This is a genomic window from Stieleria marina, assembly GCA_007741555.1.
Classification (GTDB): Bacteria; Planctomycetota; Planctomycetia; order Pirellulales; family Pirellulaceae; genus K23-9.
Genome location: CP036526.1, coordinates 7,324,279 through 7,439,621 on the forward strand (window position 1 = coordinate 7,324,279; position 115,343 = coordinate 7,439,621).

At 54.0% G+C, this 115,343-nt stretch carries 100 protein-coding genes, 2 tRNA genes and 1 riboswitch (2 of these 103 only partly in view); of the genes, 62 read left to right on the top strand and 40 right to left on the bottom strand.

The window, feature by feature from the left end; translation table 11 throughout:
• A protein-coding gene (locus K239x_RS25860) for a heavy metal translocating P-type ATPase (protein ID WP_145421182.1) crosses the window boundary here: on the bottom strand, positions 1–731 show its 5' end (the start). 1,660 nt of this gene lie to the left of the window's left edge; the window shows 731 of its 2,391 coding nt (coding positions 1–731); it begins with the start codon at positions 729–731; the stop codon falls past the left edge of the window.
• Positions 732–850: 119 nt separating this feature from the next.
• On the opposite strand from K239x_RS25860, the gene K239x_RS25865 reads away from it, so the two are divergent.
• On the top strand, positions 851–1,045 hold the full coding sequence (locus K239x_RS25865; RefSeq protein WP_419189403.1) for a hypothetical protein: 195 nt from the start codon (positions 851–853) through the stop codon (positions 1,043–1,045).
• A gap of 109 nt (positions 1,046–1,154) precedes the next feature.
• On the opposite strand, the gene K239x_RS25870 is transcribed toward K239x_RS25865, so the two are convergent.
• The 6 genes from K239x_RS25870 to K239x_RS25895 all read right to left on the bottom strand — a co-directional run bounded on the left by K239x_RS25870 (position 1,155) and on the right by K239x_RS25895 (position 14,210).
• The gene (locus tag K239x_RS25870; protein ID WP_145421183.1) at positions 1,155–3,098 is read right to left on the bottom strand and encodes a UvrD-helicase domain-containing protein; all 1,944 of its coding nucleotides are present in this window, start codon (positions 3,096–3,098) and stop codon (positions 1,155–1,157) included.
• The gene (locus K239x_RS25875) at positions 3,091–5,109 is read right to left on the bottom strand and encodes an ATP-dependent nuclease (protein ID WP_145421184.1); all 2,019 of its coding nucleotides are present in this window, start codon (positions 5,107–5,109) and stop codon (positions 3,091–3,093) included. Before K239x_RS25875 ends, K239x_RS25870 begins: the two co-directional genes overlap by 8 nt.
• An 875-nt stretch (positions 5,110–5,984) precedes the next feature.
• Positions 5,985–7,838, bottom strand: coding sequence for a hypothetical protein (locus K239x_RS25880; RefSeq protein WP_145421185.1), 1,854 nt, complete (start codon positions 7,836–7,838; stop codon positions 5,985–5,987).
• A complete protein-coding gene (locus tag K239x_RS25885) occupies positions 7,831–9,774 on the bottom strand; it encodes a hypothetical protein (RefSeq protein WP_145421186.1) in 1,944 nt (647 codons plus the stop codon). Before K239x_RS25885 ends, K239x_RS25880 begins: the two co-directional genes overlap by 8 nt.
• A 428-nt stretch (positions 9,775–10,202) precedes the next feature.
• The gene (locus K239x_RS25890; RefSeq protein ID WP_145421187.1) at positions 10,203–10,883 is read right to left on the bottom strand and encodes a hypothetical protein; all 681 of its coding nucleotides are present in this window, start codon (positions 10,881–10,883) and stop codon (positions 10,203–10,205) included.
• A 2,064-nt stretch (positions 10,884–12,947) separates the two neighbouring features.
• Positions 12,948–14,210: a hypothetical protein gene (locus K239x_RS25895; RefSeq protein WP_145421188.1), complete on the bottom strand. Its 1,263-nt coding sequence runs from the start codon at positions 14,208–14,210 to the stop codon at positions 12,948–12,950.
• 183 nt (positions 14,211–14,393) lie between these two features.
• On the opposite strand from K239x_RS25895, the gene K239x_RS25900 reads away from it, so the two are divergent.
• Positions 14,394–15,203 carry a ParA family protein gene (locus K239x_RS25900; RefSeq protein WP_419189404.1) on the top strand — a complete coding sequence of 270 codons (810 nt, stop codon included), beginning with the start codon at positions 14,394–14,396 and terminating at the stop codon, positions 15,201–15,203.
• 2 nt (positions 15,204–15,205) lie between these two features.
• Positions 15,206–16,114: a ParB/RepB/Spo0J family partition protein gene (locus tag K239x_RS25905; protein ID WP_145421190.1), complete on the top strand. Its 909-nt coding sequence runs from the start codon at positions 15,206–15,208 to the stop codon at positions 16,112–16,114.
• Positions 16,115–16,135: 21 nt separating this feature from the next.
• Here K239x_RS25905 and K239x_RS25910 read toward each other — a convergent pair whose 3' ends face one another.
• On the bottom strand, positions 16,136–17,890 hold the full coding sequence (locus tag K239x_RS25910; protein ID WP_145421191.1) for a hypothetical protein: 1,755 nt from the start codon (positions 17,888–17,890) through the stop codon (positions 16,136–16,138).
• Between the two features lie 818 nt (positions 17,891–18,708).
• Between K239x_RS25910 and K239x_RS25915 the strand changes: the two genes are divergently transcribed.
• Positions 18,709–19,569 carry an ArdC-like ssDNA-binding domain-containing protein gene (locus K239x_RS25915; RefSeq protein WP_145421192.1) on the top strand — a complete coding sequence of 287 codons (861 nt, stop codon included), beginning with the start codon at positions 18,709–18,711 and terminating at the stop codon, positions 19,567–19,569.
• A 1,071-nt stretch (positions 19,570–20,640) separates the two neighbouring features.
• Positions 20,641–21,465, top strand: a complete 825-nt coding sequence (locus K239x_RS25920) for a serine/threonine-protein kinase (RefSeq protein ID WP_419189405.1) — start codon at positions 20,641–20,643, stop codon at positions 21,463–21,465.
• 5 nt (positions 21,466–21,470) lie between these two features.
• On the opposite strand, the gene K239x_RS25925 is transcribed toward K239x_RS25920, so the two are convergent.
• On the bottom strand, positions 21,471–22,967 hold the full coding sequence (locus K239x_RS25925; protein WP_145421194.1) for a sensor domain-containing protein: 1,497 nt from the start codon (positions 22,965–22,967) through the stop codon (positions 21,471–21,473).
• Positions 22,968–22,969: 2 nt separating this feature from the next.
• On the bottom strand, positions 22,970–24,004 hold the full coding sequence (locus tag K239x_RS25930; protein ID WP_145421195.1) for a protein kinase domain-containing protein: 1,035 nt from the start codon (positions 24,002–24,004) through the stop codon (positions 22,970–22,972).
• Positions 24,005–24,153: 149 nt separating this feature from the next.
• Between K239x_RS25930 and K239x_RS25935 the strand changes: the two genes are divergently transcribed.
• The 6 genes from K239x_RS25935 (at position 24,154) to K239x_RS25960 (ending at position 29,861) form a co-directional block, all read left to right on the top strand.
• Entirely contained in the window at positions 24,154–24,543 is a 390-nt protein-coding gene (locus tag K239x_RS25935; protein WP_145421196.1) for a hypothetical protein, read from the top strand.
• A complete protein-coding gene (locus tag K239x_RS25940; RefSeq protein WP_145421197.1) occupies positions 24,540–25,175 on the top strand; it encodes a replication-relaxation family protein in 636 nt (211 codons plus the stop codon). The genes K239x_RS25935 and K239x_RS25940 overlap by 4 nt, the downstream gene beginning before the upstream one ends.
• 119 nt (positions 25,176–25,294) lie before the next feature.
• Positions 25,295–25,861, top strand: coding sequence for a hypothetical protein (locus tag K239x_RS25945; protein WP_145421198.1), 567 nt, complete (start codon positions 25,295–25,297; stop codon positions 25,859–25,861).
• Positions 25,862–25,876: 15 nt separating this feature from the next.
• Positions 25,877–28,561: a type IV secretory system conjugative DNA transfer family protein gene (locus tag K239x_RS25950; protein ID WP_145421199.1), complete on the top strand. Its 2,685-nt coding sequence runs from the start codon at positions 25,877–25,879 to the stop codon at positions 28,559–28,561.
• Positions 28,561–29,199, top strand: coding sequence for a hypothetical protein (locus tag K239x_RS25955; protein ID WP_145421200.1), 639 nt, complete (start codon positions 28,561–28,563; stop codon positions 29,197–29,199). Before K239x_RS25950 ends, K239x_RS25955 begins: the two co-directional genes overlap by 1 nt.
• A gap of 23 nt (positions 29,200–29,222) precedes the next feature.
• Complete coding sequence (locus K239x_RS25960) at positions 29,223–29,861, top strand: hypothetical protein (RefSeq protein ID WP_145421201.1); 639 nt, start codon at positions 29,223–29,225, stop codon at positions 29,859–29,861.
• A 69-nt stretch (positions 29,862–29,930) separates the two neighbouring features.
• Here K239x_RS25960 and K239x_RS25965 read toward each other — a convergent pair whose 3' ends face one another.
• Positions 29,931–30,155 carry a hypothetical protein gene (locus K239x_RS25965; RefSeq protein ID WP_145421202.1) on the bottom strand — a complete coding sequence of 75 codons (225 nt, stop codon included), beginning with the start codon at positions 30,153–30,155 and terminating at the stop codon, positions 29,931–29,933.
• Positions 30,156–30,409: 254 nt separating this feature from the next.
• Here K239x_RS25965 and K239x_RS25970 point away from each other — a divergent pair, with 254 nt between their 5' ends.
• The 6 genes from K239x_RS25970 (at position 30,410) to K239x_RS25995 (ending at position 32,922) form a co-directional block, all read left to right on the top strand.
• Positions 30,410–30,661 carry a hypothetical protein gene (locus tag K239x_RS25970; protein ID WP_145421203.1) on the top strand — a complete coding sequence of 84 codons (252 nt, stop codon included), beginning with the start codon at positions 30,410–30,412 and terminating at the stop codon, positions 30,659–30,661.
• A 103-nt stretch (positions 30,662–30,764) separates the two neighbouring features.
• Positions 30,765–31,001 (top strand): type I restriction endonuclease subunit M, encoded by a 237-nt coding sequence (locus K239x_RS25975; protein ID WP_419189406.1) that lies wholly within the window; start codon positions 30,765–30,767, stop codon positions 30,999–31,001.
• Positions 31,002–31,192: 191 nt separating this feature from the next.
• A complete protein-coding gene (locus tag K239x_RS25980; protein WP_145421205.1) occupies positions 31,193–31,435 on the top strand; it encodes a hypothetical protein in 243 nt (80 codons plus the stop codon).
• A 74-nt stretch (positions 31,436–31,509) separates the two neighbouring features.
• A complete protein-coding gene (locus tag K239x_RS25985) occupies positions 31,510–31,839 on the top strand; it encodes a hypothetical protein (protein WP_419189407.1) in 330 nt (109 codons plus the stop codon).
• A gap of 244 nt (positions 31,840–32,083) precedes the next feature.
• Entirely contained in the window at positions 32,084–32,647 is a 564-nt protein-coding gene (locus K239x_RS25990) for an MT-A70 family methyltransferase (protein ID WP_145421206.1), read from the top strand.
• 11 nt (positions 32,648–32,658) lie between these two features.
• The gene (locus K239x_RS25995; RefSeq protein ID WP_145421207.1) at positions 32,659–32,922 is read left to right on the top strand and encodes a helix-turn-helix domain-containing protein; all 264 of its coding nucleotides are present in this window, start codon (positions 32,659–32,661) and stop codon (positions 32,920–32,922) included.
• 99 nt (positions 32,923–33,021) lie between these two features.
• Here the strand turns inward: K239x_RS25995 and K239x_RS26000 are convergent, their stop codons facing one another.
• Positions 33,022–34,191 carry a tyrosine-type recombinase/integrase gene (locus K239x_RS26000; RefSeq protein ID WP_145421208.1) on the bottom strand — a complete coding sequence of 390 codons (1,170 nt, stop codon included), beginning with the start codon at positions 34,189–34,191 and terminating at the stop codon, positions 33,022–33,024.
• A 200-nt stretch (positions 34,192–34,391) separates the two neighbouring features.
• Positions 34,392–34,465: transfer RNA gene (locus K239x_RS26005), tRNA-Asp, on the bottom strand.
• A 322-nt stretch (positions 34,466–34,787) separates the two neighbouring features.
• Between K239x_RS26005 and K239x_RS28970 the strand changes: the two genes are divergently transcribed.
• The 13 genes from K239x_RS28970 (at position 34,788) to K239x_RS26065 (ending at position 48,425) form a co-directional block, all read left to right on the top strand.
• Positions 34,788–34,955 carry a hypothetical protein gene (locus tag K239x_RS28970; protein ID WP_419189408.1) on the top strand — a complete coding sequence of 56 codons (168 nt, stop codon included), beginning with the start codon at positions 34,788–34,790 and terminating at the stop codon, positions 34,953–34,955.
• 223 nt (positions 34,956–35,178) lie between these two features.
• A complete protein-coding gene (locus K239x_RS26010) occupies positions 35,179–35,505 on the top strand; it encodes a DUF6793 family protein (RefSeq protein ID WP_145421209.1) in 327 nt (108 codons plus the stop codon).
• A gap of 236 nt (positions 35,506–35,741) precedes the next feature.
• On the top strand, positions 35,742–38,105 hold the full coding sequence (locus K239x_RS26015; protein ID WP_419189409.1) for a hypothetical protein: 2,364 nt from the start codon (positions 35,742–35,744) through the stop codon (positions 38,103–38,105).
• Positions 38,106–38,131: 26 nt separating this feature from the next.
• Positions 38,132–39,058, top strand: coding sequence for an ABC transporter ATP-binding protein (locus tag K239x_RS26020; protein WP_145421211.1), 927 nt, complete (start codon positions 38,132–38,134; stop codon positions 39,056–39,058).
• A gap of 129 nt (positions 39,059–39,187) precedes the next feature.
• Positions 39,188–39,260: transfer RNA gene (locus tag K239x_RS26025), tRNA-Ala, on the top strand.
• 900 nt (positions 39,261–40,160) lie between these two features.
• A complete protein-coding gene (zigA, locus tag K239x_RS26030; protein WP_145421212.1) occupies positions 40,161–41,447 on the top strand; it encodes a zinc metallochaperone GTPase ZigA in 1,287 nt (428 codons plus the stop codon).
• 96 nt (positions 41,448–41,543) lie between these two features.
• Entirely contained in the window at positions 41,544–42,674 is a 1,131-nt protein-coding gene (locus K239x_RS26035) for an NAD(P)/FAD-dependent oxidoreductase (protein ID WP_145421213.1), read from the top strand.
• Positions 42,668–42,904: a hypothetical protein gene (locus tag K239x_RS26040; protein WP_145421214.1), complete on the top strand. Its 237-nt coding sequence runs from the start codon at positions 42,668–42,670 to the stop codon at positions 42,902–42,904. The genes K239x_RS26035 and K239x_RS26040 overlap by 7 nt, the downstream gene beginning before the upstream one ends.
• A complete protein-coding gene (locus K239x_RS26045; protein WP_145421215.1) occupies positions 42,901–43,152 on the top strand; it encodes a hypothetical protein in 252 nt (83 codons plus the stop codon). Before K239x_RS26040 ends, K239x_RS26045 begins: the two co-directional genes overlap by 4 nt.
• A gap of 477 nt (positions 43,153–43,629) precedes the next feature.
• On the top strand, positions 43,630–44,685 hold the full coding sequence (locus tag K239x_RS26050; RefSeq protein WP_145421216.1) for a hypothetical protein: 1,056 nt from the start codon (positions 43,630–43,632) through the stop codon (positions 44,683–44,685).
• A 310-nt stretch (positions 44,686–44,995) separates the two neighbouring features.
• Positions 44,996–47,005, top strand: a complete 2,010-nt coding sequence (locus K239x_RS26055) for a sulfatase (RefSeq protein ID WP_145421217.1) — start codon at positions 44,996–44,998, stop codon at positions 47,003–47,005.
• Positions 47,006–47,160: 155 nt separating this feature from the next.
• Positions 47,161–47,586: a DoxX family protein gene (locus tag K239x_RS26060; RefSeq protein ID WP_145421218.1), complete on the top strand. Its 426-nt coding sequence runs from the start codon at positions 47,161–47,163 to the stop codon at positions 47,584–47,586.
• A 104-nt stretch (positions 47,587–47,690) separates the two neighbouring features.
• Entirely contained in the window at positions 47,691–48,425 is a 735-nt protein-coding gene (locus K239x_RS26065; protein WP_419189410.1) for a DUF4262 domain-containing protein, read from the top strand.
• Positions 48,426–48,528: 103 nt separating this feature from the next.
• On the opposite strand, the gene K239x_RS26070 is transcribed toward K239x_RS26065, so the two are convergent.
• From K239x_RS26070 to K239x_RS26085, 4 genes are all read right to left on the bottom strand, one after another.
• Positions 48,529–49,959: a sulfatase gene (locus K239x_RS26070; protein ID WP_419189411.1), complete on the bottom strand. Its 1,431-nt coding sequence runs from the start codon at positions 49,957–49,959 to the stop codon at positions 48,529–48,531.
• A gap of 215 nt (positions 49,960–50,174) precedes the next feature.
• Entirely contained in the window at positions 50,175–51,248 is a 1,074-nt protein-coding gene (locus tag K239x_RS26075) for a Gfo/Idh/MocA family protein (RefSeq protein WP_145421220.1), read from the bottom strand.
• Positions 51,249–51,273: 25 nt separating this feature from the next.
• A complete protein-coding gene (locus K239x_RS26080; RefSeq protein ID WP_145421221.1) occupies positions 51,274–51,990 on the bottom strand; it encodes an ankyrin repeat domain-containing protein in 717 nt (238 codons plus the stop codon).
• Positions 51,991–52,165: 175 nt separating this feature from the next.
• Entirely contained in the window at positions 52,166–52,948 is a 783-nt protein-coding gene (locus K239x_RS26085; protein ID WP_145421222.1) for an NRDE family protein, read from the bottom strand.
• A gap of 288 nt (positions 52,949–53,236) precedes the next feature.
• Between K239x_RS26085 and K239x_RS26090 the strand changes: the two genes are divergently transcribed.
• The gene (locus K239x_RS26090; RefSeq protein WP_145421223.1) at positions 53,237–53,482 is read left to right on the top strand and encodes a FliM/FliN family flagellar motor C-terminal domain-containing protein; all 246 of its coding nucleotides are present in this window, start codon (positions 53,237–53,239) and stop codon (positions 53,480–53,482) included.
• A 285-nt stretch (positions 53,483–53,767) separates the two neighbouring features.
• Here K239x_RS26090 and rplL read toward each other — a convergent pair whose 3' ends face one another.
• The 3 genes from rplL to rplA form a co-directional block, all read right to left on the bottom strand.
• Positions 53,768–54,178, bottom strand: coding sequence for a 50S ribosomal protein L7/L12 (gene rplL / locus K239x_RS26095; RefSeq protein WP_145421224.1), 411 nt, complete (start codon positions 54,176–54,178; stop codon positions 53,768–53,770).
• Between the two features lie 61 nt (positions 54,179–54,239).
• Positions 54,240–54,761 (bottom strand): 50S ribosomal protein L10, encoded by a 522-nt coding sequence (gene rplJ, locus K239x_RS26100; protein WP_145421225.1) that lies wholly within the window; start codon positions 54,759–54,761, stop codon positions 54,240–54,242.
• Positions 54,762–54,878: 117 nt separating this feature from the next.
• Positions 54,879–55,556 (bottom strand): 50S ribosomal protein L1, encoded by a 678-nt coding sequence (gene rplA, locus K239x_RS26105; protein WP_145421226.1) that lies wholly within the window; start codon positions 55,554–55,556, stop codon positions 54,879–54,881.
• Positions 55,557–55,839: 283 nt separating this feature from the next.
• Here rplA and K239x_RS26110 point away from each other — a divergent pair, with 283 nt between their 5' ends.
• From K239x_RS26110 to recJ, 4 genes are all read left to right on the top strand, one after another.
• A complete protein-coding gene (locus tag K239x_RS26110; RefSeq protein ID WP_145421227.1) occupies positions 55,840–56,199 on the top strand; it encodes a 4a-hydroxytetrahydrobiopterin dehydratase in 360 nt (119 codons plus the stop codon).
• 11 nt (positions 56,200–56,210) lie between these two features.
• Positions 56,211–56,537, top strand: a complete 327-nt coding sequence (locus K239x_RS26115; protein ID WP_145421228.1) for a hypothetical protein — start codon at positions 56,211–56,213, stop codon at positions 56,535–56,537.
• Positions 56,538–56,653: 116 nt separating this feature from the next.
• Positions 56,654–56,821 (top strand): 50S ribosomal protein L33, encoded by a 168-nt coding sequence (gene rpmG, locus K239x_RS26120; protein ID WP_145421229.1) that lies wholly within the window; start codon positions 56,654–56,656, stop codon positions 56,819–56,821.
• A gap of 178 nt (positions 56,822–56,999) precedes the next feature.
• On the top strand, positions 57,000–58,763 hold the full coding sequence (gene recJ, locus K239x_RS26125) for a single-stranded-DNA-specific exonuclease RecJ (RefSeq protein WP_145421230.1): 1,764 nt from the start codon (positions 57,000–57,002) through the stop codon (positions 58,761–58,763).
• 10 nt (positions 58,764–58,773) lie between these two features.
• Here recJ and K239x_RS26130 read toward each other — a convergent pair whose 3' ends face one another.
• The 7 genes from K239x_RS26130 to K239x_RS26160 all read right to left on the bottom strand — a co-directional run bounded on the left by K239x_RS26130 (position 58,774) and on the right by K239x_RS26160 (position 67,899).
• Complete coding sequence (locus K239x_RS26130; RefSeq protein ID WP_145421231.1) at positions 58,774–59,604, bottom strand: hypothetical protein; 831 nt, start codon at positions 59,602–59,604, stop codon at positions 58,774–58,776.
• A 229-nt stretch (positions 59,605–59,833) separates the two neighbouring features.
• On the bottom strand, positions 59,834–61,009 hold the full coding sequence (locus K239x_RS26135; RefSeq protein WP_145421232.1) for a M20 family metallopeptidase: 1,176 nt from the start codon (positions 61,007–61,009) through the stop codon (positions 59,834–59,836).
• 11 nt (positions 61,010–61,020) lie between these two features.
• Positions 61,021–62,739 (bottom strand): hypothetical protein, encoded by a 1,719-nt coding sequence (locus K239x_RS26140; RefSeq protein ID WP_145421233.1) that lies wholly within the window; start codon positions 62,737–62,739, stop codon positions 61,021–61,023.
• A gap of 141 nt (positions 62,740–62,880) precedes the next feature.
• A complete protein-coding gene (locus tag K239x_RS26145; protein WP_419189412.1) occupies positions 62,881–63,720 on the bottom strand; it encodes a type III pantothenate kinase in 840 nt (279 codons plus the stop codon).
• On the bottom strand, positions 63,717–64,919 hold the full coding sequence (gene obgE, locus K239x_RS26150; protein WP_145421235.1) for a GTPase ObgE: 1,203 nt from the start codon (positions 64,917–64,919) through the stop codon (positions 63,717–63,719). The genes K239x_RS26145 and obgE overlap by 4 nt, the downstream gene beginning before the upstream one ends.
• 268 nt (positions 64,920–65,187) lie before the next feature.
• Positions 65,188–66,204, bottom strand: a complete 1,017-nt coding sequence (locus K239x_RS26155; RefSeq protein ID WP_145421236.1) for a hypothetical protein — start codon at positions 66,202–66,204, stop codon at positions 65,188–65,190.
• Between the two features lie 141 nt (positions 66,205–66,345).
• Complete coding sequence (locus K239x_RS26160) at positions 66,346–67,899, bottom strand: hypothetical protein (RefSeq protein ID WP_145421237.1); 1,554 nt, start codon at positions 67,897–67,899, stop codon at positions 66,346–66,348.
• A 943-nt stretch (positions 67,900–68,842) separates the two neighbouring features.
• Between K239x_RS26160 and K239x_RS26165 the strand changes: the two genes are divergently transcribed.
• The 4 genes from K239x_RS26165 (at position 68,843) to K239x_RS26180 (ending at position 73,699) form a co-directional block, all read left to right on the top strand.
• Entirely contained in the window at positions 68,843–70,516 is a 1,674-nt protein-coding gene (locus tag K239x_RS26165) for a sigma-70 family RNA polymerase sigma factor (protein ID WP_145421238.1), read from the top strand.
• A gap of 228 nt (positions 70,517–70,744) precedes the next feature.
• Positions 70,745–71,647: an ATP-binding response regulator gene (locus tag K239x_RS26170; RefSeq protein ID WP_145421239.1), complete on the top strand. Its 903-nt coding sequence runs from the start codon at positions 70,745–70,747 to the stop codon at positions 71,645–71,647.
• A gap of 183 nt (positions 71,648–71,830) precedes the next feature.
• On the top strand, positions 71,831–72,766 hold the full coding sequence (locus K239x_RS26175; protein ID WP_145421240.1) for an aldo/keto reductase: 936 nt from the start codon (positions 71,831–71,833) through the stop codon (positions 72,764–72,766).
• A 123-nt stretch (positions 72,767–72,889) separates the two neighbouring features.
• Positions 72,890–73,699 (top strand): sugar phosphate isomerase/epimerase family protein, encoded by an 810-nt coding sequence (locus K239x_RS26180; RefSeq protein ID WP_419189413.1) that lies wholly within the window; start codon positions 72,890–72,892, stop codon positions 73,697–73,699.
• Between the two features lie 15 nt (positions 73,700–73,714).
• Here the strand turns inward: K239x_RS26180 and K239x_RS26185 are convergent, their stop codons facing one another.
• Complete coding sequence (locus K239x_RS26185) at positions 73,715–74,632, bottom strand: hypothetical protein (protein ID WP_145421242.1); 918 nt, start codon at positions 74,630–74,632, stop codon at positions 73,715–73,717.
• A gap of 205 nt (positions 74,633–74,837) precedes the next feature.
• On the opposite strand from K239x_RS26185, the gene K239x_RS26190 reads away from it, so the two are divergent.
• From K239x_RS26190 to K239x_RS26200, 3 genes are all read left to right on the top strand, one after another.
• A complete protein-coding gene (locus tag K239x_RS26190; RefSeq protein WP_145421243.1) occupies positions 74,838–75,074 on the top strand; it encodes a hypothetical protein in 237 nt (78 codons plus the stop codon).
• 277 nt (positions 75,075–75,351) lie between these two features.
• Positions 75,352–76,602 (top strand): DUF1559 domain-containing protein, encoded by a 1,251-nt coding sequence (locus tag K239x_RS26195; protein WP_145421244.1) that lies wholly within the window; start codon positions 75,352–75,354, stop codon positions 76,600–76,602.
• Positions 76,603–76,733: 131 nt separating this feature from the next.
• Positions 76,734–76,916, top strand: coding sequence for a hypothetical protein (locus K239x_RS26200; RefSeq protein WP_145421245.1), 183 nt, complete (start codon positions 76,734–76,736; stop codon positions 76,914–76,916).
• A 122-nt stretch (positions 76,917–77,038) separates the two neighbouring features.
• Here the strand turns inward: K239x_RS26200 and K239x_RS26205 are convergent, their stop codons facing one another.
• Together K239x_RS26205 and proC are read right to left on the bottom strand one after the other, a co-directional pair.
• A complete protein-coding gene (locus K239x_RS26205) occupies positions 77,039–77,272 on the bottom strand; it encodes a hypothetical protein (protein WP_145421246.1) in 234 nt (77 codons plus the stop codon).
• A 42-nt stretch (positions 77,273–77,314) separates the two neighbouring features.
• Entirely contained in the window at positions 77,315–78,124 is an 810-nt protein-coding gene (gene proC, locus K239x_RS26210) for a pyrroline-5-carboxylate reductase (protein WP_145421247.1), read from the bottom strand.
• Positions 78,125–78,363: 239 nt separating this feature from the next.
• Between proC and argB the strand changes: the two genes are divergently transcribed.
• The 4 genes from argB (at position 78,364) to rph (ending at position 82,233) form a co-directional block, all read left to right on the top strand.
• A complete protein-coding gene (argB, locus tag K239x_RS26215) occupies positions 78,364–79,227 on the top strand; it encodes an acetylglutamate kinase (RefSeq protein WP_145422593.1) in 864 nt (287 codons plus the stop codon).
• Positions 79,228–79,401: 174 nt separating this feature from the next.
• Positions 79,402–80,502 carry an aminotransferase class III-fold pyridoxal phosphate-dependent enzyme gene (locus K239x_RS26220; protein WP_419189414.1) on the top strand — a complete coding sequence of 367 codons (1,101 nt, stop codon included), beginning with the start codon at positions 79,402–79,404 and terminating at the stop codon, positions 80,500–80,502.
• A gap of 48 nt (positions 80,503–80,550) precedes the next feature.
• Positions 80,551–81,489, top strand: a complete 939-nt coding sequence (gene argF, locus K239x_RS26225; protein ID WP_145421249.1) for an ornithine carbamoyltransferase — start codon at positions 80,551–80,553, stop codon at positions 81,487–81,489.
• 42 nt (positions 81,490–81,531) lie between these two features.
• A complete protein-coding gene (gene rph, locus K239x_RS26230) occupies positions 81,532–82,233 on the top strand; it encodes a ribonuclease PH (protein ID WP_145421250.1) in 702 nt (233 codons plus the stop codon).
• Positions 82,234–82,330: 97 nt separating this feature from the next.
• Here the strand turns inward: rph and K239x_RS26235 are convergent, their stop codons facing one another.
• Entirely contained in the window at positions 82,331–83,515 is a 1,185-nt protein-coding gene (locus K239x_RS26235) for an FG-GAP repeat domain-containing protein (RefSeq protein ID WP_419189415.1), read from the bottom strand.
• A 91-nt stretch (positions 83,516–83,606) separates the two neighbouring features.
• Between K239x_RS26235 and K239x_RS26240 the strand changes: the two genes are divergently transcribed.
• Entirely contained in the window at positions 83,607–84,218 is a 612-nt protein-coding gene (locus K239x_RS26240) for a thymidine kinase (RefSeq protein ID WP_145421251.1), read from the top strand.
• A gap of 34 nt (positions 84,219–84,252) precedes the next feature.
• Here K239x_RS26240 and K239x_RS26245 read toward each other — a convergent pair whose 3' ends face one another.
• The 4 genes from K239x_RS26245 to K239x_RS26260 all read right to left on the bottom strand — a co-directional run bounded on the left by K239x_RS26245 (position 84,253) and on the right by K239x_RS26260 (position 87,170).
• On the bottom strand, positions 84,253–84,954 hold the full coding sequence (locus K239x_RS26245; protein WP_145421252.1) for a 3-keto-disaccharide hydrolase: 702 nt from the start codon (positions 84,952–84,954) through the stop codon (positions 84,253–84,255).
• Between the two features lie 204 nt (positions 84,955–85,158).
• Positions 85,159–85,878 carry a peroxide stress protein YaaA gene (yaaA, locus tag K239x_RS26250; protein ID WP_419189416.1) on the bottom strand — a complete coding sequence of 240 codons (720 nt, stop codon included), beginning with the start codon at positions 85,876–85,878 and terminating at the stop codon, positions 85,159–85,161.
• A 145-nt stretch (positions 85,879–86,023) separates the two neighbouring features.
• The gene (locus tag K239x_RS26255) at positions 86,024–86,875 is read right to left on the bottom strand and encodes a biotin--[acetyl-CoA-carboxylase] ligase (protein ID WP_419189417.1); all 852 of its coding nucleotides are present in this window, start codon (positions 86,873–86,875) and stop codon (positions 86,024–86,026) included.
• Between the two features lie 10 nt (positions 86,876–86,885).
• Complete coding sequence (locus K239x_RS26260) at positions 86,886–87,170, bottom strand: DUF7577 domain-containing protein (RefSeq protein ID WP_145421255.1); 285 nt, start codon at positions 87,168–87,170, stop codon at positions 86,886–86,888.
• Positions 87,171–87,290: 120 nt separating this feature from the next.
• On the opposite strand from K239x_RS26260, the gene K239x_RS26265 reads away from it, so the two are divergent.
• The 5 genes from K239x_RS26265 to K239x_RS26285 all read left to right on the top strand — a co-directional run bounded on the left by K239x_RS26265 (position 87,291) and on the right by K239x_RS26285 (position 92,963).
• Positions 87,291–87,983 (top strand): hypothetical protein, encoded by a 693-nt coding sequence (locus K239x_RS26265; RefSeq protein ID WP_145421256.1) that lies wholly within the window; start codon positions 87,291–87,293, stop codon positions 87,981–87,983.
• A gap of 180 nt (positions 87,984–88,163) precedes the next feature.
• Positions 88,164–89,180 (top strand): GTP 3',8-cyclase MoaA, encoded by a 1,017-nt coding sequence (gene moaA / locus K239x_RS26270; protein WP_145421257.1) that lies wholly within the window; start codon positions 88,164–88,166, stop codon positions 89,178–89,180.
• A gap of 93 nt (positions 89,181–89,273) precedes the next feature.
• The gene (locus K239x_RS26275; RefSeq protein WP_145421258.1) at positions 89,274–90,086 is read left to right on the top strand and encodes an SDR family oxidoreductase; all 813 of its coding nucleotides are present in this window, start codon (positions 89,274–89,276) and stop codon (positions 90,084–90,086) included.
• Between the two features lie 201 nt (positions 90,087–90,287).
• Positions 90,288–91,364 (top strand): sugar kinase, encoded by a 1,077-nt coding sequence (locus K239x_RS26280; protein ID WP_145421259.1) that lies wholly within the window; start codon positions 90,288–90,290, stop codon positions 91,362–91,364.
• Between the two features lie 237 nt (positions 91,365–91,601).
• Entirely contained in the window at positions 91,602–92,963 is a 1,362-nt protein-coding gene (locus K239x_RS26285; protein WP_145421260.1) for a serine hydrolase, read from the top strand.
• Between the two features lie 35 nt (positions 92,964–92,998).
• Here K239x_RS26285 and K239x_RS26290 read toward each other — a convergent pair whose 3' ends face one another.
• Together K239x_RS26290 and K239x_RS26295 are read right to left on the bottom strand one after the other, a co-directional pair.
• A complete protein-coding gene (locus tag K239x_RS26290; RefSeq protein ID WP_145421261.1) occupies positions 92,999–94,822 on the bottom strand; it encodes an AAA family ATPase in 1,824 nt (607 codons plus the stop codon).
• An 86-nt stretch (positions 94,823–94,908) separates the two neighbouring features.
• Complete coding sequence (locus tag K239x_RS26295) at positions 94,909–95,553, bottom strand: MOSC domain-containing protein (protein ID WP_419189418.1); 645 nt, start codon at positions 95,551–95,553, stop codon at positions 94,909–94,911.
• A 143-nt stretch (positions 95,554–95,696) separates the two neighbouring features.
• Here K239x_RS26295 and K239x_RS26300 point away from each other — a divergent pair, with 143 nt between their 5' ends.
• The 3 genes from K239x_RS26300 to gyrA all read left to right on the top strand — a co-directional run bounded on the left by K239x_RS26300 (position 95,697) and on the right by gyrA (position 105,442).
• Entirely contained in the window at positions 95,697–96,956 is a 1,260-nt protein-coding gene (locus K239x_RS26300; protein ID WP_145421262.1) for a M48 family metalloprotease, read from the top strand.
• Positions 96,953–102,139, top strand: a complete 5,187-nt coding sequence (locus tag K239x_RS26305) for an AAA domain-containing protein (RefSeq protein ID WP_145421263.1) — start codon at positions 96,953–96,955, stop codon at positions 102,137–102,139. Before K239x_RS26300 ends, K239x_RS26305 begins: the two co-directional genes overlap by 4 nt.
• A 555-nt stretch (positions 102,140–102,694) precedes the next feature.
• Positions 102,695–105,442 (top strand): DNA gyrase subunit A, encoded by a 2,748-nt coding sequence (gene gyrA, locus K239x_RS26310; RefSeq protein WP_145422596.1) that lies wholly within the window; start codon positions 102,695–102,697, stop codon positions 105,440–105,442.
• A gap of 149 nt (positions 105,443–105,591) precedes the next feature.
• Here the strand turns inward: gyrA and K239x_RS26315 are convergent, their stop codons facing one another.
• The 3 genes from K239x_RS26315 to gap form a co-directional block, all read right to left on the bottom strand.
• A complete protein-coding gene (locus tag K239x_RS26315) occupies positions 105,592–106,611 on the bottom strand; it encodes a calcium-binding protein (protein ID WP_145421264.1) in 1,020 nt (339 codons plus the stop codon).
• A 15-nt stretch (positions 106,612–106,626) separates the two neighbouring features.
• A riboswitch (cyclic di-GMP riboswitch) is annotated at positions 106,627–106,702 on the bottom strand.
• A 380-nt stretch (positions 106,703–107,082) separates the two neighbouring features.
• On the bottom strand, positions 107,083–107,511 hold the full coding sequence (locus K239x_RS26320) for a hypothetical protein (RefSeq protein ID WP_145421265.1): 429 nt from the start codon (positions 107,509–107,511) through the stop codon (positions 107,083–107,085).
• A gap of 434 nt (positions 107,512–107,945) precedes the next feature.
• Positions 107,946–108,974 carry a type I glyceraldehyde-3-phosphate dehydrogenase gene (gene gap, locus K239x_RS26325; RefSeq protein WP_145421266.1) on the bottom strand — a complete coding sequence of 343 codons (1,029 nt, stop codon included), beginning with the start codon at positions 108,972–108,974 and terminating at the stop codon, positions 107,946–107,948.
• A 188-nt stretch (positions 108,975–109,162) separates the two neighbouring features.
• On the opposite strand from gap, the gene K239x_RS26330 reads away from it, so the two are divergent.
• The 7 genes from K239x_RS26330 to K239x_RS26360 form a co-directional block, all read left to right on the top strand.
• Positions 109,163–110,062: a class I SAM-dependent methyltransferase gene (locus tag K239x_RS26330; RefSeq protein WP_419189419.1), complete on the top strand. Its 900-nt coding sequence runs from the start codon at positions 109,163–109,165 to the stop codon at positions 110,060–110,062.
• On the top strand, positions 110,059–110,787 hold the full coding sequence (locus K239x_RS26335) for a WbqC family protein (protein ID WP_145421267.1): 729 nt from the start codon (positions 110,059–110,061) through the stop codon (positions 110,785–110,787). The genes K239x_RS26330 and K239x_RS26335 overlap by 4 nt, the downstream gene beginning before the upstream one ends.
• Before the next feature lie 27 nt (positions 110,788–110,814).
• Positions 110,815–111,540: a class I SAM-dependent methyltransferase gene (locus K239x_RS26340; RefSeq protein ID WP_145421268.1), complete on the top strand. Its 726-nt coding sequence runs from the start codon at positions 110,815–110,817 to the stop codon at positions 111,538–111,540.
• The gene (locus K239x_RS26345) at positions 111,537–112,667 is read left to right on the top strand and encodes a DegT/DnrJ/EryC1/StrS family aminotransferase (protein ID WP_145421269.1); all 1,131 of its coding nucleotides are present in this window, start codon (positions 111,537–111,539) and stop codon (positions 112,665–112,667) included. Before K239x_RS26340 ends, K239x_RS26345 begins: the two co-directional genes overlap by 4 nt.
• Entirely contained in the window at positions 112,657–113,709 is a 1,053-nt protein-coding gene (locus K239x_RS26350) for a DegT/DnrJ/EryC1/StrS family aminotransferase (RefSeq protein ID WP_419189420.1), read from the top strand. The genes K239x_RS26345 and K239x_RS26350 overlap by 11 nt, the downstream gene beginning before the upstream one ends.
• 130 nt (positions 113,710–113,839) lie before the next feature.
• On the top strand, positions 113,840–115,090 hold the full coding sequence (locus tag K239x_RS26355; RefSeq protein ID WP_145421271.1) for a DegT/DnrJ/EryC1/StrS family aminotransferase: 1,251 nt from the start codon (positions 113,840–113,842) through the stop codon (positions 115,088–115,090).
• A gap of 55 nt (positions 115,091–115,145) precedes the next feature.
• Positions 115,146–115,343 carry the start of a tetratricopeptide repeat protein gene (locus K239x_RS26360; RefSeq protein WP_419189421.1) on the top strand. Its footprint extends 2,046 nt past the window's final position, so the window shows 198 of its 2,244 coding nt (coding positions 1–198); it begins with the start codon at positions 115,146–115,148; the stop codon falls past the right edge of the window.

Here is a 115,343-nt window from a genome sequence, read left to right on the forward strand (position 1 = left end):
AGAGGTGGAACACCGTTCTCGAAGAACGCCTCTGGGATCACACCAGGAAGCAACACGACGACCAAACTGAACAGATACGCTGCCAACGTTCCCACGGCGATCAACGAGAACATGTTCAATTTCATCGTGCGAAACGACTTGGCTCCGCGAACCAACAATGGCCATCCGCACCAGAACACAACCGGCGTTGCCAGAGCCAACTGCAACCAGCCAAACACCGTCTGGCTCATCCAGTCCGCGACCCGCAATCCCACCATCGGCCCCATCGCGATGATGAGCAATGGCACCGACAACGCAACGCCCACCCAAAAGCGACGTTTCATGTCGGAATACTGTTTGTCCTCACCCTCATCAGCCAACGCGACGACCTTCGGCTCCAAGTCCATCCCGCAAATCGGGCAATCGCCAGGACCAACCTGCTCGATCTCAGGGTGCATGGGACAGGTGTAGATCGCCTCAGGGTCTGCCGGGGAATCGCTCTTCGTGGCCGACGATCCACCATCCTTTCCGCTGCAACAGCAAGATGATTCCTTCATCGCAGTGGGTTTCTTCGCTGCATCTTTCTCTGCTCTCGATGCCAACGTGCCAGCGGGATCGACCTCAAATTTCGTTTTACAACCTGCACTACAAAAGAAATACGACTTCCCTTCGTGTTCGCTACGACGCGAATTGCCTGGATCCACGGTCATTCCGCAAGCCGGATCAATGGCAGAGATGGAAGTAGTGTTCATGGTTCATTCCTTCGTGGACAAGTTGGCAGCTTGCAATATACCCCATTACGGTATGCAACTTGCATACCGCTAAGACAGCGGCAACGGGGCCGTAACGACAATTTCAAAATGAGAAACGAATGAGTACGGCAACCGCATCCATGAAAGAGTGCCTTGAAAACTGCCAAGAATGCCAAGCGATCTGTGCTGACATGCTGACCACCCAATGCCTACCCGAAGGCGGCAACCATGTCGAGCAAACGCACGTCAAGCTGATGCTCGATTGCATCGCCGCTTATGCGGCTTCGAGCGTCGATGTACGAATTCATCGATGAATATCCAAGTGGAAAGATCGTTAATCGTTCTCAACGAGGCTATACGGCCGCAGACGTTACGCGGTGGCTCCGCTTTGCAGCGGGTTGACGAAGCACATCGTTTCAACGATCACCAGATCGACTCGTCGAAATCAATATCAGCCGCACTCTCGATTCCCACACCTGCTTCCTCAAGCCAGCCGTACAGTAGATTGACGTTCTTGCGGCTTTGCATCCGTTTGAACCGAGATTTTGCGAAAGTGAAAAGCACGCGTTGTTTCGCTCGTGAGAAGGCGACGAAAAACGCATTCGCGTCTCCGGCTGGGTCTTTGAGGTTGTTGAATGCAGCATCTTCAAGCCCGACGAATATAACGGTGTGATATTCCAGTCCTTTGCTTTTATGAATTGTCATCACCGGAATTGAAGTCTCGCCCAGTAGATCGCCGATCACATCGGTCCAGGTTCCAAACTGATGTCGTTCGTCGCCGTAGCGATATCCAAGTTGCTTGACTACGTTGGAGACGGTCTCCTCGAAGAAGGTTCCTTGTCGATACTGCGGATGACTCTGTCGAAACGACTTTTCTCCAATTGCGTCGATGACTCGATTCACTTCGACCTTGATCCCATCGTCTGTCTTTTCACACTGCGGAAGTGATAGCCGCAAACAGTCGATCAAAGTGCTAAGCAGTTTGTTGCGAATCCTCTGCTGTTGAGTGGAGTCACTGCGCCCAGTCTTCTCTAGTACTGATTGAAGGCGGGACCATGAATCCGGCTGAGGCTCATCGCTTACCGCGACGAGAAATGCATCTACAACCAATTCGACTAGGGGCTCAGCCAGCAAGTCCTGTAGTTTTGTTTCATCGCGAACTCTCGCCAAACCGTTGATCTGCTGCAAAGCCTCGACCAGATTGGATGAGTATTGACCGACAAATTTCCGACAGATCACGCAGATGTCTCGTGGTTCGACACCTTCATGCTCGACCAGCTCATTCAAAACTAATGCGATTGCGATCGCCTCCTCTGAATCATCCGAGAACGCGATGACACGACATTGGCCGTTTCCAGACTCACGCCCCCGTCCGCAAACGGGAAGAATCGCCTCGGGCTCGATCTGCTGGGCAAGTGATCCAATGATGTGGATCAGTTCCGGTTCTGAACGATAGTTGGCTCGAAGCACGTAGGGATCTGCAGCGAATTCTTCCGAGTATCGCTTCGTGATTCCAGCCAGTGCGCCTGCCCAAGTCATGATGCACTGCTTCGTATCGCCCACTGCGGTCAGGACTGAGTCTGATTCAAGAAACGCGGTTCGTAAAAGATCGTAGTGAAGGTTGGTCGTGTCCTGGAATTCATCAAGGAAAACGTGAGAGTAGGTTGCCCGCATCGCGTGCAAAACTGCCGGGTTGGTTCGCAACACCAGTTCTGCAAGACGAGCGATCATGTGAAAGTTGAGGTAGCGGTATTTTCCATGAAGATAGTGCTGCCACTGAGACACGGCCAATTGTTCGCGTATGGAACCGTTTTCTAGGATCGCACTTCCGTCGACTGGGAGCCGAAGTGAAAAGCACTCCCGATACCACCGGATTGGTCCAATGCCGGCCACGTCAGCGGGTTCGCAATTGAGTCGTTGGGCCGCCTCTCGGATCATACGGTCTGCACGCTCCTCCTTTATGTTGAATTCAATACGATAGTCGTCGTTTGGTCGCCAGAATTCTGGAATTGCCAGGCGGAATCTATCGACAAGATTCTTGCTGAACGCGTCGAGTGTCATCGAGTCGAATCGCTCTGCAAGTTCCGCAGGCAGACGCTTCCCGACACGATCCTGCAAGTTCTTCGCAGCATCACGCTTTAGGCTGATTGCGAGGATTCGGCGCGGTGACTTGCTCGTGTCCGTTCGCAGCAGGTAGTCAGCTCGCTGAGCCAGCAATTCAGTTTTACCGGCACCTGGGCCAGCAACGACGATACTGTTCCGTTCAGCTTGAACAGCGATCAGGGCGTTGTCTTCTAGAGAATCGATTCCAGCGGGCTGCCAAGACTGCTTTTCAATCTTCAGATTTCGATTGCGCAGTCTAGCCATTTTTAATTTTCCTCTTGATCGCGCGAATCAGACTCTTTAATTCGTCAGGGCATTTCGCCAGCAAGTCTTCGTCTTCAATTTCAGCAAGAGCCGCCATGTGCGTCGCGGGTTTGCTGCGTTGAAGAAAGAGGTAGCGATACCATCGAAGGCTTTTAAGCTGAGTTTCTAGTCGTTCGGGTTCAGCGATGTTTTTCTTTCCGAAAACCGTTCGAAATAGACCAGTGATCTGAGCACTCCTCAGCTCAGGTTTTTTGGAAAGTATCCGTGGTGCGCCGTCGGCAGTCTCCTGGTATTGCTCAGGGAACTTTCGCAACATCGAGTAATCCAGATCGAGGGGGTCAGAAAAATAGACGCCGTACTTGCGAAGGCTCTTAACCCATCCGGTGAAGTCATCATGGGGTATGCCCCAATCAGGCATTTCTGCAAAGGTCTCGTCACTCATGACAGAGGTGTTATCGTCATCGACAACTTCAAGAATTTCTTCTCGCTTATGACCAAGTTCGATGAGTTGTTCACAGACGTAGTGAATCCGCCCCCAGTCGCCGCCCTTTCGATCGCAATCCATGTCTAGCAATGTGAGATGGGGAATGGACAAACTATTGAGCAGTCTCCACATGTGATTCACATGACGACCGCCAAGAGGAACGACAGAAATGACATTGGGATCAGAAGGCAAATCGTTTGCATCAAGGAGACGTGCCATCACAACTTGCTCGCTGTCCCCTTCTCCGAGAACAACAAGGCGAGCAAAATACAATTCCGGATAGGCACGCACCGCCTGGCGAATGAATTTGTCCGCGTCGGACTGTTCCGTGGGGAGGCTCAATTTGTGAGCCGACGCGACCGCCGTGGTCGAATCTAGCCGCAAGTATCGGATTTCCTCGGGTTCAATTCGGGCAAGCACGGAGGGAGAGTGTGACGAGAAGATCGCCTGAGCCCTCGGTGGCTTGATGATCTCGCGAAACATTTTTACTACTCGTCCCAGCAAATGCGGTGCGAGGTGGGTCTCTGGTTCCTCGACCGCGAACACTGTCAGCAGGGGAGGGTCAAGGCGTTCTTCGTCGAACGGATGGTCGCCAAAGAAGTCGTCGATTGCGGCTTGCTCGATCTGGAAAGCGGATTTCACGATCGAAAAGTACAAGAGTGATCGCAGCCCGTCGCTCAATCGATCTACGGGAACACAATCATCCTCTGCTTCGGTCTTCATTCCTGCTGTGAAGGACGAGACGAAGTCTTCAACGGTTTGTGTTTCGAGGTGCAATACAATTTCTTTGAATCGACTGCGGTTGTACAACCCGTTCCAAGACTCATTGAGCGAACGCTGAAGCTCTGTAATTGCCGGTTCACTACTAAAGTCGCTTACGATTCCGTCGGTCGCAGCGTTGATCGAATCGGCAAGGTCGTCTGTCCAACGAGCGGCATCGAGCAACCTTTTGAGCAGCGATTGCGATGAAACACGGACATGCTTCGATGGATCACGTGCTCCGGGAATGTAGTGAACGTGAATTCGCTGTCGCTCGAATGCCGAAAGTGGCTGGCGATATTCATCGTCAATTTCATCTGAAATATCAGAAGACGTTTTGATCCAGTTCAGCGATTGCTCCACCTCACCTTCAGGCAAATTTCCTTTCTGCCAGACTGCTTCGAGGCGGATTCGACAATACGGTCGACCACCGGGTTCATTCACCCGCATCTGCTTGAAGTGCTCAGGAATAGCGGACGCATCATCTCCGCCGCCTTCCGTATCGAATTCGATTCTGGCCTCGATCCAAAGTGACAACGACTTTAGATCGGCATCAGATCGCGAAACTCCGACCGGCAAATGAAAGTCATCGGCGCGAATTGAACGCTGCTCTTTGGTGAGTCCGAACAATCGGGCCAGTCCGAGAAGAGCGGCTGACTTTCCCGCCCCGTTCTCACCTATCAAAACCGAAATATCATTCAAGTCGATCGAAACTGGATTCGGACCAAAACAACGAAAATTGCGAAAACTCAGGAGGCTGATTTTCATCGATTATCTAGCAGTCGGCATAGTGACATTGACGCAGGTTGAAAGTTGCCGGGCCCCAACTGCTAACAAGTAAAGCTCAAGATTCTACAACCCATAGTGAGGCCGTTCACACGGGGTGGCGGCCCCGTGCGTTCTGATTCCCCAAATAGTGGAGAAAAGTGACGCCCGATTGCGTCTGGTGACGAGAATCATCGCCGATCTGGACTCAAAAGAGCTTCTGCGCCGTCGCTCCGACATGCACACTTGGTCGGCGGAATGTACGGCGACGCACGGAATGAGGATGGGACTCTGCGAAATCGGTGATGGCACGGTAACTGCGATGTCGATTGGCTGTTCTGCTCAACACCCGACATCCACACAAGTGTCATTCCGATGAAGATTTCATTGCCAATTGATGGTTCCGATGCCGCCAATGAGACTGTTGAATTCGTCCGTTCGCTAGCGACCGAAAATTCGGTGGACGTCACGGTGCTGATCGCCTCGTACAACCCGACCGAATACTCATTCCAACCTTGGATCCCGAGTGGACCGAGAGGCAGAAGATACGCACGAACGAAATCCTTGGGTCGGCCATGCAAACGCTTGATGCGGTGTGCCAATCCGTGTCGCGGAAATACTTCGGAGCGACGTTGAGTCGTACGCAGGTGAGGGTGTCCATCTGGGGAACGATTTGTCGAACTTCCAGGAATTTGCCGTAGAGCTGTATTGTTCCCACGGCATCAAAGACCTTGATCTTGCGATCAAGAGAACCTCGCGATACCTCGGACACACGGCTGCAGAAGTTCGGCGAGATTACGCGAATGCGATTTCGGAAGCACTACAGTGGCGATAAGCCGGACAACAGTCGTTCTGAACTCAACTCGACCTTGTAGGTTCTAGGATGATTCGGTTGATGCTGGTTCTTCCATCGGAGTACTTGGTGGGAAAGCGAGTCGACGCCAATACTCGGGGATCAACGGTGTGCGATGCTTGAGACAGGCCAGTGTGATTGCCGATGCGGGAACGACACTCGGCAGGGTGATCGGCTCAGCTTCACGGGATGCGCGGACGAATCGCTCGACCTCAGCGGCGATCTCAGCAGTTTCCGTCATCGGCTCATCCCAAGGCTGCCCGTACGAAATGGTGAAGCAACTTCCAGTGTTGGCCAAACACTCCGTCAATACATGTTGCTCCCAATCGGTCGGGGGAAACCACATCATCAATTCGATCGGCTGACAACCATTAATTTGCTTGTGGTTGTCGGCACACCCTAACACGAGTCGTCGATAGATCACGGCTGCCAAGTCAGACGCATCTTGGAACTGCGACTCGCAAACGAGTTCCAATAGGCATGTCACGTACACTGAACTTGTCTCGCAATACTCCGGTGGCGCTTCGCATTCGGCAATCGCCTCAAATACCAGTTCCATTGAATTATTACCTTCGATGAAGGGAAGTTGCCCCGTACCCGCACGACGCATGGACAATTGGTTGACCAACATCGTGAGCCAGACGTGCAAGTCTTGCCTCCTTCCGACACGTCGAAAAACTTGCCACGTCAAGAAAAGCTCAATGTGGTTCAGATCAACGAGCGGACGTTGCGTTGATACGTTGGCATCAATCAAGCCTGCCGTCCAGCTTGCGAGCTGATGGAGCAAACGGAAACCAACTTCCCGTTGGTTATCAGTCTCCCGTGGCATCGCTTCCGCGCACGCAAGACTCAACAAACCAAGCCTTGCGAGGTGCCAATGTGCAACGACTCCGGATACCGCAGTGCCGACCAACATTTCACTGCAACCACGATCAAGGCTCTTCTCGACACATAGATGCTCAATGTTGTCGTGGTAGTATCGTTCAAGCTCTTTGACGTAGAAGTCAATCCAAGTGTGTGCAACCAGATTCCGAATGCCTTTCGTCTCGGTCTTGCGAGCCACTTCCCATATCGCCAGCATCCCCCACTCGATCAAATCAATCCATCCCGTTTCGGCCGTCTCCCGTTTGTCAGCTGATTCCTTAAGAATGATGAGTGCCACGGGCAATAGTCGCACACTTCGTTCGTCAGCATCGCCTGCGAACAATCCGTCGAGAAAGCTACGCCAGTTGGGAATGACTTGGTTCTGCCATTCGTCACTGCCGTGATCGAAGTCGGCAACTTGGGAACAGATGTACGAAAACTGGCTGAAAAACTTTTGCGGAAGCAGAGCTGGCGATAGCAAGCTCGACTGGACCCGCTCAACAAGTGCGGTCAGATTCCAACGATCGAACTCCAGCCTCACGTCGTCTCTGACCTTAGTTCCCATAGACTCCACGCGACGCTCGTACAACTCAATTCCGTTGGCATCTTCGTCCTTGTTGTATGCCAAAATGACTTCGACCAACTCAACTTCTTGGAGCTCAGAAGTCGTCAACCTTGGCGCACTTGCAGATCGCATGTCCGTGTCAAAGTCGTGTCTTGTCCAGTTTTTGTTGTTGAGCACCTCGTCCTTCAACACGAATATCCGCAGAGTCTTGCGATCCGCCGAAAGGTACGACTGGTCATTACCAAACTCAGCTTCATTCTTCGTCTTCGATGTTTCGTCGCCGCCACTACGGAAGAACGGTAGCCGATGTGGCGTCCATCCTTCCTGGATTGCAAGGTTGTAGATGACCCAATCAATGCCGAATTTTGTCCCAGAGCTTTCCTGCCTCGACCGCTCTTTTAAGCTTTGAAGGTAGTAGACCAGGAAGTTCGTTCTCGCCGCATCATCCATCGGTTTCTCTCCCCGCAATCTGGTCAATCATTGTTGCTGCTCGTATTCGTCTAAGTGCCATCCCTTCCGGATCGCTAAATTCAACGATGGGCATTTCAAAACTGGAGGTGGTGCTATGAAATGGAGTTGCCTCAGTCATGGTTCCGTCGACATATTGGCCGAGCGAGTTGCCGTACAGCACTTTAATGTTCTTACACAAGTCAATGAGGACGGAATGCTCGCCCATTGACCGTCGGACATCACGATCCATTTTTCGCTTGTGCAGGATCGCTCCTCGTCTTGCACCGGCAACACGAATATTCGCGACTCCTGATTGGCGTGAAGCAGCAGTTGCTTCGACCAACTCTTCAAACGCATCGACCACACCACCGACCAGTGAATCATCTTTTGCCAAACGTTTCAATTCTTTCAAGAGGCTTCCTGGATAGTTGCGGACTTGCATCTCAAGCAGATCGACATATTCCTCCAACATCTCGTTGCCCATCTGCTCGAACCGAGGCTTGATCGACCACATGAGCCTTGCAGCCGCTTTTGGCTCCAACACTAAACACTGCAGCTCGTAAAACACCATTTGAATAATTTCGTCACTCGCTTTCTTCAATGGACGTTTTGCAATTTGCCGACTTCCTACCCTGTCAAACAAGGCCAACCCGACACGACGAGCGGCACGTTCAGGGTAGACAATCAACTCCGAGATCATCGTTGTTGCGTTCATCTTTTCAATTTCGCGCAGCAGACGATCGAAGGTGCATGGTTGCTGAAACAATTTCAATAAAGCAGAACCGTTCGCAGTCGCCAGCGATTTGAATGTCTCGGAAAACGTGTATTTGTCTTTGATCGAGTCGACCAGAGCACACTCGATCACATGCCACGTGCCAAGAGCATCAAGGGGAACTGGCTGGATTTGGACGATCCAATTGAGCGGACGAACGGTTGCCGCGTCGCCGTCTACGGCGGCGCGATCAAGCCGAGCAGCAGACGCGATACTGTGCTTCGCTTCAGCATCGACGATTTTCTCGGCTTGCAGGTCAATCCAAACCAGCAATCTGTCGTGCAACTTCTGCGAAAGTTTTTCATACGAAAGCAAACTGCAGAACACGCGAGTCAGGCAATCACGATCGTTGTGTTCGCCACGATCGGCTCTAACGATTAGGGCTTCGACGTGCGCATTGGAAATACCTTGGTCTGAGGCCATCGTGGGCCACGACCAATGCCAACTGCGGCGCATCTCTGGATCGTCACTTTCACGCATCGTTTGATCGAGTGCATCGAACCGACATTGCTCGGCTTCCTTTCCGAGTGATTCTGTCCTCAAGAGTCCGAGCAAGAATGACGCGATCCGTAGACGTTCCGTCGTTGGACACTGAACCGCACGCTCAGCAATATCGAGGCTATCGAAAGTTCGATCGACGGCGAGCGTTCGCAATCCGCTCCAATAGTCACTCTGTGCACCGTCATTGCCAATAACGGTGAGTAATCGTTCCAGCCAAGTAAGCAGATACTCTGCCGGTACGTCCAGTTCTTTGAGCAAAGCCGGAACTGAGGGAAGCAAGTTGAAAAGGTAGTTCGATTTTTGGTCGACAAACTCGTCTAACAAGCTCATCCGATCCGTAGAGGCGAGCTGATGAATAGCAGCCAGCCACAACTTCGCGATCGCTTGCCGTGTACCGCTGTCATACCCGACGAGCGAACTCACCATACCCAACGAATCATGAAGGTTGTCGACGCAATTGGGAAACAGCGACTGGAGTACTCCGCTTTCCGCGACGTCATCCGATAACATATTGAGAAGCCTGTTGGACCGCTGTTCATCGCTATCGTCGTCGTCAACAAGCACACCGAGCTTTCGCAACGCGATTCGTAGTTGTTCTCGACGCTGTGCTTCAGGCGTCTGCCGCGGGAGCCGGGGCGAATTTATCTCAGTGTCGTCAGTCATCTTTGGAGAGCTGCTTCACGTGGGAGTCGTTAGTACTGTGAACTGATTCTTGAATCTCTTGAGTTTAGGCGACAGTGGAATGTTCGGCGATGGCGGTGGTTGGAACTTACCGAGGGCCGGGTTGTGATCGGCGGAGGCGAAGAGACGATTCTGGCGAGGTGAGAAAGTCCGGCTGGGAACTATTCGACGTGTCGACTCGCTCAGTTTTCGAGTTCAGCAGAGGCGCAAATAGGAATAGAACGGCCATCTCTTGTATGACAGTCGAATCACAAGTCAACAAGACCTTGTTTGATGAATCCACTTTCCATTTCAAATGCGACGCGTAATATTAAGCAACACGATTGTCACGATAGCTAACCCACATTCCACGGGATATGCAGCGATCGTTATTGATGCGTAGGCGAAGAAGAACACGAAGCACGCGGGACTCATTTTTCGACGCCTACTGATTGAATACTATCCTGGGAAAATGGCCGAACCACACGGCGGCGGAGAGGGAGGACTTCGACAGGCAGTTGTTGCTTGCCTGCAAGCTTTCGTAGGCGGTTGACCTCGCGAAGGATCATTAGCATTTGCCGACGTACTGGGGCGTAGGGTGCGATTGGGATTTCGTAGAGTTGCTTGGCTATTCGATCATTGCTCTGACGCAAGGCTTGCTCAGAAAACCGTGCTCGAAGATCAAGGTATTCCTGGCGGTCGATTTCGACATGGGCATGCCACTTGTCATCGTTTGAACCATCTTTTTTTCGTCCGCCCGGTTTGTAGGTGATGCTGTAACCGGCGTAACGGATTGGCACTCGGCGGACGTCGCGGATGAGGTTGGTTTCTTCGTCAAAGAACCGATGCTCGCCCCTGGTTGCGAGAATCACGAAATTGGATTCATGACGAATGTACTGTAAGTTTGATCGGCCTGACTTCTTCCGGCGAGCGCGAGTGGATTCACTGACTGCGATTCCGTATTTGCTGATGAGTTTTTCGTCGATAGCTCCTGGCGACTTTCCCGCTGGCACTTTTCCTTGCACATGAAACCAATAGCCGTGGCGTAAATAGCAACACGCGATTTGCTGCACGAACCCCTCCACTGATGTTGTTACTGCTCGATACTTCATTGAGCGTCCCTGCTCCAAATTGCTTGCAAGCCAAAAATTGGAACCTGTTTGTTTGTCGGCACAGGTTCCAGAAGCCGTCTCATTCAAAAAACACTCGCATGCATGCTCAGGCGTCTGATCTGCGCAAAAACCAGTCAGGTCGAAGCACAGAGAGCAGAAACACCGTTGCAGAGTCGAACGCCGCCGCAGCACTACATTCATGTATTGTGCCACGCCAATGCATACAACCCTTCACACAAACAACCTTCCGATAGAACCACTGAAATGCAGACGCACTCCCGGTACTACCGTAAAATCATCGCCACAGAACACCAGTGCTCCCGCACAAGTCTTGTGTGACCGCTTGCGTCCTTCCAAGAAATGCCGACTGAATTCGTTTCGGTCGACAACACAAAATCATCAGCAGATTTCAGCGGAGTGCCGGCATCGCACAGAAGTGACTCGCCATTGCGAATGCTCCCGTGCGAATGCCAAACACCAACCGCATAAGCTGCCCGTCAGTCCTTTCGTCGTGGCAAAGTTCTCGGCACCACCCGATCACGCCAACGAGACTGCACTGCCTTGCACAGCCATCGCTCAAGTCGCACAGAAAGCTCCCGCTGACTGGCTTCTCGACTTCTAATCAGACCACACTCCCACTCTACGGCGTTTGAATCACTCGGCGAACCACTGCCAAGCACCGGTAACCGTCCGGCTGCCATAGAGCTTCCTGCGTTAGCTATTCCCTTCACCTTGCGGATCACGTCGCTATCCCGTGTGACCGGGAGGGAATTTGGCTGTATGTCCAGTTCGCCAGAACCGGCATAGTTTCGATTGCAAGTTGCAATTTGCGACAAAACAATCATTTCTGAGGGGCGAACGTAGAAGCCCCCTCTTACCCACCAACCAAAGTCGTTCGCTGCTCGGCAGCGTCTTCCGCAAAGTTTACCGGCAAGCCCTCGCGGGCCTTTCGTAGTTGAGCTATTCGCCGTCGTTGGATTTGCCAACGATCGCCGCAGTAAGTCGCCTGCGGTTCGGTCTGTCGCCAGACTCGAAACTCCCCACGCCGGGCAGGTTGAGCGAGGTCGTTGACCTCGAACCCCCTGCACAGGATTACGCACCTCTCTACTCATGAATCTCTTCATCAGAAAGTACCTCACCTGTTTTGAAAAATAGCGGCCTCAATGCGTTCTACGAGAACGCCTCAAGGTTTTTCCGCATCGCCCCCGCCCAAGGCATATCTCCGCCGCATCATTTGACGCCAGCGCTGTCCTCGCGGGACCGATTTGCATCGGATCGAATCGTCGGATTACTCGATGATGGGGTTCTCTGGCATACGAGGCCAGCGAGCCAACTCGGATTACTCGACGAAGCCTCCGTCGAACTGGACAAGCACCTCTCGATGCATCCAGCTCTACGGGCCAACCGCGTAACAGGAGGTTAACTCTGTTCCCTTAGCCTGAATGGTAAATTCAAGTTTACCGGGTGCGATTGCCTACTGATGTTTGTCATGCATGTCACAACTCGCCCACTGAATTCGCAGCAGACTCGAAGCAACGCGTTTGACTTTCTTTACAGCAATGGTGGAAATCCGATTTCCAACCAATGGAATTTCAATACCGTACCCAGAGACGATTGCAAACTTTTGGCTTGGTGAAGCCGAAACGTGGTCGGTGGTGAGTGTTTCGATTTACGAGCGTTCGCATCCAGCGAATCGACCTATCAAAAGGCGAAGTCAGCGTTGCTCAGATAACGACTTTCAGTCGTAGCTCTGTGAAGATTGCAACTTGCAATTTAGGTTCGACACCTGTGGATAGTTTATTGACCAACGTGTAGTTCGCGTCGCAACGGCGGAGCAAGACTGCGTGTAGTCTGCGTCGCGTTTTCTGGGCGCCGACGTGTAGTTGGCGTCGCAGAATCTTATTCAGTCGGTCGACGCTGGTTTCGCTACTTGCCTGACATGATTGAGGAAATGCCGGAATCATGGCCGGTTGAAACGATTCCCCAAAGTACTTGTACAAAGATCTACTGTTCTAATCAAAGGATTGCTTCGGAAGATCTCTGTTGTTTGGGTGTGGAATGACGCTAGTTGAAGCTCTTGAGAATGTCTGCGGCTGTTTCGACGGAAGCGTCCTGCTGAGACTGCTTGACCGCAGAATCGCCAAATAGTTCGGCGCGAAGGTTGGCGAACAACTTCTGACTTTTGTTAGATAGCTCGACCTGATTCTGTTCCTCGCGTCTGACTTCGTGCCACCAATCGGGAGCCGTCCGCTGACCTTTCGACGCCTTGCTGACAGAGTCAACGAAAAACGCCATTGGCGACTTCTTAAAGAAAGCTTTTCCAAACCGTTCCGATGCGGCTTGGGTGATGTCCGCCCATTCCTCCAATAGGCGAGCCGGGTACTTTCTCGAAAGCGAATAGGCCGCGCCGGTCTCGAATCCCAGGCCGATGAGTGTCTCGATAATTGGCTGCAACTTCTTCATTGATGCTTTGTCCTCCGCTCTTTGGTCAAAATAGACGCCGCGATTTGCCGAAAGGACATATTTGCCTTTCGACACTCGTGAGATTTCTGCATCCCTGACAACGTTGCACGCACCCAACTTCTTCAGACACCGAATGACTTTTATGCGAAGGTCACGGAGCGTAACAGTCGGCGAGAAACCCATCAGCTCAACTGCAACGTATCGAAGATCGAAGGACGGAAGCGAACTTCTCCGATGAAAAATCTTTGAAACGAATAGGAACAACCGCCGCGACGCGGGATCAAGGCTGCGATACAGTTCCAAGTCGAACCGAAGTTGACTCGCTCCATGCTTCGCCAGATCGAAAAAAGTTCGATCCCAGTTGAATCGCCAAGCTCGATGGGACGAACCGCTCGGAAGGTCGTAGCTAAAAAAATGAAAGCTAACTTCTCGATGTTCAGCCTTGATCGGGTCGTAGAACGCATCGCAAAGGTAACTCGTGACGGATAGCCGTCGGATTGCATCTCGAAACAGACGGTATTGCTCGCCACCACGACCAGAGCGTGTATCGACGACACCAAGCTGTCGAAGGCACCAGTGGGGTGTCGCTACTAAATCGCTGCGATCGTCCTGTAGCGAGAGCGTCAGAGCCAGCAAACCCCAGAGATAGAGTTCATCACTCGCCGACAGTCCGAGCGGACAGAAGACTCTTGCATGTGCCGTTCGTCGCTTCCGCTTTGCATCGCTGTATCGGTATTCGACTTGATGAACCAGATTTTCAGATAGTGACGCTTGGCGGTCGAGCGGACACAGGGAGTGTTCCACCAAACTCAGTTGACCGATTCCTGTCTGGTTTTCCGCTTTTTTGTGCTTCGTTTTCTCCATGCAACTCAACTCCCATCCGCTTCGTAGCATGAAGCAGGGGGGTATGACAAAGCGAACCATTCCGCCTGCTTGTTTCGGTCGATGACGAAATTGCTTGACGACCAGCCCACTGCTTTGCGACCATTCGACCAGCGATCTCAGTCACTTGCCCAAGATTGCAAGTTGCAATCTTATTGGAGGAACATGCCAACAACGTTTTGTTTGATCAACCAGAAGGGGGGCTGCGGCAAAAGCTCGACTTGTTTCCATCTAGCCGGAGCGTTTGCGGCTCAGGGGGCGAACGTCTTGCTGCTCGACATGGACCCGCAAGGTTCATTGAGCCAAGGCTTTCTCGGCTCGTCAATCGTTGAGAGTTTGGAATCAGATCAGACGTTGGCGATGTTGTTCGACGAAGCAAGATTCTTCGCTAAACGCGACCAGATTCTGCGTCCAACCCAGTTCGAGGGGATCACGCTTTGCCCAGCGAATCAATTGCTTTCTCCGTTCAATGCACCGGAGCCAGAGAAGACTGGGATGTTGCAGTATGCAATCCGCGAGTTCGTTGCCGAACAATCTGGCTTCGACATCGTTCTGATTGACTGCCCACCGAACCTGTATCGATGCAGTTGGACCGCAATGGTCGCTGCCGATCAGGTTCTCATTCCGGTTCCTCCGGAAGACTTTGGAACGCAAGGTCTGCGTGCTGTGCATCAGTGCGTGGAGCAAGTCCGGTCACTCAATCCGAATCTTCAAGACTTGAAACATCTGGTCACTCGCTCAGACTGCCGCCTATTAGTTCATCGGATGTACGAGCAAAAGCTCCGCGACATGTACGGGAAAACTGTCATGGAGACTGTGATTCCGGAAGCATCAGCGTTCAAAGTCGCTCTCACCAGACGACGCCCGGTTCAGTTCCACGATTCCAAGTCAAAGGCCGCAAAATTGACTAATTGCTTGGCGCGTGAGATTCTCGACCGAATTGGTAAGGATGAATCAACACGCAAGGTGGCATAGTTATGGGAAGCACGCGAAACGCACTTGAAGAAGTCAAACTGAACGTCAACGAATCAATGGGGCTTCGGCCGGCGGAGCGACGCACGCAACTCGCTCCGGTTTCTTCGGCGAAAGATGTTGGCCGCGTGCCGCTGCGAACATTCGGCAAAATCGACGTTAATCGAGTGATTCCAGATCCCGACCAGCCACGGACTGAGTTTGATGAGCAAGAGATTGCCAAGCTTGCCGCGAGCATCCGGTCCCACGGGCAATTGCATCCGATTCGTGTCCGATGGCACGAGTCGAATGAAAAGTGGATCGTGATTTCAGGTGAGCGTCGCTGGCGCGCTACGAAAGCTGCAGGACTGCCGAACGTCAATTGCTTTTTCGTCGAAGGAGAAATTTCCGAGCCCGAAATCCGTGAACAACAATTGGTTGAAAACCTTTACCGACGCGACTTGAACTCGATGGAGGAAGCTAGAGCGTACCAGTCACTCATGACGCTGAACGAGTGGAACGGAAAACAGGTCGCCGAATCGTTACATCTTTCTACGTCCCGTGTTAGCCGAGCACTTGCGTTGCTCGATCTGCCCGAGGAACTTCAGTCTCAGGTAGAAAGCGGAACACTGTCCAAGTCGTCGGCGTACGAGTTGAGTAAGCTCGACAACGATCGCTCCATATCTGAATTGGCAGCGAAGGCCGCTTCAGGCGAACTGCCGCACGCCAAAGCGGTTCGTCAGGTCAAGATCCGCCGAGGAAAAAAGGTGTCCAAAGCTCGCAGCGGCATCCATCTCGTTTTTGCTGCGGAGAATGGTGCCAAAGTGACCGTGACAGCTACGACCAAGATGAACTATCACGAGGTCGAATTGGGACTGAACCAAGCACTCGATGATGTCCGCCATCGAATCCGCAACAACATCAAGTTGTTCTAACGCAATTCACCTGCTGCTACGTTAGAAATCGAGGTCCACTTCTTGGTCGGCCATCGGTTCTGGTGGGGCTGGCGGAAGGATGGATGACATCTCAGTGACCTGCAACTTATTACGGTCTGCGCACCATGACATCAGATACTTGCCGTCAGCAGAGAACGCCAATGCCCTGACAAGTTCTGTTCCGCAACGAAGGAATGCATACCGCTGCCGATCCTTTGCGCTCCAAATGTTCACAAAACCTTTGCGATGTCCTGTCGCTATCCACCCTGTGTCAGACTCAGCAAACGACGCGAACTCTGACGTCTGCCAATTGGAATCCGTCAAAGGCGTTGGGCGCATCGGGTCGTGCTCGATGAGCTTGTCGTTGGTTACTTCATCCGTGAGGAACGGTGTGAGTGTCTTTGCACCAAAGTCGAGCCGCATCAACGAATCCTTAGTCAAAATCCACATCCCAGTGTTGTCGCGGGTAAACTCGGCGAAGGAGAATCGCTTGTCACGCATTGAAATCGCGTGCACTTGTTCGCCGGTATCTGTTGACCGGACTTCAACACCTATCCCGTCTCCGTCCCACTGACGAGCTACCGCCGCACACAGTTTCCCATCTCGCGAAACATGTGCCCAACTCCGAACTGAGGCGTGATCGACAAATTCCCACTGAATCGTTCGGAGTTTTTGTCCGGACTTTGTGTCGTAGATATTATGGGTATATTTTTTCGCTCTGAACGGCTTGACTGCCATGTGGAAGCGACCGTAGTTATCGGATTGTTCGGTTCCCCTCGTTTGAAACCCGGTCCGCAACAATTCAACGTCATCTTTTATGACGCAAATGATCGAACCATCATCTGAGGGACGCCAAGCTTGAACGACACCATTTCTGTTGTCCAGAGCCTTCACGCGACTGACGATTTTTTGGGTTGCTAATTCGATGACGACAAATTCACGCCGTGACGCTCCGCACCAGACAACGCAGTGCCTCCCATCGGGCAGCATCTTAAGTCGAAATCTTGTATCGGCCATTCTCCTTTTCGACTGCGGCATCGATTCTGCGTTTACGGTGTGCCTACGGACTCTCCCACTAGTCGTGTCATGAATCTGGAGGCTCCCGAACTTATCGATCGTCAGAAGCCTCGCTCCGTTGTCCACCAACCATACGTGTTCAAGTTCGGGCACGCGGCACCCCCAGACAGAAAGCTGTGAGCGGACGTCGAACAACTCTAAACGTCCCTCTGGCCACTCGACCAAACCCCAAACGCCATTCTTCGAGAGCATATATTGCTTAGGGAAAATTGGTTGATCGTATCCAAAGAACGAACCTTTTGTCACAACTGGAACTTCAATCTCCGCATCAGCTTCACAGTTGAACACGCGCATCAACCTCGATGAGGCGCTGTAACTGAGACATGCTCCTATTGTTCCGCTCGCCGAAAGCCAGCCGCATCCAGAGGTGGCATCGTATTCTTGATTCAGCGAAAGCTGGCCATCGTCACTCACCGAGTAACACTTCACCTTGTCGTCAATTTCGGCGACCACCAGTCTTTTGCCATTGTTGGAAAAACGGATCAACTTGGCATCGTCCGCTGCAACCGTTGCTCCCTTGCCAAGCGGATCAAGCGTCCAAACTTGAAGTTTGCGGTCAGATCTGAAAGCGATGAACCGTCCATCCGCTGACCCGGATACAACTGATGACCGGCCCTCGACGATCTTGTTATCGCTTACCCCCTCACGCCAAATTTCGACGTTTTCAGAGGTAAACGTGATAAACAACTTGCCGTTCAAGCTGGGGAAGCTGTCGTAAATTCGACTACCAATCGTAAAATCTTGCTCCGGTTCAGTCTGATCCAAAACAATTCTCGTAATGAGCGCGGGCCGGCCACTTCGTACTGCGAACACAACCTTCGAGTCAGCACTCCACTTGAACTCAGAGGGAGACTCAAGCTCTGGTGAAATCGACACCGCGACGTGATCTGCCTGCTGCGAATCCTTTTTCGCGAAATAGATTGTGTTTTCCACAAGTGCCGCCAGTGTCTGTCCATCGGGAGAACATGACAGAAGCTTTACGGCACCTGGAAACTCGATTGGCTTCGGCGTGGCACCGCTGGAAGCAACGATCTGATGCACCGATGACTGGTTCTCTGCCGGCACGAAAGCAATCGACTGATCTTTTGTGCAGAAGCAGTAAACACTCGCGGTAGCGATTTTAGTGGGTATCGCGCGGTTAGTCGGTTCGGTCAGGGGGATCTTAGATTGCGCCCAGCAGGGAACCGCAAGCATCAGTATTGAAATCGCCGTCGTAAAAACCCGCAGCATGTCCGGTACCTCCCCGTTTCAAGAATGGAAAGCCGACAGTTTAGACCGTCCTCTGATCGGAATCTATGTAGCTGGAGTGAATGGATGGGGCCTGTCTGCTGCATTTCTGATTGTGCCACAGCGTCAAGGTCCGTTCGTCCCGCCGCTTCGCTCTAGTCCTCACTGCTGCTTTCGCTGCGCGAAAGACTCCACCTTGACTTGCTGTGTTGGATTCGGGGTGGCCGCCGACAGGCCGCGTAGAGATTTAATCGCTGTAAAGTCGGATGCAGCAAATGGAGAAGAGAACAATGAAAAAAGATGAAGTAAAAGCACTTGTTCAAACTGGAATCGACCAGCTTAATACCGCTCTGGCAGCGGGGCACTCTGTCCGTCTGAAAGACGTGATGAAACTGATGTCTCGATTTCACAAGTACAGTTTCAACAACTGCGTACTGATTGCGGAACAATGTCCGCATGCAACAAAAGTGCTGGGCTTCCACGGTTGGAAAGCAATCGGGCGGTCGGTCAAGAAGGGCGAAAAGGGGATCGGAATCACAGCTCCACTGGCCGTCAGGAAGAAAGACTCGCCTGCCGATGAACGGGAGGTTTTCGGCTTTCGGGTCGTTCACGTGTTCGATATCAGCCAAACCGAGGGAGATGAATTGCCGGAGTTGTCGGAGCCGACTGGAGATGTGAAACGCTGGATCAGTGCTGTCGAGCGATTGATCGAGTCCAAAGGAATCGCGCTGAAGTATGGCATTCTCGATGGTTCGACGTTGGGTTTCTCGTCGATGAAAAAAATCACTCTTCTTTCCGGACTGAAACCGCCAATGCGGCTGGAAGTTCTCGTTCACGAACTCGCTCACGAAATACTGCATCCCAACAAAGAAACTCGGAAACGTTTGACCAACACCGTGAAAGAGACTGAGGCACAAGCTGTTGCACACATTGTTTGCCAAGCGTTGGGGGTTGAGGGCTTGGAACACTCTGCCGAATACATTCACCTGCACAACGGCAACAGTGAAGTGTTCGCCGACTCGATGCAGCGCATTCGGAAGTGTTCGTCCGACATTCTGAAAAGTCTATTCGACGACGAGAAACGATTGGTAGGAAGTTCTGACGCTGCCGATCAACGTCCTCCCGTGCCGAATGTAAACCTTGCTGCCTAGCCGGCCTACTTTACGGCGACTGCGGAAAGGAACACGCTTCGACTCCGGTCCGTAGTCGTTTTTCCTGCAACTGGAACTTGGGCTTACCCCGTCACCACTCATCGCTGCCTGCAAAGCCAACCTCGCACTTACCCCCTTCCTTGTCGAAAAAATCCGGGAAACATCGCATCGCCCGGTGGGCGATCTGGTAGATGGGTTCCCGCTCGGTTTCCGCAAACTTCGTCTTGCGGAACACCTCGACGGTCACTTGGCTACGAGCGATTCCCGACCGCGTTCGCGATCAGGAGATCCCTCTTCGCCCACCCCGCCGCTCGCTTGCGACTTTCCGCGTCGCGGAAGAGTCGACGTACTCACTTTGCGGGTCGATCCGACTGACGGCTTGGATGTGCCAACCGATGACTGACCCGCCCGCTCTATCTTCCGAAAGAGTTGTCACAACTTGCGCCCTCAGCCGGGCCTCTCTTCTGCGCCTCTCAGGCTGGCTGGGGCCAGCCCTTCGGCTTTGTTCCGCTGAACGCTTCACCGGCCCTGAACGGGCCGTGACGCTCACCGCTGGGGCGGTTCGCTGCGGGCTTGAACGCCCGCCCGTCTCGCTTGGACGCTCGACTCACGACCGAGCCTGCTGGGGCAGCCTGCGGTCGCCTTCCGCCTCCGCTGGACGCTCCGGCGGTTAGCGGCTCACTGGCGTTCGCCGCCGTTGATGGCGGGCCGCGAGGCGACCCGCTTGCCGCCCCGAAAAATGGCACCTGCACCGGAACATCAAATGACCCGCTGACGTTCCATTCCTGATTCCTTTGAATCCCATGTCTGCAAGCGACTTAGGGTCGCTTGCGACCGGCAGGTGTTAGCTACAGGTGTTTGGAAATACTTTGCATTACACTCTGTCATTTGGACATCGTCGTTTCTTGGAAGGAAATTCACCCTATGCCGAACCGCCCGATCCGATATCGAGGGGTGGAGCTTCCGGTTATCGAACGCTTTCGGATCGGCGGTCGCACGTACCTTGCCGTCGCTAAAATCGGCTCGTCCGGACGGCGGGCTTTTCGGGTCTTCGACCCAAGTGCAAAACAGATGCGAGCACTGCACATTCTGCCGACTTCGTCCGGCGGCGTTGACCGAGTCCGCACGCTTCAACGGCTCACGCGAGGCGACAACGAAATCCTCCAAATTCTCGAATGCCATCGAGACGGTGATTCTGTTTACGTCGTTTTGCCGTGGGTCGACGGGTTCAATCTGAGGTCAGTGCTCAACGGTATCCGTGATCGCAACCGGCACCGAATCGCTGCCCCTGAGGCCGTCCGTCTCGTCAGAGGTGTGGCCCATGCACTTCGTCACCTTCATCGCCAAAAACAGATCGTTCACGGCGACATCAAACCGGCAAACTTAATTCTCACCAAACGAACCAGTCTAGTTTTGATTGACTACGGCAACGCATGGACGGTGGAGCGAACGACGAGACGAGAGGAAGGCGACGGCACGAGCGGAGTCTACTCGTCTCCAGAGCTTTTAGGGGGTCAACTCCGTGTCGACTTTCGAGCCGATTGCTTTTCACTGGGGGTCGTCCTGTATGAAATGCTGACCAGTCAAATTCCTTACGATGGTCATGGTGGCAAAGTCGGAATGTTGCCTGACTCCGTTCAGTCCGGGTCACGCTTGGTGCCACCTAGCGAGATCAGTCCCGAACGCGACCAAATTCCGAGACGGATTTGGAAAACGGTCGACGACCTGTTAAACCGCTCGCTGGCGATAAAACCGGACGATCGTTTTGAGACATCTAGTCAATGGCTAGAAAGTTGGAACGCTGCAATGGCTGAAATTCGGCAGACGACTCGGCATGGTCCGACGCCGACTCTTGTGAGTCGAGTTACTGATTGGATACAACGAAGGATGACGTGATCAACTTATTCAAGCCGACGCATCTTCCGATTGCGATCATGCTTGGGTTTCCAATTGAATCGGTCTCCGCAGTCGCAGTGGAAAGCCCTCTTCCCGTTGTGGAATGGAGCGGGGTCGAGCGGTTCCTCGTATCGCATCGTTTTGTCGTCGAGTGCAATTGAACGAGGGTGACCGAAATGGCAAGCACTGCATACATTCCCGGTGACCGGCTCGGGAGGTTGACGCTCGCCCGCGTTCGACTCGATGATCATTGCCCGAACTCGCTCAAGAGCCGTGTGAAGTCGCTCGCGGTGCTCGTTCGTGTTGGGCACCGTCATCCCTTGATAGGTGTTTCCAAACAAAACGATACCGAAAGGGCTGTTCGCACCTTCGGTAGCTTCAATCAGATGGCAGTGTGCCATGACTCGAACGATATGTTGGGGAAGCACCGGTCCTTCGGGTTTCCGGATCCGATGAACAGGAATGCTCATCGTCCCTTTGTCTAAAATTCGTCGCGGTTTTCCACTGAGTTTCCACCGCTCATCATTCAATGCGGCTTCGGGCCGACGCACTTCATAGCCAGCAAGAAGTAACCCCCACCAATCAACCGGCTGGAATGTGTTCTTACCCGGAACAGGGTTGCATTCGGTCGCGAGCTGGGCGGCAAGTCTTCGGTTACCGATCTCTCGCCAACGTCGGAATGCCCGCCATGCAAAGATCGTCCATCCCGATACCAATACGATCAGCAGGAGGGGATAGACTGGGTTCCCAAGCAAAGTCAATGACAGGATGACAACTGCCGCCACCAGCCCCACCGGGCAAGCAAACAAAACATAGAGAGCGTGCGTGTACGCTTCTTCAATAGCTGCCTGTTCGTACCATGGAAGCAAAGCAAGGGAGGGGAGTTCCTCTTCCGGATCGGAAAAACCACCCTCGTGCGTCAGCACCCCAGCGCGCGGGCAAAAAGTATATTCTGCAAGCGTTGATGCCGTCACATGTGGATCACCTCCATCCGCATCAAGCATTGGTGAAGGCTTACGTTCGATTCGTGTCGCGTAAGACTTCGGTTCTGCTTCGTCAGTAGAGTTGCTCTCAAACCGGTTCAAAGGAGCAGGTTTGGGTGGCGATTCACTCTCTGTGACGATCTTTGGGCCAGCCTTTCGCTCAATCTCGTCGATGTGCAAAGATGCGATCTTGAGGAAAACTTCAGTTCCCTTGAGCAGTTTTTCGTCAGTCATTGATTCGCGACGCGTGTGGGAAACGCTGTTTCGCACTCGGATTGCGAAGTCAGCGTCACGATACAAACGCCGCCCGAGAAATTTCTGCCGCTTTCTCAAGAGTTTTCCCAGACTCGGTTCAATGATCTCTGGTGACGGGAAATGCACCTTTAACAGGTCTTCGACAAATACGCCCGCGTCTCGTAACTGATTGACTGGATCGAGCAGCTCACGAAGGAATTCCAGCTCCTCTCGATAACGAGCAATTGTCTGCCAGATATCTTCATCTTCATTTTCTGCTGTCATCTTTACGCCCACTTTTCAATGACGGGGATAACTGAATTCATCGAACCCGGACGATCACTCCGGAAGACGCTCGCTGCTTTGGTAAGACACGATTGAATCGAACTTGGCAGCAAGGAACTTGCCAATGCTGACTTCTCTGATCCAATGTCGGGCAATTCGCCGACTGCGGCGTGGACACCAATTCTCGCCCAACTGTAGATGTCGGATCGGACATCCACGTCATCGGCATCTGCTTCCCCTGCACGATAGGGATCAGTTGGCCACTCCGCTGTCGATACCGTTGGTCCGCGATCAATCAGCTTGGCCAGTTCAAACTCCGTGAGTATCGCCCGCCCATCCGAGTTCCGAATCGTAATTGTTGCCGGTGTGAGTTCGCGTCGAACAATTCCTTTCTCATGCAGCCCGTGTAAGCCGCGAGCCACATCAAGCAGCAATTCTTTCACGACGAGCGGTTCAAAAGGTCGCCGCCCCAAGGTTCGTTGCAATGGTTCACCGTCAATCCATTCGTCGATGACCCAATAGAAACTCTCGACCGGATCGTGAAACGCCGTGAGGTTGCGAATGATATTTGGATGGTCTTGCAGGGAACCGCAAACGTTCGGGTGTCGCTTGATCCAAGTACGACATCGTTGCTCCTCATCGGTGGTCATATCTCTCAAGTCAAAACGTTTCCCGCGTGCCTGACGATCCAGTTCCAAATGCCGAAGACGGCAAAGCTGAAATTTCAATCCGTTCGACGCCGTGATCCAATCCGACAGAACATCGGATACCAGATATTCGTGAACTGTCGATGCGCCTCCAATGGGAGTCGACGCGTCCATCAACACGTCGAGTGTTGTCCCAAGTGCGGCGGCCACCTGCGACGCCGTTGTCCGGTAAACGGATTTTCCGGCGAGCAGATTGTTGACTGTCCCCGTCGAAACGTCAGCAAGCTCTTTCAATTGTTCAACGCTCAGACCGCGATGATTCATCGCGGCTGTCAGCTTCGAGACGTTGATTGAAACCGTCCGTCCGTGTTTCGGTCCTGCGTTGGTCATTGGCCACCTTGGTTTGTGGTGAAACCAACTTGTTCGCAGATTGCACCAGCTTGAATTTAGCGTGAACCGAAGGTCGCCAATAATTCTGTCACTCCGGGTCGGATGACATTCCCGGAGAGTTGCTTTTCAACCCCAAGACAGGATTAGCCATGCTCCAAAAAACGACGCAGTGGATGACAGACCGGCTTGTCGAGCGGGCCTTGCCAAGCATCGGAAGCTTCATGGCTTCCGCTCTGCAACGCATGCTCATTCTCGGTCACGCAGATCATCATAACCAATTGGAAGAACAAGCTCGACGGTACGAAGCCGCCGGGAAACCTCATTTGGCGAAGCTGATTCGCGATCAAGCTCAAGAAATGTCGCTGAATGATCCGCTCAGCTCGGCACCGGAAATCTGTGAGCGGCTGACGGATGACAGTCAAGCAGACATGGGGTTGCCAGTCGGTTTGCCCGACACGACGACGCCCAAAAAGAAACGCGGCAATAAAAGGCCGGTTCGGATAGACGTTTCGGAAGATGCCGGAGAATCCAGCGAATGAGTAAGCGGACGCATTTTACCGATCGCGACGTCACCGTCCTGCGAGCCTTGAGCTTGCAAGTCCGCTTGTTTGGCCAGCGTCAACTGGCCGATGCACTCTGGGCTGGTGACATCGCCAATGCTCGCCGTCGCCTGCGTCGTTTCACTGAGTTGGGGCTACTTCAACGCAGTCTGGTGATGGCCAGGCCGTTGCCAGAGTTGCTAAGCCCGGTGTGCGTCTGGCAGCCGGGCCAACCACACCCGGATGTCTCGCAAATTGCATTTCGGTTGCAGAGTCGATGGCGATACCGAACACCTCGCTCAACGGTTGTTTTCCTGCCGACCGAGCAAACCGTCAATCACTTCGGTGGACGCAATAAGGCCGTGATGTCGGCTCAGGTGTCACATGACCTTGGCGTCTCCGAAGTCTGGCTTTGGTTCTATTGCAACCATCCAAGTTATGCCACCGCGTGGCGTGGTGAGGATCTGATTACCGACAGCGAACCCGGCCAATCAATGCCTGATGCAATTCTCATCGACTCCAACGATGAACCAGCAATTTTGATCGAGTTTGGTGGCGACTACCAAGCCGATCGGATCTCCGCCTTTCACGACGATGCAGTCCTGCGTGGCCTGCCCTATCAAATTTGGTAAGGACTTCAATGAACAAATCAATACTCCGACCAAGAGACCTCGCCTTCGTTGAATTCGTCCGGCGCTACCGTCTCGCCACTAACCACGTCGTCGCCACGCAATTGTTGCCCGGACGGTCGATGAATGCAGTTGCAAAAGTTACTGCACGCCTCTGTTCCGCTCAAATCCTGAATCGCTATGTCCTCGTTCCGCCAGAAAACTACTTTCGACTTGGCGGCAAAGCCATCAGCACGCTGGGAGTGTCATCACGTCTTGGTGAATCGCTCGGTCCGCAAGCACTACCAACCGATTTCGCAACATTGATCTATGCGACGAGTGGAAACACGCGTCGTCGACTAACGGGTGAAGAAGTCAATCAATACATGCCTTGGCTTCCCGGAGACTTGTCTCACTCCCCCTATTGCGTTGACAAAAATGGCCAGTTGGAACTCATCCGTGTCGATCTTGGTGGTTCACCGCAGCACGTTGCTCGAAAGACGACGCAGGCTTCTCTTGACCGCCTAGATGTTCCGCAAATTTCTGAACTGGCCGCTGCAACTCGATTTCAAGTCGTTGTCTTGACCACCAGCGAAGAGAAGGCGAAAGCAATTTCCAAAGCTCTCGTGGCTTGCGGTTGCACTGATGCCGTTCGCGTCCACATCGCTGTGATTCCACGTCTGTCATTCCTTTTGCTTCGAGCCCACTAAACGAGGAACAATCCCATGCCTAGAAGTGTTTACCGACAATCGCCCGGCAACCCTATCCAGCACCATCTCGTGCCATCTGAGCCGTTGGAGCTGGAATTCGCCTACCACCGAGGCGTCGACAACGACGACGCTAACTTCACCATCAAGGTGTTGCGGGAACTAGTGCTCACCAGTTTTGTGACTTTGCTTTGTTGCTGGATTCCTTTCCTGCTACTCGATGTCACGCTTTTGGCTCTGTTGATCGTAGCAGTCATGGCCTTTCTCGCGTGGAGTAAAACGCGATCGCATCTCGCCATTACTCGCGATATCAGTCTCGCAGTGATTGTTGCAGCGTGGATTTACCAACTGTTCCGGTTGCCCATTGTGATTGATGTCTACGCGGCGTTGACTCTAACGGCACTTGTTGCACGAGAAGTTGTTCGCCATTTCACCTTTGTCGCGACCGTGTCGCCCACCTCAGTTGATGAATCATGGAATACTCGGGATGACCTTTGCTGGCAGACTTTGTTCAGTTGTGTTTTGCTCCTGCCGATCGCGCTCTGCGTGCTGATTCCACAGCACACATCACTCTTGCTGTTGGTTGCGGCTATCGGATGGTTGGCAATGGCTGCGGTCTACTGCCAATCGCCTCAGCAATATGTTCACGGCTGTCTTTCCGCCATCGTGACTTGGTGCAGCTACAACCGAGACGACCAACCGCTCGCAGGTGTTTTGGTAAGTCCCTCGGGAAATTGCCGAAGACGACTGGCGATTCTCACCGTTGCGGTTGTTGTAAACGCTTTCGCGTTCTTTCGAGTGACCGCCATTTCTCAAGCAACCGAGGCGGTAATCGGCTTTGGCCGCATTGCCAACGCAGAAAGCTCGTTTGAAATGCTGTTTAATATTGGCCTGTTTATCGTGCAATGCGGAGCGATGGCACTGCTGCCAGTCATGCTTTTCTTTCTGGCGGTTTTGATCGTCGGGACGCCCGTCTTCGGACGGCTTTCCATTCCGAAGCCAAGTTTTGTTCCGGCCAGCGAGTGGAAGCAAATCACTGACCGCATTCGTTCATCACACAACCCGGTCGAACGTGAAAGCCTATATCTTGGCCGAGTCTCGTACGATCAATCACCATTGCTCGTGCCATCGGAAGTGTTTCGCGAGCATGCTCACTTCCTTGGCGACAGTGGTTCGGGCAAAACGGCTCGCGGACTTTCACCGTTTATTGAACAAGTCGTTGGTGGAGGAAACGCCAGCGTGATGGTGCTCGACCTGAAAGGCGACTCGCCCGAGCTTCTTCAGTCTCTCCGGCAAGGTGCGAGCACGGCCAAAACACTCAACGGCACCGATGTTCCGATTCGCTACTTCACGCAACGGGACGACCAAGCAACCTACGGATTCAATCCGTTCAAGCTCCCGTGTTGGAATCGTCTGACCGGATTGCAAAAGACCGACATCCTATGCGGAGCTTTGGGACTCAACTACGGCAGCGACTATGGCGAGGGCTATTTCAGTTCCGCGAACGCATCGGTTCTCTACGCAACCGTCAGCCACTTTCCAGAGATTGAAAATTTCGAGCAACTTCGCGACAAACTTGCGTATGTCGTCTCTTCGCCGAAGCGACATGGCCTCGATGAAAAATCGAAGGATGCTGGAAACCACGTCAAGATGTCGGTAACGCGTCTGGCATCAATTGCCGCGTTGAACATCACCGATGATTGCACGCCGAACCGAGAGGTTGCCGAAAATTGCGTTGACCCGACGCGATTGTTTCAGCGTCCCGAAGCTCATTACTTCAGTCTGTCCGCAACGCTAGGACCGGGCTCGTCGCCGGAAATTGCCCGGCTGGCCAGCTTCATGCTGCTGACGGCGGCAACGCTCACCGAACGCCAAGTACCTGTCTATCTGGTAGTCGATGAGTTTCAGCGAATGGCTTCGAGAAACCTGGACTATCTTCTGCAACTTGCTCGCAGCATGGGTGTCGCGGTCATCCTAGCGAATCAGTCCATGCAAGACCTGCATCGCTATGACCTGACGTCAACGTTGGAGACAAATTGCCGGTATCGCCAGTGGTTCGCCATCTCCGGTTGGGACGATCAAGATCGCCTCTCCAAGGCGAGCGGTGAAACGATTGACACATTTGAATCAATCGCCGTTTCCAGATCAGTCAACGACCGAGGTGCAACCACCAGCACTTCTCGGACCGTCCGCGACTTTGTCGCACCGCGATTGACAAAGAACGACATCAAATTGGTTAGCGACGACGATCGCAAAAGCGTTGTTCTGATAAACCGTGGGGCGGGCTACGCCCAGTACGGCGGGATGCCCGTCATCATCGAAAGCGACTTTCATATCTCATCCGAGGAATACCAAGAACGCAAAAACACGCCATGGCCCTCGACGGACGTCGGAACGTTTATACCGTCGACTTGGGAGCGACCGCAGAAAGAGATTCCCCATCGCGGACGCAGATCAAGCACGTCTCCCGCCATCTCCAACGAAACGATCTCAATTGGCCCTGCACCGGAATCGCAATCCAAACCTTCGACTACGAAGGCCAAAGCGAAGAAGCAACGTAAGCGAAAGTCGACGAGACGATCAAACGATCAACCGTCTTCGCAAGCCAAGGCAACTGTATCCGAAGCAGTCGGGATGTTCGATCGCTACTTGCAAGATCACCCAATCGATTCATCAGCAACTCTCGCAACGGGAGCCGAGTGATGTTTCAACGAACTTGGACCCGCGCGATTTATAATTTAATGGAAACGCTCACCTGCCGCGTGAGACTGCTTTCGCTTTCCCATATCCACGAGGGCTGGCAGTCACAATTTGGCAGCTCGGAAACGGTCGTCAAAGCAGTTAGGCAATTGGTCGACGCGGGAATAATTGTCGGTGATGTGTGGGCGGTACAGGCTTCGCCGATCGGTCGGCATCCGCTTGCATCCTGGATGCCTCAGCAAGCATCACCCGACTTTGATCGTATTGAAGAACTCGTCAGTTCCAGATGGAACGAGCGATGTGAACCAACGCCCGTTGTTGCTGCAACTCATCACGCGGCGCGACTATTCGGTTCATCGGCTGGTGGGCTACCACCGGTGAACCACCGCAATCACGACTTGCTGCTTTCAGCGGTTTATCTGCGGTATCGAACCACTCAACCAAAACTCGCCTGCACTTGGCTTGGCGAGGAGGCAGTCTCGATGGCAGAACGAGGTGTCAAAAATCCCGACGCATTTCTGTTCGACGAAGTAGGAAGCGTCACCCGCGTGATCGAATCCGCAGGCCGTTACTCGTTGAAACAACTTGAATCCTTCCACCAGCATTGCCAAACCGCTGATCTTCCCTACGAACTCTGGTAGTCGCCTAACCGATGCAAATTCCAATGACCTATCAACAAAACATGATTGACTTTATTAATCGTCACACGATCGCATTGGATCGCTGTTTGCCGATCAAAGACCGTGAACGGGCAATGCTCGCAATCGACCTGCTGGTTCGAGCAGGTCAAGTAAGCGAATGGCATCATGCGAGCGGGCTTCGATACTGGACCGCTGCCAACGCAAAACCACTCTCTGATCCATCGTTGGCACGCGCCTTTGGCATCCTGATGTTTTGTCATAGCTCAGCGTCTCGGTCGCTGGTGACGAAAAACGATCTCGAAAACTACTTCCCGAAGCTATTCCGGCATGGACTTCCTGCAGGTCACTACGTTGATGCAACAGCTCAGTCTCAGCGACTAGGCAATGTCTGTGTCGACACCGGGCAATCGAGAATCAGTCGCATCGTTGACCGCGCACGATGCAGCATCGGGAAGTGCGAACAACAAGCCGGTATCCGTGAACTGATCCGTCGCGGCGAGTTTGAGTTGGCGTGGATTGTTCCAACTCTTCCGAAACAGCGTCGCCTCACCGAGGCCCTTCAACCGTTCGATGCGAGCGGAATCCGTTTAAAAGTCATCGCGATTCCAGATTTGTTGAATGTTGCTGCGCACCTTCCGCAACCCAATTCTGAGTTGAACTGAACACACAATCCCCACGAGGGTTTGAAAACGTCTCTCGGCCCGAGAGCAGAAAAAACAACGGGTAGGTAATCACGTCCGATTGCTTGGCGAACGCTGCAAGTGTTCGTCAATCAAGCGTCGTCTGGAATGAGCCAGCGGCGTCATAAGGAGGTACAGATGAATAAACATCTGTTGGATCGCCTTCAAGGAAAACCGTCCGTAGTGCGTTGGGTTGCTGCGGTCGTATGGATTTGGCCCGTGTACGCGGTCCGCTGTGCCTTGATCGGCATCGTGGCCGGGTTGTGGGTCTATCACGGTCCAAGTTCGTTTGCACTCGTTTGGTCGAGAGCTACGCACATGGAATCGAGACCCAACAAAAAAAGAACGCCGGAGAAGAGTCGAATCGGGAACAGATTGGACGACTTCAACGACGTTCGAGTTCGCGTCAGCGAGCTAACACAGTAGCCGAAGCAATGAGGCTTCGGTTTTAACAATTCGAGTCGGTGGAGACAGGAGGGCCTGCTCCATCGGCTTACCAACAACGTGTGAGTAACACACAAGGAGAAAGCATGGCAAATGCACCGATTAAGCGAATCGCAGTAGGTAACGGCGTTCGAGCTTCCATATGGAAGAACGAATCGAAAAATGGGCCGTGGCTTGGCGTCACGATTACCCGAACCTACCGCGAAGGCGAGGAATACAAGGACTCTCCGTCGTTTCGACGAGACGACTTGTTGTTTGTCGCCAAGGCAGCCGAATTGGCGTTCTCGTGGTGTCTCAAGCAGGCGGAAATCGCCAAACGAGAGGCAAACCAAGAGTAACGGATTATCAATCCGCCGGTGGGTGCAACCCACCGGCTTCACGGATGAAAACGCCATGAAGGATGTTGACCAACTAGAACGCTTCCCACTCGGAAGAATCGTGATGACCAAAGGTGTCCACCTTTCAATTGCAACTGACCAACTGGTGGTCGCATTGCTTAGGCACGCCAAAGGTGACTGGGGTGATGTCTGTGATGAAGACCGGCACACAAACGAAGAGTCGCTAACGCGTGGCTTTCGACTGTTGTCGGAGTACCGAAGCTTGGATAACACCAAGTTTTGGATCATCTCAGAAGCAGACCGCTCCTGCACCACGATTCTTTTGCCGGAAGAGTACTAGGTCGCTACATCGGTTTTAGTCGTTCAAGGAACGACATGGGTTTTACCCACGGTTTTGCCGGGCTGACTTACTTCAGCCCGGCTCTTTTCCAAGTTGCTTCGCTCTGACAGCCATCTGTCAGAGAGGGGCAACCTAACCGGAGAGTTTGCATCGCCCCTGTCACCAGCAAACTCTCTTTCTGGAGAAGCACAATGATTAAGAAAGTTTATTTGAAGTTCCTGATTCGCTTTGTCATCCCCGACGAAATTCTCGAATCGCTCAGTCTCAATTTTGTGAACTGCGTGAGTAAAGGAATGCGAAACGAAGACGAGTACCACAGATGTATCCAGCAAAGCCTGAAAGTTGCCTGTCAATGGCTCTCTACGGCACAAAAGTCTGGTTGGAAGCCCGTGATCATGGGTATGGCTGACGAACACAATCGTGATCGTTCTTAGCGAATGAACTAAATCCAATGCGTGGGGAGAGTGATAGCTCTCCACGCATCTTTTACTCGAAGGCAAAAAACAGCATGTCAAACACACCAATCAAGCCATACGTCGTAGCCGGAGCCGAGAGCTTATCGGCCTCGCTTTTCAAGACCGAAGACGAAGTCAACGGTTTTGAGTATCGCTTCAACATTACTCGGCTGGATTCGCAATCAGCTTCCATTAGCCATTGGTTACGCCCTGATGACATAGTTGCACTGTTGAAATTGACCCGTCTGCTCGCCGCTGAACTGGACTTCGACGGATGCATCGACTTCAAATTGCGACTCACACTCCGAGGTGTCGCTGACCTCATTGATCAAATGCTTGTTGATTTGGCATCAGCCGATTCACCAGGAGCAAACCGATCATGAGAACCAAGCTCGTCCATGAAATCCGTCAAGGGCTACTTGTCGTCCGCATACGAAGGGCAAAGTCCCGTGCCACAGTTCGTCACATGCTCTCAATTCACCGACTCTACAAAAACGGCGATTTGTGGCACGAGTCCACTCGGTTCGGACAGGATGACATACCGTTCATTCGCTTCCTGCTCGATGAAGCTCACACATGGATGATCGAGCAAGAAAGCGACTCAATGGCAGAAACGGAGGGCGTCAAATGATTGACCCTGCCCCAGGCATTGTCGGCAATCTCGACGCACTGATTGAAAGTCAGCATCGGTTCAGCACCGTCTATGCAGATCCACCTTGGTCATATTCCAACAGGGCATCTCGCGGTGCCGCTGACAATCACTACACAACTTTGCAGCTCGATGAGATTTGCGCGGAACCCGTCGAGCAGCTCGTCACTGAAAATGCTCACTTGCACTTATGGACGACGAATGCATTTCTTCGTGAAGCATTCGATGTAATGGAAGCGTGGGGATTCAATTTCAAGTCGTGCTTGGTTTGGATAAAACCACAGCTCGGCATGGGCAACTACTGGCGAGTGTCACACGAATTTCTCTTGCTTGGCGTTCGCGGTAGTTTGCCATTCACTGACAAATCCTGCCGAAGTTGGCTGCTACATCGCCGAACGCAGCACAGCCGAAAACCATTCGCTGTTCGTGAACTGATCGAGCGGGTCAGTCCGGGGCCTTACCTCGAACTCTACGGTCGGGAAGAGCAGCCCAGAACACAGTGGACTGTCTACGGAAACCAAGTTGAGCGGCGTCTTTTCTAAACGGGTCTGCAATGAAAGAAGACGAAAGCGAACCGAGCCGAATGCTGACGGTCACAGATGTTGCCCAATGGCTCAGTGTGTCGAGCAGCTTGGTTTACCAGTTGGTCGAATCCGGAAAGCTGCCGGTGTATCGGATCGGCAACGGACGTGGAGCCATTCGCTTCCAACCACACGACATCAACCAATACATCGAAAGTTGTCGTTCAGAATCCTCACAGCCACCATCCCCTCGCCGCAAGCTCCGCCCCAACTTGAGGCACATCCGGCTCGACTAGCTTCATCAGAGGCGACCGAAAGGTTGCTTCCCAACCCTGCCCGGCTGCCACCGGGCGGGGTTCTTATTCTCGCTCACGTCGCCGACCCACACTGAGCGTCTAGTTGTCCGTAGCTCGTATAGCCTGTTCCAGCATGTGGTCAGGACTATGTGAGAGGTGCTGATACACTCGTGCCAGCATCGCGGGATCACGGTGTCCCATCAGCAAGGCGACGGTCAGTGCGTCAACGCCACTTTTCAAAGCGTTGGTTGCCCAAGAATGCCGAAGCGAATAGAGCGAATAGCGAGGGGCGGCAGCGTATGCCATCTTGCGAAAAAGTTTTTGCTTTGCTTCACAACGAAGCTCAGCCGCCGTTTTGACTCTTTCGACACCCTTTGTCCGCCTCGTTTTTTTCAACCTCTTGATGCGTTTTGCGATCTCGTCATCGGTTGGCTCTTTGCCAGCGGACTTCAACGCTGCTTTGCCCATCCGAATTCTGACTCGATCGACGGCACAGTTGATCGAGTCTTTCGTCCAAGGGTTGCCACGTGTGTTGCGGAATAGTTCGCCACCATTGGATTCAGCGAGCAGGCGTTTGGTGATGGCCAATGCCTGATCGTCCAAGTAAACAACACGAGGGGCACGTTTCCCCTTTGATTTATTTTGAGGAAATACCCAACGAGCTTGGCCAAGCTCAACGTACCGATCCATCAATCGCAGCGATTCTTGGGGGCGACAACCTGTGTGATAGGTCGTCACGAGCAAGTCACGCACCGGCCCATCGGGGACGTGAACCAGCATCGCGTTAAATTCGTCGGGAGGAATGAAGACTTCCCGCCGCTCAGGCGATGGGACCTCCATGTCTTTGAGCGGACTTGATTGGATGTAACCTTGCTTCACCGCCCATTTCAGGCACGTCTTGATCGACCTGAAATAGTTGTGCTTGGTTGTGACGGCCAAATCGTACTGTCCAACCCACTGTTCGACGTGGAATGGGCGGAGTTGGGAAACCGTTATCTCGGGATATTGGGTGACAAACCGCTGCAAACGATGGCGGTACCACTCGAACGTGTCCGGTGCCCGGTTCTTGTGAACCCAATCGAGAAACGAATCGATGATTGCAACGACCGATTCGGGGGAGACATGTTCAGCACGTGGCTGACTCATCATCTGGTGGTATTGGCGAAACGCTTCATCGCGATCAGGGCCAAGATTGATTTGCTTGCGGTCAATCTGAACGTACCAGAGACCACGAGCCTTCTTGTAGAACGGCTTCGGGAAATGAGCCATAACGAACCTCTTTCTGTATCCAAGGGAATGGGAAACATCAGAGGCGACAGAAAGGTTCGTTCTGCGTCACGCGGTTGGCTGCCACCAAACCGCTCGACGCGTGTCATCATACCAAAGTTCTCGGACAACTTCTCGGACAGAACAAATTCTGAGAGAAAACCGAAATTCACCAACCCAGCAAATTGCTGAGTGAAACAAAGCGACGCGGACGGGACTCGAACCCGCAACCTCCGGATCGACAGTCCGGGGCTCTAACCAATTGAGCTACCGCGCCAAATGTGCTGGCTAAAAATTAGCCACTTGTGCGTTAGCGTCACTTGTGAGGGCAGATTATATCGCTGGCTTGATAGCTGGCAAGTGGATCAGGAAGCAAAGTATTTGTCTGGCCGGCAATGCGGTCGACTAGCCTGCGGTTTGCAGCGAATGCGCCGATCTTGAGGGGTAAAGGCACGTGCATTCCCCCATTTTATGGGTTCGATGACAGGACAATTCTCCCACTTGGGCTGGGCGGACCTAGGTTTTCCTACAGCTGATAGAGGTCCGTCGCCTCTTATTGAGCGTCCAATCCCGACAATTCCCTGCTCGTCAGGCTCGTCATGCAAATCACCTTTTTTATCGCCTCACTCGGCTCCTACGCCCGTTCGATCCTCAACGAATTGATGACGGTTTTTAACCAAATGAATTCGCTCCAGTGGGGTATCGTCTCGGCCTGCGCCGTCGCATTCGGCTTTTTGTGTCTCAAAGGCACTGGCGTCAATCGCTAGCGTCCCGGCCGTCGCAAACGCCCCAAATCTTCGGTTGACCGTTCTGTAGGCGACCGGATATCTGTAAGGGGAGTGACAACGACATAGAAACCCGATTAGGCTCGAACGATGATTCGGCCTCTTCAGGCTAAGTCATTGTTGAACCTTCGCCGCTCTGCCAACCGCATTTTGGGTTGCGGCAGAGAATTTGCCCCATCCGCTGGCCCTTCGCAGGAGAGATTCGATGCCTCTGTTTGAGATCGAAACTGATTCGCACATCATCATTACTTGGGCCACGGACGAAGACGCTGCACGCGAAGTCGTCGCAGATGCTTATCCGACCGACCAAATCGCACGCCTGACCAAACGCCCGCGAGATACCTGGGTGATCAGCAAAGGCGCGTTGGGACTGACCAGCCCGAATCTGAACCCGTGCACGGTCGCCCGCGATTGCCTGAGCCGATCGGCCGGCGACAAAGTCAACGCGATTCGCTTGTACCGAATGGAAACGGGTAGCGATCTGGAACAGGCACGCAAAGCCATCGAATCCAATATGGTCATGGGCTGGTAAATAACCGTCGCCCCCGACAATTCTCTTCAGGCAACCGTTTTGCAGCAAGCAAGCGATTCGCTGCGCAAGGTGCTCGTTCTGCAACCCCCACCCTGCGTCAAAGTGGCGTACAATGCTTGGCTGTCAGAGCTTAGCTGTCAGACGGTCACTTCACCTGTCGCCTAGTCAGTCGATCAGCCCTGGCACTCCGCCGATCGCTTGTCCGACTCAGTAAGCCACTCATCTAGTAATCGCCGATGCTGCGAGTCCGCCTCATTCTTCTACTCCTCTGCTTACCGTTAGTGGTCGGTTGCGAGGGCTGTCGTCAGGACGTTGCGCCCCCGGAACAAGACAAAGAAGAAGAGCCGCTTCAGGAATTTTCATCCAAGCCGGCTTTGTCTTATCCAGCCGATTCCAACTTGGGCGGAAACGGCATCAAACCTGGGCACTGGATGACGGCAGCTCAAACACTCAAGAGCAACAAAGCCGACGCGCGCGGCGAATTATTGACTCAGTCATCCGTGGTCAAATCGGATGATTTAGGTGGCGGCGGCATCACCAATCAGCAAGACGGAATCCAAAGCCTGCGACCGATCGTGTTACCCAAAGGTCAGCAGCGTCGATTCGATGTCCGGCTACTAACACCCAAACCGTCTTCGATCGAACAACGAAAACTCTACCTGAGCAGTCGGTTTGTCTCGGCAGGACGATCGACCTCGTTTGATACCGGACGGCAACCGTTTAACGTCATGATCGGCCAAGAGTATTTCTTCGTGATCTTGACCAACCGGCCCGAACGCTTTGCCGCCTTCCAAGTTGCCGACTGGGTCAAACCACTTCGCGGCCAATACGAATTCCAAACCGCCAAGCCGAACTATCGGGTCGTAATGCCCAATACCGAAAACGTGCTGGCGATCCCGGAGACGATGCTTGATCTGAGCAGCACCGCGGTCGTTCTGTGGGACAACCTTGGTCCAGAATCACTGACGCCGCAACAGATGACAGCCTTGTCGGATTGGGTGCGATTCGGCGGACACTTGATCGTCAACGGTGCCGACGCCAGCGATGCGATTTCAAAAACTCAGATCGGCGACCTACTACCGCTGATTCCCACCAGCAACATCGAACTGGATCCCGACGCAGCCGTGGAAATGCTGACCAACTGGCAAGTCAAAACGGATCGTACCACCAAAGCAAAAATCGAATCGATTCGCAGCCAAACCGGTCGCATTGCCGTCGATGGAAAACTGGTCGACGGCGCCGAAGCGGTTCCCAATTCGGGCAACTTGATCGTTCAGCGACGCATCGGGCTTGGCCGTGTCGTGCAGCCCCGATTCGATGTCACCGGCGACTGGCTCCAGGACTGGGATTCGTACAACAGCTTTGTCAATTCGGTTTTGCTGATGCGGCCGCGTCGAGAGATGATCGAATCTCGCGACCCCGACGCCGAATCGATGTTTTCGCAGCTGTACGCTGACTACGGCACAACGGCCAGCGATGCGGCGTTTAATACCCACTTTCGCCTCACCGCGCGCGATGCTGTTTTGGCGGTCTCAAAGGACGGCAAATCACTGGCTGTCAAACAAACTCACGCGATGGATCCGTATACGTTCAGCAGTCCCGTCACCGGCATTGGCGCGTGGACTGACGACAGCGATGCGGTTTCGCTGTGTCAAGAAATCCTGCGAGAAGAATCCGGCATCGAAATCCCCGACTCGTCCTTGGTTGTCCGGTCGTTGGGCTATTACTTGCTGCTGCTGGTCCCGATCAACTACCTTTTCTTTCGACTCATAGGCAAACTGGAATACGCTTGGCTGGCGGTTCCCTTCATCGCAATCGGCGGCGCGATTTGGGTTGCCCGGGCAGCCAGATTGGACATCGGGTTCGCACGCAGCCAGACCGAACTCGCGATCCTGGAATTACAGCCCGAGTACCAGCGGGGGCACCTGTCACGAGTGATCGCCATCTACAACTCACTTTCAAGCACCTACGATTTCGACTTCAAAACATACGATGCCGCCGCGATGCCAATGATCGACAGCCGGTCGTCGGATGATTCGATCGAAGGCTGTACGTTTAAAACATCCTTTGGAGAAGGCCCGACGCTGAGTGGCATTTCGGTCGGAAGCAATCGCATCCGTCTGGTCCACTGCGAACAGATGATCGACCTCGGCGGCGCGATAACTCGCAATCAAAACGAACTGCTCAATGGCACCAAGCAAGAACTCTACGATGCCTTTGTCTTGACCAAATCACCGACCGGGGAGCTTCAGATCGCATCGGTCGGAATGGTGCCTGCGCAGTCGAGTGCGGCCCTGAAATTTGACTCGAGCAGCGAGGTTTCGGTATCCGATGAGCTACCCATGCAAGCCGCGCGCTTGATCAAGCGGCTGGCGTCACCTGTCATCATGCCGCCAGGCTCATCGCGTCTGGTGGCTCGCATCGACAACACGATGTCGGACCTGACCATCACCCCCGCCGCCAATCAAACCGCTGCTCAGACGATCGTGCTAGCGCATTTAGAACACGCGCCACTGCCGATCCCCCAGCCTGATGTGAATCTGTTGTCGGATTTTCGTCGCGTTCAGACCGGACAACCGTCGACCAACGACGACGAGTAAACGACCAAGCTTAGGAGACCTACTGCGTGATCACACTAACGGGCTTTGGAAAAGACTATGGCGAATTCACGGCCGTGGACAGCATCGATTTGCAAATCGACGCAGGCGAGACCTTTGGGTTCATCGGTCCCAACGGCGCTGGCAAAAGTACCACCATTCGTTTTCTAGCAACGCTGCTGCGCGCCAGTCGCGGCAGCGGTGTCGTGGCCGGTTGCGATGTGATGGGCGACCCAGTCGGCGTTCGGCAAAACGTTGGTTACATGCCCGACAACTTTGGCGTTTACGACGGCATGCGAGTGTGGGAGTTTTTGGACTTCTTTGCCGTCGCCTATCGCATTGGACGCACGGAGCGAAAACAGATCATTGACAACGTCTTGGAGCTGTTGGATCTGACCCACAAACGCGACGATTTCGTCAACGGACTTTCGCGAGGTATGAAACAGCGGCTGTGCCTTGCCAAGACCTTGGTCCACGACCCACCGGTCCTGATCTTGGATGAACCAGCGTCGGGTCTGGATCCCAGAGCCCGTGTCGAAGTCAAAGCGTTGCTAAAAGAGCTTCGCAAGATGGGCAAAACGATCCTGATCAGCAGCCACATTCTGACCGAGCTGGCGGATTGCTGTACGTCGATCGGCATTATCGAACGCGGCCAGCTTTTGATGCACGGCCCCATCGACAGCGTGTACAGCCAAATTCGGCGAAATCGCATCGTCGAAATCCAGTTCACCTCCGGCGACGAAGCCGGGCTATCGATCCTACGCAGCAGCCCGCATTTACGGAGCCTGGAAATCGAACCCACACGAGTCGTAGCAGAACTGGAGACAGATGACGAAGGGTTGGCCGAATTAATGGAGCATTTGATCAACGAAGGCGTCCGAATGAAATCCTTCAACGACCGCGATCCAACGCTCGAAGATGTCTTTATGACGGTCACGAAGGGCTTAGTCACCTAGCAAGTGAGTTAGGGGGCGGAACACGCCATCTTTTTCGCCACTTGACGAAATCAGGCCCTACCTGCTACTTTTTTGCCTCAGGCAACCTGCGGCACCATTGGTCAGCGAGTAGTCAAAAGAGAATCACCCGGGGGATTAGCTCAGTTGGGAGAGCGACGCGCTGGCAGCGCGTAGGTCATCGGTTCAAGTCCGTTATCCTCCACTTCCTAAAACAAGAGCCGCCGATCAAATGCGATCGGCGGCTTTTTTCGTGCGTTGATCTCCATCAACACCAACGCTTTACGGCGTTTCGTGATTCAAGCCGACCGGTGGGGACAAGTGCATGGGTCGGATTTGATCTGAAATCCGTCCCACCGAAGAGACAACCGTTGCAATCTATTGGAGCAACAGTGCCACTACCACGGAATTAGTCGCTGGGCCGGTACAGTTCTGCCTCACGCCAAGAAAGTGGCAGCAGGTGTCCGCAAAACATGACTTCCGTGAATTGCCCAAATCGCTTGCTGACCGAACTGCTTCTCTTGTTCAGCTCGATCTCCTCCATACACGCAGATTGCCGCAAGCTGCGCATCTATAGCGGGGAGGCGAATCGTCGTTTTGCTCGGCCGCGACCACGCGATCAAGGTTGCGAAACACCGCTCGTCAGTCCAATCGATGATTCGACCGACGAGCGGTTACTTCAGTGTGGGAAAGACAGGGATTCCGATTTCCGAAGCAACAGCGACGTCGCCACGTGCAGGCGTGGCTAGCAATCCAACTGATTGAATCGCTTGCTTTGCCCGTCTCCAGGGGTTGGCTTTGAAGTGATCCAAGTTGCTCGGTGACACTAGGAATGCGAAACAGGATGCAACGATTTGCACCATTCACGTTAGATCGCTATTGCACCAGCAACGCGAACAGAATCGTGGGGGGCGAGGTGGTCTCCAAGAGCAGTTGACAAAAACCAACACCGCACCCCTTTCTGCAATGCTTATGCATGTGTATTGTTTATGCATATCGATCGCGGCACACGAAATGGAAACGAACACCTGTGATCCAGAGCAAACGGCCCCACAACCGCTCCCCGGTACTCGCCACGTTTCCCCCACCCTATAAAGATAAATTCATGCAAACCAAAGAGACGCCATCGATGCGATCTCGCTTGCCGGTCACGGTACTTAGCGGATTCCTTGGTGCTGGCAAAACAACCCTTCTGAACCATATCCTTGCCAATCGGAGCGGATTGCGAGTTGCCGTCATCGTTAATGACATGAGCGAGGTCAATATCGACGCGGCTCTGGTCCGTGACGGAGATGCGGATTTATCGCGCACCGAAGAACAGCTTGTCGAAATGTCGAACGGTTGTATCTGCTGCACGCTGCGAGAGGATCTGCTCGTTGAAGTCGCGAGGCTGGCTCGTGAAGGAAGATTCGACTATCTGTTGATCGAGTCGACCGGAATTAGCGAACCGTTACCTGTTGCAGAAACGTTTTCTTTCGAGGATGAGGATGGGAACAGCCTGTCGCTGTTGGCCGATTTGGATACGATGGTCACCGTCGTCGATGCTGGAAACTTCATGAAAGACTTCGGCTCGTGGGATGACCTGACGGATCGGCGTCTCGGCATCAACGACGAAGACGAACGTAACGTTGTGGACTTGCTGGTCGATCAAATCGAGTTTGCCAACGTCATCATCATTAACAAGACGGATCTGGTTTCGCCCTACGATTTGCAGCAACTAGAGCAAATCATTCGGCGATTGAATCCAAACGCCAATGTCTTGCACGCCCGTGAAAGTCGCGTGCCATTGGAGGAAGTCGTGGGGACGGGTCGGTTCCAACTCTGTGAAGCAGAGTCGTCTCCTGGCTGGATGGCGGTACCGCGCGGCGAAGAGGAAACCGAGACGGAGGAGTTTGGTATCGGTCACTTTGTTTATCGTCGCGACCGGCCGTTTCATCCGCAGCGAATCATGCAAGTCCTTGACGATGACATGGAAGAGGGCGGCCTCCTTTCGGGCGTGCTCCGTAGCAAAGGACTGATGTGGATTGCTTCGCGGAACGAATGGGCCTACGACTGGTCACAAGCTGGTTGTTCGATCCGAATGGAGCCTGCGGGTTTCTGGTGGGCCGCTGCGCCTGATGACGAGTGGCCTCAAGACGCGGAATCGATCGCAGAGATCGAATCAAAACTAACGGGACCGCACGGTGATCGACACCAGGAACTGGTGTTTATTGGCCAGGGCATGAACGAGTCTCGCATGACCGAAATCCTGGATCGTTGCCTTGTGACAGATCTGGAATTTGTCCAGGGCCCTGGGTTCTGGGCAAACTTTGAAGACCCGCTTCCGCCGATTGAATTCGAAATGGAAGACGAAGAGTCACCAGAGCAAGCGTCGCTGAAAGTTGGGCGATAGGTCGCTGGCTTTCTGCGGTACAGATCGCTCTGACATTGTTAGTGTCCGCGTTCGTGATGGATGCCGTTTTCACTCAATCAAAACAAGGATTATCAAATGAGTTTGCCTGGGAAGACCGAGACATACGATGTGGTCGTGATTGGTGGCGGCGCTGCGGGTGTTGGCGTTTCAGTGGCTCTGAAACAGGCCGGTGTCGAGAATTTTGTTGTGCTTGAGCGAGAGACGGTTGGTGCATCTTTCGCCAAGTGGCCTGCCGAGACTCGATTCATCACTCCCTCGTTTCCGAGCAACTCGATCGGGATGCTTGACTTGAATTCGATCGCAATTGGCGTCTCGCCTGCGTACAGCCTGGAAGTCGAGCATCCGACTGGCCAAGAGTACGCGTCGCATCTGCGCGGAGTCGCTCAGTTTTTTGAGCTGCCCGTCAAGCCAGATACAGACGTACTCCGTGTCTCAAAGGTGGGCGACGAGTTCCGCGTTGACACGGCCGATGAGACACTCCGGGCAAAGCACGTCATCTGGGCCGCGGGCGAGTTTCAATACCCACGCTTGAATGGTTTTGCCGGAAGCGAATTGTGTCGACACACCGCGACGGTCGCCAGCTACGAAGAACTGGACGGAGACGACTTCATCATTATCGGCGGCTACGAAAGTGGTGTCGACGCGGCATACCACCTGTCGTATCGCGACAAACATGTCCGTCTGTTCGACAAAGCCAGTCCCTGGAAAGACGAGAGTTCCGATCCCAGCGTCGCGTTATCGACCTATTCACTTGAACGGACTCGCGAAGACTGGTTTGAGGAATTCGTTGAGCTGTTACCACACACACCGATCGCATCCGTATCACGAGTCGATGACGAGTACGAGGTCAAGGCTGTGGACGGACGATGTTTTCGGACGTCGACGCAGCCGTTGTTTGCAGGCGGGTTCGAGGGCAGTTGCCAAAGGGTGGCGGATTTGTTCGCACAGCGAGAGGATGGCTTTCCGCTGTTAAGTGAAAACGATGAATCGACGACGGTGCCAGGAATGTTCCTCTGCGGGCCAGCGGTGCGTCACGAGAACCACGTTTTCTGCTTTATCTACAAGTATCGCCAGAGATTCGCCGTCGTCGCGAAAGCGCTTGCCACTTCGCTGGGGCTGCCAGCAGAAGAACTGGAAACGTATCGCAAATGGGGCATGTATCTGGACGATCTGTCGTGCTGCGGGGAGGAGTGTGCGTCATGTTAACCGACAATGTCCAAGCTAACGTCACATCGAATCGGACACCTAGCCGGCTGGAAAGGATGCTGCGTATCGAATGGCTCGGCCAAACGATCGCGAGCCTTTGCTGGATCGGAAGCGTGTTGGCTTATGGGATCAGCTCCAACGGCGATTGGCTGCAATTGCTTGCCGCTTCGGCTTGGTTGACCGCAAATATCAGTGCAATCGCAGCGAACGAGGTCGAGTCCAAGCCATGAAAGAAGGTGACGACGATTTCCCAAGCTCTTACGACCAATGGCGACACTGCATTGAAGTGAAGTGCGGGATCAAGTTAACGCGAAGTTACGTGGACAATCGATTGGCGGAATTACAGAACGGAAAGCATGTAAAAACGAAAGGCTTTGCAAGCCTCTACGGACCCGATCATCTTCAGCGAACGATCCAGTGGTTCCAGCGTGCGGCCGACGAATTGCCGGACGATACGAGAGGGCCTCGCAATGCCTAAACGATCGCGATTACGATTACGCCAGGCTCGCTCAAATCCTGAACGAAGAACTCGCGCCGGCCAGGGATGGTGCCTGCTATGCCCTGACTTTTTTGGATTCTCAGTTGACTGGTTTGCAGTAAATCCGATAGGGAAGATACGTGGCGCATCCGATTGCATTTGAATGGGCTGGTGCGACGTCACATGTTTTTAGCAGCGGGTCTTACCTTGTCTTCGAACAGTGCTTCTAACCTAACTTTTGCGTCCAGTGGAACCGGGTGGCCGGCCGCATCCCGGCTTTGCGACCTCTCGCGCGTTCGGCGAACTCTGCTTTTTCTCGTCGTCATCGTTGTCTGTTGGGCGACTGAGCCCGCCGCATGCCCCTTTTGTTCTGCACTCCCACATACCCTAAGCGATGACCTGGAAGAATCGGCCGCAGCAGTAGTTGCACGTTGCGAAGCTGCGTCGATGGGAGCCGATGGTGTTCGCATCTGTCGGATGCGTATCACGGAAGTCGTCAAAGGAGATGCATCACTCAATGCATCGGTTGTGGAGCTCGAATCGGCTATTGAGCGTTCTGAGGATGCTGTTTTTTGGCTCGTAGGATTCGGCAAATCGAACGTTCAATGGGCTCCCCCCACGCGCATTTCAGCCGAGGCCGTCTCGTATCTTCAAGGCCTAAGCAAGGTTCCCGTAAAAGGGCCGCGCCGCCTGGAGCACTTCCTGGATTTCCTTCAGCACTCGGATCAGTTTGTCGTGGCTGACGCGTACAACGAGTTCGCAGAAGCGTCTTCGGAAGACATCGCTGCTATAAAAAACAAACTGGATCGCAGATGGGTAATCGCTCAACTTCGCGACAAGTCAGCGCCAACACATCGCCGTCGTCTTTGCTGGACGTTCTTGAGCCAGTGTGGGACGGCGGCTGACGCAAGCCTGTTTGATGAAGCGATTCGCAAACGCGATGTCGACCCCGGATTCGAACCTAGCATGGACGCTGCAATCGCCTGTTTCATCACACTTGGTGGCGAACAAGCATTGGCTCGTATTGAGCGAGACTACTTAGCAAGCCCCGGTGCCAATTATGCGGATTCCTATGCGGCGATCAATGCGATTCGTGTTCACGGTACAGACTTAAACGTAATGCCCCGTGCGAGACTGGCAACGGCGTTGCGTCTCGTACTGAACCGCCCGGCACTGGCCGACTTAGTCATTCCTGATTTGGCGCGATGGAAAGACTGGTCTGCCATCGACCGCATAGTAGAGCTATTCGAGCTACCGACGCAAGAGACTGGTGTCTTGAAACCAGTCGCGGTTCGCTACCTTAAAACATGCCCGCTCCCGGCCGCATCCAAAGCACTCGACCGGCTCAGGACCATCGACCCCAGCGCAGTGCAGCTGGCCGAATCGTCAATGATGTTTCACTCTGGCTTAGCGACCATTCCCGTGCCACCGCCCGATGACACCTTGCCGAACACGGGAGAATCGAATCTACCAAGTGTTGCGGAGAAGATGGATGACTCGCGCGATGCCAATGAATTTTCGACTCGGAAATAGTCCCCTCTGCGGTTTCTTGTGTACAGCGTGACAGACAACCACCGCAGTTGAAAATCAATCGTTCTGTCAAATTGACAAGTGATCGCGTGGACGGTCCAGCATGGCGAACAAGTCGCTCTACCTGTGGGAAAGCGGGCGACGCAGGGCTGGAAGTTCAACCGTGCTGGCTGCCTTGTCAAATCACTTCTAATTCACCTGTGAAATCGCGGCATGGCAGTTTCCATGATGCTAAACAATCGATCATGCTCCCTCTGGTCCCACGTTGGAACACGCACAGGGGCCGGCCTACCTTGCTGCAGAAAACCGTACAATGGTTTTTCATTTGCCTTGGAAGACCACCGTCCATTTTTCTCCCCTGCCGGCCTTTATGTGCATTGCGTTCCGATCAGCTGTTTTCTGTTTGTGTGCCCTGTCGCTAGGCATAGCGAACTGTGATGCGACCGAAGCGAAACCCAACGTCGTTTTTATTCTGGCCGACGATCTGGGGTGGAGCGACACGACGCTGTTTGGCACGACGAAATTTTATCAGACGCCGAACATTCAGCGTCTGGCCCAACGCGGAATGACTTTTACGCGTGCTTACTCATCCAGCCCGCTGTGTTCGCCGACGCGGGCAAGTGTTCTGACGGGGCTGAGTCCAGCGCGCCACGGCATCACTTCACCCACCTGCCATCTCCCCAAAGTGATTCTGACTCCACAGATTCCCGCCACTGGTCCGCCGAACAAGTTTTCGACGATCCCTGAATCGGTTTCGCGACTTGACACCCGGCACTACACGCTGGGTGAGATGTTTCGCGACCAGGGTTATGCCACCGGGCACTTTGGGAAATGGCATCTGGGGCCAGAACCCTATTCGCCACTGGAACACGGATTCGACGTCGACGTTCCGCACCATCCTGGACCAGGGCCCGCCGGCAGCTACGTCGCGCCGTGGAAATTCAAGGACTTTGATCATGACCCGCTGATTCCGGATGAGCATCTGGAGGACCGCATGGCCAAAGAAGCCGTCGCGTTCATGGAGCAGCACGCGGATCAGCCGTTCTTTTTGAATTACTGGATGTTCAGCGTTCACGCACCGTTCGACGCCAAACGGGACTTGATCCAAGAGTACGCTAAGAAGGTCGACCCAACCAATCCGCAACGTAGCCCGACCTACGCCGCCATGATCCAAAGCATGGATGATGCAGTGGGTGTTTTGATCGATACGCTTGATCGTTTGGAGATCGCCGACAACACGATCATTGTGTTTGCGTCGGACAACGGCGGGAACATGTACAACCTTGTCGACGGAGGAACAGCGACCAGCAACGCGCCGCTCAAAGGCGGCAAGGCGACTATGTACGAAGGCGGTGTGCGTGGTCCTGCGATCGTGGTTCAGCCGGGCAAGATCGACGCCGATTCACAAAGCGACCAAATCATTCAGAGCAGTGATTACTATCCGACGCTGCTAGAAATGCTGTCCATCTCGGCAGAACCAGGCCAAGCATTTGACGGCATAAGTATCGCTCCCGCGTTGCAGGGCAAACCGCTTGATCGGAAAGCCATTTTTACGTACTTCCCACATGCCCCTGGCGTTCCCGACTGGTTGCCGCCATCGGTCAGCGTTCATCAAGGCGAATGGAAATTGATTCGCATCTTCCACGGCGGGCCGGGAACAACACATCGCTACCAACTCTTTAACCTTCGAGAAGACATTGGTGAGCAAACGAACCTTGCCCAGCAGTTTCCAGATCGAGTAAGCCAGCTTGATGCGCTCATCGAGAAGCATCTGGTCGATACCGCGGCCGTTCGGCCAATGCCCAATCCCAGGTTTGACCCAACCAAGTACGACGCCGCGCAAGAAGGCAAGGCAGAACTGAAGGGCGGCGCAAATGGGCCCAAAAAAGGATCGGCAAAACCGCCACGTAAATTGGCAGCGATGCCGGTCGCTGGCTGGCAACCCGGCGGGACCTGCCAACTTTCCGTGGTGGACGGTGTGCTGCGGGTCGAAAGCACAGGGAAAGACCCCTACTTGAGTTTTCAGTTGCCCGAGACTGTCAACGCAGGCGCATTGACGTTGCACGTCCGCATGAAAACGAATTCGTCGGGTCCAGCCCAAGTGTTTTGGAAACCGGTCAAAAGCCCTTTTGCTGCCGAGCGCAGCAAACTTTTCAAGGTGAAGCATGACAACCAGGTTCATGAGTACGCGGTGAAACTGGATGCCGAAAAGCCTGTCCAAAGCGTGCGAATCGATCCTGCGAAAGACACCGGAACGATGGAAATATCTGCAATGCGATTGAACAGAAACGACGGCACGACGATTCACCAGTGGAGTTTCTAAAGCACCGAAACGCGGATCCACGGTGGCTGCGAAACAGGCGTTCTCAAAAACCGTTTGGCGAAAGCCAAGCGATGTCGCTTGAACGCTGCAAGCCGTCGCAAGCGGCAGACGCAGTCAATTTCCATCCCTCAAGATTCCTTGCCGAAAACCGATCCATGCCGTCGATCAAAACCGTCTCGAAGTACTTGTTGGCGAGCTTTATGGTGGGTGCTGGCGTCACGCACTTCGCCAGTCCGGAGTTCTTTCTGCGCATCATGCCACCTTACCTGCCACTGCACGAGGAACTGGTGATGATCAGTGGCGTCTGCGAGATCGTGTTGGGAGTGATCCTGATGGTCCCGACAACCTCTCGGCTGGCTGCTTGGGGAATCATCGCCCTACTGATTGCGGTGTTCCCGGCCAACCTGCATGTCTACCAGAACCAAAACTTGATGCCCGCGCCTGCGCTGGTCCACCTGCTACGGTTGCCACTGCAAGGCGTGTTCATTCTGTGGGCATTTTGGCACACAGGATCACGCAGAACAGACTTAGACAATACGCACAGCAAAGCGGAATCCGAAACCGCCAACAGATCGAGCTGAAATGGCGACAGAGTGCATCGCAGAAAATCGTCGATGTTATCGATTCGGTCGAACTGATGTTCAGTCGTCATCGGATTGATACAACCTGAATAGGAAACTCAAGCGTGGTCCGCACGAAACCCGACGATGAATCCGATCGCAAACTATTGGCCGATGTCGTCGACCATGGCTGGCACCTAGTCGGCATTGACGACGATGACGAAGGCCCGGCATACGTGTTCTCTGTGGGCCTGTTTCACACACTGGGCCACCCTGAGATCTGCCTATTTGGGCTAGGCAGCACAACGACCATGAGCCAGATCATCAACGGCATCGGTGACTTGATCAAATCCGGTCAAACGTTCGAGGACTGGCACGAAAGCGGGGAAATCTTGGATGGCTACGCATGCATGTTTCGCAGCGTGAACCCAAGTCTGTACCGCGAGTACTTTGGCTACGATCTCTGGTTTTACGAAGGCCCCGACTTTCCCATGCTGCAGTGTGTCTGGCCGGACCGCCAACACAACTATCCGTGGAACGCTGAATTTAACTCGCAGCCGCAGCCCGTTTTAGCATCGACGTCGGCATGGCAGTTCAAAGAAGCCAAGAACCTGGGCGTCCTGACAACCATTCGCGTCGTCGAGGCGGGCGAGCCTGTCTTGCTAGTGACACATGATGAAGATGGCGACTGGCAATTTCTGTGCGGAACCACCAACGACCCCAAACAGGGTCGACTGGTCGGCTTAGATGCCATCGTCGACCAGCATCCCTCGGTGGTTGAACTAGCAGACTTGCCGATGGGCTGGCGAGCAGAACGTGAAGCTCCCGGCAAACCGTGGCGACGACAGAAGCAAACTTGACGCACAATTCATTTGCCCCGGATTCCGCGTGCTGGTCGTGATCAACGCAGTACGGACCGAGTATCAGCATCGTTCAATGCTCACCGCAATAGAGCACTGCCGACTACAAGTCCCCGTCGCGTCCCATCAGTCGATGGAGCTCTTGGGCCAAACCATTGGCCGAGTCAGTTTGCGTTTCCGCTACATTCGCGTTTTCGCCGGGATCAGTATCGTGGCGATACAGCATCTGCGACGTTTGCTTTCCCTTTTTGTTGGTGTACTCGGTAAAGCGAAACGCATCGGTTCGGATCGTATCACCATTTTGAAAGCGACCGACGACTGCCGATTTCCACGCAGCATCCTGGCTCTTAATCAACGGGACCAGGCTGTTGCCATGCAAGTGCGCGGGCAACGATAGCCCTGCGAGTTCGCAGAGGGTCGGGTACAAATCGATGGACTCAACGAGGTTCGGCCTGCGTTGGCCGCCTTGGATGCCTGGCGCCCTCACGATCAACGGAATTTGCATGGAAGTTTCATAACAAGAATGCTTGCACCAGAGTGTGTGTTCGCCAAGGTTCCAGCCGTGGTCACCCCACAATACGACGACCGTGTTCTGGGAAAGCTCCAGGCGGTCGAGTTCGTCCAGGACTTTGCCGATCATGGCATCCGTGTAACTGACGCACGCGTAATAACCATGGATCAGGTTGCGTGCGGCTTCCTCGGAAACCGGTCCCTTTGCTGGGATTCCCGCGTAAGCACGTAGTTCGCCAGAACTGTGAATCGATTCTTTGGGCGCATCTCTGGGCGAGTGGTAGTTGGCAGGAAGCCGAATGTCCTGGTGGTCGTAGAGGTCCCAGTATTTTTTGGGTGCGACAAAGGGCAGGTGCGGTTTGAGAAATCCGACGGCCAACAAAAATGGCTGATCTTGGTCTTTCAATCGCTTGAGATCCGCCATCGCACGCTCGGCGATCACTCCATCCGTGTAAGCATTGTCCGCCACGTCTGCCGATTCCCATGCCGGGCCTCGTGTGCGGTTTCCCAGTTGCTGGCGTTTGCGATGCAGTACTTGGTTTTCTGAACGCTGATAAGACGACACTCCTTTTGGTCTCCACGCTGGTTTGGACCAGCCGTCCGCATTGTCTTTGATGTTGTGGAATACTTTTCCGAGCGAAACAGTGTGGTAGCCGTTGTGTTTGAAATGAGTGTGATAGGGCACGATGCCAGGAGCGTCGTTTTCGGCGATCGTCAAAAAGCTAACGAACCGTTTTCGAGCGGGCCGAAGTCCCGTCATCAGACTTGCGCGTGATGCTCCGCATGTCGGCACCATGCAGTAAGCTCGTTCAAACAAGACACCGGTCTTCGCAAGCCGATCAATGTTTGGCGATTGAATGTGCTGTTTTCCGTAACATCCAAGCTCCGGCCGTAGATCGTCGACCGCGATGAACAAAACGTTCGGGCGGTCAGCAGCACTGGCCTGTGCGCCGCCCAGTAAAGCGGCCATGGCAAAACCAACGCCCCCCAGCATGACGAGCACTGCAAACTGTATTCGGTTCATCACTGTCAGTCTTTCGTTTTGTTTCTTCAGCTCGGCTGGATTTGTTCTGCCTGCCGCGAGAGCAGTAAACGGAGTTCATTTATAGAGCCGCCAGACAACAGCAGCAAGCAACTGCGAAATCAAGCAGTGCGACTCAGGCATCAGGTGTCCACATCCTTGGTAGCCCGAAGCCGATCGCATGCGGCTGAGGCCACCACGGTGACGATAAAAGCACGCTACGTTCGCAGTGGGACCGTTCGTTTTTCTTCAGCGCTTTGGATCGCAGTATCGATGATCTGTTGTCCGATCCGGGCGATCTCTGGCGACAGCGGCCCTTCGATGGGCAAGCCATTTTCTAGTCGGGTGATCAGATACTGCACTCCGTTTTGTTCCCCTGAAGGCAAATGCGCGACCGGATGATCGTATCCTTCGGGTTGATCTTTGGTTTGGACACGCACGGTGGATTCGTAGTCGTAAGCTGAAATCGTTCCTGCCGTTCCACGGACAACGAAGCCACACTTGGGCTGAGGCTGGTGGATCCACGGATCCGTGAACGTTCCCCATCGGGTTTCAAACTTGGACAAACCGTTTTGGTATCGTGCGACGGTGATACTGTGCTCGTCGACTTCCAATCCCGGCGTCTGGGTGGTGACCGCGGTAACATCGATCGGAATTTGTCCGCCGTTGAACCAAGTGCCGATCGTGACACCGTAACCCAAGTAGTCACGGAGCGATCCGCCGCCAGATTGCAGTTTGTACCACCAGCTTCGATTCTTTGCTTCGGCGGTGGGCTCGATTTCGACTTTGTCGGCGCCGTGATACAGCGGGCCACGATTGCCACCGTAGTGATGCACTTCGATCATGTCACCGATGGCTCCTTGGTCAATCAGTCGCCAAGTCGTGTAGTAGCAGGGCTCCCATCGGATCGGCCAATTGATCATCATCTGTGTGCCAGCGGCACCTACCGCAGCGATCATTCGGTCCGCATCGGCAAGCGAACCGGCGAAGGGCTTTTCGACAAACAAATGTGCGCCATACGGGGCAACCCGTTCGACCCACAACGCATGTTCGCCCGTCGGTGGGCACAGGATGACCAGATCTGGCTTGGTCGATTCCATGCACGATTGGTAGTCGGTGAAAACATCGGACGGAGGAATCTGCAATGCTTCGATCGTCGCACGCATCGCGTCAGGTTGTTCATCACAGATTCCAACGATGTCGGCAAAAGGATGCTCAGAAACCTGGCGGAGCAAATCGCCCATGTGCATGTGAGAAAAATTGATTCCGGCAACGCGCCAACGTTTAGTCATCGTGATGTCTTTGGTGGGGAGAGGTCTAAGGTGATTGCCGCGTTGAACCATCGCTTTGGTGATCGTCCAACAGCGCCACTATTTTGTCAAAGCGAGAGTCATCGGGGTACTGCTGCAACCATTGCCGCAGATCTTTTCCATCGTCGGTGAATTTCTTATCGACATCCACGCCATGTCGCAGCAGTAGAGCGACGGTTTCTGCGTGTGCGTGCCCGCCAGCACAGTACAGAACCGTGTGCCCTCGATCGTTGGCGGCATTTACGTCGGCGTGACACCGAATCAAAGTTTCGACGACGTCGGTGTCGCCGTTGCGAGCGGCATGGTGAATGGGCAGATCGCCGCGACCATCCACCGTGTTTGCCAACTCTGGAATCTGTTCTAGCATTGCCGCAACACGTCTGGCATCGCCCAGAAAGACCGCCGAAAGAAACTGCCGCGAAAGGTCATCGACCGGGCGGACATGCGCGTCCAATGCACCGTATTTCAGAAGCATCCCAACAATCTCTTTGTTGCCAGGCACCTCGCCAGCGTAGTGGAGCACGTAGCCATCATGCGCGCCCAGATCAGCTCCGTATTCGATCAGAAATTGGACGACTTCCGCGTGACGCTCCAATGCAGCGTGAAAAATAGGCCGCCAGCCGTGTTGATCGTCAGCATTCACCAACGTGGTATCGGATGCCACGAACTGCCGAACCGTTTCGAGGTCGCCTTGGCTACACGCACTGTGAATCGTTGAAGTCATGAATCGCTGAAGTCATTGCCAAACCGCTTGGAACGATCACCGTCGCCCGCGATGAAACTCCTTTGACGCTGGAGCTCAATCGACGGATTCCGGGATGAAATGCGGCAGTGGGGCCAAAAAGAAAGGCCAGGATCAAAACCCTGGCCTTTCATCGTATCGTGTTGTGAAGCGTAAGTTACGCTGTTTGCACTTTTGCTTTGGTTCGCGATTCGCGAAGTCCACGGCTGAGGATATCGCGAAGCATTGGCGAACAGTCTTCGTACTTGGCTTGGTCAGGAGCCCCGTTACTGAACTGATAGATCGCATCGCGTGGCTTGACACCCAACGCGATCAGCGAACTGCTGACCGTTCCGTACTCTTTGTTGCGGATCACCATGCTCGGGCGACCTTCGCCAACAGGAGCACGTGCAAACACGCGGCTAGCGACAGCCAGGAACTTCACGGGTGAATCCAACGTCTGCAGGGTCAGCAGGCGACGAGCCATCTGAACTCGTTGATCTTCGGGATCGTTCAAGTTGCGAGCACCGATGATATTCAGGCCCTCTTTCAGCTCGACGACGTCCTGACGCTCATCTGCGTGGATCGCATAGCCGTTGGCAGCGTCCGCAATGATGATGTTGCAGCCTTCGTAGCGAACGTTGGCAAACTCAGTCTGAGCTTTCTCTAGGGCTTTCGCGGCTGAACCGCAACGGAGCAGGTCCATTGCTAGCAGGCCACGTGATCGCTGCCCAAACAGGGGCATACTGGTTGCTCGGTTGCACAGGCCGACAAACAGGCCGTTCTGATTGACTCCCAACCAAGTTCCACCAGCCTTCTGGTCCACACCGCAGAGAACGCGGGGTTTTCCCGATTGGATCGAAGGGGTCAAACTGGAACGATCAAAGTACTCCTCACGATTGGCGGCGACCAAAATTGGACTTTCGGGGACCAATCGATACTGAACAGCCAGTAAGCACATCTCGCAGCTTTCTATTTCAAAGATCAGTGGGTTTCCTACTCGGGCCACATCGAATCGCGAATCGCTCTTTGCAGATCGTTTCGTGTGCCCCGATGTGACGAGGCCCAATGTATCTACCGATGCCTTTAACCTGCACCCTCTGCCGGGTGGTTTCGGTTGAAATTGTCCGTTATATCGGGCGAAAGTGGGTGCCCATGAGCGACTCTGGGCAATCTTTATGGGTCGGATCGGCCGATAACTCCTCAGACATCCAATTTGCTGCCCTGTCGCTCCCCTGGATCACCGACCATGAAATCCGTCGCAACACCCCAAAGATCGCATGCCGACCGCGTCTTAGCAACGAATGTCCAAGTGACAGCAACCCTTGCAGAAAAGACCATCACTATGGGCGACGCGCTGAATTTGGTCCCTGGATCGGTGCTGCGGTTCAGCCAGCGCTGCGATGCCTCATTAAGGATCGACGTCTCTGGAAAGGCAATCGCAAGCGGCAAAGCGGTCAAAGTCGGAGACCGGCTTGGCGTCCAGATCGACTGATTCCGAATCGGCTGCTCAAGTGCAAGCCATTGGTTTTCCAAGCCATCTAGCAACTGAACGGCAGGAAATTGGGCGCTGGGAATTGGGCGGCTGGGAAACGCTGGCGGACTCGCAGGAGGCAACCAGCAGCAAATATGAAGCGGCGAACCTGAATCAGTACATCTGATACCGGCACGACAGCCCTGCACAGCTCCACTCCAGGCGCATCAAAAACCCCGCACGTCGCATTTGCAACGTACAGGGGTTTCTGTTTTTTGAGGCTCGTAAGCCGCAGTCTCCGGCGAACTACTTTAGTTCGACGCTACCGCCAGCTTCTTCGATCTCTGCTTTGACTTTCTCGGCTTCTTCTTTCGAGACGCCTTCTTTCAGGGTCGCAGGAACGCCTTCGACCATTTTCTTGGCTTCCATCAGCGAAGCGCCAGTCAGGTTTTTGACAACCTTAACGACGTTCAATTTCTTGTCACCGAAACCGGTCATGATGACGTCGAACTCGGTTTGCTCAACAGCAGCTTCTTCGCCGCCACCGCCAGCAGCCATCATCACAGCTCCACCACCAGCGGCGGGCTCGATGCCGTGGACATCTTTCAGATAGTCGCTTAGCTCTTTGGCTTGCTTCAGGGTCATTTCGGCGATCTTGTCGCCCATTTCTTTTGCTTCGGCGCTAAACTCAGCGACTGCAGTTGCTTCTTCGGACATGGTAAATACCTCAAAAAACGGTTGGGTGGTTTGGTTAAGTGATCGGAAATTCGGCGGAAGACTACTCTTCTTCGCCCTTACTTTTCAATTGGCTATTGAGCGTCTTGCCAGGTCCGAGCATCGCAGCGGACAACGTGGCTCCTGGTCCTAGGATTTGGCCAACCAGCATCGAAATCTGTTCTTCGCGGGTAGGCCACTTGCTAACGGCTTTCAAACCATCGGCATCCAATGCTTCGCCATCCATCACACCGCCACTAGCGGTGAAAGCATCGTACTTGTCGTCGTCCTTATCCAAACGGACAACTTCTTTGACCAGCGAAACAAAGTCGCTGGCTCCGTAACAGATTGCCACGGGTCCGCTGGCACCTTCAAAAGCAGGTGCCAAGCTGGTTCCTTCAGTCGCACGACGTGCAAGCGAGTTCTTGACCATGTAAAGACTGATGTCTTTTTCGGCCAATTCGCCACGCAGTTCGGCGGTCGTGTTCGCGTCCATTCCCGTACAGTGGACCAAGACAGCGTCGAGGACGCCATCTAGCCGCTGCTTGATGTCGCGGGTCACGAGTTCTTTGACGTATTTACTCATCGGATTGGTTCACTGGATTGGTTCGCAGGATTGATTCACTGGCATGTGAATCGGATCGAATCTTTCGTCGACAAATTAAGCGGCAAAATAACGAAGCGTTGGGCTCAAAATCTTGGATCAGCTAGCCACTCGGACACTGGGACTCATCGTCCCACAAATGGCAACGCCTTTGACGTATTGGCCTTTGATCGTTTGCGGACGCAGACCATCAATGTGCTTGATAAATGCTTCGATGTTTTCGACCAATTTTGGCCCTTCAAAGCTCATCTTGCCGACCATCGCATGGACATTGCCGCCCTTGTCGTTTCGGAATTCGACTTTACCGGCTTTGTACTCAGCAACGACTTTTGCGACATCTGGTGTAACTGTTCCAGCACGCGGGCTGGGCATCAAACCACGTGGTCCGAGTACTCGGCCAAGCGGTCCGACGAGTCCCATCATGTCGGGAGCGGCGATACAGACGTCGAAATCAGTCCAGCCGTCTTTGATTTTCTTTGCCAAATCTTCCTGGCCGACTTCGTCAGCACCGGCTTCTTCGGCTGCAGCTGCTGCGTCGCCTTTGGCGAACACAACTACGCGCTGAGTTTTGCCGATACCGTTTGGCAAGACCAAGCTGCCACGGATGATTTGGTCGGCTTGGTTTGGGTCGACGCCCAAACGCATGTGAATTTCGACGGTTTGGTCAAACTTCGTCGTCACGTATGATTTGAGTGCATCGACAGCTTTATCCAAAGGCAGAGCGTCCTTTGGTTGCTTTTCGAGCGATGCGCGATAGCGCTTAGATTTCTTTCCCATATCGGAGCACGACTTTCGAGTTGTCGGGTGGTTTGGCGAACGTCACCTGTCCCAGCATCACATGATGGTGGCGGCAACTTCTCCCACTTCAATCGCGGTCGTATTGACCACGAAGCGTGAGAATTTGGCGAATTGAGCGAAGATCGTCAACGCCAATCACGGGAGATACAGGGATTTTTTGGGTGATTCCTTTGACAACGACCCCTGCAACGATTCGACTTCTTCAAAATTCATCGGTAGCTTACGGCATTCACTCGACTGTCTTTCCCCAGGAAACCCAACAATGAACCAACCGTCCGCGGAGTCGCTTTGCCAATCAAAATGCGTCCCCTGCGAAGGCGGAGTCCCTGTTCTGAGCCGTGTCGAATCGGAAGGTTTCCTAACGGCGGCGCCGCACTGGAGCCTGAATGGTGACGCCAACATGATCCACCGAAACGTGGCGAGAACAAACTTTGTCGAAGCGATGGAATTGCTGAACGAAATCGCCCAATTGGCCGAAACCGAAGGCCATCATCCTGATTTGCACCTGACTGGCTACTGCAAAGTTCGCATCGATCTGACGACCCACGCTATCGGTGGACTGAGCGAAAACGATTTCATTGTCGCCGCCAAAATTGATCAATTGTTGAGTGCCGACGAGTGAAATTGCCGCGAATGACCGCTCTTGCTCTCCTGAGCGAGTGCGACGGAGACGAAATTTGGAGTATCGAACATTGCCGCAGCGTTCGTGTCCCGGAAGCCTGGATCGAGGAGCTAGCGGACGCTTTTGAGTCCGGTTTTCAAAACGATTCTCAGACGATCTACGTTCCCACGGACAGTCACAAATTGGCTCAAACCAATCAATATCAAGGGATTCGTGACGTTGACTTGGCGATGAAGCTTGCTGAATCTCTGGGCGTAGATGCCCAGAGAGTGACTCAAACGGCCATCAACCGACGATCGGTCGTGCGGACGATCAAAGAGGCCGTCGAAGAGGGGTGATCCGAAAACGTCCTCTCGCTTAGTGACATCAGCACTTGCCCAAAGTGCCATGTTCCTGCCATAATCCGCGGCCCCGAACAGAACACAACGCAAAATATACCCCTGCGAGATATCCGATGGCTGGCCGTAGCAAGAAAAAAGCAGAAACGATCTTTCTGGTCTGCGAAGAAACACGCGACATTAATTACACGATGAAGCGCAAACCTGGTGGCGAAAAACTTCGCCTGAAAAAGTACAGCCCACGTCTGCGCAAGCACACTTGGCACGTCGAAAAGAAGAAGTAGTTCGACGCTCCGATCGGACAGTTTCCAATCGCCGTTGCCGATACTCAACGGGCTACGATTCGCACTGTGGCCAATTGGACGCTGGATCAACAGACATTAAGATCAACCACGCCAGCAACATTTCTGGCGTGGTTTTTTCGTATTCGAAACAAACGCTACCAGTGCTGCGGAGGCAAGGATGCGACGACAATGGCGAATCGTTCCCCACGATGCACCGCGCGTCGAACACCTGATCCGCACCGCTAAACTGCCGCCCGTCGTCGCGCAGTTGATGGTCAGCCGCGGTGTGTACACGCCCGATGACGCGGCATCGTTTTTGGATACCAAACTGACCGGGCTTCGCGACCCGCAAGAGCTTCCCGGTGTCCCGGCCGCAACCAAGATCTTGGTCGCGGCAATCAGTGCCAAAACCCCGATCGTCATCTACGGAGACTACGACTGTGACGGCATGACCGGTAGCGCCATCTTGGTCAACGGACTAAGACTGATGGGCGCAGACGTCAGCTACCACGTGCCAAACCGACTGGAAGAAGGCTACGGACTGAATGCCGACGCGATTCGCAAACTGGCCGAACGCGGCAAGAAACTGATCGTGTCGGTCGACTGCGGAATCACGTCGATCGAGTGCGCCAAACTTTGCAGAGAACTTGGCGTCCAGCTTATCATCACCGATCACCACACGATGCTGGACGAATTGCCCGATGCGGATGCGATCGTCCATCCGCAACTCCCCGGCAAAGCGTATCCATTTACCGGACTTTGTGGCGCAGGCGTCGCCTTCAAACTGGCGTGGTCGCTTTGCCAAACCGTGTGCGGCAGCACCAAAGTATCCGACCCGATGCGCAAGTACTTGATGCAATCGCTTTCGCTTTGCGCGATCGGCACTGTCGCCGATGTTGTGCCGCTGATCGACGAAAACCGAATCCTAGTTACCCACGGATTGCGAACCCTGCGCAGCGAACCACTCCCGGGTTTGGTCGAACTGATGAAGATCACCAAGCTGGACGAACAGTCGACGCTGAACTGCGAAAGCATCGGTTTCAACATCGCGCCGCGGCTTAACGCGGCGGGACGCTTGGGCCAAGCACAACTGGCGATCGAACTGCTGACCATCGGACCTGGCGAACGAGCGCAGTCACTGGCCGAATACATCAACCAGCTCAACAGCAACCGCGACTCGCTCCAACGAAGCGTTTACTTGGCGGCACAAAAACAAACCAAACAAGACTTTGATGCCGAAGCCGATCCGGCACTCGTGCTGGCAGGTGTCGGTTGGCACCAAGGCGTCATCGGAGTCGTTGCGGGACGCTTGGCAGAAAAGTACGCCAAGCCTGTGATCATCATTTCGATGGATTCATCCGGGCAAGGCAGCGCTGTCGGATCGGGCCGAGTCGGCGGCACGAACATTGATTTGTATTCCGCGATTTCGCAGTGCAGCGAACGACTGGTGAAATTCGGCGGCCACAAAGCAGCCGCTGGGATCACGATCGATGAACGACAAATCGAATCGTTTCGAGGCGATTTCTGCGAAGCCGTCGCGCAGCAGTGCGATGAGAGCGATTTAGTTCCCGAACTAACCATTGACGCCGAAGCACCTTTGGGAACCCTGAACCTGGGCATCGTCAAACAGATCGAAACCATGGCTCCGTTTGGTCAGTCCAACCCACGACCGGTTCTGTTCGCTGGCGGCGTGGAACTGGACGAACCAGCCCGCAAGATGGGCGGCGGCGATCGTCACTTGACGTTGAAATTTCGCCAGGGCAGCAAAGTCATTCGCGGCGTCGCGTTTGGCGCCGGCGAATGGTGCGACGAGATCAATGCAGTCGAAGGGCCGATCGAAATCGCTTACCGCCCCGTGATCAATGAGTTCCGGGGTTTCCGTAAAGTCGAAGTCCAGTTGGTCGACTGGCGACCGGCAAAAAAAATGGCAGCGGTCTCATAGCCAGTCGTGGCTACTCCGTAGCGACGGCCTCTTCTTTTGACTCAGCCGCTGGCGTTTGTTCCTCCGCAGCTTCGGTTTTCTCTTCGGCTGGCGATGAGAAGTTGAAAGCAAGCAAGTGGCCTTTGAGTCCGATGAATTGATAGGTGACGGTCGCATCAAGCTTCTTTGACTCTCCTGACACGATCGTGCTGACGATCAATTTGTCTCCGTCAGTGTTCGTGAATTCAGTTCCGGTCACTTCGATGTCATTCACTTCGCCCACCAGTTCGGCGACGCTCTGTCCCATTTTGGCTGCGGCCGCTTCGTCGATTTCACTCTGAAGAGCTTCATGCATCATCGCGTAAGCTTCGGATGTTTTTCCGCCTGCAAACGCTCGCAAGAATTCCTTGGCCCGATCTTGATACAGCGTTGAATCCTCGGGCCCCGTGAACCAATCGCCCTCAAGGGCCGGAGACTTGACGTCAAAACCATTCAGCAGATCGCCGATGTACTTCAGTTCGACATCAGCTTTGCCGCTTGCAAAATTAGCAGTGCCGCCCACCTGAGTTGTAGTGACTCCGTTGTTGCTCTGGATGTTGTAGTTAAAGTTCGACGTGCTCTCGAATGCACCTAGCTCTTTGTTGAACTGTGTGAGCCACGCCGACAAAACCGGGGCGTCAATCTCGTCTTGCAACCCCGGAGTGCATTTACTGAGCACCAAGTTTGCATCGCCGGTGGCAACTTGATCGAAAAAGTCTTTGTGCGCGTCACTCGTCATTCGGCTTGCCAGCACCAAGCAACCGACCAAGCTAATACCGCCCAGGCAAAAGAACGCGGCAAATGCAATCAGTATCTTTTTCATCTCTCATCCTCTCTTGGTGCATTGATTTAGTTGGCCACCAACCGACCGGGTGATTATCACGCCGGCCCATCGATGGTTCCACAGTGTACGTAAGCGTAGTGTTCGATTCTGTGTTACAGAAAATCCAAGCGGCACTGAAAATTTCTCGACAAAGCACCAGTTTCCTAGAAGAAATGCCGCTCAGCGGCCTGCAAACCAGCAGCTTGGATCTCTTGGGATGACGGCCACGTCAAACTTTGTCGACGCACCAATGAGTGATCGCTTTTGCATACAGTTCGATGCCTTTGGATAGCTGATCAATCGACAGCCATTCATCGGTTGTATGGGCTTGAGCAATGTGCCCGGGCCCCCAGACTGCCATCTGCTTTAGTTCGGCAAACTCGCCGCCGTCCGTCCCAAAACAGACGGTACTGGGCTGACCGCCGGCGATCTGGCAGAGGTCCTGGATGCAAGCTGAATCCGCCTCAATCCAAACTGGACGACCGCCTTCAAATCGCTTCACTTCTAAGCCAGACGAGTTAGCCTTGTCGACCAACTGCGAAATCAAGTCTTCACCGTCAACATCTGGCATCGATCGAAGCGACAACCATGCCTTGCTGGTCTCCGGCGTGATATTGACTGCCGTACAGCCGTCGCTGACGCCAAAATTCCAAGAAAGCGTCGGCGGATCAAAGCGATCGTCGTGATAGCGGGGATCCGTCTTTGTCTGCTGCCCCAACTCCAGCAGCAGCTGCAAGATCGGAACCATTGATTCGTTGGCGTTGATGCCATCGGCCGTGCTGCTATGAGCTGCGCGCCCGCGGCTAGTGAACTGGACCCCCGTAATGCCTTTGTGAGCGTGAACCACCGACATGCCTGTCGGTTCACCGATGATTCCCATTGGCTGTGCCTGGACCAGTTCACGAAAGGAGTTGGAGTGCTGGACGATGTGCCGTGCACCATCGAAGCCGACTTCTTCGTCGGCAGTACAAACAATCCAAAGCGGCTTTCGTTGCCGGGCGACCGGGACACGTGCCGCTGCCGCCAGCATCGCGACCAACGATCCTTTCATGTCGCACGAACCGCGGCCAAAAATCCGACCGTCTTGAACGACCGCGTCGAACGGGTTCCCGCCCGGACCGGTCCAACCGCTCGCGGGCACCACATCGGTGTGGCAAAAATATGCTAGCCCGCCTTCGGGTTCAGAGCCGCGTGACGAAGTCGATCCAGCCGGATCACGGCGCGCCACGAGGTTGACTTTTGTTTGGCCTCGAGCGTCGACGTATTGCGTTTGTTCGACGGTAAACCCCAGCGATTCCAAGCGGCCGGCGACATCACTTGAGATCGCCGCATTGCTAGTCGAACTGACCGAATCAAATCCGATGAGCTGGCAGAGTGCTTGAATACTTTCGTCGATAGGAGCCATCAGTGGCACGATTAAAAGAGTTCTTTGATTTGCTTGGCAACTTCTTTTGTATCGACATCAGGCATATCAGGATCAACCATCTCCAACCATTCGATCGAGTCTTTGCGATATTCTTCATTCGAGAGCGGTGAGATCGCTTGAAAAACTGCCTTGGACGCGATGCCGTCGGGCTGAGTCAGATCGATGGCAAAAGAAGCGATTTTCTCCGCCAAGCGAAACGGAATTTCTTCGACAGAATAGGTTCGGTTGCGCCCGTTGTACTTGATCGTCAGCGAGCTGGGACTGACTTCGACCACCAAGACACGAACTCCTTCTGTCACCTCAAAGTCTTGCGTTGCTTTGATCGCGCCCAATCCTCGCTGTAGACCGCCGCGATAATAAGATGCCAAGTCAGCTAGATTGTACAACGCATCGGCTTCAATTCTCTGGGCATCGGAGAGCGTACGCTGCGTTACTTTCTCTGCGCTGGACCGCATCAGAGTCCAATTGAGATCGCGGATGACTTTTTTGACCTTTTGAATCTCCTGTTCGTTGGCAGCAATGTCGGCGTCCGTCAATTGCACCGGCGCCGACGTGGTCCCAGGCGAAACCGGTAACGCTCCATCGGGATTGACCGCGGGCTGGTCGACTTCGGCAGGCATCGTAGCTTGGCTGGGCATGTTATCCATTGCCGGGCTATCCATCGCCGGATTGTCCATCGAGGGGTTGGCCATCCCAGGACCATCAGGATCAGTTCCCTTGATCGGTTCGCTGGCCACTGGATCGCCATTTGTGCTTGGGAGCGACGGATTCATTGGCCCCGGCATCGGATCCTGTGGAGGAGAAAACTGATTCATTGGCAAACCGGTTGAGGTCTTGGGAGGCTCGGCACGAGGCGCCGGATTTCCCATGACGGGATCACGTTGCTGACGTGTTGGCCGTACTTGAGCCGCGGCCGGTCCAGCGTTGGGCAACTGTCGCTGCGTGACGAGCTTGCCATCTTTGCTGATCGCGATGTCGCGCCCCAGATACATAAAGACCCCAAGACCTGCGATCAAAGCGGTCAACGCACACATCCCCACGACGAACATGAGTTTGCCCGCACCACTTTTCTTTCGGCGCTTGGTTTTCTTGACTTTGACTTGCGGCGAACTCGGGGAAGCTGCCCTCACGATGCCCGCAGCAGCAACGCCAGCTCCAGCTACGCCAGCTCCAGCTCCAGCTCCAGGAGCACCTGCGGATGGGGGCGGAAGTTGCTGGGTCGGAGCCACCGGAGACATTGGGTTAATACTGGGCGCCGGAGCGGCCATCGGATCGGTCGGCGGCAACATTCCCGCCAGCGGATCTGCGACCGGTGCGGCAGCCGGTGGCAATCCCGTTGGTGGCAGCCCAGTTGGCGGACTTACTGCAGGTGAAGCCGCAGTTGGCGGTACACCAGCGGGCACGACCGGCGGCATTCCCGCAGGAGGCGATACCACTGGAACGATCCCGAACCGCGCATCCAATTCGGCACGCTGCCGCGGGTCCGCCAGAATTGCCTTGGCTTGCTGAGCAAGCGTTGCTGCTTGTTTCCAAACTTGCGGATCGGCGTCTTGTTTGGAAGATTTCAGTTTTGCATACACCGCCGTCACGGCACGCTTAATTTTCGCACCGTCCTGCTCTCCGCCATCAAGCCCAAAGACCTGATACGCATGAGGATCGGAGATCCCTTCCGCAACAGGCAGCAGGTCGGACAACTTCGTAGCAGACATGCAAATCAACAAACGGAAGGAAACACATTTGACCGACCAGCGCGCTGAGGCATTGGTCCGCATAATATTTAAGGAAAGCCAACGACTTCTATTCTATTTGATCACGCGTTGGATGGGAAACATGCCGCAAGGACTTGCCCGCTAAGATCTTGGCAAATCCAGCAATCCACGGCAAACCAAATTTGGCACGACTTCGTGCGGTTGCTGGACAAACGGCGAAATTGTCGCTGCGTCGCCGCCGGTTAGCACCAGCTTTGACTGAGCTTTTGATCCGGCACCCGAATTAGCGTACGCCACTGACAGACGATCGATCGCCGCTGTCACAGCAGTAATCAGCCCCAAGCGAATCGCATCGACAGTGTTGGTGCCAGCGACTGTCGCTGGATTTTCGCTCTGCGAACCTCCGACTTTCCAGTCAATTTCGGGCAGGGCGTCGGTCCCGTACGCCAGTGCGTTGGCTTGCATTCGAAGGCCCGGCAAAATCGCGCCGCCGCAAAAATCGCCCTCGTCATTGACCCAGTCAATCGTGACGGCCGACCCAGCATCGACGACCGTGACCGGTGAACCAAATTGATTTCGTGCACCATAAGCACTCAACAATCGATCGACCCCCAATCGATCTGGCTGGTCGACTCGCACATTCATTGGCACATCGCGACGCGACACACTTGCCACCGTCATTTGCATGTCGCTATCAACGCTCATTGCATCGATTGCGTGTTGCAAAGTCTGCGCGGCCGGCTGATGAACACTCGCGATCAGCCAATGCGAATGTTCGCAGCGGACTTGATCCCTGACCCAGCGAGTCGCTCGCAAGTGCCAAGCATTTTCGCAAATCGGCACACTCAGTTGAGCCAACTCCGCGGCGACCGATTTATCGCCAAGAGCATCGCCAACTTTCTTCTCTTCGCCACGCCGAACACAAAGCTTGACCGCGGAATTGCCTACGTCGACCGCAACAACGCAATTCCTTTCACTCACGATGGCTCTCGTCGCTTCTGTTTTCGCCCCGGAGCGTTGTGACCGTGCAGTGGTGCCTCTTGGTCGAATTCTTTAGCCGGCCGATCACTGGTCATTTGCTTGGTCAAGCCAGCCAAGTGAGGCGGCAAACGTTTATTGCTCTGCGGCTTGTCTTCCAGATCCGTACTTCGCAAGATCGTGACTTCTTCGCCATCGGCAATCATCTTTTCGCGGCGTGCCTGCACACGATCCATGATTTCCAACTTCAGCACTTCCAGGCCCTCGCCAACCAGCGAACTGATCATCATGACTTCTTTCTGGGACGATTCACGCAGCGCCTCGCAGACCTCTTGCGCGTTTTCCATTTCACTTTTTGTGACGACGATGATTTCGTCTCGCTCACCTAAGCTGGCGTCGTATTCAATCAGTTCATCACGCACGCCCAAGTAATTTTGCAGCGGATCAGTCTCGTCGACGGGATTGGGTTCGACCAAGTGAACCAAAAGCCCAGCACGTTCGATGTGCCGCAAAAATTCGTGCCCAAGCCCGATCCCTTCGCTGGCGCCTTCGATCAATCCAGGAATGTCAGCGACCACGAATGAACGGTCCGCATCGACATCAACGATTCCGATATTGGGATGCTTGGTCGTAAACGGATAGTCAGCGATCTCTGGCCGCGCACTGGAGATTCGACTCAGCAGCGTGCTCTTGCCCGCGTTGGGTTTACCGATCAGCCCGATATCGGCGATCGATTTCAATTCCAAAATCACGCTGCGCGTCTCGCCTGGTTCGCCCAGTGTGCATTCGCGTGGAGCCCGATTAGTCGACGTTTTGAACGTCGCATTGCCACGACCACCTCGCCCGCCACGAGCAATCACAAAACTGTCGCCCGGCTGTTTCAGGTCTTTGATGACGAAGCCATGTTCGCTGTCGATCACCGTTGTGCCTGGCGGCACATACAAAATCTGATCTCGTCCGCGTTTGCCGTGGCATAACGCGCCTCTTCCAGGCTGGCCTTTGGCCGCACGATGAAATTTGCGATGCGCATACGCGGCCAACGAATTGACGCCCAATTTGGCTTCCAAAATGATGCTGGCACCGACGCCGCCGTCACCGCCATCAGGTCCGCCGCGGGGAACGTATTTTTCTCGCCGCATGCTGGAACATCCGTCACCGCCTCTGCCAGCGTTTAATTCGATTTGGACGCGATCAACAAACATGGAACACAGAGCACAGTAAAGAGGAGACCAAAGCAGAGCCGAGAGAAATGAACGCCACGAAAGCGACCTCAAAAGCCCTTTAATAGATAGTAACAGCCGCATCTGCGGCGGCTAGACATGCCCGTGGAGCAAATGTGCTCATTTGTCAAAAATGACGCCCCTCAGCAAAAATGCACGAGGTAAAAAAAGAACGGCTGACCCAGTAACTGGGTCAGCCGTCGTTCATCATGAATCATGTTTTCGAGTCCCTTCTACGGACGAATGTAACCTATTCGTTGAGGGGAAGAAAGGTCCAGCGATAGTCCAGTCGCTCCTTGATTCCATATTGTTTCAACACATAGGCTTGCTCTTCGGCGTCCTCGAATGCGGGAACCCCAAACCGGATTTCGTCATCCGTTTGATTGATCGCATCACCGGGTCGATAAAAATTCAACTGCAGTGCTTTGCGACGATACGGAGCATCGTCTCCTTCGCCGTCTTGTTCGAATGCGTTGGTAAGCCCCAACACGTTGACGGACAGAAAATCGAGTGCAGGATCAATGTCTTCCCATGTCACGACGCCCCACACACCGGGAGACTGCTCATCGGAGCTGTACGGAATCGCAACGCGCTGCATTCCAACACTATCGTGAAGCGGTGCGCTGATCTGCTCGCGAACCGCAATCTTTTGCTTGGCTGCGGGGAGCACGTTGTCAATGTATTTTTCGCCAGTTGCGTTGTTGACCAAGTACATGATGGGAAAGAACCGTCGCGATTCGTAGCTAATCGCTTCCAAACGCTTAAAGCTTTTCTCGCCACCCACTTTGTCGGTTGCCGGACGCAAATCACCACCGCGATACCGCACCCGATAAACCATGTACCAAACCAGTTTTCGCTGAGCCCGACCGTCAGCGCGAGGCAAATCGACGTACATCTGGCGAAGCGGTTTAAACGAAAACTCCAAACAGTGGATCTCACGTCTCAAAATGACTTGTTTGGCCATTTCGACGACGGTTCGACTGCGGGGATCCGTATGCGGCGTACCGTCTTGAAAATTCGGCTGGCTCCATTGCAACTCTGGATGAGCCCCCAGAAATGCCTTCAGCGTCATCGGGCCGCTGTAAGTTTCTTTGGGATCCGGAGCGGGCGGAATCACGGTCACCACACCGGGCGCAAACTCAGTCTGTTGCACGCGGGTCGGATCACGCTTTGCGTTAGCGTCTTGGCCATGCGAACTTGCTCCTGCCACCAATGCGATCACGAGAGCGGTCGGCAGTGCAACGAGTCGGTGGTTGGTGGCGATCATGGCCAGGAGTTCCAAGTACGTGAAAGTAGTTCGCGGGGTCTAATCGATTGTAAAGTGAATTGCCGATCAAGTTGGTACAAAATTGGCCGATTTGGCCTCAAAGCAATCACTTCGATCGAAACGAATCAGCTCTGCGTCCCGCTATCGAATGTCACTGGCCGAATCGACTTCTTCATCGCCAACGAAGGTAGATTTAGAAGCGACTTCTGATGCGGCAGCGTTTTCATCGGCCGCATCGTCGCCAGTACTGCTTTTCTGCTCCAGAAAACTGAGCGAGTCAGCCAACTGCATGTCAGCGCCGGCAAAAGCATCAATGCTGTCGCCGCTCATCGTGAACGTCGCCAAGACACGGCGACCATCGTCGTCGGAGAAGTGCATCAAGATCCACTGAATCGGCACGCCTTGCACCTGCCCGTGTGCGGTGACTCGCAACACACGCAGCCCGGCTGAACTTACACGCTGGTCGGCTTCGATCAAATCATTCAGGTCGTCACCAAGCGTCCGCTGAACGTCTTCTTGAAAAGCCTCCAGCGTCCACTGTTGACCGGATTTAAGCTTTGCCAGAGGACGCAAGTTGCACTGTGCGATACTGCGATCGTTTTCGATCATTCGCATCATTGCGTTGCCGTTCAAATCGGACATCATTCGCCAACGCCGATCCATCACTGTCGACACGCCGACGCGTTTGCTTTGCAAATCCACGTACAAGCGATCTTGCGGCACAGCGCCTTCGATATCGATTGTGGCTGGCTTGGCTGGCAACGCGACGGGTTTCGCCATGGGCTGGCGAATCATCTTGATCGTTGCCGCGACGTCAAAGCCAGGCTCTGCTTTGCCGACTTCGCGAGTTTCGTGAACAGCCATTGCCAACCAAGAACAAACTCCCTGCGTTCGATCAAACGTCAGCTTGCCGACAGTCTTGATACTGGTGGGAACTCCTTCGACGCTGCCTTCGACTTTTCCTTTCAGTTGAAACTTGACGCTGTCCGCATCAATTTCGACAACCTCGACCACAACGTCAGTCGCTTCGACCGCCGTCAAGTTCAAGATTGATGTCAGGGCTTCTTTGTCTGGCTGATACTTGTCGCCTTGTCGCACTGGTTCGGTAGGCAGCATTCGATCCAACGCCGAACTTGCAACCGGGACACGCAGCAGACTCAGCTCTTCGTTGGTGAAGTAATCTTCGACGCTGTAGACGACTTCAGGAAGCGAATCACGGCGCACTTGCGTCTGGCGTACCGATTCACGGAGCTGGATTGTCGACTGGGTTCGATTCAAACGACTGGCACTGTGCGCGTCGTGGTAGTAACGCTCGATCGCGGTGATCGGGCTACCAGCGACGGCACCGATGGGACGGCGGTACCGTTCCTCGTAATCCAAAACCGCTTCGCTTTGGATGGGCAATGTGACTTGGCTTTTCCGCGATACCAGTGGATCGCCAGGAACGTTCACGTTTCCTTTCACATCCATTTCAATTCGGACTCGCATCACTGCGTGCGATGGATCGCACTGAACACGGACCGCTTCGCCGCTGCTGGCTGCTATCACGGATTGACGTCCGGCACAGCTGGCGACCGATGCAGCGGCCGCGATTGCCAAAAAGGACCGCCGCGCGAACACACTGTCGACGGTTTTGTCGCGACGCGTTGATTGATGGGAGTTACTTTTTGGATGATTCATTTTAAAGAGGGTCATGGCAAAAGTAGGCGTTGGCAGAGCAGGGAAGCGGTGGGCAAGACAACTGCGAGTAGGGAACCACTTGTTCTCTCTTTGATCGACTGGCACCGATAACCGGTTCAACAGAAATTTCCGCTTCAATCGACTCGCCCACGACCGAGAAGATTCGCTGCAAAAAACTCTGCGTAATCGTCAGAGTCGAGGCCTGCCGACGTCAAAATCTCGGCTTGGCAGCGTCGCTTTGGAGACTTAGCAGCGCCGCTTTGGACAAATGAAAGGCCCTAAGAAACTGGTCTGCCGGTCGTTTCACTGACGCTGCCTTGCCAAATTTGCATTTTGCTAGCTCACAAAACGACCACACCGGTCTCAAAAAGAGACAGCCCTTATGTGCAAAGGTTGGAAATTTTTACAAACGCGGGTGGACTATTGGTTCGCGCCACAATTAGACAAGCAAGCACTTTTACGCACTTAAACGCATGACTTCAAAGGACTTAAGGAATATCAAGCGACTTAAAATGACCAGATTCGCCTCGATTGGCGTGAGATTCCTACTAGACAGGTTGTATCGAGCATGGCACTGCCAAGTTGGTCCTAACGTGTCAAACGGTTTACCGATAATTGGGTTAGCCGGTTAGAGTTACGACCAAAGATGTTTGTTTGAAAAGCGAACATACCAGTGCTGTGATCGGTCAAGAGACAGGGAACTTACTCGCATCGGTTTGCGTATAAGTTCTGCGGGCCTTCGGCAAGGAGTCGCTGGCCTATAGGAGTTCAGGTTACCAAGACTTTCATGCTTACTGCATGACACGACAGGCGACCCGGGCTCTGAGAAGTAGATGGAGATTCGCTTCTAGGATTGAAGCGACCACCCGGGTCACACCGGTACCAAGTCACGCGATCCGCCGGGGTCGCAGGGAATAGATGAGTACTTGGAACCAACCAAGCTGGGAGATGACGGACGATGAATACACAGTACCGCGATTTGAAGATCAAGGAATTACGCGATCAACTCACTCGATTTGCCCCCAAAGCAAAGAAAGTGGAGCAGGGGATGCTTGCAGAAAAACTGTACTGCGAAATCGAAGAAGATCGTAGCTATGCGTTTGACTATTTGTGCTTTCGCATCACCAACTATCGCCCCGAACAACCCAGTCGCCACAACATCGCCTCGGTGGACCTCAAACACGACCTTCGTCTATTGATCGAAGACCTTAGTGATTCGGCCGACCTGGCTGTCGACGAAGTCAATGAGCAAGTTCATACCGTCGATGAATTGAGCAAGTTGTTCAGTGTGTCGACGAAGACAATCAGCCGCTGGCGTAACGCTGGCTTGGTCAGTCGCCGATTGCTTTTTGGTGGCCGCAAACGAGTTGGATTCCTACACAGCAGCGTCGATAACTTTGTCTCCAACAATCGTGAAAAGATTCGCCGCGGCGAACGCTTCAGCCAGTTGAGCGACGACGAAAAAAGCGAGATGATCGAACGTGCCCGACAATTGGTCGAAGGCGGTGCGAGTCTTTCGGAAGTCACACGTCAGCTTTCCGATCGCATGAACCGTAGCCCTGAAACGATTCGTTACACACTCAAGAATTTTGATTCCGAAAATAAATCGGTCGCCATTTTCCCCAACCACCGTGGTGCACTGACCGACGACGACAAGCGTTCGATCTTCAAACTACACATCCATGGTGCAACCGTTTCGCAGCTTTGCAAACGGTTCAAGCGGACTCGTACAAGCATCCAGCGCATTTTGTTGGACATGCGAATGGAACGAGTCATGGAGCTGCCGCTGGACTACATGTACCACGAAGATTTCGAGCAAGTCGCTCGCGAAGAAGAGTACCTGGGCCCGGTTCCACAGCCCGCCGTGGCTCCGCGAAAAGTGCGCGTGCCGTCGGGACTGCCTAGCTACTTGGCCGCCTTGTATGACGTGCCATTGCTGACACGTGAGCAAGAGTATCACTTGTTTCGCAAGATGAACTACTTGAAGCACAAAGCCAGCCGCCTGCGTGAATCGCTGGAATCGTCGATCGGCAGCAAGACTGCTGTGATGGATCAAATCGATGCACTGTACGAAGACGCAGTCCGAGTAAAGAACAAGATCGTGCAGAGCAATCTGCGTCTGGTGGTTTCGATCGCCAAACGTCACGTCGCCAGTACAGACGATTTCTTTACGCTGGTCAGCGACGGCAACATGTCATTGATTCGTGCTTGCGAAAAGTTCGATTACTCACGAGGCAACAAGTTCAGCACTTATGCATCGTGGGCCATCATGAAAAACTTTGCACGTACGATTCCAAAAGAGTTCAAGCATCGCGATCGTTTCCGAACGACGACGGAGGAACTGTTCATGTCTCGCCAAGACGAGCGAATGGATCCATATGCCGAAGAAACCGTTCAACGATCGCGTCAGCGTGAGCTGAGCAAAATCTTGAATCGATTGGACGAACGCGAGCAAAAGATTATCACCGCTCGGTTCGGCCTGGGACGCGGTAACGAACCACTAACGCTGAAACAAGTTGGCGAAGAGATGGGTGTCACCAAAGAACGTATTCGTCAGCTGGAATCCAGAGCTTTGGCGAAACTGAGAGACGCGGCTGACGAAGCCAAGATTGATGTGGAACTCGGTTCTTAAGTTTCCATCCCAACAATCCCTCCCGTGGAAAGATGCCACGTGGTTGCCAAGGTCTGCTGCAAAGCACCGACGGCACCGCGTGGCTCTTTTTTTACCGCACGGGTGCAATTGATTTTCCCAGACTCAAACACCACCCCCCATCCGGCAGGCAGCTCCCTTGGCGGCGTTCGGCAAGTTAGAATAGCCAGACAGAGTTCGCGTTCACCCATTACCTAAGGCAGTCCCGCCATGGCTAGCGTCCTGTTGGTCGAAGACAGCATCACACAGGCGGAGATGATCCGGGGGCTGTTGGAATCGGCTGGCTATAACGTCACCCATGCAGAAGACGGCCAACAGGCAATCTCCAAAATCCAACAGCAACAGCCCGATGTGTTGCTAACCGATTTGATGATGCCCAATATGAATGGCTGTGAACTGACACGTCACGTCGTGGAGCACTATCCAACGACCCCCGTGCTTGTGTTTACAGCACGCGGATCAGAAAGTTTGGCCGTCGATGCGCTGGCTGACGGAGCCGTGAACTTTGTCCCCAAAGCATTGTTGGAAGCCAGGTTGATTCCGGCCGTCAACGAACTGGCTGACCGTGTTCGTGTGGATTCAGCATGTTGCGAAAGCGGCGCCCATCTGGTCGTCCCCGAGCTGATTTTTGAACTCGACAGCGATCCACGTGCGATCTTGCCCGTGACGCGTTACATCCAAAAAACGCTCGCGTTTGCTGATGTCATGGACGTCGTGTCGCGTTTCCGAACCACCAGCGCTATTTCAGCGGCTCTGATCAATGCGATTTGCTATGGCAATCTGGAGATGCGTGAAGACGAAGAAGCGATCTACCGATTGATGCGTGGCGAAGTCAAACCTGCCGACGTTCCCCACAAAGTTCGCTTGGTCGTTTCGGTTGGTGTGCAAGATACGCGAGTTCTGGTGACCCACGATGGCCCCGGAGCGATGACGCGAACGTCGCCCGCGCCGGGAACGCCTGAGTCCTTTGAATTGGAAGACTGCCGCGGATTGCTGCTGGTCACTAGTTTCATGGACAAGGTCATCTACCATCAACTGAGCAACGAAATTGTGATGGTCAAAGACACCTCGCCCAAATTGGAGCCACCGTTGCTGGAACCGGTCGCAACTTAACGTACGCAACGTAACCGTCGCGACGTTTCGCCTCTAATTCACTCAGCCCGGCGGACTCCCGGTGGTCGTCCGATTTCTCACATTTCAGGCGACAGCTTAGGTGGGCTGTGATTCTCGGTGATTCTGCTATTTTGAGGGCCAACATAAATGCCTTGAAAAGATCTCCGAATCTGGAAATAGAACATGGAAACCAGACCCCTGGGCAACACCGGCCTAGATCTCTCTGTCCTCTCTTTTGGCGCTTCTTCGATCGGAGCTGAGTTCCGAAAAATCGATGTCCCCGAAGCTCTCCGCTGCGTCAACGTCGCACTCGATCGCGGCATGAACTACATCGACACCGCAGCCTACTATGGCCGCGGAATGAGCGAAGTCATGCTCGGGCAAGTGTTGCCGGACATCCCGCGTGAGTCGTACATACTGAGCACCAAACTGGGCCGTTACGCGCCGCAGCACTTTGATTTCAGCGCAAAACGTGTCGCCGAAAGCATCGACATCTCGCTCGAACGCATGCGATTAGAGACGCTGGACATTGTCTTTTGTCACGACATCGAATTCGTCGACCTGGACCAAATCGTCAACGAGACGATCCCTGCTCTTAAAAAAGAGGTCGACAAAGGCAAGGTGCGTTTCATCGGTGTCAGTGGGTATCCGATGAACATTTTCAAACAAATGCTCGATCGCGCGGATCTGGATGTAGTACTGACCTACAACCACTACACGCTTCAAAACGATATGGCGTTGGACCTAGTCGAACCGTGCCATGCCAAGGGTGTCGGACTGATCAACGCGGCTCCCTTCAGCGCCCGGTTGTTGACCAGTGCGCCATTGCCGGAGTGGCACAAAGCGACCGACGAAGTTCGTGAGGTTGCCGCCAAGGCCGTTCAGCTTTGCAAAGACGCTGGCACTGACATCGCCAAATTGGCGCTGCAGTATTCGGTTGCCAATGAATCATTTGCAAGCTGCGTAACGGGTTCCGCCAATCCAAACCGAGTTTCGCAGTGGTGTGATTGGCTCGAAGAACCGATGGACGAGACTCTGGTCGCCGAAGTCAAAGCGATTCTGAAACCGATTCACAACTGGGTCTACGCCGAAGGCCGACCTGAGAACAACGACAATTAAGTTTGCAACGACATTTCTTTGAACCGCGGCACGGCTAGCCGCGGGCCTCACTGACGCAATCTCAAATGTGCCATTGGCTAGCTTCCGTGGCTCATCCAACCAACACCAACCGAATAGACCATCATGAAATCAGCAATCACCATCAGCCTTGTCGAAGAAGCCCGCGGCGGACCCTTTGTCCTCTGGGACGGTTTGGAAAAATCAATCGCTTTCGCCGGCGAACTGGGTTACGACGCTGTCGAAATTTTTGCCCCCAGTGTCGACGCGATCGATCCCGATGCACTCGGCAAAATGCTGGACAAAGCTGGTCTGAAATTGTGTGCTTTGGGCACGGGTGCTGGTTGGGTCAAATCTCGCCTGCAACTCGCTGATCCAGATGCCGGCCAACGACAAAAGGCTCGCGACTTTGTGCGCAGCATTATCGACCTGGCTGGACCGTTTGGCGCCTCGGCGATCATCGGTTCGATGCAAGGTCCAAGTGGACACACCGATGACTCGGCGCCAAGCTATCTAGCCGAAGCACTCGAAGACGGCGGCGCACACGCTGCTCAGTACAACGTGCCGCTGATCTACGAACCACTCAATCGCTACGAAACTCGCCAGTGCTGCACCGTGGCCGATGGAGTCGAATTGCTGGAATCGCTATCGACTGACAACGTGCGACTGCTTTGCGATTTGTTCCACATGAACATCGAAGAACAAGACATCGCCGATGCACTTCGCGTCGGCGGAAAGTGGGTGGGACACATTCACTTTGTCGATAGCAATCGCCGCCCCGTGGGGCTTGGCCACATGCAGTATGGCCGCATCATTCAAGCCCTGCGCGATATCAATTACCAAGGCTATCTGTGCGCAGAAGCGTTTCCGTATCCCGATCCACATGAAGCCGCACGTCAGACGATGCGTGCTTACAAATACTGGACGCAAAGCTAAAGCCAGTCGTTTTGGCTAGCGCAAAAATCGCATCATGGGCAAACTGGCAACGCCAGTTCCACCGCTCACCGGTGGCAGCGACTGGCTGTACTGAGTGCGTGGATAGAGATCCGTTGCTCTGAGTCCACCTTGCTCTGCATTGCGGCGTGGCGGGTCGCTGGTCATTCGTCCTAGCGAACTGGCCACTCGCGGCGATGTGCTTGGAAAGTTCGCCATCGATCGGTTTGCAACCGATCCATACGGTGTGTTGCCGAAACTGGCTCCGTAACTGCTACCGCCAAGTTGATTGGTAGCCAAGTTGGAATTTCGCGACTGCCATCCCGATGCGTAGTTGCCGCCTTGTCCCAACGGCTGGATGCGAGTATTCGCGGCCAAAGGACGAAGCCGCGATGCGATCTGTTCGCTGACGCCCGGAGGCGTTGCTTGTGCGGGCGGAGCGACTCGACCAACCGGTTCAAAATCGATCTTCTCTTCTCGCTTGATACTGACGATCCGTTGCGGCACGTCGACCATCCGTTTTTCCGCTACCCAATTGGTACGCGTTTGGCTGCGAGTCACCACATTGCTTTTTTGTTTCCACGACGTCACCGGCACATGATGGTAGGTGACGACTGGCTGACGAAACGGATTCCAACGCCCATGCAAAACGGGCTGCCAAGCATGCTCGGTTACGGGCGTAAACACCGTCTGCGTCTCAGGCACTTTTTCCGTGACCGTTTCGGGCCGAAAAACCGTTTGCTCTTTCTTTTCCACTTTGGTTTCCACAACGGGTCGCTCGACCGTGCGGACAACTTTGCGGTAGACAATGCCGGTGTCGGGGTGGGTGTAATACCCAGGTGCGTCTTCGCCCGACGCACATCGCCCATCGACGAAAGCGGCCGCGGTGACCATGATCATGAAGCGGGTAAACCAAGAAGAGATCCGATGTTTCATGCCAGGCCCTTGCCATTATTTCGGACGGTTGGTTGACTAGTCAGCGTCGAACAGCCCTGTCGAAATGCTTGCGAATCTCATCTCGATTCGTCAGCCACTCCAGCGCAGTCCTCTTGACCAGATTCGGACCACGACGGGTGCCAAACTGAGCGAATCCCCTTTGAATGAGCACAAATAGTTGATTGACGAACGATTTTTAGCCCTGATGCAGTGTCCGATCGACGGAACAAACCTGGCAAACGCCGACCAAGTCTTGGTTTCATCGCTCAACGATCTGATCGCCAATGGCCAGCTGCGTGACCGGGCCGATCAACTGATTCGGGAGCCGCTGGAACACGCTTTGATCAATGAGGGCGGGAAGTGGGCGTTTGCGATCCGCAACCGTATTCCGTCGCTGATCGCCGACGAAGCGATAGCAATCCCAGACGAATTGCGGCTCTGATAAAAACTTCACCAGCCCTCACGCCGCAATCGGTCCGATTTTCACAAGCCCTGTCACTATTCGCCTATTTCAGCTTATTTCAGCTAAAAATAGCGTTTCGCTTGAATGTTTAGGGCGGCTAATCCCGCAATCACGCGCGTTTAACGTATAGGCTGACGGCTGTCGCACTGCGTTTTTGCAGCACCGATTTTAGTGCGACGCTCTTCTGTCGGGTTGTTTACCTTTCGAGCTAGACAACCAGACTCTTATTCTTTTTCTCTATGGATCGGGTTTTATCATGATTTCCAGACGAAATCGCTCGACAGCTTTCACGCTCGTGGAACTTCTAGTTGTCATCGCCATCATTGGCATTTTGGTGGGGCTTTTGCTACCCGCTGTTCAGGCCGCACGCGAAGCGGCACGTCGTATGAGTTGCAGTAACAACTTTAAGAACATTGGGTTGGCAATTCACAATTATCACAGTGCGTACAAAGAGCTCCCCATGCAGGGTGCTGGCACTGACAGCCCAGGCAGCAGCAATCCCGGCATTGGTGATCAGGGTGCCACCGTGAACTGGTGGCGAAACTACAACCACTCCAACGCATGGCGTCTGAGTGCACTGGTTGGACTGACACCCTTTATCGAGCAGCAAGGCCTGTGGAGTCAAATTTCGAATCCGAACAACGACAACAACGGCACTCCTTTTGCCTCGGGTTTGAATTGGCCACCAATGGGACCTGTACCGACGCAGGCGCGTTACCGACCTTGGTCAACCGAAATCCCAACGTTCCGATGCCCGAGCGATCCCGGTGTTGGATTGCCAGCCCTAGGCCGAACCAACTACGGCGCCTGCCTGGGTGATTCGTATTTCCGAGGCATGCACGGGGGAAGCCAGCTGGACGGAACGACCGGAAAGCGAAAAGAAGTTGCAGGCTGGGCACGACAAGCCCGAGCGGCCGAACGTGGAATGTTTATGCTCCACAATCGATCCAAATTTCGCGATGTCTTGGACGGTTTGTCCAACACGGTTGCTATGGGTGAATTTGCGACCGACCTGGGTGATCGTGACTCCCGAACGATTGGTGATCACGAACCGACTCAAGCGCATAATTTGATTCGTGACAATGCCAGTTGGGTTCATGACCAAAACTACACCGATCCGGAGCGACCACAATTCTGGCTCCAGACGATTCCTGTTTGGGGTGTAACCAACGGACGTGGATTCCGCTGGGCATCTCACCGAATGGGAATGTCGGGGATGCACACAATTTCCCCACCTAACTCTCTGATCTCGGCTCAGAGAAATCCGGGAGGCACGTCCATCATGCCACCATCAAGTCGTCACCAAGGTGGCGTTCATATTTTGATGGGCGATGGTGCGGTCGTCTTTATGACCGACTCTGTCGAAGCCGGCGACCAGCACTCGGGAATGGTTTGGCTGAACGGACAGAACTCTCAAGCCCCCGGCTCCAAGAGTCCTTTCGGTTTGTGGGGTGCACTTGGCACTCGCGCAAGCAGCGAAACAATCGAAGAGCAACTCAACCAGTAGTTCTTCGTCTGTATGATGTATTCACTCACTCGTACCGGCCTAATAGTAGGCCGGTACGCCTCTGGGCCGCGGATCTTTCAACCATCTTAAAGAACCAACGTTCGCCTCTCATTCGAATTGGAGCACTTTTCGTGAAACGCTTTCTTTCTACTTGCCTAGTTCTCGGCGGAATCTCAGTTTTTGCTGTTGGTTGCGGTACATCTGAGCCGTCCAATGTCATGGACAACGTCGATGAAAAAGAACTACTGGACTACGAAGCGATGATCGCTGCGGAAAACCAAGCGATGGACTCCGATACCGGCGACGTGGAATAGTAAGGAGCCAAACGGCAAAACTTCTGCCCCTTACATTGCATCGCTAAACGATTCAAACGGACGTTCACGCCTAGGTGTGAACGTCCGTTTTTTTGATGGTACACGACCTATCGTCTGTCGACTTAAAACTCGCCGGGTTCCTCGGGCGGATCGCTGCACCACTTGTTTAGTTCCGCCACGACCATATCACGTTCCTTGGCAATCACCCAAAGTGAATCGTCGACATCCAAACGAATTTCGTAGTCACCTTCGTGCATACAGTCGTCTTCGCCGCAAAAGTGCGGTACGTCACTGACCCAAACAATGCGGTACAGAGGAACGTGTTTGTCATCAACAAGGATGATAGGTGAATACATTTGATTGGCTCCTGTTACAACGAACTTTCAATCCCGACAGATTCAGTCTTGTCCCAATTCACGACTACGATCAGCCGATGCTTTGACGGCTTGGATCAGTGCACCGCGAACACCGTTTTGCTCCAGCACTCTGAGCGCCTCGATCGTTGTCCCACCCGGGCTGGCCACCGCGTCTTTTAACTCCCCAGGGTGACGCCCTGTTTCGGCAACCATTTTGGCAGTTCCCAAAACAGTTTGTGTCGCCAACTGCATCGCCAATGGACGCGGCAAACCCGACAGCACTCCGCCATCGGCCAGAGCTTCGATCATCAAACAAACATATGCGGGCCCCGATCCACTGAGCCCCGTGACTGCATCCATCTGCGATTCTTTGACTTCGACAACCAAGCCAACGCTTTGAAGCATCGATTTGATTTGACTGGTGTCGTCTTCGGTAACTGACTCGCCCACACAAAAGGCGCTCGCTCCTTGGCCCACCAAGCTAGGTGTGTTGGGCATCACGCGAGCAACGCGTTGGTGCCCTATCCATTGGCACAGTTTCTTCATCCCCACGCCAGCAGCGATCGACACAACCAGTTTTCCTACCCAAGTTTGGTCGGGTTGTTGGGTGACGATGGGCAACACATTTGGCTTGACTGCCAACAGCACGGTCTGGGCATCGCGGACACCGGCGATCAAATCGCCGCCAACGTTGACGCTGGGATGATGCTCGTTCCACCAAGCACGCCCGAGCTCATTTACTTCGACGACATGGATGTTTTCGGCTTTTTGAACCCCGCTTTGCAGCATTCCGCCAACCAGGGCACGTCCCATTTGCCCCCCGCCAATGACTGTTAATTGGATCTTGTTCATAATTTCTTCTTTTACATTTAACCATCTGCCGATCACGACATCCGGTGTTCACAATTGACCCCTCCGCTGAGCCCCCTTAAATTGATCGGTTTTTCCGCTGCCGAACACTCCCCTAATTTTTGCCTCGAACGTTCCTCTATCGCTTTGGCAAGCCGATCAAGGTTCACTGCGTCGACCGACGCGGGAAAACGCCCCCTCTATTCATGATCAATACCACTGGATCCTCCGGAGCATTCCACGTGCAAGAAGCGATTACCAAAGCCGACACGCTAATCGAAGCGATGGGCTGGATTCGTAAGTTTCGTGGCAAAACGACGGTTATCAAACTCGGTGGCAGCATCGTAGACAACGAAGAGGCTCTGATGCACATCCTGCTGGATGTGATCTTTATGGAGTCCGTCGGCATGAAACCCGTCCTGGTTCACGGCGGTGGCAAGGCAATCAACCGCGCTCTTGCCGAAGCCAACATCGAGCCGAAGTTCATCCAAGGCCGACGATGGACCAATCCGGCCACACTCGAAGTCGTCGAAAGAGTATTGGCGGGCGAGCTCAACGTGTTCTTGACCGAAGAGATCGAACGCCTGGGCGGACGCGCGATGAATCTTTCGTTCAACACAACCAACGTCTTGTTCGGCGAAAAATTGACGCTCCCCGATGGCGAAGACTTGGGAGCGGTCGGCCACGTCACCCGCGTCGATCGCAGCGTAATCGAAGGACTGTCCTACACCGATCAGGTGCCTGTTATTCCATCGATGTGCGAAGGCGAAAACGGCGAACACTTCAACGTCAACGCCGACACTGCGGCCATGGCGGTAGCTCAATCATTGGGCGCCGAAAAACTTGTGTTCCTCTCGGACGTCAATGGTGTCCGCCGCGACAAGGACGATCCGGACACGATCATTCACTCTTTGAATGCCGACGAAGCTCGCGCCCTGATTTCCGATGGGACGATCGCAACGGGAATGATCCCCAAAGTCGAAGCCTGTTTGGAAACTCTCGGCCGTGGTGTCAAGAAAGTCCACATCGTCGACGGCGCTCTTCGGCATTCGCTGTTGCTGGAAATTTTCACGACCAGCGGCGTCGGGACGGAAATTCGACAGTAGTGGATTTCTAAATTTTCCGAAATTCATTCGCGAACCTCGCAACTGAGGTTTGTGACTCTCTCCTTTTCCCAATTAGTGCTCCTCTACAAAATGGACGAAACGATGAGCGAATTGAATCCTGGCTCCGATCGCCGACCATCAGGCCTCAGGAGACTTGGCCATGAGGATGAGTTCATGATCGACGCCTTAGCCGGTCGTGCCAGCGCGATTGGATTTGGAAACTCAGCGATCGCCGAAGCAATCTTATCCGCCAGCGAAGACTACTTGGGCGACGCCAACCAATTCGACTTGAAGGGCGTCACCGAATACAGCGAGCTGACGGACAAATTATCCACCGCACTGCAAGTTGAAAAACACTTGGCGGTCGAAACGCTGGTGCTGTGCGATTCAGCGGACGCTGCCACGGAGACCGCGATTGCTTACGCACGAACTTGGAAACCCGATTCGTTTCGCACTGTCGCACTGATCGGCAGCGATCACGGACGCACCGCTGCTTGCCGAACAGCCAGCGGTCGCCCCGAATTGCACGAAGACTTTGGCCCCATGATGGCCGGTTTTGCGCACGTTCCGACCGGCGACATTGATGCACTCCGCGCCACCGTTGACGATCAAACCGCATGCGTCCTGATCTCGCCGATCGACTTGCATGATGCCGCGCGACAATTGGATGTAGGCTACTTGAACGCCGTCCGTGAAGTGTGCGACCAACACCAAGTGGCATTGATCATCGACGAATCCAAACTGTGCGTCGGCAGTTCGGGCGCGGCATTTCATTTCGCGGCAATCGCTGACATTCAAGTCGATGGTCTGATTCTGTCGGCCGGCTTGTTCGGGGGACTACCCGGTGGAATCTTTCTTGGATCAAAGCAACTGGTCGCGCACCATGAACCGGCAGCGATTCAATTGCCACTCCAGAATGCGGTAGCGACCGCGATCGTCTCTGAAATGAACGAGCTGAATTTTCCCTCCGCCGTCGTGGAACCTGCGCAACAGTTGGCGGTGATGTTGGCCGAACGAGTCGGCGGTTTTGAGTTCATTCGCGACCTCCACGCTACCGGCATGACAATCGGAATCGAAACCGACATCAGCGCCGACGAGATTGTCGCCGCGGCTGTTAAAGAAGGACTGCGGATCGAAACCTCTGGCGAAACTGCAATCCGAATGCAACTACCGTTGGTCTGTTCCGACGAAGATCGCGATTCGCTTGTCGAGCGTTTCGGTCTGGCACTGGAACATGTCGAACACGAATCGGTTGACACTGCGGTCACCCCTTAGACTATCACGAATCACTTTTTCGCTTCTCGCGACCCTTGAGCCATCTCCATGCAACACTTGCTATCGCTCTTTGACATCGACCCCGATCAACTGCGCCAAATTTTGGCCACCGCAGCGCATTTGAAAAAGCGTTTGAAATCAGGTGATCGACCGGAAATCCTGCAACGACAAGTCCTGGGACTTTTGTTTGAGAAACAAAGTCTCCGAACTCGCGTCAGTTTCGAAACCGGGATGGCGCACTTGGGTGGCAGTAGCCTCTTTTTGGGAGAAGACGTCGGCTGGGGCAAACGCGAAGCTGCATCGGATTTCACAAACGTCTTAGGTGAATTCGTTGACATCGTTGTCTGCCGATCCAAAAGCCACGACAGCGTGGAGCAACTGGCCAGTTTCAATGCGATGCCGGTGATCAATGGACTGACGGATCTGTGCCATCCTTGCCAAGCGATGGCCGATGTGCTGACGATCCAAGAATCACTCGGTTCGTTGAAAGACAAACACCTTGTCTTTGTCGGCGACGGAAACAACGTGGCTCATTCACTGGCGCTAATCTGCGCGATGCTGGAAATGCGATTCACGTTGGCTTGCCCCAAAGGCTACGAAATGGATTCGACCTGGATCGACAGAGTCGTCAAACAGTATCCCAAGGCCGCCATCGAAACGACTTCGGATCCCAGCCAATCAGTCAGCGACGCAGACGCGATCTACACCGACGTCTGGATCAGCATGGGGCAAGAAGCCGAAGCGGCAGAACGCAAAAGTGCCTTCGCTGATTTTCAAGTCAATGCCGCGTTGATGAAAGCGGCCCCCAGTCACGCCCGAATCCTGCACTGTTTGCCAGCCGTCCGGGGTGAAGAGATCACGGACGATGCAATCGACAGTGGACAAAGCGATGTCATCCAGCAGGCCGGCAATCGAATGCACGCTCAGAAAGGCCTGCTCGTTTGGTTGCTCAATCGTGACTGGATCACGCAAAACGTCACCGTTTAAATACCCAGCGTCCTTCAAGCTCCCTTACAAAGTCCCCTCTGCATGCGACCTTCCGATCAACTTCGCGACGTTCAGATCCAACGCGGCTACCTTGAATCCAATCCCGCCAGCGTACTCTATCGCTGCGGCAAAACGATCGTGCTGTGCACGGCATCGCTGGAATCCAGTGTTCCCCCGTGGTTGGAAGGGAAGGGCAAAGGCTGGGTCACGGCCGAGTACAACATGCTGCCCGGAAGCACGAGTCCTCGCAAACGTCGCGATCGCAGCGGCAAAGTCGACGGCCGAACAACCGAAATTCAGCGTCTGATTGGACGCAGCCTGCGCGCCGTCATCGACCTCCACAAACTTGGCGAGAATTCCATCGTCGTCGATTGCGACGTATTGCAAGCAGACGGTGGCACACGAACGGCATCCATCACCGGCGGATTCATTGCCCTGGCAATCGCAGTCGAACAAGCAGTCGCGGGAAGCTCTGTCGGGAATGGTCCCCTGACCGATAGCGTCGCCGCCATCAGCGTCGGCCTACATGGCGACGAAGTAAAGTTAGACTTGGATTACGAACTTGATTCGGCAGCCGACGTGGACATGAACGTGATCATGACCGGCAGTGGACGTTTTGTAGAAATCCAAGGCACGGGAGAAGAGGCCACCTTCGACGATGACCAGCTGGCCAAAATGTTGAAACTGGCTAAGAAGGGAATCGCCGACTTGACCAAGCTCCAGCAGCAAGAGCTTTCTCGGTAGGCACGTTTTCCCCAACGAGACAGCTTTCAAGCGAGACAATCAAGCTGCTTTCGCTTGGCGTTTACAAAGGTCATCAGAGCCAGCTGCTGACTGACAGCTACTTTGGATTTTCGTACCAGACGACATTCTTGCTGCCGCGACCGGCGACCAACAAATCCAAGTCGCCATCGACATCCATATCGAAGGCGCGGATGTCGTACGATTCTTGATCGGTACCGACGACGCGGCGTGTGAAATTGCCGCTTCCGTCGTTTTCGTACCACGCGGCGATTTTGTCACCAAATGCACAAGTCGCCGCATCGATGTCTCCGTCGCCATCCATGTCCACCGCGGCTAAACAATGCGGCTCTTTGATGTCCGCATCGATATCGTGACGCTGCCATGACGGAGCCTCGAACCACACCACTCCACGACCATGTCCGCGCGACGCGATGAAGTCCAGCTTTCCGTCGCCGTTGACGTCGGCCGGATGAATATTGGTCGCCCCCGGTTCCTGGTCGCTAATCAAGTGTTTGGTCCAAGCCTGGCTGGGATCCACTGGCGATTCCCACCAAGCAAACCACTCGCCTGTCGACGTCGCGTTTGCCCCACCCTTGGCACCTGTCGCCGCATCCATTCGCCCATCACCATTGATGTCGCCAACGCCCAAGTAGTGTGTCAGACCAGGAGCATCTTTGTCCGCAAAAATGTTCGCCTTCCATCGTTCCGCTGACAACGGTTGATCCGGAACACTGAACCAAGCCAGCGACTCGTTGTGCGGTGGCTTGTCTTGCGCGCTAGTCGCCAGCAGATCGACTTTTCCGTCACCGTCGACATCGGCTTTCATCAATCCATGAATCCCGTGAACCGTATCGTCGACCAGTCGATCGCGCCATCTTCCCTTTGCTCCTTCGCTGGGCTGTTCCAACCAAATAATCAAACCAGGGTTGTACCTGGCACCGACGTAATCCAAGTCACCATCGCCATCGATGTCAAAGCACTCACTATGGATAAACCACTTGGTTTCTTTGTGTTCAAATAGTGTCACCGGTTTCCAATCCGGCGCGACGAACAGCTGCGTCTTCTGGCGGTTGTCAGTGATCACGTCAGGCAACCCGTCGCCGGTAAAGTCACCTGCGATCGCCGTCATCGTATGGGCGTCTTGGTCGACGATGTGTTTTTTCCAATGACCGTCGTCTGCAAAAGCAAAACCCAGCGGCGAAAACAAGATGGCGAAGACGGCGGAAAATCGCATGCGAAAGACAGACTCCAGTACTAAGTGATCAAATTCAGTTTTTGCCATCCTAGCCGTTCCACAGCGTTCCTGCGCAGACGGTCTGATGCAGATGTGTAAACTCTAGCGACGCGAATCCTTTCCATGTTGTGATCAAACGATGGCCAAGCTGTACTTCTACTACTCCGCGATGAACGCCGGCAAATCGACGATCCTTCTGCAGTCCAGCTACAACTATCGCGAACGCGGCATGCGCACCGTGATTTTGCTTCCGGAAATTGACACTCGCGACGAAGTTGGCAAAGTGACATCGCGAATCGGCATCCAGTCCGATGCAGTGACGTTTGACACCGCCGACAACCTTTACTTGATCGTTGAAAAACTGAATCAAGAAGAAACGCTCGATTGTGTACTCGTCGATGAAGCTCAGTTTCTGACACCCCAGCAAGTTAGACACCTGAGCGACGTTTGTGACAATCTGGATATCCCGGTGCTCGCGTACGGATTGCGGACAGATTTCCAGGGCAATCTATTTGACGGTAGCGCGCAGTTGCTGGCCTGGTCAGATTCTCTGGAAGAAATCAAAACGATCTGCCACTGTGGCCGCAAAGCCACAATGGTGTTGCGAATCGATTCGAATGGCCACGCGATCAAGGACGGCAATCAGATCCAAATCGGCGGCAACGACCGCTACGTTTCCGTCTGTCGCCAACATTTCAAGCAAGGCATGTCCGAACGAGGCGGGGATGAACAGCAGCTTTTGGATCTTTAAGAAAGAAAACCAATCGCGCCGCGTGACATCTCCGTTAGGGCAATTCGCGAATTCGAATGTTACGAAATTTGATGGGCGATCCTTCGTGTTCTAAACACAAGTAGCCCTCTGCCGGTTCGCACTGGTTACCACCGGAGACTTCTTCGCCGTTGACCCACAATCGAACTTCGCCATTGATGCCGCGAATGTAGTAGTGGTTCCACTGCCCAAACCCTTTGCTCAGATTCTTCGATGGAAAACTGCGACTGCCATTGGGCGAAAGCGGTGGAAACGGTTTCATCTTGGACGAACCGACCGCAAAGATGTCACCGTTGGTCGAGAACCAGTCCGCTTTCTTTCCGCTTCGTTTCTCGAACTGATCCGTGTAGCCGTGATCAAGCATCTGAATTTCGATGCCCCCGGTCGGCAACTTATTGGGGGGCAAGTTTTCCAACGCTTTGTCCGGCACCCACGCAAAAACACCGGAGTTGCCCGCTTCCTTTTGATGACTCCACTGGATCACCATTTCAAAATTCTTGTACTTCTTCGCCGTACGCGTTCCGCCGATCGGCGTCCCACTACAAAGGCATTCGCCCTCATTCCAAGTCATCGTGTTATCGTCCCCGTTGACCCGAACAAAATCATCTTCATCCAACGTCACCCAACCGGGACCAGTGCCATCGACAAAAGCTCTTTCTTGAGCGTTCAAAGTGGCAGCAAAAAACAACACGGACGCAGTGCAAAAACAGCGAATCATTCGAAGTAGTCCTAAAGGCGGGTCGGAACTTGGCAAGTCCAGATTCTAACAGCAGCGGAGACGCCGAATTCAAATTGCAGCGAAATGAAATCAGATGAACACACACACGCCATTGCTTGCGAGAAAGAACTCTGGCGAATTTCGTTGGCGACACGATCGTCTAATCCTGGATCCAATACTTTTGAATCTGGTCCCAGGACTACATCAGCTGGATTTCCGAGTGAAAACGGGCTCCAGCTCGGTCGAGAGTTTCTCGTTGTAGCGATAACCGTCGGCTTCAAAGTCCAGCAGCCCATCCACTGCTGTCACTTTCTCGGTCACGATGTGACGCGCCATCATTCCCCTGGCTTGCTTGGCGAAAAAGCTAATCATCTTGTATTCGCCGTTTCGCCATTCACGAAACGCTGGCACGACAACCTGCGCTTCGATCGCCTTCAGCTTGGCAGCTCGTGAATATTCTTTGGACGCCAAATTCACGATGCAGTCACTTTTGGTTGTCCGCAAATCAGCCAAAATTTTGTCGCGAACACGGTCGCCCCAGAACTGGTACAGATTGCTGCCGTGTTCTGTTTTTAGCTTGGTGCCCATCTCCAGCCGGTACGGCTGGATTAAATCAAGCGGCCGCAGTATCCCGTACAGCCCCGACAGGATCCGTATGTGTTTATCGCTTCGCCGGACCTCGGCCGCGGACAACGTGTCGACATCAAATCCTTGATAGACGTCGCCGCGAAAGGCAAAGATGGCCTGCCTAGAATTCTTATCATCATGTTTGGCCTTCCAGGCGAGATTCCTTTTTGCGTTAAGCTCGCTCAAGTTGTCGCTCAAACTCATCAATTTTGACAAGTCGCTTGCCGACAGTTTCCGCAAAGTTTTCATCAGCTCCGCTGCTTGCTTTGCATACACGGGCTGCGAACTCGTCTTCATTGGAGTCGACGTTTCAAAATCTAGCGTCTTGGCGGGAGAAAGCAGAACAATCACAACAGTCACATCTCGGCGATGAATACAGAAAACAGAACCCTAGTTGTCGCTGAAAGTATCCGAACCTGTAAAGTCGCCAACGCGGAACACCTTACGACTTCGTGCGGATTAGATTGACTTCGCCCGTGTGACACACTTGCATTCCGGCGGCAGTCTCCAGCATCAATTCGCCATTGCCGTCGATGCCCCTGCAGATGGCTGTTTGTTCTTGCCCGTGTTGCTGATAGCTGACGGACTTGCCGGTCAGGTGACAGCGACCGCGAAATTCGTCGATCATTTCCAACGGCTTGGCGGTCGCTTCACAGGTCGCCTGGACAACTTGCTCGACCAGAACAGGCAGCAAGTCGTAGCGACCGACGCGGCGACCAACGACGGCTGCGATCGATTGAGCGTTCATGCGACGAGCCGGATTCGATTGAGCCGGCGTGGGTTCCACTAGCGCCGTGTCCGGAGCACGGTTGATGTTGACGCCGATGCCGATCACAACTGACTCGGGGGTGCCGTGCGTCGTTTCGAGCAAAATGCCGGCCACTTTCCCACCATCTAAATAGACATCGTTGGGCCATTTCAACTGCGTCCGCAGCGGTGCAAAACAAAACTCAATCGCCCGGGCAATCCCCACGCCAACGGCAATCGGCCACAGAGAGATTGCCGGCGACGCATCGACGGATCGCTTCATCAACAGAGAAAATGTCAACGAGTCATTTTCGCTGTGCCACGTTCGACCGTGGCGACCACGTCCAGCGGTTTGTCGATCAGCCAAGTACAGACGAGGCAACTGATCCGGTGGAACTCGGCTTTCGCGAACGTCTTGGAGCGCAGCAGAATTAGTCGACGTGGTTTCGGCGTAATAAGTCGCAGTCGCAATGACTTCTTCGCTGATCAATTCACTGATCGCAGAAATCCCCTGCGGGTCGGTAGCCCCCTGATTATCGATCGACACTATCCAACCTTCAAAACGCAATGAAACCAAGCAACGCCAGAAGCAACAGAATCGCAGCGACCAGCCGCCAAAAGGGTTTAGTTCCTTTATTTGTCAACGCGTGTGACACTCCGTCATCCGCAAATTCATCCTGAACAAACTCATCGTAGTCAAAATCATCATCGTAGGATTCCGAGAAACCCTCTTCGTCGTCCCGCCAACCGTCGTCGCCACTGCTGCCGCAATGACGACAGAATCTTGCATTGGCGGCGATCTCGCCACCGCAGTGTGGACAGGGAACCGTTGCGTTATTCATTGCAAACTTTCATCACGATCCAATGGTAGTCCTCCGGCATACCGACAATACACCTCCATCGATACAATTCGCCGAGATATCTAGACGCCAATTTTTGAATAGTCTAACGAAAGGAAGACCTTGGGCGACACACACGATAGCGGCGACGAACGAGAGTTGATGCTCTGTGATGACGGAGTTTCGATTCCGATGCACGACATGGCTCCCACCGGACTGCTGGGCAAATTCTTGCGCAAGCCCAAGACCATTCCCAGTCCGTTTGCATTGGAGTCCCGGCGGATCGTACGTGTCGAGGCGGAACAAGTTCCCAAACGCATTGCCAAGCACTTCAAAGGATTGCAAAAAGAGGTCGGTCGTTTGACCTATGAACCCAACTTTTATGCCATGACGCCAGCGATCGGTCCGATCGCTGCCTCGATGATGTCCATGAGCACGCCCAGCGGGCAGAATTCGTTTTTTGCCGTCCAGACAATCGTGCGGACCGATGGCAAATTGGTCGACACCGGGTACCACGGATTTTGCAGTTTTCTGGCCGATCATAAATTACTGATCACGATGACCAACGCCAGTTTGCCCAAGGCACGCGACGGCGTGGACCGGCTGATGCTGGACAGCGAGGATCCTGAAGCGATGATCCGCGAACATCGCAAACGAATGCGTGATCACATCATTGACCCAGTTGAACCGGAGAAACTGGTCGATCTGATTCGCGACCAGAATTGTCGAGACGTTGCCGAGTATCTCAACCGGGGTCTCATTCGTCCGGCGACGACGGGCGAAATTTCTCGCATTCGAGCCAAAGCAAAAAGATAGCCAGGCCGATTCTACGGCGTGATTCCGTTGGCCCTGCCACACTTCCCAGGTCGCCGACATTGATGCAGGCCCCCCCCCAAACGCCTGCCCGTTCGATTTGCCGCATCCAGATGCAAAGTCAATTCAAGACCAACAGTGTATGATGCACGCTCACTGCTTCCTCACTCATCCAGTGTCCTGATGACCGTTTCTGCCACTCGAAAAATCCAACCGCTGGTAGATCGTTTCGGGCGCATTCATAACAGCCTCCGCCTGAGTGTGACGGACCGTTGCAACATCCGTTGCTTCTACTGCATGCCAGCAACCGATGCGCACTTCATGTCGCGTGACTGGTTGTTGACCTTCGAGGAGCTTTACCGACTGGTCCGAATTTTGGTTCAGCACGCGGGCGTTCGGGATGTTCGTTTGACGGGTGGTGAACCGCTTGTTCGCAAAGATTTTGCGAAACTGGTTGCGATGCTGTCGCAGATTGATGGCCTGGAAGACCTTTCGCTGACGACCAATGGAATCCTGTTGGCCGATCAAGCCGTCGAACTTCGCCGCGCGGGGCTGCGACGAGTCAATGTCAGCTTGGACACGCTGGACGAAGAATCTTTTCAACGAATTTCACGTCGCAGCGGTGTCGACAAAATCGTCGCTGGCATCGACGCGGCGATCGAAGCTGGTTTTGAAAGCGTCAAAATCAACACGATTGCCATTCGCGGGATCACGGAACCCGATGTCATTGGGCTGGTCGATTTTGCACGCGAGCGAAACGTGCCGCTGCGGTTCATCGAATTCATGCCGCTGGACACCGACAAAGCTTGGCGTAGCGAAAAAGTGCTCACCGGCGACATGCTGCTGACGATGATCCAAGATCACTTTGGCGAATTGACGGCTCGGGATCGCCCGCATCCGTCACAGCCAGCCGAAGATTTCCAGTTGCCCGGTGGAGCGAGGATCGGCATCATCCGTTCAGTGACGGCGCCGTTTTGTGGCAACTGCAACCGGCTGCGAATCACCGCGGACGGTTCGGTGCGAAATTGCTTGTTCTCGAAAACCGAAACGCCACTTCGCGAACTGATGCGGAGCGGTGTGTCCGACGAGACACTGTTGGGCGAGATTCGCCAGTGCATCGCGGAAAAAAGGTCCGGCCACGGGATCGATGATGATGGCTTTATGCCACCCGATCGCCCCATGTATGCGATCGGCGGATAGTTCTTTGCGCCAACGGTGGATAGTTGCTGATCGCGTGAACAAATGCTGATATGGGACTGTTAGCAGCACATGGGAGCGATTAAATTGTCGCTCATGAAAAACATATTCCGACTAGATGATGATGTGGCTGTCGTAATCGGCGGCACGGGCGAACTGGGTGGCTTGATGGCCGAGTCTTTGGGGGCCTTTGGCGCCAAAGTCGCGGTCGTGGGACGCAACGCCGAACGCGGCGACGCGCGAGCCAAAAAAATCACCGACGCCGGTGGCGAAGCCAAGTTCTTTGCCGCTGATGGTCTCAAAGCAGACTCTCTGGCCGAGGCTCGTGACGCGATCAAATCATGGGCGGGTGCTCCTGCATCGGTGTTGGTCAATGCGGCGGGCGGCAATCGCCCTGAAGCAACGATCGGGCCTGGCGGTGACTTCTGCAAACTTCCCGAAGAAGCCTGGCGTGCCGTTTTTGACTTGAACTTAGTCGGTGGTGCTTTGTTGCCCAGCCAAGTTTTCGGCCCCGACATGCTGGAAGCAGGCGTCGGCAGCGTCATCAATATCGCGTCGATGTCAGGCATGATCCCGCTGTCGCGCGTCGTGGCTTACTCGGCTGCCAAAGCCGCCGTGATCAATTTCACGATGTGGCTTTCGCGCGAATGGGCGACCACCGGTGTCCGCGTAAATGCGATCAGCCCGGGCTTTTTTCCTGCCGAACAGAATCGCAAGCTGCTCTTCAATGACGACGGCAGCTACACCGAACGTGGTGGTCAGATCATTGGACACACGCCGATGGATCGATTCGGTAAACCGGACGAATTGGCTGGAGCCGTTGTTTGGTTGGCAAGTCGCCACGCTGCCTCGTTCGTCACGGGCCAAAACATCGCCATCGACGGCGGCTTTGCTTCGGTGACGATCTAGTTTTGAATTTGCCCTGCTGGGCGAAAAGTATTGAGTCGTCCCGCGACGCCGCTAGCGGGACGAAGACGACATCGGTCGCCCTGTTCAAACACAGCTGATGAAAAATTGTCATCATGGCCTGCCAGCGGCATCGCAGGACTACGACCTCTCCCCAAACGAGAGGCTCACAAACACATTCCCTCCTAACGACACGTTCCCAAAATGATTGAACTACGCAGCGACGCAAAATACGCCATGGTCATTCCCACCAGCATGGGAACCCGCCTGACGCCAGTGAACAACCAACCGTTTCACTGCAGCGATACGTTCAAGTTGCAAGGAACCAGTGCCGAATCCAACGTCGGTAGTGTCTCTTCATTTCTGGGCTTGCCCGTCAAAATCTTGACGGCGTTTGTCAAAGACAGCCCGGTTGCTCGGTTCATCAAAGACGATTTGGCTCGTCGCCACATGGACTTCGAAGGTCCCGAATTCGAACAAGACACTCCTTGGGGTGTGCGTCACCAGATCAACATGGCCGACAGCGGCTGGGGATCCCGCGGTCCTCGCGTGCAGAATGATCGTGCCGGTGAAGTCGGCCGAAAGCTGAACGTCAAGGATTTTGACCTGGAACGTATCTTCGGCGACGAAGGTGCCAAGATCGTTCACATGTCGGGCCTGATCGCGGCTCTCTCCGAAGAAACCAGCCAGTTCTGTGTCGAAATCGCTCGCGCCGCCAAGAAACACGGGGCACGAATTTCGTTTGACCTGAATCACCGAGCTTCGTTCTGGACCGGACGAGAAGCGGAACTGTCGGCAGCGTTCAAAGAGATCGCCAGTTTGTCCGACATCCTGATTGGCAACGAAGAAGATTTTCAACTGTGCTTGGACATCAAAGGCCCCGAAGCAGGTGGCAAAGACATCGGTGCGAAGATCGATGGCTTCAAAGAAATGATCAACCGCGTCAAAGCCGAGTACTCTGGTGCAAGCTTGTTCGCGACGACCCTTCGTGAAGTCGAAAGCGCCAATTCGCACATGTGGGGAGCGATTGTCTCCAGCGGCAGCGACTGGCACGTTGTCGAACCGCGTCAGATTGGCGTCTTGGATCGAATCGGCGGCGGCGACGGATTTGTCGGCGGACTGCTATACGGCGTGCTCAATGGCTGGGAAGCCGAAAAGTGTACTCAGTTTGGCTGGGCTACCGGCGCTTTGGCCGCCACGATGCTGACCGATTATGGCCAGCCTGCCGACGAAGACCAAGTGTGGAGCATCTGGCAAGGCAACGCTCGCGTCAAACGCTAAACCCCAGCGAAGACTGCCGGGCACCTCGCTCGACGCCAAAAACATTTCACTAGGAATCCCTGATCTTTCAGGGATTCCTTTTTTTGTGCCAAGAATCTGCGCCTCCAGCTCTCGTTCGCACGGCCCTCTTTGTTGGCTGTATCTTGTTGAGTCGATGCGCCGCACGCCGTGCGTGCAGCAGCGATTGCGTTTCGATGATTGGCTGACTTTCGTCCCACCTGAACCAAGAGAAAACCAATGAGTTTGCGATACGTCCTGATGTTTGCGATTGCGGCCGGTTCCTACAGCGCGAGCTGGAGTCAGGATCTGGCTGGAAAAATCACGGCGTTGGCAAAGCCCTACGTCGATTCTGAAACGGTCGTTGGACTTTCGATTGGCGTCGTCAAAGGTGATCAAACCACGGCAGTTCACTTAGGAAAAACAAAATCGGGAGGCCAATCGCCCAGCGATGACACCGTGTACGAAATCGGATCCATCTCAAAAGTCTTCACCGGAATCCTGCTTGGCGACGCCGTCAGCCGCGGTGATGCTCGATTGGATCAGCCTGTCCAACAGTTGCTGCCCGCGGGCGTGACGATGCCTGCTGGAAAACGCGCGATCACGCTGGTCGATATTTCCACTCACACCAGCGGACTTCCGCGACTATCAAACAACATGCCTAGCTTGACCAGTAAAGATCCGTACGCGGACTACACTTCCAAACTGGCGCATGAATTTTTAAACAGCCACAAATTAAGACGAGAGCCCGGCGCGAAACAAGAGTACTCCAACTTTGCAGTGTCACTCTTAGGACATCTTCTGAGTCAAAAATCTGGCAAGAGCTACGACAAACTGATGGCTGATCGCATCACCGAACCATTGGGCATGACGGACACGTCGGTGCAACTGACTGGCACGATGGCATCGCGATTGGCGACGCCGCATATCGCTGTTAACACGATCGGTACCAACTGGGGATTCGCCGACATGCCCGGCGCGGGTGGCATTCGCAGCACCACCGCCGACATGCTGAAATTTGCGCAGGCCTGTTTGGATCCACCTGAAAGTTCGACTGGCAAAGCGATCGAACTGGCTTGGAAAGAACACTATGCTGGCGGCGTCGGAGCCGCGAAAATGGGGCTCGGCTGGCACTTCGCTGGTGACGGTTCGACTCGCTGGCACAATGGCCAAACCGGCGGCTATCACTCGATGCTGATGGTCAATCGGCAGCTCAATTCCGCGGTGGTCTTGTTAACCAACACAGCGACTGGTGAAGTCGATCAACTGGCCAGCCAAGTGATTCAAATGCTGGCCGGCGCAAAACCCGAACCACGACATTTTGAAGCCGGCATGAAAGTCTCGCCCGAAAAAATGAAGCGACTCGAGGGGCAATACCAACTGGCACCAACCTTTGTCTTCACCGTGACCGCCAAAGAGGGAAAGCTAATGGTGGGCGTCACCAATCAGCCTACCATGCAGGTGTTCGCCAAAAGCGAAACGGAGTGGTTCTACAAGGCGGTCGAAGCATCGCTGACGTTTCAACTGGACAAGAACGGCCAATGTCAGGCGCTGGTCTTGTTTCAAAACGGAGTTCGGCAAACGGCCAAGAAAATTCGCTAGCGACGGACAAGCCGCCATCGTTTCTGTGCCCAGGTTCAGCTTTCGTCGCTTGTCTCAGGCACGTCATCTGACAGTGCCGTGTCTGGACCAGATTCAGATGCCGTTTTCGGACTGGCTTCCGGGGCCGGCATCGCCGCCACGGGCTCTCCCCAGTCGGCTTCAAACTTTTCCTTGCATGCTTCGCAAGTAATGTCCGTTGCCAACAGCTTGTCATCGATCACTTGCGCGTGCTGGCACTGTTTGCACGTAACGCGCACCTCGCCCGGTTCAGCCGCCATCAGTTCCAGATGCTCCATCGAAACACCAGCGACTTCGATGTCAGCTGGCTGTAACGTTGTCAGCAAGTCACGATTCACTTCCTTCAACTTGGACAGCCGGTTTGCCAGACGCCGCACACTGCGTTCCAAGCTATTGCGCGACGTTCGTCCATTACCAAAGTGACGGTCGCGACTGATGTACAGATATGTGAATCCACGCAGCAACCGCCGGCGTGATTCCGTTGGAATCGTGTACTTTGATTTGTTGGCGATCAAGGCAAAGATGCGGCACAACGCTTCGGGCGGATAGTCATCAAACGTCATCGTCGTACCGACGCGCGAACTGAGCCCCGGATTGCTGCGGATCATGGTTCGCATCTCCACCGGGTAGCCAGCCAAAATCACGACCAACCGATCACGTTGATCTTCCATTCGCTTGAGCAGCGTTTGCACCGCTTCGCGGCCGTACTGGTCTTGCCCGCTTTCATCGATCAACGTGTACGCTTCGTCCACAAACAAAACCCCATCCAGCGCTTCGTCGATCTTGGCATTGGTTTTGGGCCCCGTTTGGCCCGCGTATTCAGCGACCAATCCACTTCGATCGGTTTCAACCAAATGACCTTTTTCCAAAACCCCCAACGCTCCGTAGATATCCGCGACGATTCTCGCGACCGTGGTTTTACCAGTTCCGGGGTTGCCCACAAACGCCATGTGCAAGCTTGGCTTGGAAGTCGGCAGCCCCTCTTTGGCTCGAAGTGCTTCCATCTTTAGAAAATTTGTCAGCGTTTCGATCTGATCTTTGATTGCTTCAAGCCCCACCAGCCGATCGAGCTTGGCTCTCGCTTCCGCCAATCGTTGTTCGGGAGTGCGATCGTCAACGACCTCGGGTTCTTTTGATTTAGCGGCGGGCTTGTTCGCTGATCCGCCGGGACCTGCCATTGGCGTTGGTTTTTCGGCAGCCGTCGGTCCGACGCCTTCGCGAAGTCGACGCGCTTCATCCCGCAACCATTTCAAAGCGTCGCGTGCGTTGTTGGTGTCCGATTCGCTAGCCAGTGTTTCGGGCGCGTTGCCGCGAAGCACCGAAAACTGCGAACGCATTTGCTCCAAGTTTTGATTGTCCGCAGCGCTGACGTCACCATCAACACTGGTAAGCAAGTTTGCCATTCGCATCGCCAACGTTTCCAGCTCTCCCCATCGATCACGAATCGCTGGCAATTCGGCAAACGGACGCACCAATTCCGTCCACTCAAATCCTTTCGATGCATCAATCAACCAATCAACCGCTTCGTGCAGTTGATTGCCCATCACCGATTTTCCCCAGATGTGCTCCAACAACGCGCGTCCCAACTGGCGTTGTTCCATTGTGCGACCATCGACACTGGGCACGGCCGTCGCAAAGACTTTCATCAAAAACCCCTGATGCAAGTCATTCATCTGGTCGGCCACCGAAGTCGCGTCGGCGGTTTCCGCAGCATCTGCGCCGTTGAGCCAACCATAAGACCCGCGGACCAATTCGCCACTTTCGATATAGAGGGCCTGCGTTTCTTTTAAACAATCGCGATAAAGACGGATTGATTCAATGATTTGGTCGTCGGTAGGCATAGCGGAGCTGCGATAAGGCGGAATCGTTTCGTTCGAGACAGCTTAGCGAATTTTTGGTGGCTCGGGGTTCGGTCTCGAACCAGATGTCAGCCGAGTTCAGCTTTCCAAGCGTCCGCCAATTCTGGCAAATTCATGAGTTCAAAAAATGCCATCTGATCTGATTCGCGTCCAAACATGATGTCCGCAGCACGCGCGATAGACCAATTTTCGTTTGGCCGTTCCTGCAGTTTCCACTGGGCACCGACACGCACATCGCCTTCCTGAAGGACGCGGACATACCACCCGGTGCGGCCTGTTTGCGTCACGGCTTTTAAGAGCGTCTTATCACCCCAGCGACGAGAAATCTTCCAACACGGCTGCCTGGGCTGACTCACTTGCAAAACACTCGATCCCACTTGGTAGACATCCCCGATGCAGACATCCAATTCGCTGACACCGTCAATGGTTAGGTTTTCCCCCATCGCGCCACCCGACATTTTCAAATCGGGATACTCTTCGGCCCAGCGATCGTAGTGACTCGACGCGTAGCACAGGATCGCCTTGTCAATTCCTCCGTGTGATTGAGTGTCAGCCACACTATCGCCAGCAAGTCCCAATGTTCGCACACGCACCAAACCGGCAACGGGCTGCTTATCAAACGCAGTCGTCCACTGACGATCGACGATGTCGTTTGATTGCGGATCGCCTTGGGTGACCACTTTGCCAACTTGAATGCTGTCGATCGTGGGCATGTAAAAACCTTGCGCGAGGGATGTCATTTAAACGCAGCGTGAATGCATTAGACTGAAGCGATGCGAGGTGCTGCAACCAGTGTTGGCTCACCGTGCTTGCAATCCCGTTCACTCTGTCGTCATCGAATTTAAAACCGCCAATCGTGAACGCCAGTCCATCCACGACCGATCTCGCTGATTCGGTGCCTCCGTACCTGGACCAGATCGCCGACTTGCTTCGTGGACTGATGCCCAAAGCTTGGAAATGGGCAGCGTCGGATGAGTTGGCGGCAGCGGACGCCGAAGCAAACCGGCTGGATCTACTACGATCCTCTATTCGCCTGGATCGACAAAAGCATGCTGAAATTTACTCTGCCGCTGATGCTACGGCCGCGGCGATCGGTTTGGCTGATGCGAACATCACCCTTTACCAAGGACAAAACCCCGCCGAATGGAACGCCACGGCGGTTGCGTTGGGCAAAACAACGCATCTGGTTTTACACGGGCCACTGGCCGAAAAACTTGGCCGAATCGAACTCACCGCCGTCTTGGCTCATGAAATGGGGCACGTTCTGCTGAGGCAATTGCAAGAAGGAAAATACGCGACCGCCCATCGCTTGCTGGAATCATTGGCCAGCGATCCGTCGGCGGCCGTTTCGCATCTCGAATCAGCACGCCTAGCGAAACTCTATGCGGAAATCTTTTGCGACCGAGTGGCTTGCCACATCGTCGACGACGCAAACGTCGTCATCTCTGCGCTGCTCAAAATCGGCACTCAGTCAAACGAAGTCGACAGCGAATCATATTTTGATCAAGCCGACGAGATCTTTGCCGCCGACAGCAACGCATCCCAGCAAAACACACATCCCGAAATGCACATTCGTGCGAGAGCGATTCAGGCCTGGGCCACCGACAATGCCGTTGGCGACGGTGATACGCAAACATCAGCTGACAAATCGATTGCTGAAATGATTCAAGGCAGTCCGCAACTGGATCGTTTGGACTTAATCGCACAGTCATCCCTAACCAGCCTTACCCGGCGGATTGTCGACGCATTCTTTCGCCATCGTTGGCTGCGTACCGACGCAGCCTTGTCACATGCGAAGCTATTCTTTGAAAACTACCAGCCGACAAGCGTGTCCAACGAGCAACTTCACGCACTTGCTGACGAGATCAAAACTTGTACGCCGTCGATCAAACAATACGCCAGCTACTTGCTGCTGGACTTTGCGACGAGCGATCGAAATTGCGAAAACTTGCCACTCGCTGTTGCCTTGGACTTGGCCGAGCGTTTCTCACTGAGTGATACGATCACCGATTTGGCGAAGAAAGAACTGCGACTTCGCGTCAAACAAATTCGCGATCTGAACAAGAAGAAAGCCGATCTGATTGCCGCTGCCGACCAAGGAGACTTGGGAGCGTGAATCGACCAACAAAAGAATCGCCGACCAAGACAATCGATCAGCTGATTGATACAGCACTCGCCGACAGCGGCTTGCCAACCGACGACGTGGTCAGCGCGCTGCTGCCACTGATTCGCCAAGCGATCGACGCGCACGCCCATGGCAAAGTCGCTCCGCTCCAGGGCATCGAACGACTCAAAGTCGATTCGGGGCATCTTTTTTTCAATCAGTCAGACCTGCAACCGATTCGCATCGAAATCGCAAAGGTACAAAACGCTTGGCGGTCCGACGCTTCGTCGCTAGAAGTGATTGATGAGATTCGCAGCGTGCCCGGCAACCTTCAAGTAAACGGTGACGTCGCTCCAGCGGATGCCGCCGTGCTGTCCCCTGTATTCGTCAACGGATACCAGAGCTGGGAACAGCTGCTCGGTCATCACGACCCGATCACCGACGTGTTTTGTTTGGGACAGATACTAGCAAGCCTCGCGTGTGGGCTGGACTTTTGCAATCTTGACGACGTCAAAAAATTCGCATCAGCGCGAAAGAATCTGTTTACGATCGCGCCCAAACTGCATCCGGTCGTCGCGCAGATTATCTTCCAGACAACCCAGCTTCATCGCGACCAACGAATTCACGATTTGGGTCAAGTCGCGTCCACCTTGGAAAACTACCGAGATGCGTCGGTTGGCATTGAATTTGACCCGGAACTTTCCACCACTGGACTGCCGGGAGCCGAATCCAATGACTCGACTAAGAGCGAGCTGATTCTGCGTGGGCTTCGTAAGCGACTATTCGATACGACTCGGCGAAATCGACTGCTGCATTTTTCGCCCACGATGGCAACCATCAATTTGACTCAGGCGTCCATACCGCTGTCACTTGATCCGGAAAACATCGATCGCAAAAAACTGCTACTGGCGGATGATGCGCTGCTAAAAAAACTGGGGGACGGCAAAACAGTTTTGCTCAATCGCACAATCGATTTCCAAGAAGTCCTCTACGCACCCAACGTCCTGGACCGCATCATCACCGATGACCGGCGCGACCGTGCGGAGTACGGGTTTGGCGGCTTGCGAATGGCAATGGCGTTCTTGAACTGGTCAAACATCAAAGTCCAACCGGCCGAACACTACCATTCGCCCTTGGTACTAGTGTCCGTTTCACTAAAAAAGAAAAAGGGCGTTCGCGACAAGTATTACCTGGAAGCCGTCGAAGATGAGGCGGAAGTCAATCCGGTGCTTCGTCATCAAATGCAGCAACTCTATGCGATCGAGTTGCCGGAAAAGATTCCGCTACAAGCGGGGGCAATCCAGGACTTGGCGGCGCAGCTGAAGCAAAAGATTTCACAATCCGACGCATCGATCCAGTTGGATGTCGTCGACCGACCTCAAATCGCTTTGATCCATGACAAAGCTCAAAAGCGATTGCAACTGTACAAGAAACGTGCTCGTGTCAGCGGCCGGGGCGTGCGGCATTTCGGCGATCTGCAGTACAGCTACGATCCGGCAAATTATCACCCGCTGGGTATCCGAATTTTTGAACGCCTAGTTCGCCACCCCGAGACACAGCTCGAAGCGATCACGCGACGACACGCTGCGCCGCGACGTCAAAACATGGTGCCCGACGAAACAGAACCTACTGCTGCAAAGACTCTCTATCGTTGGAAAGAAGGTGGCACGGGCAATCCCTATCACTGGCAAGTGGATCTTTGCAATATCACGCTGGCATCGTTCAAGTATCGCCGCATGTCGTTGGTTCGCGACTACGACGCGATGATTGCCGATCCGATTGACAACGGCCCCTTTGAAGCCCTCTTTTCGGCTAGCTCGATCGAACCCAACCGAAATCAACCGGAACAATTGAGCGTGACCGATCGGGTTGACGTTGTCGCTTGCGATCCGACTCAGGCTTACACAATTGCCGAAGCACGCCAGGGCACAAATTACATCGTCCAGGGACCACCTGGGACGGGCAAAAGTCAAACCATCACCAACCTGATCGCAGACTTCGTCGCACGTGAAAAACGCGTGCTGTTTGTTTGCGAAAAGCGGGCTGCGATCGACGTCGTCTACGCACGGCTAAAAGCCGTTGGGCTCGGACCAGCAGCCTGCTTGATTCACGATGCTCAAGGTGACAAAAAAGAGTTCATCGTCGATTTAAAGCTGACTTACGAAAGTTTTTTGGCTCGCGATAGCCGCGCCGGCATGGAACAACGCACGTCACTGACACAAAAAATCCGCACGGAGCTAGCTTGTTTAGAAAACGTCAATGAACTGATGCGACAAAGGCTGGATTCGGCAGGCATGTCGTTGGAGGACCTACTGGACCAATGCCTGAAGCTGCGCGACGACCTGCCACAACTGTCAGCACTCCAGGCAGAGCAATTGCCAGACTACGCTGACTGGCTCGCCAATCAATCTCATATCGACGCGGTAAAGGAGAAACTGGCATTGCTGCACCCGCAAGCCTCGCTCGCCAGCCAACCGCTGGCACTTCTGCGTCCCTCATTGGCTAGTCAACCACAGCCATTGGCAGCCATTCAGTCGCATGTTTCGGCTGCGAAACGATCCTTGAACGCGATTCAAAAACGTTTCGCCGCAGCAGGGCTCCCCGACGAAGCTTGGCAAACGATTCAGCATGTACAGCAAGCCGTCGAATACACCGACGCGGCTGCACCACTGGCCGCGGCGGGATTGATGCAAACGATCGAACTAGGGAACAAGATCACTCCCAAGTTGAATAAACGCGTGCGAAGGCTTCAACAGTTGCGCGACCACGCTGAACAGGCCGCGGCGAAAAACACTCACTGGAAAGAAAAGCTATCGCCTGAAGACACCGATGCCGCCTTGGAGGTTGTCACGCATCTTGAAGGCCGAGTCAGTCGTTTTCTGAAACCGACGTGGTGGCGTCTCAGGAGCGTCCTGAAACGCAGCTACCAACTAAGCGCGCACGCGGTTCGTCCGAAGTGGCTGACCCTGCTGAAACAATTGCAGGTCGAACACGCCAAAAATGCCATCGCAAACCAAGAGACGCGGGTCTTGATCGAAAAGTACCCGATCGCAGAAGACCCTTTGCTGTGGCCGGGCCGGATCAATCGCGTCATGCGATCTTTCACCAACAACGAACAGCTTCGGTCGACCGTGCACCGACCTGTCATGCGGAGCAGCAACCCGGGCGAAACGATGCGCCGCATCGCAGAAACAGGACCGATGGCTGACAGTTTAGCGAAGTCGCTCGAGGCGCTGACTGACTGCGCGGACGAATCAACGCTTCGCGAGTGGATGGCGAAACTGGATGACATAGAAGCAGACCTCACGCAGCTTCCAAGATTCTTGACCATCATGGAATCGCTCGCAGCCATGCCGCCTCAACTGTCTTGGTCAATGCGACGCTTGCCTCTGTCAAAAAACGAACTTGAATCTTCCATCGCCGACCGGACGTACCGTCGCGAACTCAGTCGGCATCCGGCAGCCGAATCGTACAACGGTGGCATGCGTTCGGCACACGCAGCAAGACTGTCGGAACTGTACGAACAATGGCAATCGGCCAACAGCCAGCACGTCCTAGATTCCGTTGCAAGTCGTTTTTTAGAACACGTCGCACTCGCCGACGATTCCACTCCCACGACGCGTGAAGATCGGAATCAACGTCGCAGCTACAAAAAAGGCCGCCGCGAACTGGAGCATGAATTTGGCAAACAAATGCGTTTCAAGCCGATTCGCACGCTCCTGTCAAACGATTGCCGGCGTGTCATCACCGACCTGAAACCAATCTGGTTGATGAGTCCGTTAAGTGTTTCCGACACACTTCCCTTGGCTGACGATTTTGACGTCGTCATCTTTGACGAAGCCAGCCAAGTGACGCTCCAGGACGCCATTCCGTCGTTATGCCGTGGCAAACAGGTCGTGGTCGTGGGCGATCAAATGCAGTTGCCGCCGACGAACTTTTTCGCCGCCAAGAAAACCAGCAACGAAGAAGATGAGTTTACCTATCGCGATGACGATGGCGACGACATGAGCTACGACCTCTCGTCGGCAAGCTTCTTGGAATTCGCCAATCGAAATCTGGCGTCCACGATGCTAGGCTGGCACTACCGGAGTCGCAGCGAATCGCTAATCAGTTTTTCGAACTGGAGATTCTACGAAGGACGCCTCCTGACGGTTCCGGAAGAAAACCTAGCAATCGACCGAGAGGATGGCAGTCCGATCGAAGACATCACCGGCGCGGATGATGCGTCCAAGATGCTTCGTGACCGGCCAATCAGCTTTCACTTTCTGAATCATGGATGCTACAACGACCGTCGCAATCGCGCCGAAGCCGACCACATCGCCAGACTGGTGCGCAACCTTCTTTGCATGGAGGACACCGACTACCAGTCGCAGCGACTGCCTGCGAAACCAACGATCGGGGTGATCGCGTTTTCGCAAGCTCAGCAATCCGAAATCGAATCCGCTCTGGCACGGTTGGCCGACGAGGATGCCGATTTCGCACGTCGGCTGGATGAAGAATCGGTACGTGAAGAAGACGGCCAGTTTGTTGGCTTGCTAGTCAAGAACCTTGAGAACATTCAAGGCGACGAACGCGACGTCGTGCTGCTAAGTGTTTGCTACGGCCCCGACACGACCGGTCGCACCCGAATGAATTTTGGTCCCATCAACAAGAGCGGTGGAGAGAAACGACTGAATGTTGCGTTCAGTCGCGCCAAGCACCACATGGCGATCATCACTAGCATGCGGCACTCCACGATCACCAATGATTACAACACCGGGGCCGCGGCACTGCGTGACTATTTGCGTTATGCAGAGGCGCACTGCAATGGCCAACACCAAGACGCCACGGCATTATTAAAAAGCTTGGCACACCCGCGACATGGCCAAAGCAACTCGCAGACGCCACCAAGCAGCCTTAAACAACAAATCGTCGCGGCATTGGAATCCAAGGGCTGGCAGGTAGACCAAGACGTCGGGCAAAGTCATTTCAGAATCGATTTAGCAATAATGAAACCGGGCGACAGCCAATATCGCTTGGGGATCTTACTGGATGACGCCAGCTACCGCACCGAAAACGTATTCGAACGTGATGTTCAACGGCCCAAACTGCTGAGCGCCTTTGGCTGGAGAATCACTCATCTGTTGGCCAAAGACTGGTACCACGATTCCAATCAAGAGCTCCAGCGCATCGTCAAACTAGGTGCTGGGCCTTAAGTACTGCGCCGAAAAAAAGTACTACGCCGAAAACTGCGATCCGTAAAACCGAGCCAGTCGGCCCGGAATGCTACAGCCAGCGGTTTCAGCTGCCCCTGGTCTCTTGGGCGACTGACTGCGCGTTCCGATTGCAGTTCGGGCGGGCGTGAATCCAAACGCGACGGCACCGTTTTGTCACGCCTATTCAGGCCCGATTGCGAAGCGATGGGCAGCGGAAAACATCGCAATCTCAAACACGCTGCTGCCAGTACGCTGCCAACGATTCCCGGAGTGCAAAAAACGTCGCTTTTTACGGGCGATTGCGACTTCCGGTTGACGCCTGGGGTCGTTGTGGTTTGCTCCTCAAAAGGATAGAATTCGGGCTTGGTTTTTACTGCAAATGACGGGCTATTTTTGGCCATTGCGACCAGCTAGGAAACGACCTTGGCAGACGACGAAAACGAAGAAAACGGCGAAGAAGAAGGCACCAATGGCGAAGGTGAAGGCCAAGGTGGTTCTGGCGGCAACGGAGCCACTGACGGTGACTCTCGCGGTGGATCAGGCGGCGGCGGTGAAATGATCAACGTCGGCGGTGATAGCGGCGGTTTTGGCGCGTTCCGAATGATCGATCTGCCGATCGAAGACGAACTTCGCGATAGCTACCTGACTTACGCCATGAGCGTGATTGTCAGCCGAGCATTGCCGGACGTTCGCGACGGTTTGAAACCTTCGCAGCGACGAATCCTTGTCGCGATGAATGACTTGAACCTGACGCCGGGTGCCAAGCGAGTCAAATGTGCAAAAATTTCGGGTGACACTTCGGGTAACTATCACCCACACGGTGAAAGTGTTATCTACCCGACGCTAGTTCGGATGGCCCAAGAATGGAACCTGCGTCGATTGCTGATCGACAAACAAGGTAACTTCGGTAGCGTTGCCGGCCTCCCACCCGCTGCGATGCGATATACGGAAGCTCGCTTGAGTCCAGTCGCGGCGGCGATGCTGGAAGACCTGAAGCTAGACACCGTCGATTACATCCCGACTTATGACGAAGCGCGTACCGAACCCACGGTTCTGCCTAGTAAGTTTCCGAACCTGCTGATCAACGGTTCCGGTGGTATCGCCGTCGGCATGGCCACCAGTATTCCGCCGCACAATCCAACCGAGATTTGCGACGCGATCATCAAACTGGTGGATGAACCAGAAACGTCAAACGAAGCTCTGTTTGACATCGTGCCTGGGCCGGACTTCCCGACCGGCGGCATCATCTGTGGTCGCGCGGGAATCCGTCGTGGCTACAAGACCGGTCGCAGCACGATCATCGTGCGCGCCAAGTGCTCGATCGAAGAGATGAAGGGCAATCGGTCGCGGATCATCGTCCACGAGATCCCTTATCAGCAGTACCGTGACCGCGTGGTCGAAAAGATCGCGATGCTGGTCAACACGGACAAGATCAAGGGCATTTCGGGCATCCGCGACGAGAGTGACTTGAAAGAGCCCGTGCGTTTGGTCATCGAACTCAAACGCAACGAAGACCCTGACGTCATCCTGAATCAGCTGTATCAGTTTTCGCCGCTGCAGGACACGTTCTCGCTGATCTTCTTGGCCTTGGTGGACGGCAAGCCACGCGAGTTGACGCTCAAAGAAATCTTGATGGAGTTCATCCGTCACCGCGTCAATGTGATCCGCCGGCGGACGCAATTCTTGCTTGCCAAAGCGCGCCGACGAAAGCACTCAGTCGAGGGCCTGCTGCTGGCTCTTGCCAACATCGACGAGATCATCAAAACGATCCGCACCAGTCGCACGCAACCCGAAGCCAAAGAGCGGCTGATGGGCATTCAGTGTCCTGCTTCGATGATGGAGCGAGCTCTGGGCGATGTTGGATTCAAACAGTTCCAGCTAGAACGCGGCGAATCAGACACCTACACGCTGACCAGTGTGCAGTCCGACGAAATCCTCCGCATGCGTCTGGGCCAGTTGGTCAACCTGGAACAAGAAAAACTGCAAGGCGAACACGCAGTCCTGCTTGAAGAGATCATCGATTACCTGGACATTCTGGGCGATCCGAAACGCATCTACGCCATGATCCGTGAGGACTTGGAAGACATCAAACGCCGGTTTGGTGACAAGCGTCGCACCGAAATCAGTATGGAGGAGATCGGCAATATCGACCTGGAAGACCTGATCACCGAAGAAACGATGGTCGTTTCGATCAGTCACCAAGGCTATATCAAACGGACTCCGTCGAGCGTTTACAACACGCAAAAACGCGGCGGCAAAGGTCTCAAGGGTGCCAAGACGGACGGCGAAGATCCGATCGAACACTTGTTTGTCGCCAGCACGCACGCTTACTTGCTGTTCTTAACGACCGCCGGCAAAGTGCGTTGGCAAAAGGTTTACGACTTGCCGCAATTGGCTCGCGATGCCAAAGGCCGTGCGATCGTGAACCTATTGAGCTTGGAGCCAGACGAAAAAATCGCCGAGTGCTTGGCCGTCCGTGACTTCAATCAGGAAGGCCACTACGTCGTGATGGCAACGCGTAGTGGTTTGGTCAAGAAAACTCCCCTGGAAGCCTACAGCCGCCCCAAACGTGGCGGAATCATCGCGATCAAATTGCGTGAAGGCGACGAACTTGTCGGCGCAAAAGTAGTTGGCCCCGGCGATGAGGTCATCCTGGTGACGGCGTCCGGCATGGCGATCCGGTTCCGTGAATCGGATTCGCGGCCGATGGGTCGTAACACGTCCGGCGTAAAAGGCATTTCTTTGGTCGGAGACGATCATGTGGTTGGAATGGTTGTCGCCGACCCCGGCGCAACGCTGCTGACTGTTTGCGAAAAGGGTTACGGCAAACGAACGTTCTTTGGCCCCAACGCCGGTGATGGCGACGATTCATCCGAAGACGAAACGAGCTCCAGCGCTAAGTACCGTACGCAGAAACGAGGCGGCAAGGGACTTCGCGATATCCGCACGAGTGATCGAAACGGCCCAGTGATTGGGATTGCCCGCGTAGCCGACGAGGACGAAGTCTTCATGATGACTGCGAAAGGCAAAATCCAGCGGATCGCCGCGTCCGACATCAGCACGATTGGACGGAACACTCAAGGCGTCCGGATCATGAACGTCGATGAAGGCGATAGCTTGATCGCGATCGTTCGTGCCCCTGCCGAAGAAGAATCCGAAGAGGAAGCAGGCGCGACGACCACTGGCGACGCAGAACCGGCAGCTGTGACCGATTCGACCGCGACCGATGCAACTGACGAAGCTGAATCAAGCGATGACGCCGATTCGGGCAACGACGCAGACGCATCCGCCGATCAGGAATAGGGGCGTCTGGAATTCCCGGCGGATACGCCGGACCATGGCAAACACGAGAAGGCTACCGCAACTTTGGTTGCGGTAGCCTTCAGCCGTTAACTCCCTAAGGAGTATCTCTTTCAAACGCTGTTTCCAAGCGTCAATGCGGAACACTCGCCCTACGCGTCGATGAACACGTCGTACTTATCGAATACGAACAGATCCAGTTCGTTGCGATCATCCGTAATTTCGTCTTTACGAGCATCGAAAGCGTCGACTGAAGAGTGAATGAATCCCTTCAAGTTGTCGTAACGATCGTTCACCGATTCATCGGTGTTCCAGACTGACATCAGCTTGTCTAACGCTTCGGTGTCATTGTCGATGTCGGTTGACCCGGTGATGACAAAGTCCTCTCCCGAACCGCCGTTGATCTTGTCAGCGTCGCGTCCACCGATGATGACGTCGTTGCCTGAGTGACCGCGAAGATCATCTTTGCCACTGCCGCCGACCAAGATATCGTCGCCACTCCAAGCTGACAGATAGTCATTGCCTGAACCGCCGTCGAGCAAATCGTCGCCTTTCCATCCGTAGATCTTGTCGTTGCCGCTGTCGCCGAATAGCTCGTCGTTACCGTCATGACCTTTCAGCGTGTCATTGCCACCGTTGCCGTGGATGATGTCGTCGCCTTTGTAGCCCGACAGGTAGTCGTTGCCATCTCCGCCCGCTAACACGTCATTGCCGTACCAGCCACGAAGATCGTCGTTGCCGTCTCCGCCGTCCAGCACATCGTCGCCATAGTCGCCGTGGAGCTCATCGTTGCCAGACCGTCCCTGCAACGTGTCGTTGTCGGGACCGCCATGAAAGACGTCGGTCTTGCTGCCGCCAATCAGCGTGTCATTTCCGTTGTTACCGTAAGCAACGGATGCCAAGCGAGTGCTGTTGACAAAAGTGTCGTCGCCGTCGCCACCTACAAAGGATAAAGACTTGACGTCGTTCCAAGCGAATTCGATCTTTTCGTCACCATTTTGGACGGTGATGGTTTTACGACTTTCGGAGACCTCTACGACATCGCCGTCATCCGTACCAACGATTTCCAATACGCCAGTGTCGGAGAGACCGATATCAGCGGCGAGAAGTTTTTTTGCTTCGAGCGATTGGATGGTGAGTTTGCGATACACGTTAACGATCACTTTCGTCATTTGATGACTGAAGTGTCCGGCGACCAGGCTGTCTCAAAGGAGACCCACGGCTTTGCGTCCCATTCTCGCGAACGGTTTGCATGTCAGACAAAGGGAAAAGATTAGATTTGAAAAGGAGCCGGCCAATCGAATGATGGCCGCTCATCAGAAACCTATGACAGGTTTTCCCTCAATGACGGATTTTTTCGCAAAAAGAACTGCGAACTTCCTACCGCGCCCTGTTTTGTGTGCTTCCCTGTTGAGCCAAACAAACCAGCGTTGCTTTTTCGCAACCTGGAAGCGTCAAGTGCATTGATTTGGTTCACAAATCCAGACTTTAGCAGGGCCAAAGTCTGCCCTCCCGACTGATGGCAGAGCGGAGCCTATCAGCCGTTGGTGCATACTGATGTCATCGACGAAGCAATTTCGATGTGCGCGCTGATGCAGAAGGGGGGGGGAGTGCCGATTCAGAATGCGTCGACTGAAATCGCGTTAGATTTCGTCTTCCGCTAGCGGTTCATCTTGCAGTTCATCGATGCGGCGACGCAACTTTGAAACATCGGCTGCCAATCGTACAACAAGCTGCTTGAGGTCATCTTTGCTCAAAGCATCTAGCACTGATTCGGAAACGATGACGATCTCTTTGTCCGGTTCGCCAGCTTCGTCCCTGGAACTCGCGTTGCTTTCGTCCTCATCTCCCCAAGATTTCAGAATACGCCGAATGCTAACGATCTGTTCCTGCACGCCAGGCATGGATGGATGCCGGCTTCCTAAAGTCGCCTCTGCATAACGCAAGCGTTTGAGCTGAGCGACCAGTTCCATGCCGCGTTCGGTCAGCAATGCCGAAGCCGGAATATCCGAGTCGGCCTGTTCCGCTTTTTCGCGATTGGTCGATTCACTCGCCGGAGCTTTCTTTGCCAAGACACGACTTGCCGAAGTGCGATTTGCAGAACTACGACTCGAGACCGTCGGGCGCGGTGTGTAGCGCTGTACTGCTCGAGAACTCGCGGAGCGGGACGGCGATACCGCCTGGGCTCGCGCCGAAGACGATGGAACAACACGATAAGTTCGTGATCCCGATCGGATGATCCTGCTTTGCGCGATGCTCAATTCGCTCATCAGTAGACTGACTGCAATGGAGCATGAAACGATCGCGACCCTGCGAATAGCCTTCATGACGTTACCTTTTGTGTGTGCCCGCTCGATTAACTTCACCCTTAGGATAGGAGATCTACGCACAGCGTAACGGTTAGCGGAACCGGTAATCAAAGCTTTCACTGTACAAAAAAAGAGGACTGAGCAAGAAAAACCTGCTCAGCCCTCGACATTCATCACTCATATGGGGGGATCGAGGCTTAGAGCATCGCGCCCAGCTTGGCGACCAAGTCAGCTGTTCGGCAGCTGTAGCCCCATTCGTTGTCGTACCAGCTGACAACCTTGACCATTTTGCCTGTGTCGCCGAGCACTTGCGTGAAGTCGGCAGCAAAAATGCTGCTGTGCGGGTCATGAACAATGTCGCTACTAACGATCGGGTCTTCTGTGTAGTAGAGAACACCTTTCATTGGTCCGTCCGCAGCAGCCTTGACGGCGGCGTTGATGCTGGCGGCATCGGCGTCTTTGGCCAAGTTAACTGTCAAGTCAACAACACTTCCCGTTGGCACAGGAACTCGCATTGCCATGCCGGTCAGTTTGCCTTGCAGCTCAGGGATGACCAAGCCAACAGCCTTCGCAGCACCGGTACTGGTTGGGATGATGTTTTGTGCAGCACCACGACAACGGTAAAGATCCTTGTGAGGTTGATCTTGTACGTTTTGGTCGTTCGTGTAAGCGTGAACGGTTGTCATTAGACCGGATTCGATACCCCAGGTATCGTTCAGGATTTTGGCGACAGGAGCCAAGCAGTTGGTTGTGCACGATGCGTTACTAACGCATTTCAGATCGGCAGTTAGCTGATCGTCGTTCACACCCAAAACACAAGTCAGGTCGGCACCGTCTTTGGCTGGAGCGCTCAAGACAACTTTCTTTGCGCCGGCTTCCAAGTGAGTGTCGTACCCAGGTTTTCCACCTGCAGCGCGTCCCGTGAAGATGCCTGTCGATTCGATCACGATGTCGACATTGTTGTCGCCCCAAGGCAGAGCCGAAGGATCTCGCTCGGACAGACACATGATTTTTTCGCCGTTGACCGTCAGCGATGTATCGTCGTATTCGACAGTGCCGGGGTAGCGACCGTGAATACTGTCGTACTTCAGCAAAGTCGCCAGTGTTTTGTTGTCGGTCAAGTCATTGACGGCAACCACGTCAAACTCGTCGCTTCGTTCCATCAGGTTACGGAAAGTCAGTCGTCCAATTCGACCGAAACCATTAATTGCCACTCGAATTGCCACGGTAGTCTCTACTCCTGATTAGTACGTTACGTTTAGTACGCTGAAAGGCACAGGCAAAAGCAAAATGCCTGTTGAAAACAGAAAACAAATGTCCTGCAAATGCACTCAGTGCGCGATTTGAATCGTAGCACTGGTCCATCTCGCCAAGGACCTCCATTGAAGACGGATTATACGAACGAACACGGTCGATGAACCAGCCCCCGCAAAACTATCCTTCGGACCAGCGACCACCAGATTGGCGGCGACCCGCTGGCGTTGCGCAAGGGACCTGGCAATACATCAATCAACGGTCAATCGCCGACCACTACGACGATTTTGTGGCTGATACTCCCCTTTGCGCACTTGATCAGCGCATCGTGGAGCAGACTTTTCCGGCGGCCAATCAGCCCAGCCAGAAAACTACTGCTAATCAGACGATCATCGACTTGGGTTGTGGGACGGGGCGAACCAGCATTCCGCTTGCAAAACGAGGCTACGATGTCATTGGTGTCGACCTCAGCGATTCGATGCTTCGGCAACTGGTTGCCAAGGCCGAACGGATACCAGCATCGATCGACATGGCCGTCGGCAGCGTCCAACCGCTGCGAGCCAATTTGGTTCAATTGGGTTGCCTGAGCCAAAATTCGGTGGACCACGCAGTGTGTCTATTTAGCACACTTGGGATGATCGCTGAAAAGAAAAACCGCACGACCATGCTGCAACACATTGCGCGGATTGTGCGTCCCGGCGGCCGCTTCTTGCTGCACATCCATCATCGCTGGTCTGCATTGCATGAACCAGGCGGGATCCCCAAACTTGCTCGTTCGTGGTGGAAATCGCTGACCCAGAGCGATACGGACTTTGGTGACAGCGTCTACCAGTATCGCGGATTGGACGAGATGTTTATGCACCGATTTTCGCAACAAGAAATCACGCGGCTGCTGACATCGTGCGGATGGAAAATCCAACACATCCATCGCGTTTCGCTCGATGGATCGACGACGGTGAAGTCACTTCTCCAAACGGGCGGATTTATCATCGTCGCCGTTAATGGCTCAAACGCCACCGCGGAGACCGTCGTCGACACCCTGCACTCGAGCCGGAGATGACCGGCATGCGAGTCGCCATCATGCAGCCGTACTTCTTGCCGTACTTGGGCTACTTCAGCTTGATCGCATCTGCCGACCGGTTTGTCGTGTTTGATCCCGTTCAGTACATCCGCCGCGGTTGGATCAATCGCAACCGGATTCTCAAACCGGGAGGGAGTGATTCTCAGTACATCGCGGTCCCGGTGGCAAAGCACGCGCGAACCACCTTGATTCGAGACATCCAGATTTCCGCAGACACCGATTGGAAATCCAAGATCCGTGCCCAAGTCGATCACTACCGCGCCCATGCTCCCTTCTACGGCCCTGCCCGCGAAATCCTGGACGACTGTTTGCGTATCGACACGAACCGCATTGTCGAACTCAACGTGCATTGCCTTCGCGTAGTCTGTGATGCCCTGAAATTGAATTTGGATGTTGTTGCATTTCACGATATCCAGCCCCCGATCGAAACGCCGCAGCATGCTGGCCAATGGGCACTGCATATCGCCGATCGAATCGGAGCCGGTTCCTATATCAATCCGGCTGGCGGTCGCGGTATATTCAAACCCAACGAATTCAGCGAAAAGGGCATCAAGCTCCAGTTCATGACCAATTCGCTAACACCCTATTCTCAGCACAACGGCGGCAACTTTATCGCCGGACTATCGATACTGGATGTGCTGATGTTCAACAGCATTGATGAAACGCGATCCAAAATCGTCGACGACAGCGTAGTTACTTCGTAGTCACCCTTTTCAGTTTCCAGACCTGCCATGAATCAACGCTCTGAAGGTCAGGATTTTCTGCACAAGGAATACCCAAAACAGTTTGCTCGCGACGAGTTTTGGAAACAGATCAAACGCACCGTCAACGGCGAAAGTGTTTCTGAGCAGGACATCGAACAAATCGTTGACCAAATCTCCAGCCATTTGGCTCTCGGCTCACGCGATCACGTTCTTGATTTGGGCTGCGGCAACGGAGCACTGGCAGCACGTTTTTTCGACCGCGTCGATCGTTACACCGGCGTGGATTTTTCGGCGTATTTGCTGGAAGTCGCCAACGAGTACTTTCAACCGCGCTGCGAAGTGCAGTACGTCGAAGCAGACATTCGCTCGGTAGACCATTATCTCACTCAAGCGAGTTCGGCGAATAAAGTGTTGATCTACGGCTGCATTGGCTATCTGTCCGCAACCGATGTGGGGCAACTTCTGGCACGCCTTCGCGATGGCCTGCCAAACTTACAAAATGTGTTTATCGGAAACGTGGCCGATCAAAGCCGCGCGGCTGATTTTTTTGCCGCTCGAAACATCGTGGAGTATCAGCTCGACGACCCGAGTTCACCGATTGGGGTTTGGTGGGAGCAAGACGACTTCATCCAAATGGGGTCAGCGGTTGGGTTCGATACGCACTGCGTGTCGATGCCTTCGGAGTTCTACGGCGGCACCTACCGCTTTGATGTGGTACTGAAGAAACGGCACGTCGCGATCGAAAGCCAATGATGGGACGTTCGTTTGATCCTCCCGTTTCGACGTCCAACCTTTACGCACCCGATATCGATCGAGTGAGCAAAATTTTTGCCGGAGCATTCGATCGCGATGGCCGACTGTTAAGCGGTCATTTAGTCGATCAACTCGAAACGCGACTCTGCGGATATCACCAATCAAAATATTGCGTCGCCTTTTCGACGGGATTTTGGGCATTGGTCGCCGCAGTTCGCTCGAAAAGCTTGTCGGGCAAATCGCAAGTCATCATGCCGTCGTTTACTTATCGACGCTTGGCTGACGTGGTCTTTTGGGCCGACAAAATGCCGGTGATGGTAGACATCGACCTGGAAACACTGGCGATCGCCCCAGACGCCGTCAAAGCAAACATCACGGAACAAACCGCGTTGATTCTTGCCGTGCATCCAATCGTCAATTGCTGCGACGTGGACGCGTTAATTGCCGTCGCAACCGAGTGTCAAATACCAATCGTTTTTGACGCGGTCGAATCAGTGCACGAAACGATCTCAGGCAGACGTGTTGGATCCTGGGGCGTCGGCGAAGTCTTTTCTTTTCACGCGAGCAAACTGATCAATGGGGTGGAAGGCGGCTATGTGTGTACCGACGACCAACCATTGCGAAACACGCTTGTGGCGTTTCGATCGGGGCAACTCGGTGAAGCAAGTTCGATCGGCATCCATTCGATCATGAATGACGGGCATGCCGCATTTGCCTTGGCGGGTTTAGATGAATTAGAAATCAATGTTCAACACAATCGTCAGATCTATCAGCGCTACGAGGCTCAGCTATCCACGATTCCAGGAATCCTAATTCTGAAATTTGATCAGAACGAGCAGTCGTCTTTCAAAAACGTCGTCGCCGAAGTCACCGACCGCTTTCCGATCAGCCGCGATGCTTTGGTGGCCAATCTGAACGAGCATGGAATTCTGGCTCGCGCTCATTACTCGCCAGCGTTGCACACAAAATCATACCGGTATGCCGTTGAGACGACGGCAATGCCCAACACAGAATCGATCATGACACGTTTGATCAACTTGCCATGCGGACAACGCGTGACGAAGCAGGATGTTGACGGTGTTTGTCGTTTTATCGATTCACTGGCAAGGCAAGCAAATGACGAATAATCCAGTGGATGACACGACATTGATGAGCGAGAAAGACTATCAGAGAGTTTTTCGTCGCATGTACGCCAACGGTTACTTTACCAATCACGGACCGCTTGCCAGGGAGTTTGAACAAGAACTTGAATCCTTCCTAGACATTGGCCACGCGGTCACCGTTGGTAACGAATCGCTTGCTCTGTTGATCGCGATGACCGCGTTGGAACTACGTGGCGAAATAATTCTGCCGGCGTGGGGCAGCGAATTGCCGGCGAGGATTGCGAATTGGCTTGGACTACAAATTCGATACAGTGACATCGATCGTTCAACGCACCAGCTTTCGATTGAATCACTGCAACCGAAATTGAACAACGAAGCCGAAGCGGTTTGTTTGGTTGAAATGTATGGAAGCCGCTGCGATCCGAGTCTTATCGACTATCTGTGTGCGCAGCAAAAACAGGTCATCATCCTGGCGATCGATTCGTTTGCTGCCGCCTCTTCCACTGGCTTGGTGGAGAATCGATCCGGCGTGACGACTGTGTTTGGGTTTGGGCCAGGAAAGATTCTCTACAGCACTCAGGGTGGAGCCATCGCAACCAGTGATGACGGGCTGGCTGAGCGCTGCCGCAACATCCGCAGCAGCTATGGTGCTCGCAAAAGCGTGCCGGTGATGGCGACTTGCAACGGACGCTTTTCGGAGTTCCAAGCAGGAGTCGGACTTGCCAGTCTGGAGTACGTGCCACAGGCTATCGAACGCAACCACGCGATCGCGGCCATCTACGACGCCGCAATGACAGACCACGCCGTTGCAACGCCGTTACGATTTGCAAACACTTCGTTACAAAACGGACAGTGCTATCCCATCTTTTTCAGGGGTGACCAACGCGACGGCCTGTCTTCGGAATTGCAAGGAATGGGCGTCGAGCTCCTTGCGGGAAAACCCTCACACGACGATCATCCTATCGCACGCGATCTTGCGGCAAGCGTGGCGTTTTTGCCCGTCAACAACGCTGCTGCGGACGGTTTGGCAGAAAAGATCGCACGCCATTTCAATAACTTGCCGTAGTCGATCGGCCAATCGTTCCAAGGGTTAGTTTGGAGCGACACGGAGTCATATGCCGAATAGATAGTTCATTACGCTAGACAAGCCTCGCGATCCGTCATCGCGGCTTTGGCGTCGCTCATGGATGCCTGCGATGAACCATCGATTGCCAAATCATCCCGATCTGCCGCGACCGGTCGATCCACGCAAAGCCCCATCGCGTCCCGACGACCCGAGCTCCAAGGTGCTGCATGTCGGCGGCCCCAACGTGGGTGATCGCGCCGTGTTTGATCGCTACGTTGATCAGATTTTTGATCGTCGTTGGTTTACCAATGGCGGCGAAGTCGTTCAAAAGTTTGAGCAAAAACTGCAGCAGTACTTGGGCGTCAAACATTGCATCACCGTTTGCAACGCCACGATCGGTCTGCAGCTGGCATGCCATGCCCTGAATCTGACCGGCGAAGTCATTGTGCCGGCGTTTACGTTTGTGGCCACGCCGCACGCCGTGCAGTGGGAAGGCTTGAAACCGGTGTTTGCAGATGTTGATCCGGTGACGCACACGGTCGACGCTGAACATGTCGAATCCCTCATCAATGAAAACACTTCTGCCATTCTAGGTGTTCATTTATGGGGCACCCCTTGCAACACACAACGTCTAGCAGAAGTCGCTCAGCGTCACCAAGTATCGCTCTTCTACGATGCCGCCCATGCCTTTGGATGCAGCAACGGCGGTAAGATGATCGGCAACTTTGGCAATTGCGAAGTCTTCAGCTTTCACGCGACGAAGTTCTTTAATACGTTCGAAGGCGGTGCGATCGCTACCAATGATGATGCCCTGGCACACAAGATTCGCTTGATGCAAAACTTTGGTTTTGCCGCGATGGACCAAGTCGTGCATTTAGGCACCAACGCAAAAATGCCCGAAGTCTGCGCTGCAATGGGTTTGTCTGTGTTTGCCAACATCGACGACATCCTTCAGTGCAATCGTCGCAACTACCAGACGTATGCCCGGCTGCTAAATGGCGTGCCAGGGCTGAATCTAATGTCGTATAATTCACAGCAGCAAACCAATTACCAGTACATCGTCACTGAAGTCGACGAAGCTGATTTCGGCCTTTCACGTGACGCTTTGATGTATCATCTGCATGGGGCGGGGATCCGTGCCAGGCGGTACTTCTTTCCTGGTTGCCATCGAATGCAGCCCTACTTGTCGCGACGAAATGAATCGCCGGGCGCACCGGAATCGTTGCCACAAACCGAGCGATTGTGTGATCGTGTTCTTTGTTTGCCGACGGGCAATTGCGTCGATGAATCGGACATTCACCGCGTTTGCAAAACGATTCAATCGGTCCGCGACCGGCGTGGCCTGAGCAACTTGCACGCCCCCAGACGTGTTGCCGGATAAGCCTCTCCACAGGCTTGCACATTTCATCGACTCGTTTCAACGCAAGAGTTTCTTCGTGCCTTCGTCTCACAAAAAGCGTATTCCCAAACGTCGTAAACGTGCTCGCGTCTCATTGGGCACAGATGATTCATCGATAATCCACGAGGCCCTCGACCATCATCGTCGCGGCAACTACGAAATCGCCAAGCAGATCTACTGCAAGCTCATTGCGCAGCAGCCCGACAACGCTGACGCGTGGCACCTGCTGGGCATG

Excerpts from the sequence above, each read along its gene's own strand:
- K239x_RS25865 (WP_419189403.1), top strand. The coding sequence starts at position 851 with ATGAGTACGGCAACCGCATCCATGAAAGAGTGCCTTGAAAACTGCCAA.
- K239x_RS25870 (WP_145421183.1), bottom strand. The coding sequence starts at position 3,098 with ATGGCTAGACTGCGCAATCGAAATCTGAAGATTGAAAAGCAGTCTTGG.
- K239x_RS25875 (WP_145421184.1), bottom strand. The coding sequence starts at position 5,109 with ATGAAAATCAGCCTCCTGAGTTTTCGCAATTTTCGTTGTTTTGGTCCG.
- K239x_RS25880 (WP_145421185.1), bottom strand. The coding sequence starts at position 7,838 with ATGGATGATGCGGCGAGAACGAACTTCCTGGTCTACTACCTTCAAAGC.
- K239x_RS25885 (WP_145421186.1), bottom strand. The coding sequence starts at position 9,774 with ATGACTGACGACACTGAGATAAATTCGCCCCGGCTCCCGCGGCAGACG.
- K239x_RS25890 (WP_145421187.1), bottom strand. The coding sequence starts at position 10,883 with ATGAAGTATCGAGCAGTAACAACATCAGTGGAGGGGTTCGTGCAGCAA.
- K239x_RS25895 (WP_145421188.1), bottom strand. The coding sequence starts at position 14,210 with ATGGAGAAAACGAAGCACAAAAAAGCGGAAAACCAGACAGGAATCGGT.
- K239x_RS25900 (WP_419189404.1), top strand. The coding sequence starts at position 14,394 with ATGCCAACAACGTTTTGTTTGATCAACCAGAAGGGGGGCTGCGGCAAA.
- K239x_RS25905 (WP_145421190.1), top strand. The coding sequence starts at position 15,206 with ATGGGAAGCACGCGAAACGCACTTGAAGAAGTCAAACTGAACGTCAAC.
- K239x_RS25915 (WP_145421192.1), top strand. The coding sequence starts at position 18,709 with ATGAAAAAAGATGAAGTAAAAGCACTTGTTCAAACTGGAATCGACCAG.
- K239x_RS25920 (WP_419189405.1), top strand. The coding sequence starts at position 20,641 with ATGCGAGCACTGCACATTCTGCCGACTTCGTCCGGCGGCGTTGACCGA.
- K239x_RS25925 (WP_145421194.1), bottom strand. The coding sequence starts at position 22,967 with ATGACAGCAGAAAATGAAGATGAAGATATCTGGCAGACAATTGCTCGT.
- K239x_RS25930 (WP_145421195.1), bottom strand. The coding sequence starts at position 24,004 with ATGACCAACGCAGGACCGAAACACGGACGGACGGTTTCAATCAACGTC.
- K239x_RS25935 (WP_145421196.1), top strand. The coding sequence starts at position 24,154 with ATGCTCCAAAAAACGACGCAGTGGATGACAGACCGGCTTGTCGAGCGG.
- K239x_RS25940 (WP_145421197.1), top strand. The coding sequence starts at position 24,540 with ATGAGTAAGCGGACGCATTTTACCGATCGCGACGTCACCGTCCTGCGA.
- K239x_RS25945 (WP_145421198.1), top strand. The coding sequence starts at position 25,295 with ATGAATGCAGTTGCAAAAGTTACTGCACGCCTCTGTTCCGCTCAAATC.
- K239x_RS25950 (WP_145421199.1), top strand. The coding sequence starts at position 25,877 with ATGCCTAGAAGTGTTTACCGACAATCGCCCGGCAACCCTATCCAGCAC.
- K239x_RS25955 (WP_145421200.1), top strand. The coding sequence starts at position 28,561 with ATGTTTCAACGAACTTGGACCCGCGCGATTTATAATTTAATGGAAACG.
- K239x_RS25960 (WP_145421201.1), top strand. The coding sequence starts at position 29,223 with ATGACCTATCAACAAAACATGATTGACTTTATTAATCGTCACACGATC.
- K239x_RS25970 (WP_145421203.1), top strand. The coding sequence starts at position 30,410 with ATGGCAAATGCACCGATTAAGCGAATCGCAGTAGGTAACGGCGTTCGA.
- K239x_RS25975 (WP_419189406.1), top strand. The coding sequence starts at position 30,765 with ATGACCAAAGGTGTCCACCTTTCAATTGCAACTGACCAACTGGTGGTC.
- K239x_RS25980 (WP_145421205.1), top strand. The coding sequence starts at position 31,193 with ATGATTAAGAAAGTTTATTTGAAGTTCCTGATTCGCTTTGTCATCCCC.
- K239x_RS25985 (WP_419189407.1), top strand. The coding sequence starts at position 31,510 with ATGTCAAACACACCAATCAAGCCATACGTCGTAGCCGGAGCCGAGAGC.
- K239x_RS25990 (WP_145421206.1), top strand. The coding sequence starts at position 32,084 with ATGATTGACCCTGCCCCAGGCATTGTCGGCAATCTCGACGCACTGATT.
- K239x_RS25995 (WP_145421207.1), top strand. The coding sequence starts at position 32,659 with ATGAAAGAAGACGAAAGCGAACCGAGCCGAATGCTGACGGTCACAGAT.
- K239x_RS26000 (WP_145421208.1), bottom strand. The coding sequence starts at position 34,191 with ATGGCTCATTTCCCGAAGCCGTTCTACAAGAAGGCTCGTGGTCTCTGG.
- K239x_RS28970 (WP_419189408.1), top strand. The coding sequence starts at position 34,788 with ATGCAAATCACCTTTTTTATCGCCTCACTCGGCTCCTACGCCCGTTCG.
- K239x_RS26010 (WP_145421209.1), top strand. The coding sequence starts at position 35,179 with ATGCCTCTGTTTGAGATCGAAACTGATTCGCACATCATCATTACTTGG.
- K239x_RS26015 (WP_419189409.1), top strand. The coding sequence starts at position 35,742 with ATGCTGCGAGTCCGCCTCATTCTTCTACTCCTCTGCTTACCGTTAGTG.
- zigA (WP_145421212.1), top strand. The coding sequence starts at position 40,161 with ATGCAAACCAAAGAGACGCCATCGATGCGATCTCGCTTGCCGGTCACG.
- K239x_RS26035 (WP_145421213.1), top strand. The coding sequence starts at position 41,544 with ATGAGTTTGCCTGGGAAGACCGAGACATACGATGTGGTCGTGATTGGT.
- K239x_RS26040 (WP_145421214.1), top strand. The coding sequence starts at position 42,668 with ATGTTAACCGACAATGTCCAAGCTAACGTCACATCGAATCGGACACCT.
- K239x_RS26045 (WP_145421215.1), top strand. The coding sequence starts at position 42,901 with ATGAAAGAAGGTGACGACGATTTCCCAAGCTCTTACGACCAATGGCGA.
- K239x_RS26050 (WP_145421216.1), top strand. The coding sequence starts at position 43,630 with ATGCGTATCACGGAAGTCGTCAAAGGAGATGCATCACTCAATGCATCG.
- K239x_RS26055 (WP_145421217.1), top strand. The coding sequence starts at position 44,996 with ATGGTTTTTCATTTGCCTTGGAAGACCACCGTCCATTTTTCTCCCCTG.
- K239x_RS26060 (WP_145421218.1), top strand. The coding sequence starts at position 47,161 with ATGCCGTCGATCAAAACCGTCTCGAAGTACTTGTTGGCGAGCTTTATG.
- K239x_RS26070 (WP_419189411.1), bottom strand. The coding sequence starts at position 49,959 with ATGAACCGAATACAGTTTGCAGTGCTCGTCATGCTGGGGGGCGTTGGT.
- K239x_RS26075 (WP_145421220.1), bottom strand. The coding sequence starts at position 51,248 with ATGACTAAACGTTGGCGCGTTGCCGGAATCAATTTTTCTCACATGCAC.
- K239x_RS26080 (WP_145421221.1), bottom strand. The coding sequence starts at position 51,990 with ATGACTTCAACGATTCACAGTGCGTGTAGCCAAGGCGACCTCGAAACG.
- K239x_RS26085 (WP_145421222.1), bottom strand. The coding sequence starts at position 52,948 with ATGTGCTTACTGGCTGTTCAGTATCGATTGGTCCCCGAAAGTCCAATT.
- K239x_RS26090 (WP_145421223.1), top strand. The coding sequence starts at position 53,237 with ATGAAATCCGTCGCAACACCCCAAAGATCGCATGCCGACCGCGTCTTA.
- rplL (WP_145421224.1), bottom strand. The coding sequence starts at position 54,178 with ATGTCCGAAGAAGCAACTGCAGTCGCTGAGTTTAGCGCCGAAGCAAAA.
- rplJ (WP_145421225.1), bottom strand. The coding sequence starts at position 54,761 with ATGAGTAAATACGTCAAAGAACTCGTGACCCGCGACATCAAGCAGCGG.
- rplA (WP_145421226.1), bottom strand. The coding sequence starts at position 55,556 with ATGGGAAAGAAATCTAAGCGCTATCGCGCATCGCTCGAAAAGCAACCA.
- K239x_RS26110 (WP_145421227.1), top strand. The coding sequence starts at position 55,840 with ATGAACCAACCGTCCGCGGAGTCGCTTTGCCAATCAAAATGCGTCCCC.
- K239x_RS26115 (WP_145421228.1), top strand. The coding sequence starts at position 56,211 with ATGACCGCTCTTGCTCTCCTGAGCGAGTGCGACGGAGACGAAATTTGG.
- rpmG (WP_145421229.1), top strand. The coding sequence starts at position 56,654 with ATGGCTGGCCGTAGCAAGAAAAAAGCAGAAACGATCTTTCTGGTCTGC.
- recJ (WP_145421230.1), top strand. The coding sequence starts at position 57,000 with ATGCGACGACAATGGCGAATCGTTCCCCACGATGCACCGCGCGTCGAA.
- K239x_RS26130 (WP_145421231.1), bottom strand. The coding sequence starts at position 59,604 with ATGAAAAAGATACTGATTGCATTTGCCGCGTTCTTTTGCCTGGGCGGT.
- K239x_RS26135 (WP_145421232.1), bottom strand. The coding sequence starts at position 61,009 with ATGGCTCCTATCGACGAAAGTATTCAAGCACTCTGCCAGCTCATCGGA.
- K239x_RS26140 (WP_145421233.1), bottom strand. The coding sequence starts at position 62,739 with ATGTCTGCTACGAAGTTGTCCGACCTGCTGCCTGTTGCGGAAGGGATC.
- obgE (WP_145421235.1), bottom strand. The coding sequence starts at position 64,919 with ATGTTTGTTGATCGCGTCCAAATCGAATTAAACGCTGGCAGAGGCGGT.
- K239x_RS26155 (WP_145421236.1), bottom strand. The coding sequence starts at position 66,204 with ATGATCGCCACCAACCACCGACTCGTTGCACTGCCGACCGCTCTCGTG.
- K239x_RS26160 (WP_145421237.1), bottom strand. The coding sequence starts at position 67,899 with ATGACCCTCTTTAAAATGAATCATCCAAAAAGTAACTCCCATCAATCA.
- K239x_RS26165 (WP_145421238.1), top strand. The coding sequence starts at position 68,843 with ATGAATACACAGTACCGCGATTTGAAGATCAAGGAATTACGCGATCAA.
- K239x_RS26170 (WP_145421239.1), top strand. The coding sequence starts at position 70,745 with ATGGCTAGCGTCCTGTTGGTCGAAGACAGCATCACACAGGCGGAGATG.
- K239x_RS26175 (WP_145421240.1), top strand. The coding sequence starts at position 71,831 with ATGGAAACCAGACCCCTGGGCAACACCGGCCTAGATCTCTCTGTCCTC.
- K239x_RS26180 (WP_419189413.1), top strand. The coding sequence starts at position 72,890 with ATGAAATCAGCAATCACCATCAGCCTTGTCGAAGAAGCCCGCGGCGGA.
- K239x_RS26185 (WP_145421242.1), bottom strand. The coding sequence starts at position 74,632 with ATGAAACATCGGATCTCTTCTTGGTTTACCCGCTTCATGATCATGGTC.
- K239x_RS26190 (WP_145421243.1), top strand. The coding sequence starts at position 74,838 with ATGCAGTGTCCGATCGACGGAACAAACCTGGCAAACGCCGACCAAGTC.
- K239x_RS26195 (WP_145421244.1), top strand. The coding sequence starts at position 75,352 with ATGATTTCCAGACGAAATCGCTCGACAGCTTTCACGCTCGTGGAACTT.
- K239x_RS26205 (WP_145421246.1), bottom strand. The coding sequence starts at position 77,272 with ATGTATTCACCTATCATCCTTGTTGATGACAAACACGTTCCTCTGTAC.
- proC (WP_145421247.1), bottom strand. The coding sequence starts at position 78,124 with ATGAACAAGATCCAATTAACAGTCATTGGCGGGGGGCAAATGGGACGT.
- K239x_RS26220 (WP_419189414.1), top strand. The coding sequence starts at position 79,402 with ATGATCGACGCCTTAGCCGGTCGTGCCAGCGCGATTGGATTTGGAAAC.
- argF (WP_145421249.1), top strand. The coding sequence starts at position 80,551 with ATGCAACACTTGCTATCGCTCTTTGACATCGACCCCGATCAACTGCGC.
- rph (WP_145421250.1), top strand. The coding sequence starts at position 81,532 with ATGCGACCTTCCGATCAACTTCGCGACGTTCAGATCCAACGCGGCTAC.
- K239x_RS26235 (WP_419189415.1), bottom strand. The coding sequence starts at position 83,515 with ATGGCAAAAACTGAATTTGATCACTTAGTACTGGAGTCTGTCTTTCGC.
- K239x_RS26240 (WP_145421251.1), top strand. The coding sequence starts at position 83,607 with ATGGCCAAGCTGTACTTCTACTACTCCGCGATGAACGCCGGCAAATCG.
- K239x_RS26245 (WP_145421252.1), bottom strand. The coding sequence starts at position 84,954 with ATGATTCGCTGTTTTTGCACTGCGTCCGTGTTGTTTTTTGCTGCCACT.
- yaaA (WP_419189416.1), bottom strand. The coding sequence starts at position 85,878 with ATGAAGACGAGTTCGCAGCCCGTGTATGCAAAGCAAGCAGCGGAGCTG.
- K239x_RS26260 (WP_145421255.1), bottom strand. The coding sequence starts at position 87,170 with ATGAATAACGCAACGGTTCCCTGTCCACACTGCGGTGGCGAGATCGCC.
- moaA (WP_145421257.1), top strand. The coding sequence starts at position 88,164 with ATGACCGTTTCTGCCACTCGAAAAATCCAACCGCTGGTAGATCGTTTC.
- K239x_RS26275 (WP_145421258.1), top strand. The coding sequence starts at position 89,274 with ATGAAAAACATATTCCGACTAGATGATGATGTGGCTGTCGTAATCGGC.
- K239x_RS26280 (WP_145421259.1), top strand. The coding sequence starts at position 90,288 with ATGATTGAACTACGCAGCGACGCAAAATACGCCATGGTCATTCCCACC.
- K239x_RS26285 (WP_145421260.1), top strand. The coding sequence starts at position 91,602 with ATGAGTTTGCGATACGTCCTGATGTTTGCGATTGCGGCCGGTTCCTAC.
- K239x_RS26290 (WP_145421261.1), bottom strand. The coding sequence starts at position 94,822 with ATGCCTACCGACGACCAAATCATTGAATCAATCCGTCTTTATCGCGAT.
- K239x_RS26295 (WP_419189418.1), bottom strand. The coding sequence starts at position 95,553 with ATGCCCACGATCGACAGCATTCAAGTTGGCAAAGTGGTCACCCAAGGC.
- gyrA (WP_145422596.1), top strand. The coding sequence starts at position 102,695 with ATGATCAACGTCGGCGGTGATAGCGGCGGTTTTGGCGCGTTCCGAATG.
- K239x_RS26315 (WP_145421264.1), bottom strand. The coding sequence starts at position 106,611 with ATGACGAAAGTGATCGTTAACGTGTATCGCAAACTCACCATCCAATCG.
- K239x_RS26330 (WP_419189419.1), top strand. The coding sequence starts at position 109,163 with ATGAACCAGCCCCCGCAAAACTATCCTTCGGACCAGCGACCACCAGAT.
- K239x_RS26335 (WP_145421267.1), top strand. The coding sequence starts at position 110,059 with ATGACCGGCATGCGAGTCGCCATCATGCAGCCGTACTTCTTGCCGTAC.
- K239x_RS26340 (WP_145421268.1), top strand. The coding sequence starts at position 110,815 with ATGAATCAACGCTCTGAAGGTCAGGATTTTCTGCACAAGGAATACCCA.
- K239x_RS26345 (WP_145421269.1), top strand. The coding sequence starts at position 111,537 with ATGATGGGACGTTCGTTTGATCCTCCCGTTTCGACGTCCAACCTTTAC.
- K239x_RS26350 (WP_419189420.1), top strand. The coding sequence starts at position 112,657 with ATGACGAATAATCCAGTGGATGACACGACATTGATGAGCGAGAAAGAC.
- K239x_RS26355 (WP_145421271.1), top strand. The coding sequence starts at position 113,840 with ATGAACCATCGATTGCCAAATCATCCCGATCTGCCGCGACCGGTCGAT.